At 42.6% G+C, this 115343-nt stretch carries 112 protein-coding genes, 1 tRNA gene and 2 pseudogenes (2 of these 115 cut by a window edge); 41 read left to right on the forward strand and 74 right to left on the reverse strand.

Features of this window, described 5'->3' with window-relative positions:
* On the forward strand, nucleotides 1-1034 hold the 3' portion of the coding sequence (gene queA, locus NMG48_RS12160; protein ID WP_271251811.1) for a tRNA preQ1(34) S-adenosylmethionine ribosyltransferase-isomerase QueA. It extends 25 nt beyond the left edge of the window; the window shows 1034 of its 1059 coding nt (coding positions 26-1059); its start codon lies beyond the left edge, outside the window; it ends in the stop codon at nucleotides 1032-1034.
* Nucleotides 1035-1063: 29 nt separating this feature from the next.
* On the opposite strand, the gene NMG48_RS12165 is transcribed toward queA, so the two are convergent.
* Nucleotides 1064-1873 carry a DALR anticodon-binding domain-containing protein gene (locus NMG48_RS12165; RefSeq protein ID WP_271251812.1) on the reverse strand — a complete coding sequence of 270 codons (810 nt, stop codon included), beginning with the start codon at nucleotides 1871-1873 and terminating at the stop codon, nucleotides 1064-1066.
* Nucleotides 1874-1884: 11 nt separating this feature from the next.
* On the reverse strand, nucleotides 1885-2988 hold the full coding sequence (locus NMG48_RS12170; RefSeq protein WP_271251813.1) for a potassium channel family protein: 1104 nt from the start codon (nucleotides 2986-2988) through the stop codon (nucleotides 1885-1887).
* Nucleotides 2989-3329: 341 nt separating this feature from the next.
* Between NMG48_RS12170 and NMG48_RS12175 the strand changes: the two genes are divergently transcribed.
* Nucleotides 3330-3872, forward strand: a complete 543-nt coding sequence (locus NMG48_RS12175; RefSeq protein ID WP_271251814.1) for a hypothetical protein — start codon at nucleotides 3330-3332, stop codon at nucleotides 3870-3872.
* Nucleotides 3873-3962: 90 nt separating this feature from the next.
* The gene (gene rsmD, locus NMG48_RS12180; protein WP_271251815.1) at nucleotides 3963-4499 is read left to right on the forward strand and encodes a 16S rRNA (guanine(966)-N(2))-methyltransferase RsmD; all 537 of its coding nucleotides are present in this window, start codon (nucleotides 3963-3965) and stop codon (nucleotides 4497-4499) included.
* A gap of 6 nt (nucleotides 4500-4505) precedes the next feature.
* Here the strand turns inward: rsmD and NMG48_RS12185 are convergent, their stop codons facing one another.
* Nucleotides 4506-5048: a hypothetical protein gene (locus NMG48_RS12185; RefSeq protein WP_271251816.1), complete on the reverse strand. Its 543-nt coding sequence runs from the start codon at nucleotides 5046-5048 to the stop codon at nucleotides 4506-4508.
* A gap of 285 nt (nucleotides 5049-5333) precedes the next feature.
* On the opposite strand from NMG48_RS12185, the gene NMG48_RS12190 reads away from it, so the two are divergent.
* Nucleotides 5334-5948, forward strand: a complete 615-nt coding sequence (locus tag NMG48_RS12190) for a DedA family protein (RefSeq protein ID WP_345961260.1) — start codon at nucleotides 5334-5336, stop codon at nucleotides 5946-5948.
* A gap of 40 nt (nucleotides 5949-5988) precedes the next feature.
* On the opposite strand, the gene infA is transcribed toward NMG48_RS12190, so the two are convergent.
* From infA to rplC, 21 genes are all read right to left on the reverse strand, one after another.
* Entirely contained in the window at nucleotides 5989-6228 is a 240-nt protein-coding gene (gene infA, locus NMG48_RS12195) for a translation initiation factor IF-1 (RefSeq protein ID WP_009625470.1), read from the reverse strand.
* Between the two features lie 81 nt (nucleotides 6229-6309).
* Nucleotides 6310-6867: an adenylate kinase gene (locus tag NMG48_RS12200; protein WP_271251818.1), complete on the reverse strand. Its 558-nt coding sequence runs from the start codon at nucleotides 6865-6867 to the stop codon at nucleotides 6310-6312.
* Entirely contained in the window at nucleotides 6867-8207 is a 1341-nt protein-coding gene (gene secY, locus NMG48_RS12205; protein WP_126385423.1) for a preprotein translocase subunit SecY, read from the reverse strand. The genes NMG48_RS12200 and secY overlap by 1 nt, the downstream gene beginning before the upstream one ends.
* 182 nt (nucleotides 8208-8389) lie before the next feature.
* Nucleotides 8390-8836, reverse strand: coding sequence for a 50S ribosomal protein L15 (gene rplO, locus NMG48_RS12210; protein ID WP_271251819.1), 447 nt, complete (start codon nucleotides 8834-8836; stop codon nucleotides 8390-8392).
* Between the two features lie 55 nt (nucleotides 8837-8891).
* A complete protein-coding gene (gene rpsE / locus NMG48_RS12215; protein WP_126385425.1) occupies nucleotides 8892-9506 on the reverse strand; it encodes a 30S ribosomal protein S5 in 615 nt (204 codons plus the stop codon).
* 35 nt (nucleotides 9507-9541) lie between these two features.
* Nucleotides 9542-9907, reverse strand: coding sequence for a 50S ribosomal protein L18 (gene rplR / locus NMG48_RS12220; RefSeq protein WP_271251820.1), 366 nt, complete (start codon nucleotides 9905-9907; stop codon nucleotides 9542-9544).
* Between the two features lie 80 nt (nucleotides 9908-9987).
* Nucleotides 9988-10551 carry a 50S ribosomal protein L6 gene (rplF, locus tag NMG48_RS12225; RefSeq protein WP_126385427.1) on the reverse strand — a complete coding sequence of 188 codons (564 nt, stop codon included), beginning with the start codon at nucleotides 10549-10551 and terminating at the stop codon, nucleotides 9988-9990.
* A 48-nt stretch (nucleotides 10552-10599) separates the two neighbouring features.
* On the reverse strand, nucleotides 10600-11001 hold the full coding sequence (rpsH, locus tag NMG48_RS12230) for a 30S ribosomal protein S8 (protein ID WP_126385428.1): 402 nt from the start codon (nucleotides 10999-11001) through the stop codon (nucleotides 10600-10602).
* Between the two features lie 23 nt (nucleotides 11002-11024).
* A complete protein-coding gene (gene rplE, locus NMG48_RS12235; RefSeq protein ID WP_271251821.1) occupies nucleotides 11025-11570 on the reverse strand; it encodes a 50S ribosomal protein L5 in 546 nt (181 codons plus the stop codon).
* A 47-nt stretch (nucleotides 11571-11617) separates the two neighbouring features.
* Nucleotides 11618-12001: a 50S ribosomal protein L24 gene (gene rplX / locus NMG48_RS12240; RefSeq protein ID WP_271251822.1), complete on the reverse strand. Its 384-nt coding sequence runs from the start codon at nucleotides 11999-12001 to the stop codon at nucleotides 11618-11620.
* Nucleotides 12001-12369 (reverse strand): 50S ribosomal protein L14, encoded by a 369-nt coding sequence (gene rplN, locus NMG48_RS12245; protein ID WP_126385431.1) that lies wholly within the window; start codon nucleotides 12367-12369, stop codon nucleotides 12001-12003. The genes rplX and rplN overlap by 1 nt, the downstream gene beginning before the upstream one ends.
* Before the next feature lie 3 nt (nucleotides 12370-12372).
* Nucleotides 12373-12624 (reverse strand): 30S ribosomal protein S17, encoded by a 252-nt coding sequence (gene rpsQ, locus NMG48_RS12250; protein WP_094530969.1) that lies wholly within the window; start codon nucleotides 12622-12624, stop codon nucleotides 12373-12375.
* 58 nt (nucleotides 12625-12682) lie between these two features.
* Entirely contained in the window at nucleotides 12683-12886 is a 204-nt protein-coding gene (gene rpmC / locus NMG48_RS12255; RefSeq protein WP_126385432.1) for a 50S ribosomal protein L29, read from the reverse strand.
* Between the two features lie 4 nt (nucleotides 12887-12890).
* Complete coding sequence (gene rplP, locus NMG48_RS12260) at nucleotides 12891-13304, reverse strand: 50S ribosomal protein L16 (protein ID WP_126385433.1); 414 nt, start codon at nucleotides 13302-13304, stop codon at nucleotides 12891-12893.
* A gap of 26 nt (nucleotides 13305-13330) precedes the next feature.
* Nucleotides 13331-14077: a 30S ribosomal protein S3 gene (gene rpsC, locus NMG48_RS12265; protein WP_126385434.1), complete on the reverse strand. Its 747-nt coding sequence runs from the start codon at nucleotides 14075-14077 to the stop codon at nucleotides 13331-13333.
* 2 nt (nucleotides 14078-14079) lie between these two features.
* Nucleotides 14080-14436, reverse strand: coding sequence for a 50S ribosomal protein L22 (gene rplV / locus NMG48_RS12270; RefSeq protein ID WP_009625485.1), 357 nt, complete (start codon nucleotides 14434-14436; stop codon nucleotides 14080-14082).
* An 18-nt stretch (nucleotides 14437-14454) separates the two neighbouring features.
* A complete protein-coding gene (gene rpsS / locus NMG48_RS12275; protein WP_009625486.1) occupies nucleotides 14455-14733 on the reverse strand; it encodes a 30S ribosomal protein S19 in 279 nt (92 codons plus the stop codon).
* A 64-nt stretch (nucleotides 14734-14797) separates the two neighbouring features.
* Nucleotides 14798-15664, reverse strand: coding sequence for a 50S ribosomal protein L2 (gene rplB, locus NMG48_RS12280; protein WP_126385435.1), 867 nt, complete (start codon nucleotides 15662-15664; stop codon nucleotides 14798-14800).
* A gap of 82 nt (nucleotides 15665-15746) precedes the next feature.
* Nucleotides 15747-16061, reverse strand: a complete 315-nt coding sequence (locus tag NMG48_RS12285; RefSeq protein ID WP_126385436.1) for a 50S ribosomal protein L23 — start codon at nucleotides 16059-16061, stop codon at nucleotides 15747-15749.
* 28 nt (nucleotides 16062-16089) lie between these two features.
* Nucleotides 16090-16761, reverse strand: a complete 672-nt coding sequence (gene rplD, locus NMG48_RS12290) for a 50S ribosomal protein L4 (RefSeq protein WP_126385437.1) — start codon at nucleotides 16759-16761, stop codon at nucleotides 16090-16092.
* Nucleotides 16762-16802: 41 nt separating this feature from the next.
* Nucleotides 16803-17444, reverse strand: a complete 642-nt coding sequence (gene rplC / locus NMG48_RS12295) for a 50S ribosomal protein L3 (RefSeq protein ID WP_126385438.1) — start codon at nucleotides 17442-17444, stop codon at nucleotides 16803-16805.
* A gap of 810 nt (nucleotides 17445-18254) precedes the next feature.
* Here rplC and NMG48_RS12300 point away from each other — a divergent pair.
* Nucleotides 18255-21062: an ATP-binding protein gene (locus NMG48_RS12300; RefSeq protein WP_271251823.1), complete on the forward strand. Its 2808-nt coding sequence runs from the start codon at nucleotides 18255-18257 to the stop codon at nucleotides 21060-21062.
* A 3-nt stretch (nucleotides 21063-21065) separates the two neighbouring features.
* On the opposite strand, the gene NMG48_RS12305 is transcribed toward NMG48_RS12300, so the two are convergent.
* The 5 genes from NMG48_RS12305 to NMG48_RS12325 form a co-directional block, all read right to left on the reverse strand.
* On the reverse strand, nucleotides 21066-22115 hold the full coding sequence (locus NMG48_RS12305; RefSeq protein WP_271251824.1) for an acyltransferase: 1050 nt from the start codon (nucleotides 22113-22115) through the stop codon (nucleotides 21066-21068).
* Between the two features lie 117 nt (nucleotides 22116-22232).
* Nucleotides 22233-22646: a DUF309 domain-containing protein gene (locus NMG48_RS12310; protein WP_271251825.1), complete on the reverse strand. Its 414-nt coding sequence runs from the start codon at nucleotides 22644-22646 to the stop codon at nucleotides 22233-22235.
* Nucleotides 22639-23148, reverse strand: coding sequence for a hypothetical protein (locus NMG48_RS12315; protein ID WP_271251826.1), 510 nt, complete (start codon nucleotides 23146-23148; stop codon nucleotides 22639-22641). The genes NMG48_RS12310 and NMG48_RS12315 overlap by 8 nt, the downstream gene beginning before the upstream one ends.
* A 107-nt stretch (nucleotides 23149-23255) precedes the next feature.
* On the reverse strand, nucleotides 23256-23909 hold the full coding sequence (locus tag NMG48_RS12320; protein WP_271251827.1) for a hypothetical protein: 654 nt from the start codon (nucleotides 23907-23909) through the stop codon (nucleotides 23256-23258).
* Nucleotides 23910-24312: 403 nt separating this feature from the next.
* Nucleotides 24313-24999, reverse strand: a complete 687-nt coding sequence (locus NMG48_RS12325) for a glutathione S-transferase family protein (RefSeq protein ID WP_271251828.1) — start codon at nucleotides 24997-24999, stop codon at nucleotides 24313-24315.
* 506 nt (nucleotides 25000-25505) lie between these two features.
* Between NMG48_RS12325 and NMG48_RS12330 the strand changes: the two genes are divergently transcribed.
* Entirely contained in the window at nucleotides 25506-26282 is a 777-nt protein-coding gene (locus NMG48_RS12330; protein ID WP_271251829.1) for a hypothetical protein, read from the forward strand.
* Nucleotides 26283-26489: 207 nt separating this feature from the next.
* Nucleotides 26490-27575 (forward strand): extracellular solute-binding protein, encoded by a 1086-nt coding sequence (locus NMG48_RS12335; RefSeq protein WP_271251830.1) that lies wholly within the window; start codon nucleotides 26490-26492, stop codon nucleotides 27573-27575.
* A gap of 27 nt (nucleotides 27576-27602) precedes the next feature.
* On the opposite strand, the gene NMG48_RS12340 is transcribed toward NMG48_RS12335, so the two are convergent.
* The 3 genes from NMG48_RS12340 to pgl form a co-directional block, all read right to left on the reverse strand.
* Nucleotides 27603-28649, reverse strand: coding sequence for a late competence development ComFB family protein (locus NMG48_RS12340; RefSeq protein WP_271251831.1), 1047 nt, complete (start codon nucleotides 28647-28649; stop codon nucleotides 27603-27605).
* Nucleotides 28650-28857: 208 nt separating this feature from the next.
* Complete coding sequence (locus NMG48_RS12345) at nucleotides 28858-29100, reverse strand: DUF3493 domain-containing protein (protein WP_271251832.1); 243 nt, start codon at nucleotides 29098-29100, stop codon at nucleotides 28858-28860.
* Between the two features lie 71 nt (nucleotides 29101-29171).
* Nucleotides 29172-29888 carry a 6-phosphogluconolactonase gene (gene pgl, locus NMG48_RS12350; RefSeq protein WP_271251833.1) on the reverse strand — a complete coding sequence of 239 codons (717 nt, stop codon included), beginning with the start codon at nucleotides 29886-29888 and terminating at the stop codon, nucleotides 29172-29174.
* A 413-nt stretch (nucleotides 29889-30301) separates the two neighbouring features.
* Here pgl and NMG48_RS12355 point away from each other — a divergent pair, with 413 nt between their 5' ends.
* From NMG48_RS12355 to NMG48_RS12365, 3 genes are all read left to right on the forward strand, one after another.
* Nucleotides 30302-30511, forward strand: coding sequence for a hypothetical protein (locus NMG48_RS12355; protein WP_271251834.1), 210 nt, complete (start codon nucleotides 30302-30304; stop codon nucleotides 30509-30511).
* 215 nt (nucleotides 30512-30726) lie between these two features.
* Nucleotides 30727-32127, forward strand: a complete 1401-nt coding sequence (gene asnS / locus NMG48_RS12360; RefSeq protein ID WP_271251835.1) for an asparagine--tRNA ligase — start codon at nucleotides 30727-30729, stop codon at nucleotides 32125-32127.
* A gap of 70 nt (nucleotides 32128-32197) precedes the next feature.
* Complete coding sequence (locus NMG48_RS12365) at nucleotides 32198-32737, forward strand: hypothetical protein (RefSeq protein WP_271251836.1); 540 nt, start codon at nucleotides 32198-32200, stop codon at nucleotides 32735-32737.
* On the opposite strand, the gene guaD is transcribed toward NMG48_RS12365, so the two are convergent.
* Together guaD and NMG48_RS12375 are read right to left on the reverse strand one after the other, a co-directional pair.
* A complete protein-coding gene (gene guaD, locus NMG48_RS12370; RefSeq protein ID WP_271251837.1) occupies nucleotides 32729-34060 on the reverse strand; it encodes a guanine deaminase in 1332 nt (443 codons plus the stop codon). The genes NMG48_RS12365 and guaD overlap by 9 nt on opposite strands.
* A 3-nt stretch (nucleotides 34061-34063) precedes the next feature.
* Nucleotides 34064-34693, reverse strand: a complete 630-nt coding sequence (locus NMG48_RS12375; RefSeq protein WP_345961261.1) for a ribonuclease H-like domain-containing protein — start codon at nucleotides 34691-34693, stop codon at nucleotides 34064-34066.
* Nucleotides 34694-35541: 848 nt separating this feature from the next.
* Here NMG48_RS12375 and NMG48_RS12380 point away from each other — a divergent pair.
* Nucleotides 35542-36906: a hypothetical protein gene (locus tag NMG48_RS12380; RefSeq protein ID WP_271251839.1), complete on the forward strand. Its 1365-nt coding sequence runs from the start codon at nucleotides 35542-35544 to the stop codon at nucleotides 36904-36906.
* A gap of 41 nt (nucleotides 36907-36947) precedes the next feature.
* Here the strand turns inward: NMG48_RS12380 and NMG48_RS12385 are convergent, their stop codons facing one another.
* Nucleotides 36948-38006 (reverse strand): YheT family hydrolase, encoded by a 1059-nt coding sequence (locus tag NMG48_RS12385; RefSeq protein ID WP_271251840.1) that lies wholly within the window; start codon nucleotides 38004-38006, stop codon nucleotides 36948-36950.
* Nucleotides 38007-38493: 487 nt separating this feature from the next.
* Between NMG48_RS12385 and NMG48_RS12390 the strand changes: the two genes are divergently transcribed.
* Together NMG48_RS12390 and NMG48_RS12395 are read left to right on the forward strand one after the other, a co-directional pair.
* Nucleotides 38494-40281, forward strand: coding sequence for an iron uptake porin (locus NMG48_RS12390; protein ID WP_271251841.1), 1788 nt, complete (start codon nucleotides 38494-38496; stop codon nucleotides 40279-40281).
* A gap of 44 nt (nucleotides 40282-40325) precedes the next feature.
* Nucleotides 40326-41768, forward strand: coding sequence for a CHAT domain-containing protein (locus NMG48_RS12395; RefSeq protein WP_271251842.1), 1443 nt, complete (start codon nucleotides 40326-40328; stop codon nucleotides 41766-41768).
* Nucleotides 41769-41807: 39 nt separating this feature from the next.
* Here NMG48_RS12395 and NMG48_RS12400 read toward each other — a convergent pair.
* From NMG48_RS12400 to NMG48_RS12420, 5 genes are all read right to left on the reverse strand, one after another.
* Nucleotides 41808-41894: transfer RNA gene (locus tag NMG48_RS12400), tRNA-Ser, on the reverse strand.
* A 149-nt stretch (nucleotides 41895-42043) separates the two neighbouring features.
* On the reverse strand, nucleotides 42044-43015 hold the full coding sequence (locus NMG48_RS12405; RefSeq protein WP_271251843.1) for a GDP-L-fucose synthase family protein: 972 nt from the start codon (nucleotides 43013-43015) through the stop codon (nucleotides 42044-42046).
* Between the two features lie 73 nt (nucleotides 43016-43088).
* Nucleotides 43089-44159: a GDP-mannose 4,6-dehydratase gene (gene gmd / locus NMG48_RS12410; RefSeq protein WP_271251844.1), complete on the reverse strand. Its 1071-nt coding sequence runs from the start codon at nucleotides 44157-44159 to the stop codon at nucleotides 43089-43091.
* Nucleotides 44160-44308: 149 nt separating this feature from the next.
* On the reverse strand, nucleotides 44309-46030 hold the full coding sequence (locus NMG48_RS12415; protein ID WP_271251845.1) for an EAL domain-containing response regulator: 1722 nt from the start codon (nucleotides 46028-46030) through the stop codon (nucleotides 44309-44311).
* A 61-nt stretch (nucleotides 46031-46091) separates the two neighbouring features.
* A complete protein-coding gene (locus NMG48_RS12420; RefSeq protein WP_271251846.1) occupies nucleotides 46092-48890 on the reverse strand; it encodes a PAS domain S-box protein in 2799 nt (932 codons plus the stop codon).
* A gap of 98 nt (nucleotides 48891-48988) precedes the next feature.
* Between NMG48_RS12420 and NMG48_RS12425 the strand changes: the two genes are divergently transcribed.
* On the forward strand, nucleotides 48989-49183 hold the full coding sequence (locus NMG48_RS12425; protein WP_271251847.1) for a heavy-metal-associated domain-containing protein: 195 nt from the start codon (nucleotides 48989-48991) through the stop codon (nucleotides 49181-49183).
* Between the two features lie 17 nt (nucleotides 49184-49200).
* Here NMG48_RS12425 and moaC read toward each other — a convergent pair whose 3' ends face one another.
* The gene (gene moaC / locus NMG48_RS12430) at nucleotides 49201-49713 is read right to left on the reverse strand and encodes a cyclic pyranopterin monophosphate synthase MoaC (protein WP_271251848.1); all 513 of its coding nucleotides are present in this window, start codon (nucleotides 49711-49713) and stop codon (nucleotides 49201-49203) included.
* 209 nt (nucleotides 49714-49922) lie between these two features.
* Between moaC and tsaE the strand changes: the two genes are divergently transcribed.
* Nucleotides 49923-50486, forward strand: a complete 564-nt coding sequence (tsaE, locus tag NMG48_RS12435) for a tRNA (adenosine(37)-N6)-threonylcarbamoyltransferase complex ATPase subunit type 1 TsaE (protein WP_271251849.1) — start codon at nucleotides 49923-49925, stop codon at nucleotides 50484-50486.
* Nucleotides 50487-50564: 78 nt separating this feature from the next.
* Here the strand turns inward: tsaE and tatA are convergent, their stop codons facing one another.
* Nucleotides 50565-50744: a twin-arginine translocase TatA/TatE family subunit gene (tatA, locus tag NMG48_RS12440; protein ID WP_271251850.1), complete on the reverse strand. Its 180-nt coding sequence runs from the start codon at nucleotides 50742-50744 to the stop codon at nucleotides 50565-50567.
* A 146-nt stretch (nucleotides 50745-50890) separates the two neighbouring features.
* On the opposite strand from tatA, the gene NMG48_RS12445 reads away from it, so the two are divergent.
* The 9 genes from NMG48_RS12445 to surE all read left to right on the forward strand — a co-directional run bounded on the left by NMG48_RS12445 (nucleotide 50891) and on the right by surE (nucleotide 58855).
* Nucleotides 50891-51418 carry a hypothetical protein gene (locus NMG48_RS12445; protein ID WP_271251851.1) on the forward strand — a complete coding sequence of 176 codons (528 nt, stop codon included), beginning with the start codon at nucleotides 50891-50893 and terminating at the stop codon, nucleotides 51416-51418.
* Between the two features lie 168 nt (nucleotides 51419-51586).
* Nucleotides 51587-52072 (forward strand): TerB family tellurite resistance protein, encoded by a 486-nt coding sequence (locus tag NMG48_RS12450; protein ID WP_271251852.1) that lies wholly within the window; start codon nucleotides 51587-51589, stop codon nucleotides 52070-52072.
* A 164-nt stretch (nucleotides 52073-52236) separates the two neighbouring features.
* A complete protein-coding gene (locus tag NMG48_RS12455; protein ID WP_271251853.1) occupies nucleotides 52237-52896 on the forward strand; it encodes a Crp/Fnr family transcriptional regulator in 660 nt (219 codons plus the stop codon).
* A gap of 76 nt (nucleotides 52897-52972) precedes the next feature.
* A complete protein-coding gene (gene murC / locus NMG48_RS12460) occupies nucleotides 52973-54355 on the forward strand; it encodes a UDP-N-acetylmuramate--L-alanine ligase (RefSeq protein ID WP_271251854.1) in 1383 nt (460 codons plus the stop codon).
* A 63-nt stretch (nucleotides 54356-54418) separates the two neighbouring features.
* A complete protein-coding gene (gene murB, locus NMG48_RS12465) occupies nucleotides 54419-55315 on the forward strand; it encodes a UDP-N-acetylmuramate dehydrogenase (RefSeq protein ID WP_271251855.1) in 897 nt (298 codons plus the stop codon).
* 166 nt (nucleotides 55316-55481) lie between these two features.
* Complete coding sequence (psbA, locus tag NMG48_RS12470) at nucleotides 55482-56564, forward strand: photosystem II q(b) protein (RefSeq protein WP_271251856.1); 1083 nt, start codon at nucleotides 55482-55484, stop codon at nucleotides 56562-56564.
* 233 nt (nucleotides 56565-56797) lie between these two features.
* Entirely contained in the window at nucleotides 56798-57421 is a 624-nt protein-coding gene (gene hisH, locus NMG48_RS12475; RefSeq protein WP_271251857.1) for an imidazole glycerol phosphate synthase subunit HisH, read from the forward strand.
* Nucleotides 57422-57459: 38 nt separating this feature from the next.
* On the forward strand, nucleotides 57460-57975 hold the full coding sequence (locus NMG48_RS12480; RefSeq protein WP_271251858.1) for a DUF2808 domain-containing protein: 516 nt from the start codon (nucleotides 57460-57462) through the stop codon (nucleotides 57973-57975).
* 85 nt (nucleotides 57976-58060) lie between these two features.
* Nucleotides 58061-58855, forward strand: coding sequence for a 5'/3'-nucleotidase SurE (gene surE, locus NMG48_RS12485; protein ID WP_271251859.1), 795 nt, complete (start codon nucleotides 58061-58063; stop codon nucleotides 58853-58855).
* On the opposite strand, the gene NMG48_RS12490 is transcribed toward surE, so the two are convergent.
* The 3 genes from NMG48_RS12490 to NMG48_RS12500 form a co-directional block, all read right to left on the reverse strand.
* A complete protein-coding gene (locus NMG48_RS12490) occupies nucleotides 58832-60349 on the reverse strand; it encodes a UbiD family decarboxylase (RefSeq protein WP_271251860.1) in 1518 nt (505 codons plus the stop codon). The two genes, surE and NMG48_RS12490, sit on opposite strands and share 24 nt — an antisense overlap.
* A 77-nt stretch (nucleotides 60350-60426) precedes the next feature.
* Nucleotides 60427-60798 (reverse strand): clan AA aspartic protease, encoded by a 372-nt coding sequence (locus tag NMG48_RS12495; RefSeq protein WP_271251861.1) that lies wholly within the window; start codon nucleotides 60796-60798, stop codon nucleotides 60427-60429.
* Nucleotides 60795-61070 carry a hypothetical protein gene (locus NMG48_RS12500; protein WP_271251862.1) on the reverse strand — a complete coding sequence of 92 codons (276 nt, stop codon included), beginning with the start codon at nucleotides 61068-61070 and terminating at the stop codon, nucleotides 60795-60797. Before NMG48_RS12500 ends, NMG48_RS12495 begins: the two co-directional genes overlap by 4 nt.
* A gap of 525 nt (nucleotides 61071-61595) precedes the next feature.
* On the opposite strand from NMG48_RS12500, the gene NMG48_RS12505 reads away from it, so the two are divergent.
* A complete protein-coding gene (locus NMG48_RS12505; protein WP_271251863.1) occupies nucleotides 61596-62345 on the forward strand; it encodes a hypothetical protein in 750 nt (249 codons plus the stop codon).
* Between the two features lie 141 nt (nucleotides 62346-62486).
* On the opposite strand, the gene NMG48_RS12510 is transcribed toward NMG48_RS12505, so the two are convergent.
* Nucleotides 62487-62807 carry a tetratricopeptide repeat protein gene (locus NMG48_RS12510; RefSeq protein ID WP_271251864.1) on the reverse strand — a complete coding sequence of 107 codons (321 nt, stop codon included), beginning with the start codon at nucleotides 62805-62807 and terminating at the stop codon, nucleotides 62487-62489.
* A 68-nt stretch (nucleotides 62808-62875) separates the two neighbouring features.
* On the opposite strand from NMG48_RS12510, the gene NMG48_RS12515 reads away from it, so the two are divergent.
* Nucleotides 62876-64288 carry an IctB family putative bicarbonate transporter gene (locus NMG48_RS12515; RefSeq protein WP_271251865.1) on the forward strand — a complete coding sequence of 471 codons (1413 nt, stop codon included), beginning with the start codon at nucleotides 62876-62878 and terminating at the stop codon, nucleotides 64286-64288.
* A 195-nt stretch (nucleotides 64289-64483) separates the two neighbouring features.
* Here NMG48_RS12515 and thiO read toward each other — a convergent pair whose 3' ends face one another.
* From thiO to NMG48_RS12545, 6 genes are all read right to left on the reverse strand, one after another.
* Nucleotides 64484-65512, reverse strand: coding sequence for a glycine oxidase ThiO (thiO, locus tag NMG48_RS12520; protein ID WP_271251866.1), 1029 nt, complete (start codon nucleotides 65510-65512; stop codon nucleotides 64484-64486).
* 97 nt (nucleotides 65513-65609) lie between these two features.
* Nucleotides 65610-66260 carry a class I SAM-dependent methyltransferase gene (locus tag NMG48_RS12525; protein WP_271251867.1) on the reverse strand — a complete coding sequence of 217 codons (651 nt, stop codon included), beginning with the start codon at nucleotides 66258-66260 and terminating at the stop codon, nucleotides 65610-65612.
* 218 nt (nucleotides 66261-66478) lie between these two features.
* Nucleotides 66479-67762: a phosphopyruvate hydratase gene (eno, locus tag NMG48_RS12530; protein ID WP_169361913.1), complete on the reverse strand. Its 1284-nt coding sequence runs from the start codon at nucleotides 67760-67762 to the stop codon at nucleotides 66479-66481.
* A 173-nt stretch (nucleotides 67763-67935) separates the two neighbouring features.
* Nucleotides 67936-68304 (reverse strand): cyclic nucleotide-binding domain-containing protein, encoded by a 369-nt coding sequence (locus NMG48_RS12535; protein WP_271251868.1) that lies wholly within the window; start codon nucleotides 68302-68304, stop codon nucleotides 67936-67938.
* 204 nt (nucleotides 68305-68508) lie between these two features.
* On the reverse strand, nucleotides 68509-68943 hold the full coding sequence (locus NMG48_RS12540; protein ID WP_271251869.1) for a DUF6918 family protein: 435 nt from the start codon (nucleotides 68941-68943) through the stop codon (nucleotides 68509-68511).
* 34 nt (nucleotides 68944-68977) lie between these two features.
* Nucleotides 68978-69721 carry a TIGR00297 family protein gene (locus NMG48_RS12545; protein WP_271251870.1) on the reverse strand — a complete coding sequence of 248 codons (744 nt, stop codon included), beginning with the start codon at nucleotides 69719-69721 and terminating at the stop codon, nucleotides 68978-68980.
* A 121-nt stretch (nucleotides 69722-69842) separates the two neighbouring features.
* On the opposite strand from NMG48_RS12545, the gene NMG48_RS12550 reads away from it, so the two are divergent.
* Nucleotides 69843-70475, forward strand: a complete 633-nt coding sequence (locus NMG48_RS12550; RefSeq protein WP_271251871.1) for a DUF1361 domain-containing protein — start codon at nucleotides 69843-69845, stop codon at nucleotides 70473-70475.
* A 31-nt stretch (nucleotides 70476-70506) separates the two neighbouring features.
* Here NMG48_RS12550 and NMG48_RS12555 read toward each other — a convergent pair whose 3' ends face one another.
* From NMG48_RS12555 to serS, 6 genes are all read right to left on the reverse strand, one after another.
* Entirely contained in the window at nucleotides 70507-71079 is a 573-nt protein-coding gene (locus tag NMG48_RS12555; protein WP_271251872.1) for a Uma2 family endonuclease, read from the reverse strand.
* A gap of 81 nt (nucleotides 71080-71160) precedes the next feature.
* Nucleotides 71161-71562, reverse strand: coding sequence for a hypothetical protein (locus tag NMG48_RS12560; RefSeq protein WP_271251873.1), 402 nt, complete (start codon nucleotides 71560-71562; stop codon nucleotides 71161-71163).
* A gap of 56 nt (nucleotides 71563-71618) precedes the next feature.
* Entirely contained in the window at nucleotides 71619-72857 is a 1239-nt protein-coding gene (locus tag NMG48_RS12565) for an adenylate/guanylate cyclase domain-containing protein (RefSeq protein ID WP_271251874.1), read from the reverse strand.
* Between the two features lie 256 nt (nucleotides 72858-73113).
* Nucleotides 73114-73656: a carboxymuconolactone decarboxylase family protein gene (locus tag NMG48_RS12570; protein ID WP_271251875.1), complete on the reverse strand. Its 543-nt coding sequence runs from the start codon at nucleotides 73654-73656 to the stop codon at nucleotides 73114-73116.
* A gap of 181 nt (nucleotides 73657-73837) precedes the next feature.
* The gene (locus NMG48_RS12575; protein ID WP_271251876.1) at nucleotides 73838-74509 is read right to left on the reverse strand and encodes an L-threonylcarbamoyladenylate synthase; all 672 of its coding nucleotides are present in this window, start codon (nucleotides 74507-74509) and stop codon (nucleotides 73838-73840) included.
* Nucleotides 74510-74554: 45 nt separating this feature from the next.
* The gene (gene serS, locus NMG48_RS12580) at nucleotides 74555-75829 is read right to left on the reverse strand and encodes a serine--tRNA ligase (protein ID WP_271251877.1); all 1275 of its coding nucleotides are present in this window, start codon (nucleotides 75827-75829) and stop codon (nucleotides 74555-74557) included.
* Nucleotides 75830-76016: 187 nt separating this feature from the next.
* Between serS and cysS the strand changes: the two genes are divergently transcribed.
* Together cysS and NMG48_RS12590 are read left to right on the forward strand one after the other, a co-directional pair.
* Nucleotides 76017-77459: a cysteine--tRNA ligase gene (gene cysS / locus NMG48_RS12585; protein WP_271251878.1), complete on the forward strand. Its 1443-nt coding sequence runs from the start codon at nucleotides 76017-76019 to the stop codon at nucleotides 77457-77459.
* 79 nt (nucleotides 77460-77538) lie between these two features.
* On the forward strand, nucleotides 77539-77937 hold the full coding sequence (locus tag NMG48_RS12590) for a DUF4253 domain-containing protein (protein WP_271251879.1): 399 nt from the start codon (nucleotides 77539-77541) through the stop codon (nucleotides 77935-77937).
* Here the strand turns inward: NMG48_RS12590 and NMG48_RS12595 are convergent.
* From NMG48_RS12595 to patD, 11 genes are all read right to left on the reverse strand, one after another.
* Nucleotides 77934-79232 (reverse strand): DNA cytosine methyltransferase, encoded by a 1299-nt coding sequence (locus NMG48_RS12595; RefSeq protein WP_271251880.1) that lies wholly within the window; start codon nucleotides 79230-79232, stop codon nucleotides 77934-77936. The genes NMG48_RS12590 and NMG48_RS12595 overlap by 4 nt on opposite strands.
* A 187-nt stretch (nucleotides 79233-79419) precedes the next feature.
* Nucleotides 79420-80346, reverse strand: coding sequence for an ABC transporter permease (locus NMG48_RS12600; protein ID WP_271251881.1), 927 nt, complete (start codon nucleotides 80344-80346; stop codon nucleotides 79420-79422).
* Between the two features lie 38 nt (nucleotides 80347-80384).
* Nucleotides 80385-81473, reverse strand: a complete 1089-nt coding sequence (locus NMG48_RS12605) for an ABC transporter permease (protein ID WP_271251882.1) — start codon at nucleotides 81471-81473, stop codon at nucleotides 80385-80387.
* Between the two features lie 81 nt (nucleotides 81474-81554).
* Nucleotides 81555-82751 (reverse strand): BMP family ABC transporter substrate-binding protein, encoded by a 1197-nt coding sequence (locus NMG48_RS12610; RefSeq protein WP_271251883.1) that lies wholly within the window; start codon nucleotides 82749-82751, stop codon nucleotides 81555-81557.
* Between the two features lie 198 nt (nucleotides 82752-82949).
* Entirely contained in the window at nucleotides 82950-84665 is a 1716-nt protein-coding gene (locus tag NMG48_RS12615) for an iron uptake porin (RefSeq protein ID WP_271251884.1), read from the reverse strand.
* Between the two features lie 146 nt (nucleotides 84666-84811).
* Complete coding sequence (locus tag NMG48_RS12620) at nucleotides 84812-85183, reverse strand: hypothetical protein (RefSeq protein ID WP_271251885.1); 372 nt, start codon at nucleotides 85181-85183, stop codon at nucleotides 84812-84814.
* Between the two features lie 48 nt (nucleotides 85184-85231).
* Nucleotides 85232-86371 carry a tRNA guanosine(34) transglycosylase Tgt gene (gene tgt, locus NMG48_RS12625; protein ID WP_271255272.1) on the reverse strand — a complete coding sequence of 380 codons (1140 nt, stop codon included), beginning with the start codon at nucleotides 86369-86371 and terminating at the stop codon, nucleotides 85232-85234.
* 83 nt (nucleotides 86372-86454) lie between these two features.
* On the reverse strand, nucleotides 86455-87018 hold the full coding sequence (locus NMG48_RS12630; RefSeq protein WP_271251886.1) for a Uma2 family endonuclease: 564 nt from the start codon (nucleotides 87016-87018) through the stop codon (nucleotides 86455-86457).
* A gap of 74 nt (nucleotides 87019-87092) precedes the next feature.
* Nucleotides 87093-88616: an NADH-quinone oxidoreductase subunit M gene (locus tag NMG48_RS12635; protein ID WP_271251887.1), complete on the reverse strand. Its 1524-nt coding sequence runs from the start codon at nucleotides 88614-88616 to the stop codon at nucleotides 87093-87095.
* Between the two features lie 253 nt (nucleotides 88617-88869).
* Nucleotides 88870-90744 carry an NAD(P)H-quinone oxidoreductase subunit F gene (locus tag NMG48_RS12640; protein WP_271251888.1) on the reverse strand — a complete coding sequence of 625 codons (1875 nt, stop codon included), beginning with the start codon at nucleotides 90742-90744 and terminating at the stop codon, nucleotides 88870-88872.
* A gap of 212 nt (nucleotides 90745-90956) precedes the next feature.
* Nucleotides 90957-91307: a heterocyst frequency control protein PatD gene (patD, locus tag NMG48_RS12645; protein WP_271251889.1), complete on the reverse strand. Its 351-nt coding sequence runs from the start codon at nucleotides 91305-91307 to the stop codon at nucleotides 90957-90959.
* A gap of 304 nt (nucleotides 91308-91611) precedes the next feature.
* Between patD and NMG48_RS12650 the strand changes: the two genes are divergently transcribed.
* From NMG48_RS12650 to NMG48_RS12675, 6 genes are all read left to right on the forward strand, one after another.
* Nucleotides 91612-93882, forward strand: coding sequence for a DUF4139 domain-containing protein (locus tag NMG48_RS12650; RefSeq protein ID WP_271251890.1), 2271 nt, complete (start codon nucleotides 91612-91614; stop codon nucleotides 93880-93882).
* 2 nt (nucleotides 93883-93884) lie between these two features.
* Nucleotides 93885-95453 (forward strand): mucoidy inhibitor MuiA family protein, encoded by a 1569-nt coding sequence (locus tag NMG48_RS12655; protein WP_271251891.1) that lies wholly within the window; start codon nucleotides 93885-93887, stop codon nucleotides 95451-95453.
* A gap of 109 nt (nucleotides 95454-95562) precedes the next feature.
* Nucleotides 95563-97413 (forward strand): tetratricopeptide repeat protein, encoded by a 1851-nt coding sequence (locus NMG48_RS12660; protein WP_271251892.1) that lies wholly within the window; start codon nucleotides 95563-95565, stop codon nucleotides 97411-97413.
* Nucleotides 97414-97625: 212 nt separating this feature from the next.
* Nucleotides 97626-98420, forward strand: coding sequence for an ABC transporter permease (locus NMG48_RS12665; protein WP_271251893.1), 795 nt, complete (start codon nucleotides 97626-97628; stop codon nucleotides 98418-98420).
* Between the two features lie 615 nt (nucleotides 98421-99035).
* Complete coding sequence (locus NMG48_RS12670) at nucleotides 99036-101660, forward strand: tetratricopeptide repeat protein (protein WP_271251894.1); 2625 nt, start codon at nucleotides 99036-99038, stop codon at nucleotides 101658-101660.
* Nucleotides 101661-101765: 105 nt separating this feature from the next.
* The gene (locus tag NMG48_RS12675; protein WP_271251895.1) at nucleotides 101766-102380 is read left to right on the forward strand and encodes a DUF3800 domain-containing protein; all 615 of its coding nucleotides are present in this window, start codon (nucleotides 101766-101768) and stop codon (nucleotides 102378-102380) included.
* 758 nt (nucleotides 102381-103138) lie between these two features.
* On the opposite strand, the pseudogene NMG48_RS12680 reads toward NMG48_RS12675, so the two are convergent.
* Nucleotides 103139-103855: pseudogene (locus tag NMG48_RS12680) on the reverse strand (IS256 family transposase); the annotation flags it as partial.
* 82 nt (nucleotides 103856-103937) lie between these two features.
* On the opposite strand from NMG48_RS12680, the gene NMG48_RS12685 reads away from it, so the two are divergent.
* A complete protein-coding gene (locus tag NMG48_RS12685; protein ID WP_271251719.1) occupies nucleotides 103938-105149 on the forward strand; it encodes an IS256 family transposase in 1212 nt (403 codons plus the stop codon).
* A 20-nt stretch (nucleotides 105150-105169) separates the two neighbouring features.
* Here the strand turns inward: NMG48_RS12685 and NMG48_RS12690 are convergent.
* Nucleotides 105170-105685 (reverse strand): annotated as a pseudogene (locus NMG48_RS12690) (transposase); the annotation flags it as partial.
* A gap of 82 nt (nucleotides 105686-105767) precedes the next feature.
* The gene (locus NMG48_RS12695) at nucleotides 105768-106628 is read right to left on the reverse strand and encodes an Rpn family recombination-promoting nuclease/putative transposase (RefSeq protein WP_345961262.1); all 861 of its coding nucleotides are present in this window, start codon (nucleotides 106626-106628) and stop codon (nucleotides 105768-105770) included.
* Between the two features lie 165 nt (nucleotides 106629-106793).
* On the opposite strand from NMG48_RS12695, the gene ypfJ reads away from it, so the two are divergent.
* Complete coding sequence (gene ypfJ, locus NMG48_RS12700) at nucleotides 106794-107675, forward strand: KPN_02809 family neutral zinc metallopeptidase (protein ID WP_271251898.1); 882 nt, start codon at nucleotides 106794-106796, stop codon at nucleotides 107673-107675.
* A gap of 21 nt (nucleotides 107676-107696) precedes the next feature.
* On the opposite strand, the gene NMG48_RS12705 is transcribed toward ypfJ, so the two are convergent.
* Entirely contained in the window at nucleotides 107697-108590 is an 894-nt protein-coding gene (locus tag NMG48_RS12705) for a cation diffusion facilitator family transporter (protein WP_345961263.1), read from the reverse strand.
* Nucleotides 108591-109089: 499 nt separating this feature from the next.
* Here NMG48_RS12705 and NMG48_RS12710 point away from each other — a divergent pair, with 499 nt between their 5' ends.
* The 3 genes from NMG48_RS12710 (at nucleotide 109090) to NMG48_RS12720 (ending at nucleotide 112541) form a co-directional block, all read left to right on the forward strand.
* The gene (locus tag NMG48_RS12710) at nucleotides 109090-110508 is read left to right on the forward strand and encodes an efflux RND transporter periplasmic adaptor subunit (RefSeq protein WP_271251900.1); all 1419 of its coding nucleotides are present in this window, start codon (nucleotides 109090-109092) and stop codon (nucleotides 110506-110508) included.
* A gap of 10 nt (nucleotides 110509-110518) precedes the next feature.
* Nucleotides 110519-111817: an ABC transporter permease gene (locus NMG48_RS12715; RefSeq protein WP_271251901.1), complete on the forward strand. Its 1299-nt coding sequence runs from the start codon at nucleotides 110519-110521 to the stop codon at nucleotides 111815-111817.
* A gap of 61 nt (nucleotides 111818-111878) precedes the next feature.
* Nucleotides 111879-112541 carry an ABC transporter ATP-binding protein gene (locus NMG48_RS12720; RefSeq protein ID WP_271251902.1) on the forward strand — a complete coding sequence of 221 codons (663 nt, stop codon included), beginning with the start codon at nucleotides 111879-111881 and terminating at the stop codon, nucleotides 112539-112541.
* Nucleotides 112542-112585: 44 nt separating this feature from the next.
* Here NMG48_RS12720 and NMG48_RS12725 read toward each other — a convergent pair whose 3' ends face one another.
* Nucleotides 112586-114733, reverse strand: coding sequence for a sigma 54-interacting transcriptional regulator (locus NMG48_RS12725; protein WP_271251903.1), 2148 nt, complete (start codon nucleotides 114731-114733; stop codon nucleotides 112586-112588).
* Between the two features lie 101 nt (nucleotides 114734-114834).
* Here NMG48_RS12725 and NMG48_RS12730 point away from each other — a divergent pair, with 101 nt between their 5' ends.
* Nucleotides 114835-115343 carry the 5' portion of a sulfurtransferase gene (locus NMG48_RS12730; RefSeq protein ID WP_271251904.1) on the forward strand. 310 nt of this gene lie beyond the right edge of the window, so 509 of the gene's 819 nt are visible here — the first part of the coding sequence; its start codon is at nucleotides 114835-114837; the stop codon falls past the right edge of the window.

Raw genomic sequence — 115343 nt, forward strand, 5'->3', positions numbered from 1 at the left:
TTGAGCCTGACTATTCGTTAAGTGCATATGACTATGAGTTACCTAGTGATCGCATTGCTCAAGATCCAGTTACACCGAGGGATACGTCGCGATTGTTGGTAATTGGTCAAAATCGCGAATTACAGCATTGTCACTTTTACGATTTGCCCAAGTTCTTGGAGGCTGGTGACTTATTAGTTTTTAATAACACCAAGGTTATTCCTGCCAGAATGTATGGGCATAAAATATCGGGCGTTCCTGTAGAAATTTTGTTGATGGAGCCAATTGGTCATGATCGATGGCTAGCTTTGGTTAAACCTGGTAAGCGTTTACCAATTGGTAGCACGATTATATTTGCTGAGAATGTCAAGGCAACTGTTGAAGGGATTGAAACAACGACAAGGGCAAGGGAGTTACAATTTCATATCCCTGATGGAGCTGATCTAGACAAGATTATTGATCAGCTAGGTAAGATTCCTCTGCCTCCCTATGTCACGGATTCCCATACGGAGTCTGACCGTTATCAAACTATCTATGCAGAGGTGTCAGGGGCGATCGCAGCACCAACTGCGGGCTTACATTTTACAGATCAGTTATTTGAGAGATTACAGGATAAAGGCATTGACAAAGCTTTTGTAACTTTGCATGTGGGGATTGGAACATTTCGACCTGTAGAGACTGAGGATATTACGCAGCATGTGATGCATAACGAGTGGTGTGAAGTGTCTGAGGAGACTATATCTAAAATCAAAGAAACTAAAATGCGTGGTGGGCGTGTGATTGGCGTGGGTAGTACGGTGGCTCGCTCTCTAGAAAGTTCAAACTTTAAAGCATTTAAGGGGAAAACTAATTTGATGATTTACCCAGGATATGAATGGAAAGTATTAGATGGAATGGTTACGAATTTTCATTTGCCGAAGTCAACTTTATTGATGATGGTATCTTCGTTTTTAGGTAAGGATGGACGCGAATTTTTAATGTCTGTATATCAAGAAGCGATCGCCAAGGAGTATCGGTTTTATTCTTTTGGTGATGCTATGTTGATATTTAAATGAATTTAGGCAATTTGCTCCAAAATTGGTTGTTATAAATACATGTAGTAATTAATTTCAGATGGGGCGATTGCTAGCATTAATTTTTGTGTGATTCGGACTAGGGATAATCGTTTTAAGGCTATTTCGCGATTGACTCCAAAAATTTGGCATTGATCATAAAATTCCAAAAAGGATAGTGCTAGCGATCGCGATAATTTAGAACGAAATTTAGGAGTAATTGGTACAAGGGAAATTTTATTGTCTAAATCTAGAAATTCAACGATCGCGAGATTCTGCATATATAAACTAATCTCATGGGGGTCTGTGAACCTTTGATTTGGAGTTGTAGGGCTATTAATAATTTCTGATTGATATTCATAGGGAATCAAATTTTCTCTATATGCCAATCTAATTAAGGCGCAGCAACGGGCATAGGCATATTGTTGTATTGGTTCAGGAAGTTTTGAGTCGTTCATTGCTATATGGCTCTTGACCCAGAACCCCTGAAAATATTCAATGCCTTCGATTAGGAAATCTTCCAGAATTTTTATATTTGACAACATATATTGCTCACTTAAGCAAATATTCAGCCAACCTTTGCCAAAGACTTTGATCTGCCATTGCGCTGCTATTTGTGGATTTTGCGAACATTTTTTGACGATCGCTTCGGCAATGTGCAAGGAATCGACGCTCAATTTGTTAGAGATTGCTAAGGCAATTGGCGATGTGTAATGGGCATCATATTTGGGATAGCAAATATTGATTGGTATTTCGCTAGGGGTAAGCGAAGTTTGGAATGCTAAATAAATGCTATTGGAGATCTCAGTTTGGATATTGAGGGATGGAGAGATAAATTTCACGTCTATATAGTCTATTTAGTGCGTGGCAACCTGAGAATATTTTGCTCGTGGTGGAGAGGACTAAGAATCTGATTGAGTGCTCGGAGTTGTTCAGGGGTTCCCATCGAAATTAGTACATCGCCTTGCAAAATCTCAGTGTTACCATCTGGCCCTGCGATGATATCCCCATCGGCGCGACGAATTGCTAAGACCAATGCCCCCGTTTGCGATCGCAGGCTGGCTTTCTTGAGAGACATACCCACATAACTCGGTTCATCAATGCGATATTCCTCAATATAAAATGAGCGATTTGAACCTGCAATAATTCCATCTACAAAATCCATTACTTGTGGGCGTAAAGCCACTGCTGCCATCCGTTTACCGCCTGTAATATAGGGGGAAATTACTTCGTCTGCCCCACCACGGCGTAACTTTTTCATAGACTCTTCGGTACTTGCCCTTGCGATCGCTCTGATCTCAGGGTTTAAGGTTTTTGCCGATAACACGGTGTAGAGATTTTCAGCATCCGAAGGTAAAGCTGCCACAATGCAAATAGCTCGTTCAATTCCTGCTAGCAATAAAGTGTTATCGAGAGCAGCATCGCCTTGTAGAGCTGGATATCCTGCTTGCTCAGCCTGATCGATCGCTATAGGGTCGCTATCAATGACTACAAATGAAATTTCTCCCTCAGCTGCAAATTCGGCTGTGACCTGTCGCCCCGTTCGTCCAAAGCCACAAACTATGTAATGTTTGTCTAGTGATTCCATGATTCTTTTCTGCCGCCTTGCCTGAAAAATATTATAGATATGACCATTGGCGATCGCGGTTGTAAACTGAGCCGCAATGTAACTAATACTAATCACCCCCATTATGATTAAAGCAAGTGTAAATATTCGTCCTTCAGTATGGAGGGGATTCGTTTCTCCATAACCAATGGTTGCAAGGGTAATGATTGTCATGTAGAGGGCATCAAACCAGCTCCAGCCTTCGAGTAGGTGATAGCCCAATGTTCCAACTACTACTAGCCCAACTAAAATCCCAATATTAGTAAGTAAAGTACGCTGATATTGTAATAACTCACGCTGTAAAACAATTGGTTGTAACTGTTGGTAGTTAAGAGAACTTTTAGGAAGCATATATATCTGTACTGTAGCCTGTAAGTAATTTAACTAAGAACGCAATTAAAAAAAATGTTAAGCTGCTTATAGCAATCCTAATTGGGCTTAGAATCACTTCTACTAAAACTGCCTATTACTTTGATTTAGTTCATTTGGACTGTCTAGCTAAGTTCATTCTTCCTTTGAGCAATTTTCAAATAAACACAAGATTATTTGAAAATTACCAACTGACTCTATTTAGAGAATTTGGGGTTTCGATTTGTTATGTTCAAATTAGAAATCGCTATGGTTAGGAGGAAGCGTTGTAGCATAAGTCTGAATACTTAGTCCCTATAGATGCTGTCACTCAAGAGACAAGTATGACATCAGAGCCACCTTCAGACATTACACAAGCTAATCGTGTTGTTACTTCTCCTTATCGTTCTGCCGTCGATATTAATGACGATAATTTAGAGAAGTTTCACACTTGGACTGGATATAACACTCATACCGATATGAGTAGCAACACGAAATTCCAAATGCGAGATTTTCATATTGATTTAGGTATGGCAGTTATTGGGTTTGGTGTGTTGTGCGGATGGGAACTGCGATCGCGAAAAATTGATTTTAAGGGTAAAACCCATATTATTTATGAATTAAGGGGCGATACTGATCCGCAAGCTGTGCCAATGTTGCGTCAGAATTGTAGTGATGAAATGGCAACATTTTTGCATAGCCGCTTAATTAGAACTTTAGACTTTTTGCGTTCCTGTTCAAAATTCTCTGGGATTCCCCATGTCCATATCATATCGATCCGCAATCACTATGTTATGAGTGCGGTATGGCGACCATATCAAAATAAAATTTGGATGATCCCCATTGATCAAATTGAGGGTTTATCTTTTTCTAATCATTTAATCTAGATTTTGTAGGACACAGCGCTTGTTACTGTGTGCTACATCATAAACTTTTTATTTCAATCTCATTATTTCAATCTCAAAAAGCTTACTTAAGTGTCTATTCGCATTAAAGGCGATCGCGCGATCAAAACACCAACGGGTTTATCTACGCGCCCAACGCCAAGTAAGGTGAGGGCGGCGGTTTTTAATATTCTTCAAAACCATATTAACGGTGCAAATTGGTTAGATATTTGTGCTGGTTCAGGGGCGATGGGGGCAGAGGCTCTAGTTCGTGGTGCTAATCAGGTTGTGGGGATTGAACTATCGGCGATCGCTTGTCGAATTGTGAATGAAAATTGGCAAAAAGTTGCGAAACCCCATCAAGCTTTTCAAGTGATTAAAGGTGATGCTGTGAAAGTTTTGCCAAAATTACAGCCTAAATTTTTTGACTTAGTTTATTTTGATCCGCCCTACCAAAGCGATTTATATCAACCTGTACTCCAAACTTTGCCACCATTGCTTGCTGAGGATGCGATTGTGATTGCCGAATGCGATCGCTTACGTCCGCTTCCTGATGTGATTAGCGATTTGGTTTGTAGTGATCGTCGCCAGTATGGACAAACTTCTTTAGTTTTTTACCGATTGACGTAAGGAACCTCAATCGATATATGAGCCACGATATTTCATTCTTTCTTTGGGCTTTGCCGATTTTTGGATTGGTTGATCTGTTGAGAGGGAGTCCTTTGACGTAGTTGAGGAAGTATCGCTATTAGTAATGATTGCGCCTCGATATTTAATAACAGGTGGTGCGCTATTATCACTCTGGTTATTACTTTGGTTAGTTGCTTGTTTAGGTGCTAAATCTTCAGGCTTGTATTGAATGCCTCTGTATTGCATCGTTTCTAAATCTTTATTAATGATCGCATTAGGCTCATTTGTATCAGAGTCTATATCCTTATTAACCCGTGAAGTTTCATCGCGAAACCTTGATGCTGGTGGGGTGTAGATTTTGCCCAAAGCCTTGAAGCATAGGTAAGGAAATACAACAGCGATCGCCAAAATCACAAACAGTGTATTTATGTTGGTGATCGTATGAGAAACGATATCTACATGGTTTTCTGAAGCCCATATCGAAGTCACAGAATAAATCGTGACAGCGGCAGCGATTTGCAAAGTGCGATAGATTGAGGACTTTTTCATGCTGAATTTAATAACCGCTATACTCTACTAGGATATCGGTTATCTATGGTAGCGATCGCCATATTAGCTACGATTTTCAGACATCGTCATATATACCGATGCAAAAAGTGTTAACACTATGTTTTGAATCTAAAAACCTTACGGGGTTTATTTTTAATTTCATGAGATATATAAGGATGTGCAGAAAAATAAGGCAAAGATTTTTTGTGGTGCAGCAAAGCTACACCACAAAAAATCTTTGCCTTACCTCATGAAATTGTTGTCATTCGTAATTTGGTAAACATAATGCAGGAATGGATTACAAACACAATGAATTCCCTAGGCTATCTAGGGATCGGACTACTGATGTTTTTAGAAAATCTATTTCCGCCAATTCCCTCAGAGTTGATTATGCCCCTTGCGGGCTATACTGCGACTTTGCCGAATAGCCAAATTCAAGTACTGCCTGCGATCGCTGTAGGCGTAATTGGGACGATTGTGGGAGCGATCCCTTGGTACTATGCTGGCTTGCTGTTGGGGCAACAGCGTCTGCAACTTTTGGCAGAACGTTATGGTAAGTGGATTGGGATTTCTAGTGAAGACATCGGAAAATCAGTACGGTGGTTTCAAAAGCATGGTGCAAAAGCAGTCCTTTTGGGTCGCCTTGTCCCTGGAATTCGGACATTGATTTCGATTCCCGCAGGGATTAGCAAAATGCCAATAATTCCCTTCTTTTTCTACTCGACTATTGGCACAATTGGTTGGGTATCTCTACTAACCTATGCAGGTTACTTTTTAGGGAAAAATTATGCACTAGTCGAAAAATACATAGATTTAATTAGCAAAATAGTTGTTGTTGGTCTTCTAGTTGCGATCGCCTCATTTATTGGCTATCGGCTCTATAAGCGATCGCGTCCATAAAAAATAAAAGCCCTCTAGAGGGCTTTTATTTTTTGAGTTTCTACTTTTTGCCGCCGCCTTGGTTCTTGAGGCGGTAAGTAATGCGTCCTTTAGTGAGGTCATAGGGTGTTAGCTCCACCTTAACGCGATCGCCTGGCAAAATCTTAATGTAGTTACGACGAATCTTACCCGAAATATGAGCAAGTACATTAAAGCCATTATCGAGGGCAACTCGAAACATAGCATTAGGAAGTGACTCAGTTACCGTCCCTTCCATTTCAATAGCATCTTCTTTTGACAAATAAACTCTCCAAAATTCAGTATAAGTTCTATATATTGCGATAATTTTATGAAGCTTAGCTCCATAAAATTATCAGACTGCCTATGCAAGGAATTGTTTGATTGTTTCAGTTACTTCTGGCATCGACGGTGTGCCATCAATCTGCTTAACCTTATGACCATAAAATTCTAGCAGAGGTCTTGTTTTGGCATTGTATTCCTCCAATCGATTCTTGATTACATCTTCAGTGTCATCAGCACGTCCTTGATCAATTGCCCTTGCTTTGAGGCGATCGATCAAAAACTGATCTGGTACATCGAGATTAATCACGGAATCGTAGGGTTGATTCAATTCTGCTAGTAAAACATCTAAGGCTTCAGCTTGGGCAACTGTGCGTGGAAATCCGTCGAGAATCCAACCAGATTGAGTGTCAGGTTGTCTCAAGCGCGACTCGATCACTTCAATTACTACAGCATCAGGAACTAGTCTGCCAGAGTCACTATAGGACTTAACCTTTAGCCCTAACTCCGTACCTTGCTTAATTTCAGCTCGAAAAATATCACCAGGTGCAATTTTGGGTACTTGCCATTCAGTAGCCAAAATTTCGCCTTGTGTACCCTTACCAGCCCCAGGGGGACCCATCAAAATCACTCTAGGCATTATTGTTTAACCATACCTTCATAACGTTGAGAAATTACATATGTTTGAATTTGTTTTGAAGTTTCGATCGCCACACCAACCAAAATCAGTAAAGAAGTTGCACCAATACCACTAAAGGTAGATACACCAGTTGCCTTTTCCAAGGCACTAGGAATAATGGCAATTCCACATAGGAATATCGAACCGAGTAGGGTTAGTCGGTTTAAAACACCACTGATGTAATCAGAAGTTGCTTTACCTGGACGTACTGTCGGAATGCTGCTACCCATTTTCTTGAGGTTTTGCGATAACTCAATCGGATTCAACACAAGTGTCGAATAGAAGAAACTAAAGCCCAAAATCAGTAGCATATACACGGGAATGTGACCCGCACCGCTAGGAGAAATCCAAGTGGCGATCGATACAAATACTTCGTTATTAATACTTTGGCTTAAATAGGCAGGCAAGATCATCACCGATGAAGCAAAGATGATAGGCATAACCCCGCCTTGGTTTAAGCGCAAGGGTAAATAAGATGCTTGTTCCCGATAGAGCTTGCGTCCCACTTGACGACGTGCTGAGATAATCGGAATCCGTCTTGTCCCTTCTTGCACAAATACAATGCCAATGATCATGATCAAGAAGATCACTAGCAATAAGATTACTCCGCCAACTCGCGAACTATCTTTTTGAGCAAGAGAGATCGTATCCCCCAAGGACTTTGGTAGGTTAGCGACAATACTAATAAAGATAAGTAAGGATGCGCCGTTACCAACGCCTTTCTCAGTAATTAGCTCACCTGCCCACATCACAAACATAGAACCTGCCGCTAAAGCAACAGTTGTCTGAAAAATGAAGCTAGAGAAAATTACCCTACCATCACCAATCGTGAGCCAATTGGAACTGACCTCTGATAGTACCCCTGAGTTTTGTACCCAGACTCCTAAACCCCAACTTTGAATGATCGCCCAGACAAAGGCAACATAGCGAGTATATTGAGAAATCTTTCTTCTACCAGCTTCACCTTCGTTTTTTTGAAGATTTTCTAAGGTTGGTAATGCTGAAGTCATCAACTGCATGATGATTGAAGCATTAATAAATGGCAAAATGCCAAGGGCAAAAATACCAAGTAGTGACAAGCCACCACCTGAGAAAATATCTAAGAAATTAACTACAGCGTTATTTCTGACAATTTCTGTAAATCTTAGGCGATCTACTCCTGGTAATGGTAAATAAATGCCTAATCTAACTAATATCAAAACGCCCACAGTAACTAACAAACGTCCCCGCAATCCTGCGGCTTGAGCCATTTGTAAAAAAGTTTCTTGGGCTGTCGGAGTTTTGCCTTTGCTGACAACCATAACTAAACTTACCTCAAGGCTAATGGTCTATGGATTAGGGTAGGTGATGCTTTGCACTACCTACCCTAGCTATGAAATATATTGTAGTTCGATGATGAACAGTGCAATGTGTAGTTATCTCAAAACGAAAAAAGAGAAAATGTGGCGAAGTGTCTAGCACCTCGCCACATTTTCTCTTTTACTTACGCTGTAACTTCTACAGTCCCGCCAGCCGCTTCAATTTTTGCTTTAGCAGAGGCAGTAATTGAATGAGCGCGAACAGTTAGCGCTACACTAATTTCTCCTCTTCCTAATACGCGCAGTACACCATCATTTTGAGTAATAATTCCTGCATCCATTAAGGAATCAAGAGTTACGACAGTACCCTTAGGTAATCCACTTAATTGATCAAGATTTACAATTGTGAAATGCTTAGGATTTACAATTGTGAAGTGCTTAAGTTTGGGTACTCGTCTGTAAAGGGGGATTTGACCACCTTCAAATCCAGGTCTGGTGGGGCGACCTGAACGAGACTTTTGACCACGCATACCAAATCCACCGCTAGCACCTTGCCCTGCGGCAATACCACGTCCAATCCGACGTTTGCGATGCTGTGAGCCTTCTTGAGGCTGAAGATCGTCAATTCTCATAGTTTCTTCTCATTTATCATTTGGTGCAATAACGGCGCTACCCGCCGTCATTGCATTAATTAAATAGCTGCTCAAGGGTAATACCACGCGATCTGGCAACTTCACCAAAGGTACGCAATGTTGAAAGTGCGTTAATTGCTGCGCGAGCGTTGTTCAAGGGACTGCTGGAACCTAATTGCTTTGCCAAAATGTTTTTTACTCCAGCAAGTTCGAGGACGGTTCTTACTGCTCCACCAGCAATTACCCCAGTACCTGGAGATGCGGGACGGATAATGACTTTAGCGCCACCGCCAATACCATTGGTAGGATGAGGAATGGAGTTAGCTTTGGTCAGAGGTACGTCGATCGCGTGCTTTCTAGCATCGGCGACACCTTTTTTGACAGCGTTAATTACGTCGGCTGCTTTACCAACACCAACACCAACTTGTCCTTTCTCATTACCGACGACCACGATCGCACGGAAGCTGAGTTTTTTACCACCTTTAACTACCTTAGTTACACGGCGGATTTGGACAACACGTTCTTGCCATTCGGATTCTTTTTCGGTACGAGCGCGATCGTTTTTCTTACTATCACGCTTACCTTTACGTTTTTCATCGCGGTTATCGCCACTGTCGCCACCGCCACTGTCGCGACCACCACCTGGTCTTGATTCTCTATTCTTAGCCATATTTGTTTCTATCTACTGATTCACTGCTGGATACATTAGAATTCGAGACCTGCTTCGCGAGCAGCTTCAGCGAGAGCTTGGACTCTTCCATGATAGAGGTTACCACCGCGATCGAATACGACTTTGGTAATTCCCTTGGCGATCGCTCTTTCTGCAATCAATGCGCCGACCTTTGCCGATGCTTCAGAATTTGCTGTGGAACTAACAGCCCCACGAACGTCTGACTCGAGAGTAGATGCGGCAACAAGAGTATGTTGAGCTACATCATCAATCACTTGCGCCACAATGTGATTGTTAGAGCGATAAATGGATAAGCGAGGGCGTTCGGATGTGCCTGATAGCCCTTTACGAATGCGCTTATGGCGGCTTATGGTTGCTTGTCTACGACTACTAGCACTCATGTTTTTTATATAAGTAAAGATTAAGAAAATTAAGAAGATTAAATAAAGAAGCTAGAAGAGGCTCAAAAAGATTCTTAGTCTTACTTCTTACCAGTCTTACCAGCCTTACGTCTGACGAATTCACCGAAGTAGCGAATACCCTTACCTTTGTAAACTTCAGGTGGACGTACAGCACGAATTTTGGCAGCTAAGTTACCGACAACTTCTTTGTCGATACCTTCAACGACAATAAATGTTCCTTGAGGTACTTTCTTCCCAGAGGCATCTTCAACTGCAAGGGAAACTCCTGTAGGAGGCACAATATCAACGGTATGGCTATAGCCAACTGTCAATACTACATTGCTGCCATTAAGGTTGGCACGATAACCAACCCCTTGAATTTCTAATTTGCGCTGAAATCCAGTAGATACACCTTCAACCATGTTGGCGACGAGTGTACGGAAGAGACCATGCTGCTGACGAGCAGGTCGGGATTCATTAACGCGATTGACAATCAAGGTGTTTTCTTCTTGAAGCACTTCTACCGTATTCGGTAGTACACGCTTGAGTTCACCCTTAGGTCCTTTGACTGTCACCTCTTGCCCTGCGATGGAGACCGCAACTTTGGGAGGCAGAGGAATGGGACGTTTTCCAATACGAGACATATCTGTTTTCCTTTGCTTGTGTGTTATTCCTGAATTAACAGTTCTGAGTTACCAGATATAGCAAAGAACTTCACCGCCGACCCCTTGTTTGCGAGCTTCGCGATCGGTCAAGATGCCTTTGGAGGTGGAAATAATGGCGATGCCGATTCCACCTAATACACGGGGTAGTTCCTTAGAATTTGAGTAAACCCGTAAACCAGGTTTGCTAACGCGCTTGAGGCGCTTAATGATTGATTGACGGTTCTTGCCTTCATATTTGAGAGAAACTACTAAGCGTCGATCAATGTTTTCGCCAGTTTCTTCAAAGTCTGCAATAAAACCTTCTTGCTTTAATACTCGAGCGATGCTTAACGTCAATTTTGTTGCAGGAATTGCCGTTGTTTGATGTTTCGCAAGTGTGGCATTGCGAATACGTGTAAGCATGTCCGAGATGGTGTCGTTGGTAGCCATCCTTATCTCCTAATTCGATCTACTTATGATTCTCTAAAGGGCATACCGACTGCTTTCAGGAGCGCACGTCCTTCTTCGTCTGTTTTGGCAGTGGTAATGATGGAAATATCAAGCCCCCGAATTTGCTCAATACTGTCGTAGCTGATTTCGGGGAAGATAAGTTGCTCGCGAACACCGAGGGTATAGTTACCACGTCCATCAAAGCTCTTGGGGCTAACACCGCGAAAGTCACGGATGCGAGGTAATGAGAAGTTAATCAGACGATCCAAGAAGTTATTCATCTTGTCGCGACGCAGGGTTACTACGATCCCAACAGGCATTCCTTGACGCAGTTTAAAACCTGCGATCGCTTTTTTGGCTCTTGTCACTACAGGCTTCTGACCAGCGATCGTTGCGATTTCGGTTAAAGAAGCTTCTAGAGACTTAGCATTCTGGGCAGCTTCACCCAGACCGCGGTTGATTACCACCTTCTCAAATTTGGGAACTTGATGGATGTTTGTGTACTTGAACTGTTCCATCAGCTTAGGAACAGCTTGCTTGGCATAGACTTCGGTGAACGGTGTTAGCATTTTATCTTCCTCGATGAATTTTCCTGGGCTTGGTCAGGTTTCTAGAACTATTTCTTGTCAGTCTTGACAGAATCGATGATTTCGCCAGTTTTCTTGAGCATTCTCACCTTCTTGCCATCTTCTGTAAAGGTGAAGGCAGAACGACTAGCGGTCTTTTCCTTCTCTGAATACAACAAAACTTTAGAACTGTGAATGGGAAACTCGCGAGTGATGATTTGTCCAGACTCACCATCAGCTTGAGGCTTGACATGTTTAGTCTTGACATTGACACCCTCAACGATGATGGTGCTGTCTTTAGGGAAAACTTGGAGGACTTTGCCAACAGTTCCCTTAGAACTTCCTGAAATTACTTGTACTAGATCGTCTTTTCGGACATGGATCTTAAAAGACTTGCGATTTCCACGATATTCGGGCTTGGGTTTGAAGGGCATTACAGTACCTCTGGCGCTAAGGAGATAATTTTGGTGAAGTTTTTATCCCGCAACTCACGCGCAACAGGACCAAATACGCGCGTTCCTTTGGGGTTGCCGTCTTGGTTGATGATTACAGCAGCATTGTCGTCAAAACGAATTCTCATACCGCTTTCACGGTTGATTGATGCTTTGGTACGAACAATTACGGCGCGGACAACATCAGATTTTTTAACTGGCATATTAGGCGCAGCGTCTTTAACAGTGGCAATAATTACATCGCCAACTGCACCAAAGGCACGATTACCGCCTGCCAATACGCGGATACATAGGAGCTTTTTGGCTCCACTATTATCCGCAACGTTTAGATAAGACTCTTGTTGAATCATGGCTTATGCTTCCGAGCTAGATGAGAGAATCTCTACAACTTCCCATCGCTTTGTACGGCTGAGGGGACGGGTTTCCCGAATTTTGACGCGATCGCCTTCACGGGTTTTATCTTCTTCATCGTGGGCTTTAAACTTAGTCGTTTTGACCACGATTTTTCCATATTTGGGGTGAGAAGTACGGTTTTCGACCGCTACAACTACCGTTTTCTGCATTTTATCGCTGACGACAACGCCAACTTTCTCTTTTACTGCCATTGCTAGTTCCTATGTCTTTAAATCTTAAGTTTTTAAAAGGTGCTTTTGAATAGCTCTCTTAAGCTCTGGACTGGCGTTCACGCTCGACAGTCAGCAGTTGTGACAAACGATGCTTTGCGTGCTTGAACTGATGGGGTTGTACAGGCTGTCTAGTTGCCTGCTTGAAGCGCAGATCAAATAGATCTCTCTTGACGGTCAAGATTTGCGCTTGTAACTCATCATCAGATAGCTCTCTAGTTTCTTGGACTTTTGGGAGTGCCATATCTTTACTCCTTCTCACGGATAACAAATCTGGTTTTGATTGGCATCTTGGCTGCGGCCAAACGAATTGCCTCTCTTGCGGTCTCTTCAGCAACACCTGCGACCTCAAACATGATGCGGCCAGGTTTGACTACTGATACCCAAAACTCTGGAGCACCTTTACCAGAACCCATACGGGTTTCAGCAGGACGCATAGTTACAGGCTTGTCTGGGAAAATACGAATCCAAATCTTGCCACCGCGACGGATGTAGCGGTTCATGGCACGACGGGCGGCTTCGATTTGGCGAGAAGTAATCCAAGAAGGCTCTAGAGCCTGCATGGCGTAATCACCAAAGTTGATTTCAGCTCCTCTGGTAGCGGGACCCGCCATCCGACCGCGTTGCTGCTTACGAAATTTTGTACGTTTAGGACTTAACATGGTTCAAAACTCTAGATGACAGAAGTTTATCCTTCAGCGCTAGAACGATCCTCAAATTGGGGACGACGTTGCTGGCGACGACGGGGTTGAGCGGCTGGAGCAGGAGCTTCTTCGCCTTCGATAATTTCGCCTTTAAAGATCCAGACTTTGATGCCAATGACACCATAAATAGTTCTGGATGTTTTATAGCTGTAGTCAATGTCAGCACGGAGGGTATGTAGAGGTACGCGACCTTCACGAACCCACTCAGTTCTCGCAATTTCAGCGCCGTTGAGACGACCACTGATCTGCACCTTAATACCTTCAATGCCTGCACGCTGCGCTCTTTGAATTGCTTGGCGAACGACACGACGGAAGGAAACACGACGTTCGATTTGTTGAGCAATGTATTCGGCAATCAGAGGTGCTTCTGCATCAACTCTGGTAACTTCGGTAACATTGATCCGAACTTGGCTGGTTCCTGTTTTTTTGAGGGAGCCGTCTTGTTCAAGGTACTTTACTAGACCGACACGCAATTGCTCGATACCAGCACCACCACGACCGACAACTACACCAGGACGAGCGGTACGGATTTCGAGATCAACTTGATCAGCCTTGCGGTCAATCAAAATCTCAGCGATACCTGCATTGCTCAAGGTCTTTTCAATATACTTACGGATCTTGTTGTCTTCTTCAGCCAAGACACCGTAGCGATTGACATCAGCATACCAACGAGAAAGGTGGGACTTGGTGATGCCGAGGCGTAACCCTGTTGGGTGAATCTTCTGACCCATACCTATTCTTCCTCCGATGGTTTGACGGTAATCGTAATATGACAAGTAGGCTTACGAATTTGGTAAGCACGACCTTGAGCGCGGGGACGGAAGCGCTTGAGGCTAGGTCCCATATCGGCGAAGGCTTGGTTAACTACTAGGGATGCGGGATCAAGTCCAGCGTTATGTTCAGCATTAGCTACGGCAGAACGCAATACCTTGGTGATTGGTTCGCAGGAGCGATAGGGCATGAACTCAAGAATCATTAATGCTTCACGGTAGCTACGACCACGGATTTGGTCGAGTACTCGGCGCACCTTGTGGGGTGACATCCGAATGTATTTAGCTACGGCAGGGATTTCGTTTTGGGCAAGGATCATTTTTATCTACCTGTCTACCTATCTCTTGGCCTTTTTGTCGCTCTTGGCATGACCGCGGAAGGTGCGAGTAGGGGCAAACTCACCGAGTTTGTGTCCTACCATTTGCTCCGTGACATATACAGGAACGTGCTGTTTTCCGTTATGGCAGGCAATGGTATGCCCGATCATTTGAGGAAGAATTGTGGAAGCGCGAGACCATGTTTTGACAACTTGCTTTTCGCCTTTGGCGTTGAGCTTTTCGATTTTGGTCAGTAAGTGATCGGCAACAAAGGGACCTTTTTTTAGCGATCGCGTCATAATTTGTATTCTCTAAATAAGTCTTTGCGCTAAGCAAATGCAAAGCAGTTGCTTAGCAAAAAAATTAAGCGTTACGTCCGCCCTTACCGCGCTTCGAGGACTTGCGACGGCGACGAACAATGAGGGCATCACTGAGTTTGCCCTTCTTGCGAGTCTTGTAACCCAAGGTTGGTTTACCCCAAGGCGTAACAGGACCACTACGTCCGATGGGGGCACAACCTTCACCACCACCATGGGGGTGATCGACGGGGTTCATGACCATACCACGAACTTTAGGACGACGGTTCAACCAACGACTACGACCTGCTTTACCAAGACTGGTGTTGCTATGATCGAGATTGCCAACTTGTCCGATAGTCGCGAAGCAATCCTTACGAATCAAGCGAACTTCACTGGAAGGAAGCTTAAGGGTAACGAAATCACCTTCTTTTGCTGCGATTTGAGCACCAGCACCAGCCGAACGCACAATTTGACCACCCTTTCCAGGTACCAGTTCAACGTTGTGAACAATTGTACCGAGAGGTATGTTTGCTAGAGGCATAGCGTTACCGATTTCAAAAGGAACGTTACTTGTCCCCGCTTGAATTTTGTTGCCAACGGCAATGCCCTTGGGAGCAAGAATATATCTTTTTTCGCCATCTTCATATTGCAATAGAGCAATACGAGAGGTGCGGTTAGGATCGTACTCGATCGCAATGACTTCAGCGATGATGTCACGTTTGTTGCGCTTAAAATCGATAATCCGATAAAGACGCTTGTGACCGCCGCCACGTCTACGGCTAGTAATTACACCACGGTTATTACGTCCACGCTTACGGTGGACATGGGTGGTTAAAGACTTTTCGGGTTCTGATTTGGTGATTTCCGCAAAGTCCGAGACAACGGTTTGTCTGGTACTAGCGGTATACGGTTTATATGCACGAACGCCCATAATTGTCTGATGTTGTTAAAGAACAGTTCTCTGGTTTTGTTTTCCTAGATAAAAATAGCCAAAGGCTATTTTTATGGGGAGGTTACACATCTGGGAACAAATCGATTTTGCTGCCTTCAGCGAGGGTGACGATCGCTCTTTTGATTTGAGCGCGTTTGCCTGCGAACTTACCAATCCGACGCGCCTGTGCGGGTGGGTTATGGGTATTCACTTTCTTAACCTTGACTGAGAACAAACTCTCAATTGCAGCTTTGATTTCAGGCTTAGTGGCATCATGCACAACATCAAAGGTGTACTTGTTGCTTTCTAATTGTCTGGTTGCCTTTTCATTGAGCAGAGGGCGACGAATGAGATCGGGCAAGCGACGGGGATCGAATTGGGTTGGGATCTTAGCCATGGTGTTTCTTTCTTCTACTTAGATTCCGTTATTCTGCATCTTCGACCGTAACGATCTCAGTTGCTAGCTTCGCATCGCCACCATACACTTCATGAATCTTGGCGATCGCCGAGCGCGTTGCCACAATTTTCTCAGCATTAACGATGTCGAAAATATTCAATTGATCAGCCGCAAGCAACTGCAAGTTACGAATATTGCGTGCAGACAAAACAATGTTTTCTTCTTTTTGATCAGTAATGACCAAAACCTTGCTACCAGCAACCACGCCCCAACGCTCAAGAGCTTGAGTGAGTTCCTTAGTCTTAGGCTGTACGAGATTTACGGCAAAATCTTCAACTACGATCAAATCTGCTGCGCGACCAGTGAATGCGGTGCGAAGAGCAAGACGACGCTCTTTGCGGTTCATCTTGGTATCGTAATCTCTAGGTTTTGGTCCAAAAATAGCACCACCACCACGGGTTAGAGGAGAACGAGTCGAACCTGCACGGGCGCGACCAGTCCCCTTTTGTCTGAAAGGCTTACGACCACCACCACGAACTTCGGCGCGGGTCTTGCTGCTGGCTGTACCTTGGCGGGCATTAGCGAGCTGTCTGACGAGGGCACGGTGTACTAGACCCTTTGCAGTTGCTTCTTTAGCAACACGCAATTCCAGATCTACCTCACCGACTTCCTTCCCTGTCCAATCTTTTACTATAGGCATAACTTAAACTCTCTCGATCTCACGAACAAACTACTTAGTTCTTACTTAGCCTTGCCGACAATTACGGTAGGAATGACATTAAGCAATGCACCAGCTTTACCAGGTACTGCTCCTTTAATTAGCAGCACGTTGTTCGCTGCATCGACCTTGACTATAGTTAGTTTCTTTACGGTGATTTGCTTACCGCCAAGACGACCAGCCATGCGCTTACCAGGATAAACACGACCAGGAGTTGTACCTGCACCTGTCGAACCAGGTTGTCTGTGGTTTTTAGAACCGTGAGCCATCGGACCGCGACCAAAGTTGTGGCGCTTTTGATAACCAGCGAAACCTTTACCAATGCTAGTTCCAATCACATCAACGATGTCGCCATCCTTGAACTGACTTACATCTAGGGTTTGTCCGATGGTGTAGTTGCTCACATCATCTAAACGATATTCACGTAGGTGCTTAACAGGTTCTGCACCTGACGCTTTCAAATGTCCTAACTCTGGTTTGGTGAGTAGCTTCTCGCGGGTCTTGCCATAACCAACTTGAATAGCTTTATAGCCTTCTTTGGTGTCAGTCTTGACTTGAGTTACGGTGATAGGACCTGCATGGACAACGGTTACAGGAACAGCGTTGCCATCCGAATCGAATACTTGGGTCATCCCAAGTTTTGTGCCGAGAATTCCGACAGTCATTAAAATTAGCTCCGCTTGCTTGTGGCTGCAAATTAAATAAGGTTTTTCTTGCAGATTTTTGACAGGCTCAAAAGAGATCGGTTTCGATCTTAAGAAGGATTGTTTTTGAAGACTGGTTAAGGGACTTCGAGACGACTTACAAAAGATGTCTAACCAAATTGTTAGACTTGAGAAACACAATCTCTTGGGTTGGTGATGGACAACTAAAAATTTTTGAGTATTCTTAGGTTGCTTATCCCAATGCGTGACTCAGACTTAAGAAAATGTAGTGTTAGCTTCTTTTTCTTAGTTTCTGTTTTTAGTCACGATTAACAATCCTAACTCTAAGCGAGATGTTTTGTCTATAGTTTCTTAAAGTTTTTTGAAAAACTACTATTACAGGGTCTATTAGCTCTTGCTCCTGAACAGATCCTCATCCTAAATACGATCGCATTGCACGAAATTTATGTAAAACGAAAAATGGATGCAGAAGGTTTCGTTTCTTCTGATCTTTCAGATGTCTTCGCGATCGCTTAGGTGATCTGATAGCTAAAAAGTGCTTATAAGGTTTAGTTTCTCTATTTAAGAGGGGTATTATGGTTGTAGCTTGGTATACAGGTAAATTATTAGGATAAATAATCGCTATACAGGGTTTTACCTGAGCATGGAATTAATTGAGAATTTCATTTTGGCTATGCTACAACCTTTTTATAGTCCGAGTTGGGGAGAGTCTTGGGGGTATTAATAAAGTTATTTATTCAATAATTTTACTAATATTTAGAATCTGTTCTTGTTGATAAGGACGATATATGAATTAGGTGATGGGAAAATATGGAAATAGCGCAACCTATAAATTCAGGAATTTCTGAAATTTCAAGACCAGTTGGTTATCAAATCTGCGATCGCGAACAGATTCACTTATTGGGACATATTCAGTCCCACGGTGTGTTGTTGAGCATTCTTGAAGCAGATTTGCGAATAATGCAGGTGAGCGAAAACGCAATTCACTTTTTTGGCAAAAACGCCATATCTCTGATCAACCAACCTCTGAATGCAATATTTTCACAGTCTCAGATTAATACTCTATTATCTTTTACCACTCACCAAAATTTAGAAGTATTCAATCCAATTAAACTATCTGTTCAGATTAATCGGAAGAAATGCTGGTTTCAAGGCATAATGCACCGTGCTGATGGACTACTCATTTTAGAATTAGAACCTTTATCGGAAGATCCGACTCCTAATCTGGGATTTTATTACCTAGCAAAATCTGCGGCAATTAATGTTAGAGAAGCGAAGGATTTTGATGAAATATCGGATTTACTAGTTAAAGAAATTCGGAAGATAACTGGATACGATCGCGTACTCATCTACAAATTTGATTTGGACAATAGTGGAGTTGTGATTGCTGAGTCTAAAGCTGAAGAGCTAGAACCTCTGTTAGGATTGCATTATCCAGCCTTTGATATTCCTGAGCTTGCCCGTAAACTCTATTACAGAAATTGGTTGCGCCTAATTGTTGATTTAAACTGCCAACCTGTACCAATTATCCCCCTCAATAATCCCATTACGCAGAAACCCCTTGATTTGAGCCTTAGCACCTTGAGAAGTGTTTCGTCGTTTCATGTGAAATACTTACAAAAAATGGGGGTTTCAGCTTCTTTAGGCATCTCTCTAATTAACTCAGGCAAGCTATGGGGATTGATTGTTTGCCATCATTATTCACCTAAGTATATAGACTATGAGACTAGAAAGACTTGTGAGTTTTTAGGTCAAATCATGTCTGTGGAAATTGTCCATAAACATGAGCAATACCTTAAAAAAGCCCAAGATAACATCAAATTTATTCAAACTAAACTGAAGCAAGATATTCTAGAAGGCTATCAATTAGTTAATTATACTTTTCTTCAAGATATAGAGAAACTACTCGATTTAGTCAATGCTAACGGAGCAATCATTTGCTTCGGAGATCGCATTTCTGAAATTGGTACATGTCCACCGCCAACATTTGTTTCTAATTTGTTGGAGTGGTTAGAGCAGAAGTCTCAAGATGTTTTTTATACTAATTGCTTAAGTCAGTTATTGCCTGAAGCAATGGAGTTTAAGGATAGGGCAAGTGGATTATTATCTATTTCTATTAAGCTTAATCATACTTCTTATCATATAATTTGGCTTCGTTCTGAAGTTGTACAAACTGTTAACTGGGCAGGTGATCCGAGCAAATTGTTAGATATTGATGATGATTTTGATCCATCACCTCGTCGATCTTTTGAATTATGGAAAGAAACCGTTAGAGCTAAATCCTTACCTTGGGATGAAGTGGAAATTGAAGCTGCTTTAGAATTGAGAGGTACGTTTATGCTGGCAGCTTTAGAGTTTTCACAACAGGCTCTAAAGCAAGAGGCAGAACACTCTGAAGTGGCAAATCGGGCTAAAAGTAGTTTTCTAGCAAGAATGAGTCATGAGTTGAGAACTCCTCTAAATGCGATTTTGGGATGTACACAATTGATGAGTCGAGAAGATGGACTTACTGAAGCGCTTGGAGAATATGTCAAGATTATCAGTCATAGTAGTGAACATTTGCTTAACTTGATCGATGATGTTTTAGAAGTATCTAAAATTGAAGCAGGAAAGATAATTCTGGAAGAGTCAATATTTGATTTGCAGCTATTTCTCAATAATCTTCAGGAGATGTTGCAAATTAGAGCAAGAGATAAGAACTTGCAGCTAATTTTTGCGATTCATCCCAGACTGCCGCAGTATATTAAGGCGGATGAGCGTAAAATTCGGCAGATTTTATTGAATCTTTTAGGTAATGCGATTAAGTTTACGCACAAAGGCTACATAATTCTTCGTGTCTCATTAGTAGATACAGATCAGGATCTCTCTAAGTCAGTTATTCAATTTGAAGTAGAAGACACTGGCTGTGGAATTGCTCCAGAAGAAATTAATAATTTGTTTGAAGCTTTTGTGCAAACGGCTTCAGGTCGAGCATCACAGACAGGTACAGGTTTAGGTCTAGTGATTAGCCAACAGTTTGCAAGGTTTATGGGTAGTCATATTCAGGTGAGTAGTACTTTAGGTAAAGGTACAATTTTTCAATTTGAACTGACTATTGAGAATGTGGCTACTCCAGAGTTGAAGGTAGAGCAGGAAGTTGATGCTGTTAAGCCTCTAGCTATATTGCCATTGGCGGATATCCAGATAGAGCAAAATCAAAGTATCCAATATATCACGGAGAAAATTACTGATGAGAATCATAAGCAATCTTTGAGAATTCTGTTGGTCGAAGACAACACGTTTAATCAGATGATCGCTTTACGACTTCTAGCGAAATTAGGATATTATGCGGATTGTGCAATGAATGGCTTAGAGGTGTTACAAGCCTTGCAAAATAAATCCTATGATTTGATTTTAATGGATGTTCAGATGCCAGAAATGGATGGTTTAGAAGCTACTCGTAGAATTCGGCTAATTGAGAAAGATGGAGATACCGTTAATAAAATCAAAATTGTGGCAATGACTGCAAATGCAATGAAGGAAGATCGAGAGAAGTGTATCTTAATGGGAATGGATGATTTTATTAGTAAGCCTGTGAGGATAGAAGATCTCAAAGGGGTGTTAAAAAAATTTGCTTGATGGTTATGCGCCAAAGGCGATCGCACTCCAGCGTTTTAACTTAACTAGTCGCCAGATCGTGATGCCAATGAGCCATGATACTGTAGCGGCAAGGGGGACGTATAAAATACCACCAACTACTTCGAGGGGAGCGATCGCCCTTAAGATCCATACATGAATGAGATAGGTCGTAAAACTTGCACTAGCAAAAATCTTGTTGGAAAGTATTGCTTTGATAGGTTCTTTAATCTGCCAAGAGATTGTCCATAGTAGGAAGGTTAAAGTAACCAGAATTATCGTTGGTCTAGTGTAATGTCCGACCGCTTCCGCAGAGTTCTTAAGTATAGCAGTTCCATAGAATTCGCCTAGTTCCAAAATTGCGGCGATCGCAAATAGATACCCCCATGTATGCGATCGCCATTGCGATACAAGTTGCTTACTCCATCCATGATCTTTAGATAGCCAGATACCAATTTGGAAATAGGGTAACCAATAAATTACATGATTGCCGTCGGGGAGAAAACTGGTAAGGTTGGGAAGTAATCCAAACGTCGCAGAAATCCAACGCAAGCTAAATAGGGAAAACGCGATCACCAGTAATATCCATAAGTTCTTGACTGTAAAAGTAATGCGACGGAGAAATGGATAACTTACATAACATTGTAAAATAATGCCCAAGAAGTAAAGATGATAATCTCCCATACCTGTAGAGAGGGCTTGCCAGATTTGTTGGAGTCGCTCTTGCCAACTTCCTGCAAGAAATTGCGATCGCCCAACGACATTGAGTAGAGTGAAGAGAATATATGGCGGGATGATCCGCCAGAGGCGGCGTTGACAAAATATTTTTAAATCGAAGGGATGCTTCTCTTCTGATTTGGATAGGGCGAATCCAGATAGAATTACAAATATGGGGACAGTAAAGCGTCCGACTTGGTTAATGAATGTGTCAATAAAAATTTCAGGGTTCATCGTCACGGTATCCTTTACCCCAAACCACCAGTGATGGGAGGCATGAATGCCAATCACAATAGTGGTAGCGATCGCCCTTAGTAGATCCGAGAGTTCCCAAGTCATAGTTTTGACGATAATGATTTAGATGGGGCGATCATGCTAATTAGCTGGGCGCAATCCCAAAAGCTGTGGCGCAAGCGCAGCGTGAGCCACAGCTTTTTGTTCTGGTTTTTACTTAATTTAATCATTATCGCTATTAGGGATTTTATATAGTTGAGGAGTAGGTAAATTTCCCTGATCAAGCTGTTTTAAAACATCGACAATTCCTTCTTTCCCACTTAACTGCACAGTTCTTAATATCTGTAAACTCTCTGTTAATAAAGTCTCAACATCAATGGATTGATATTCAGGAAGATAAGCGGGTAAGCGACTTGTACCTTCACCTAAGAGAATTGTGGCTCCATGCCAATTTTGATTGCGGAGATGATATAGACCAACTGCGATTTGTAATATCCCTTGATAAAAAGCTCGATCGCTTTGCCAAGCATCATTCCAAATGGCTTCTAAGGTATCGTGACAGGTGTAATAGTCTCCATGATTAAACTGGGCGATCGCTTCAATAAATAAGGGATTTTCTCCTGCTGGCTCAAACATGGTTTATTACAGTAGTTAATATTTGGGCGATCGCCTGTTTTTGTTCGGCATCATAGCCCCATCTTGTCAGAAAATCTGCATATGCACCAGTGTTAAAAATCGCTGCTTCTTTGACCTGTGTAGCAATTGTACGAACTTCCGTAATATCTACTTTCTCTATTAAAAGTGCAGTCCGCTTAGCGACACGATGGGAACCATCGGCTTGTTCTATATTCCCTGCTCGGCGATGGGTGATTGCCATCGCGGTAGACATTGCTAAATTTTTAACTAAGAGTTCGGCGATCGCGTTAGGAGCAGATTGCAATGCCCGAATGACGCTAGTATTAGGTGCGTCAGCGAGCTGCCAGTCTCCTGTTAAGAAGCAGACGAAAAATCCTCGCGCTCCATTGATAGTTTGTACCAGTTTAGAAATTTCTGATTCTAATTGAGCATCGTCTAGATCGCTGCGTAGGAGTAGTTCTTCTGTGTAGGCGATCGCTTCTTCAAAGGTGATATTTTCCATAAGTTGCTAACTATAGAGCTTGTCATTTTGCCCATGTGATGATGTGCTGCAATGAAAGCAGCACATCATCAGTTTTTAGGAATTCTGAATTCTCTAATTAATGTGATCTAATTAATGTGATCTAAGCAATGATTTGGTAAAAATGCTGTCCAGCCATTATCTAACTTGACACGGCAGCTTACGCTAATCACTTGCTCAACGATCCCCTTATGATTGGCGTATTGCTGACGATTAGCGTTGACGATGACGCGATCGCCAACTTTGAAAGCTTTACTTTTGGCATTTACATCTTGTTTCTTTTCAGCAACATTGGGAATTGCTGCTTTTTTGAGGGTCGGCGCGGAATGAAATGTTAGAGAAGCTGCCTGTTGTCCATTGACCTGATAGTTATATCCCCTTCCTTGAATAAGCTGCAAACTACCGATTTGGACATTGGCAAGATATTGGACGAACCGATCAACGGAAATTTCCATGGTTTCCGCTAAATCTTCAAACATTACAGGGTAGCTCCAAAAATTTTCACCGACTTGGAGATCCGCTAGCTCTTTCCACGCATCAAATAGTTTTTGTCCAAATTGTGATGCGAGATTATCAGCGCGATCGCTCTGGGGCTTGGCGACAGAATTTGATGATGTACTACTAGATATCAGAGTTTCTAATGTTTTAAGAAGGTTTTGAGCAACGCGATCGCTTGCTTCTGTCCTCGCTCGGAGATATTCGAGAATCTGCTCAAACAAAGATTCACTAACATTAACAGCCATATGATTACTCGTACTAATCTTCTCTAAGAAATCTAAAAAATACTTGTTTTCACGCTGAGCAGATGAAAAGTACAGTTTCTAGACAACTTTTTCATATTCTCTAAAGTAACACCAATAAGTTAACACCAATTTGTCATTCATCCCTATGTTGCGATTTTTTTACACTTGGTGACGATTTTGGGTGATACACATTAACCTATAGACCTACTAAGTAGCTCGACATAGTTATAAACGAAACCCGTATTTCTGTAACGCTCGCTACGCGAGCGTTACAGAAATACGGGTTTTAAGTTTACTTATGCTTGCCTACTTAGAAATTTTGGTAGTCCTAAAAATTTGGTATTGCTAAATAGGCAAGGATAGGCGGCGCTTCGCGCCGCCTATCCTTGCCTATTTAGCACTTTTAAACTTGACCCAGTCCCGCTTCCCAGTTTGTTGGCAAAGGCTCATGACAAAGCTGATGAATTACGGTAATGCGATCAAATAACCAAGGATAAGTATGACGGTAGCTAGGAATTAGCCCCAATGGTGAGAGTAGCGCTGCTGCCGTCAAATCCGCAACACTAAAGCGATCTCCGATTAAATAGCCCTTTTGCCAACGCTCACTGAGCATCGCGATCGCCTCATCAATTTTTTGAGATGCCAACTTTGCGGAGTCTGCATTAATGCCATATTGCGATCTGACGATCGCAATTACGAGCTGACTCATCCATGAGGGATCGATATGCTTACCCTCATTAGCGCGAAATTGGTAATAAACAAACCTTGCTGATGTCCCTATAAACTCATCGAAATAATCCTCTAGCTGTAATGCTTCCTTTTGTTGTTGTTCATTTGCTAAATAAAGGGGTGGATTGGGGTGATAACCTTCGAGAAAGCGAATAATTTCGGTGGAGTCCGCAACTACTGCGGGGCAATTTTTTTGTTGTGGTAGTAGGACAGGGACAGTCTTTTTGCCTGAAAGGGGCTTAATTCTAAGAATATGTAGTCCGGGAGTGAGGTTCTCGACTTGGTAGGGAATTTGTTTGTAACCAAGAGCTAGTCTAGCTTTACGGCAATAGTGAGAAGTACTAAACTGTAATAGAAGCATGAGTCTAAATTAAATTGGCAATATAGCACTTAGGGTTCTTGATTTTACTGCGCGTCCCTTATCACTGACATTACAGCCGATTGTCGTTCTCACAATTCTGCTCTAAAAATTGTCCTATCTATAGCCATGAAAGCAATAGCTAGGAACAATCAAAACCCAGATAAATGAAGGCGACGCGAAGCGTTGCCTTCATTTAAGCAAAACTTTCATTGCTATATCTAACCCAAGTTGCTACCTATTAAAAATCGGCTCAAAACAAGTTAAAAACAGCCTCGCTAAGTCCAAAATGACGCTTTTTTTATATAAAAATCTAGCATTTTTTATTTTAACTTTAGTCTTAAATGAATAGGTAGCAACTTGGTTTATCTAGTTACAGCGCTTGGTGATACTGCTTTGTTATCTCTGACCTCATAAAAATTGCTGAATTTCGGATTGTATTGAAGCAAATTAGTAAATCATATGTTATAGTCTCGACTAAATTTTTACAGTCGAAGGTGCTGTCGCCTATGCAAGCCAATCCAGTCTCTAAACCTACAACTTCTCAATCTGGTTATCAGACCTCGCAATCTGGTTATCAGGCATCAGTGCCTGTCACTGTATATCGAGAACTGGCTGCGGAGTTGCAATCTACTCAAGCAAAACTGTCTTTTTTTCAGTTGCAAAATGAGCAACTTACTAAGCAAAATCAAATGTTATTGCAAGAGTTTGAGGCGATCGCCCAAGCGACAGATCGAGTACAGTCAATTCTTACCCAATCAAATTTACCAGAATCAAAACTGTCGGAAGTTTTAGCGGGTATCCGTGCCTCCTCGCAGATTAATCCTGCACCATCTCGTAACAATCCTCAGCCTCAAGGTCGTCCCCCTGCGGCTAAACCTCGTACTACTGATAAGCCTGCGACACAGGCTAGTCCCCGTAAAGCGGCTGTACAGCAAACAACTAATGCAATTCAAGAAGCCATTTCTAGAGCGAGACAACTTGCTACTGACTCCACCCCTCAAAGCTCTAACGAACCAATGTTAGGTGAGGCACTTTATTACGATAGCTCTTTTGCCTCGTTTGATGCGCCTACACCTGCACCTGTGTCTGCACCTACTCCTAAAGTATTGCCTAAGCTAGAAATTCGTGAAGAAATTTCGTCACGTCCACTCCGCCATGAGTCAATAGAAGAAGCCAACGAATCAACAGGTTTGAGTGGTTGGGTTTTGACTTTAACTATTGTGGCGATCGTGCTAACTTCCTTTGGAGCTGGCTATTTGCTAATGAGACCATTTGTAAAATAAATTTGTGAGTTTTGAGATTGCCTATAGCAGTATCAAAACTTGGGTAGTCCCAAAAAAGGATTTATAGATAAGGATGGGCGGCGCGAAGCGCCGCCCATCCTTATCTATGTAGCACTACCAAAAATCGTAAACTTTTTAGGAAAAGAGGTGGTGCGAAGTGCTGCCTCTTTTTTCTGTTTTAATGAAGGGGATATGTTTAGAAGATTCATGGATAGACGTAAGTTTTTAGTTTTAGGTGGTGCAGCGATCGCCTCAATTGGGGGATGCCAATTTGCAAATCCTTTCGATCAACGCGATCGCCTCAAGATTGTGGGTTTACTAGGGGCAATCCCCAGTAAATTGATTAACCAATTTGAATCTGCATCACAATTAAAGGCTGAATTTAAAGCTGAGAACTTACCCTCGAAAATTTGGCAAGAACTCCAAACTTATCCCAATTCTAAAGACAAAATACCGAATGTGATTAGTATTGGTGATGGTTGGCTAGATTTAGCGATCGCTAATTCATTAATTCAACCGATCGCCCCTAACTTGCTCGAAAAAATTCCCCAATGGCAGAAGCTGAGTCCAATCTGGCAAAAAAGTGTGACCCGCAACAATCAGGTCTGGGGGATTCCCTATCGTTGGGGAACAACAGCGATTGCTTACCGCAGTGACAAACTTAAATTTGATATTACCCAATGGTCTGATCTCTGGCGATCGGAATTGAAACTTAAATTGACATTACCCGATGATGCAAGAGAAGTCATTGGGCTTGTATTAAAAAAGATGGGGCAATCCTACCAGCAGGAAAACTTAGTAGAACATCAGGATATTTTCGCTACACTGACCAAAGAACTGAAAAGTTTGAATTCACAGGTTTTAACCTATACCTCTGAAAACTATTTGCAGTCTCTATTAGCCGACGATACGCTGGCGGCAGTTGGTTGGACAAGTGATATGTACAAAGCCAAACGTCAAAATCCCGATCTCAAAGTGGTAATTCCTCAGGATGGAACGGCGCTATGGAGTGATATTTGGGTAATGCCTAAGGGAGATGCTCCGATTGCTGCGGCAGAATGGATGAATTTTTGCCTGACCCCTGCGATCGCAGCTCAAATTACATCCTTAACTGATGCAGTTAGCCCTTCTAGTGAACTAGATCAAGTGCCTGCCAGTGTTAAAGCCGATCCCATCAAATTTTTTCCGCAAGAGATTTTAGCTAAGAGTGAAGTCCTATCCCCATTATCGTCATCAACACTCTTGCAATATAAAGAGATATGGACAAAAATGCGATCAGGAACGCTATCTTAGTTGTCTTCAAAGGGGACAACTAAGAATTTAAGAATTATAGGGGTAGTTATAATCACTCCGTTTGCGCCATTCTAGTTCGTTAATTACGGCTTTTTGCAAACATTCTTCTACAATAAACGGAGCATTCCGCCAATTAATATCATCGCGTTGTAAAATCCAGCGCACTTGTTCTAGGGCTTCTTCTAGCTCTGCTTCAAAACGAGCTAGAGGTAATGGTGATTTTTTTAAATTCGGTGCTTCTACACAAACAGCGATCGCTTCTTTGAGGACAGCGACAACTTCTTTCCCATAAACTTCTCTTGCCCGCAATCTTAACTCTCGATAACCCTTTTCTGTAGTGGCATACATCGTTGGTAAGCGATTTAAAACATAGGCAGTTGTTTCACCCAAATCAACAGTTTCGATGATGGCGGGATGGAGTTTTTGAATTTGATGATAGGCGAGGGATAAAACGAGTTTCTCCAAGACATTACTGAACTGATAGTTGACATCCACCATATAGGTTTGGAAGTCTCTTGCCTTTTGTTCATCTTTAGCTAAACTAGTTGAGGTCACCATGGGTCTGCCTTTCCAAGAAATTTCAGGTGGTTTCTTCCCAAAAACAGTGTCCTCTTTTCCTGCGATCGTGTCGCGCTTACCTAATACCATGTAGGTATTACTCACTGAGCTTTTGAGTTTAATGGTCATCAAAGCATTCTCTAATGCATTCGGAATATCCTTCCAAGATGCATTCTCAGCCCCTAAGATTTGCTGGAGTTCGGCAAGCGATCTCGCATGGTTCGCGACTTCCTGTGATGGCAAAGGTCGTGAATCTCTCAATGCATCTGGCTTGACACTGATAAGGGCGCGACGTACTGCGGATTCTATTTGTGGACGCATTTCGGTAGCGGCTTTCTTCCTCTGTCTCATCCAACCCGCTTTAGATGTGGCATACATGGGTGGAAGCCGATTGAGCGCATAGGCAGCAACTTCGCTCAAATTAATCTGCTCGCGTCGATATTGCGGTAAGTGCGAAATTTGGAGGTCAATTTCTGCAATTACTAGTTCCTCTATAGCATTTTTACAACTTTGCATATCAAGCCGTCCCAAACCTAATATGAAATTTAAATGTTAATAAAATTAAAAACATTACTTTAAACTTAAACTAACTATAAACTTTTTGATAATTCCAAGCAGAAAAGCTGTCATGCAAAATCAAGTGCTTTGATGACATTTATTATTTTTTAAATTTTCGCGATCGCTTCTTTTACCTATGGTTTTTGGTAATGCTGTGGCGACGTATCTACTTACTGCGATCAATCCGATAAAGCCATATTACCAAAGCTAAGACCCCAATTTGTAAAGCAAAGTTTCCTAAATTAGCTTCTAATTGACCGTTACCTGCAATAAGCCTAGTGAAGAAGATCACTGCACCAATAAAGCCTGAACCTGCAAAGGCAATGTAAATGAAGATGCGTAGACCTCGGTAGGGCGATTTAGCTTCGCGCTTCAGCCGTTCGTATTGTTGAGGATTGAGCTTGGACATAAGATTGCATTGTGAAAGTCTTGACGATAAGAGCAAAGTCAATGCAAGCATCGCCTTTGCTTTTAGGTTTTTTAATGATTTTTTTGATTCATGGCTGTACGATCGCATAGCCAAATCGTATTACCAGTAATTAATCGTGAAGGATATTGGTTTACATCACCACTAGGTGCTAGCACTGCCTTGAGTGCTCTAGCTTTAGCTGCCCCCTCAATCATAAAAATAATTTCTTTAGCCCGATTAATGAGTGGTACTGTCAAGGTGATCCTTGGCTGCCCATCTTTTGAGCCAACTGTGACAAGGCGATCGCCCACTTTAAGGGCGGAGGTGTGGGGAAATAACGAAGCGGTATGTCCATCGTCACCCATTCCTAGTAAAACCAGATCAAATTGGGGAATTTCACCTGCACTCACTCCAAAAAATGCTTGAATATGTTGCTCATATTGGGCAGCAGCGATCTCAGGATCATCTTTGTCTGTCGGAATCGCATGGATATTTGCCGCAGGAATTGCCACGCGATCGAGCCATGCTTGGCGGGTCATGCCTTCATTGCTTTGGGGATCGGTGACAGGGACATAGCGTTCATCTCCCCAAAAAACATGCACCTTTGACCAGTCCCATTCCTTACTGGCTAAGAGTTCATATAAAACCTTAGGTGTGCTACCACCTGCGGCAACAATGGTAAATCTTTCACCCTTTGCGATCGCCTCATCATAGGCGATTTGACATAGCATCAATGCTCGGTTGGCAATTTCTGCGCGATCGTTCCAAATTTCTACTTGCCTAGCCATAATTCCAACGATACCTTTCCAAGATGGTTAGTGCTAAAGATAGCAGTTTTTTTATATTAAGAAGGGTGACTCAAAGAGTCACCCTTCTTAATATAAAAATCTAGTTTTGATGACAGCGCAAAGCACTATATACGGGGATCACTACAATCACTGTCCGATCCTACTGAGGACGACCAATTATGAATGAATTAATGACACGTTTTGTGTAGATATCTATACAAGTTATCTGCGACACCAAAAGTAAAAACTCTTTACCAGTATAGTTTCTAGGCTCTCCTAGTACTGTCGGTTATCTCAATCAATCTTGGGGGAGGTGTTTTTTATTTCATTTTGTGTGAATTTTGACAGTACTCACGTAGAAATGTACTAACCTATAGAATGTTAGGAAAATATTAAGGTTAAGGTAAACAAACATGTCACCTGCTATTATACGTCTTTTCTGGGACTCAGTTAACCAAGCACAGCCTAATCTGCTCTTAAATCTTGATGATGATGGTCTCATGAGTTGGTTGGTTGACCAAGTTAAGCAACGCTCGTCTCTTGATTCCCATCAGCAAAATGATCTCAGTCACTACATTAGCGATCGCCTACCATTGATCCGTGAAATGGCATATCAGAATTAAGCCATTTCAACCTAATTTTCAAGTTAATTCGCAAGCTAATGTCAAGCTTTAATTGCTGGGGAATCGTTCTCAAGGGGAACATCTAGGGGTTTCTATCGATGTCATGCTCTGAAGTGTTAGGATACTTGCCTGAGCTTTGTAATCATTAATTTCACTGATTAATTTCATAGCTCCATAGCCTATTCACAGTTATTTCTAGCGGTTATTTCTAGCGTATGACATCTGCAAGAATTATTGACCTGTTACGTGATGGTCAGACTAATGACTCATACACACTTCGTGGTTGGGTGAGGACTAAACGAGAAGGTAAGGGAATAGCCTTCTTGGAGTTAAACGATGGCTCATCGCTACAAGGGCTACAAATTGTTTTACCTCAGACAATTGATGGCTATGAAACGCTAATTAAACAAATAACTACAGGTGCATCCATTGAGGTATCAGGGACTCTAGTGGAGTCTATGGGTAAAGGTCAAAGGGTGGAAATGCAGGCTAATGCGATCGCTGTATTTGGCACTGCCGATCCTGAGACCTACCCTTTACAAAAAAAACGTCACTCGATCGAATTTTTACGAACGATCGCCCATTTACGTCCCCGAACAAATATGTTTGGGGCAGTATTTCGGGTGCGAAATGCCTGTGCTTTTGCCATACATAAATTTTTCCAAGAGCGTGGTTTTTTGTGGGTACATACGCCAATTGTGACTGCTAGCGACTGTGAGGGGGCTGGCGAAATGTTTGGTGTGACCACTTTTGACTTAAATAAATTGGCAGCATCAGGAAAGCGTGTGGATTTTTCGCAGGACTTTTTTGGTAAGCCCGCCTTCTTGACCGTCAGTGGTCAGCTAGAGGCAGAGATTATGGCAACTGCCTTTTCTAATGTCTATACCTTTGGCCCCACGTTCCGTGCTGAAAACTCGAATACTTCGCGCCACCTTGCCGAGTTCTGGATGATTGAGCCAGAAGTTGCCTTTTGCGATCTTGAAGGCGATGCAGATCTTGCTGAGGATTTCCTCAAATATATTTTCAATTATGTGTTGGAAACCTGTCCCGAAGATATGGAGTTTTTCCAAGAGCGGGTAAATAATCAGGTGATGGCAAATGCTTGCAAGATTGTGGATGAGCAGTTTGAGCGGATTACCTACACTGAGGCGATCGCTATTCTCGAAAAGAGCAGCAAAACCTTTGAGTTTCCTGTGTCGTGGGGCTTGGATTTACAATCGGAGCATGAAAGGTTTCTCGCTGAGGAGCATTTCCAAAAGCCCGTCATTGTGATGGATTATCCCTTGGGGATCAAGGCTTTTTATATGCGCGTAAATGATGAATCGGCAAGCGATCGCCAAACTGTGCGGGCAATGGATATTCTTGCACCTGGGGTCGGCGAGATCATCGGTGGTTCGCAGCGTGAGGAGCGCCTTGAGGTCTTGGAATCGAGAATCCGCAGTGTGGGGCTAAATCCTGAGGATTACTGGTGGTATCTCGATTTACGTCGTTATGGCACTGTGCCTCACGCTGGCTTTGGTTTAGGTTTTGAGCGTTTAGTTCAGTTCATCACTGGCATGGGCAATATCCGCGATGTGATTCCATTCCCCCGTTTTCCTCAAAGCGCAGAATTTTAATTAAAAGGTGCTTTGCGCCTTTTAATTAAAATTCGATTAAAACTTCAAGTTTTTGTCTTTGCATAAAGCCATGAATCAGATTCTTTTTCCTGATATCCAATCATCTAAGACAGAACAAGAATGTCAATGCTTAGATAATTGCTCAAGTTATCAAGAATCTAAGAAATATATTGAGGAAATTGCCAATCGTGATTTCTTAAATGCAATAGCTTTAAGCTTGAATTCTGCTAATCAAATAGCTGCCTATATAATTACTGGTGGAGCTTTTGGCTATTCATTTCGAGATGCAATTGTGCAAGTAACGCCGAGTCTCCTCTATGTTTATCGTTGGACTGAAGTTACTGAAAATATTGTCGAATCTGGATTTATCAGAGGAAAAATTGATTGGCAAAAAGTTATAGCCGCAATGAAACAAGACGGACATACACCAGACGAAAATCTTAAAAGTAAAAATTTTCAAGACCATTTCGGGAGGGATATTATGACTTATGCAGTCTCAAAAAGCGATCGTGCTTGGGTCAAAATCCTGTCAGGTAGTTATCGACTCAGTGTTCATCGATTGCATCACCTAATGGTAGAACTCGTAAACCGCAAAATCCCACTAAATTAAAGCTAATTCTCCCATGATATAAGTTGCAGTGATCGCACGGTCATCTCCCATAATGAGCGTGGCAAATAACTGATCGGATATTTCAGTGAGGATGGGTGGATTATCTAAATCGAGCGGTTTATTTCTTAACGCCATAATTGGTGTTGGGCGGAGATTCAGCACTACAAAATCAGCTTCCTTGCCGATCTCGAAATTTCCTAACTTATCCTCAAGACATAATGCTCTTGCGCCGCCCAAGGTGGCAAGAAATAGGGCTTGAAAGGCGGATAACTTTTGCGATCGCAACTGTGCGACTTGATAGGCGGCGCAAGCAGTCTTTAACATTGAAAAGCTCGTTCCTGCACCCACATCAGTACCTAGACCCACTTTTACAGGATTTTCCTGCGACTTTGCCTTTTCAATTTTAAAAAGCCCACTTCCTAAAAACATATTTGAAGTTGGACAAAAAGCGATCGCTGCTTTTGCCTCAGATAGTCTCGCGAATTCCTGATCGGTAAGTTGCACCCCATGAGCAAAAACTGATCTTTCCCCAACTAAACCCGCCTGATCATAAACATCCAAATAACCTGCACTCTCAGGAAAAACTTCCGCAACATAGGCAACTTCTTTGACATTTTCCGATAGATGCGTGTGTAAATACACATCAGGAAATTCAGCTAATAACTTACCGATATTAGTTAATTGCTCTGGTGTGGATGTCACGGCAAAACGTGGGGTGACAGCATAGAGCAGGCGATCGCATTTATGCCATTTCTCGATTAACTGTTTTGTTTCTATGTAAGATGACTCGGCGGTGTCGGTCAAAAAGTCTGGGGCATTGCGATCCATCATCACTTTCCCCGCAATCATTCGCAAATTACGTCGCTGTGCTTCCTCAAAAAAAGCATCCGTCGATTGCGGAAAAATAGTTGTAAAGACTAGAGCCGTAGTAGTGCCATTTCTCAGTAACTCTTCCAGAAATATAGAAGCGATTTTCGACGCATAGTTGCGATCGGCAAATTTGCGTTCAGTGGGAAAAGTGTAAGTACTCAGCCATTCCAATAACTGCTCACCATAGGAAGCAATCATTTCTGTTTGAGGAAAGTGAATATGCGTATCGATAAATCCTGAGACAATAAGGCGATCGGGGTAATGGGTGATTGCTAGATCTGCATACTGAGTTGCTAAATCTACATAGTTGCCAAAATCCTTAACTTTGCCATGCTCAACCACTAACAGACCATCGGCAAAGTAGCGAATACAGTCAGCCTCAGGTTCATAAAATGGATCAGCGATCGCATCTAGGAAACTAGCTCGAAATCCTCGGATGGCTTGGTTTTGCATAGTTTAATGGGCAAACACATCGGCATAGCCTAGTAAGTCTAAATATACAATTGTAGGAATATGTGCAAAACAGGCTTTTGCTAAGTCATGGCGGTTTTCTCGAATCAGCATATTAATGAGCTTACGGTATACAGGCAAAAGATATCGGACATCATTTGCAGCATACTTCAATTGTTCTTCAGAAAGTGCATGAACATTCCCCCAGTCTGAAGATTGGGAGGTTTTATCTAGCTCAACTTTTTCGAGTTCGCGTACTAGTTCCTTTAAACCATGCTTGTCGGTGTAGGTTCTAGCTAGCTTGCTAGCGATTTTAGTACAAAAAATTGGATGTGTCGCAATACTAAGATGAGCTTCCAGCATGGCGACATCAAATCTGGCAAAGTGAAAAACCTTCGTAACGTCAGGTGATTCCATTAAGTACTTAAGATTTGGTGCTTCCGTAATTCCCCGTCCAATTCTCACTAAGCTTACGTTCTCAGCATCATTACAAATTTGAATTAAACATAGGCGATCGCGTCTAGGGATCAACCCCATAGTTTCCGTATCAACGGCGATCGCTTCACAACTGAGATATTCTTGCAGGGTTTCAAAGTCAATATCGTTATCAAAAATTTTAAAAGCTGGCATCTTAATTTTTAAGTTAGATTCTTAGGTTAGCTCTAGCAATGTTATACAGCTTATCTCCATTTTATGCTCCTTTAAATTTGCCAAGCTTTGGCAAATTTATAAGACTTTGCGCAATTAAGTAGCTGGGCACAATTAAATATAAAACCCAAAAAGCTGTGGTATATACACAGAGTGCATCACAGCTTTTTGATTATTTTAATATCTCATTAAAATAATTTTGGGAGGTTCACTCCAAAGAGGTTAACTTCCCAAAACTATTTAGAATTGCCATATAGCAAATTTGGCGCAGGATTGGTCAAAATCAGAATCTGATCTAGCAATCCTGCGTTAATTGTGATATTTAGTATTAATCTCAATTTCCATCTATAAAAGTTGACTGAAAAGTAACAAAGTCCTTGTTTAACTTATCAGTACAATTTTTATCCAGCAAATACATGTAGTAAAGGCTTGAGTATGATGGCAATAGTTATACAATGTGTTTAGTAGTGCGCGTCTAGTAGTAAATTATGGTGATTTTGCTGTAAGCATAGGTAAATGGCAAAATCAAAAATCCCCAAAAGCAATTGTTGGGTTTTTAATATTTTTAGCGGATCCTCGACAAACTAAAAAATATTAAAACCTTATTCTAAGGAAAATGATTTACCTTAAAACACTTACAATTGTGGTTCCTAAAATTTTTACAAGGTTTATCTTAGCCTTTTGCCCCAAAATTTTAGGGTAATGTTTTCATTATAACAAAATGAACTTTTTGATAGATTTTTAAGTCATTTCTTAAGTCATCTTTATTTAATTAGTATAATGTTGATCAAACCTTTGGTTTGAGAGCTTTTACTGTTGCTGAGGAATATATCGATATGGCACAGTTTTATAATAACTATGAATCTGGAAACTTCCACGAACAAATTACGGATATAACCTCGAATAGTCTTGAGCAAGCTCAGCAACATATCTATAACTTCTTTCTAAGCATCGTCAAAAATTATCAGGCTGATGAGGTTCTAAATCAGTTTGACAAATTATTTATTAGATATGAAGAAATTGATAGTACTAAAGCCTACTATGCTCTAGGTGAAATCATATTTTATAATAAAGAAGATGAGTTTAAAAATACACTTCTTCGCTGTTGCTATATTCTTAATAACAACTGGGCAATCAATGGCAATATTAATCTTTGTCATCGCTTAGTTGATCTTTTTTTGTCAAATTCTATTGGTATTCCAACCCGTATTTATAAACTTAAAAAGTTAAGAGAATGGCTCCAAAGGTTTGTTCGATCTGAAGAATATAATACCTTGCGATCGCTTTCAGGTAGAGCAGGGGTAAGCAAAAGTTATCATAATTGGTCTGATCGGTTTTCTGCGTATTTATTGACTTCGGAATATACAGATTGCAATAAACCCATCGAACAACGCCAATATGCAGAAACTTTGGCGCGCAAAATCAAAAGACAATTTAAGTTTGATTTGGCTATGTATACGGCGAGGATTGACTCTAATCCAAATGTAAATCCCCATCGCCCAAATCCTACAACATTAGGAGATGGTGTCCTAATTTTAATAAAGAGGGTATTAAATAAACAGGGGCATGAAGACTTGAGGTCTGTCGCAAAGAGATTTCGTCATCATATGAGTGGCATGACTTTAGCGGAATTTAAAGATCATCTCCTCTCATATTTAGGTATTTCACGGGATGATTTAGATATTCCTGAAGTGATGCGCTTAACTGTAGTGGAAAAGTTAAAACATTTTCAAGAACATCAAGATCAGGAATTGATTACGCTTAGCTCAATACATATAGTGTGCAATCGTATTTTGCAATATCTTTTGTTAAATGAGCGCCGTAATCCCTCTGACTTTTTACAATTATCCTTGGAAAGTAATAACTTTCTTGGCTATGTAATTCTATTGCTTAAGGTTGTATTGATATGTCCTAGAAGTCGCTTGTATTTAGAAAGTTATATCGCAGAATTAATTAAGTTCTACAGTTCCTATGATGAAGTGGAATGTCGTTCTTTTATTAACTTTTTGGATGTTGTGAATGTTACCCTAGCAATATTTGATGAGGATACTGACTATAGTTTGGTGAAAATGAGAGATCTTGAAAATGATTTTCCCGATGTAAATTTAGACAACTATCGTGTTTTCTCACAATCAAAGAAATTAGTTGATTTAGCAAGTAAACCACCTAGTTCACAGGATACGAAAACTTTGATTTCCTAAAAAGATAGAAATATCTGAACCTTGTGCAGATATTTCTATGATCATACTGATTCTATCCATTCAAAAATGCGATTCCATGCCCACCAACGATCGCGATCGCCATATTGGTGTTGACATCTCTTACTGCTGACATAACCCACATGACCGCCGTATTGTGTGACTATGAGTTTGATTGCTGGATTGTCTTGAGCAATTTTTTCTAGGTCAGGAATGATCGATGGATCAAACATGGGATCGTCTTGAGCATAAAGAATTAAAGTTGGCTTCTGAAGATGGGGCATGAAATATAAAGGACAACTAGCATCGTAATATTCCTCAACACTAGTAAATCCTAGTTTAGAGATCGTCAGCTCATTATCAAATCCCCAAATGCTATTAGCGCGTTCGACCGCTTCTCGATCAATTGCTTCAGGGTGATTTTTTGCCATAACTCGCCCTAGTTTCTTCAGCTCACGGGCGATCGCCTTTTCTAAGAATTTACCCAGTTCATCTTTGACCAAATAAGTAAGCGATCGATTGGAGTCCACACTAGGGCAAATCACCGCAACACCTGCGATATCCGCAGAGGTAATTGATAAATCACTACCCCAACTAGCGATCGACTCTCCTGCCTTAATTCCCCATAGCGCTAACTGTCCACCGAGAGAATATCCCGTTAGCCAAAATGGTGATGGACATCCTAATTGCTTAGCGGTATTAGCGATGCGAATAAAATCTTCGCCTTCATACAGTCCATCTGAGGTAAGAGTTGGTGACATCTCAGCTGTTTTGCCATGGGCGCGCCAATCAAATAAAACCACTGCATAGCCTTTGTCAAAAGCCTTGCGACCAAGAATTTTGAGAAACCATTGATTATCTAAATCTCCTGTGATGCCATAGGTTCCTACTACTGTGCCTTTGGCATTGGGGGGAATTGCATATTTGCCAAAAATAGGAACTCCATTTGCACCCGTAAAAATATGCTCTTGGTAAATGGGTTCTGCTTCAATTGTGAAGTCTTCCCACTTTTGGCTTGCCCGCAAAGCTGTATAAAGAGTCATTAACAATCCATTGCTTAGATGCCAAGGTGGTGTGTAGAGCATATGAATGCAAGTCCTCATTTACATTTCTTTACGTTTAACTATAATAGCAATCCTCAAGCATTTTGAGATCTCTAACGCTGTGTAAAGAGAGCATCCGCAGGGTCTACCAATTGAAAATTTCTTATAAGTAGCTAGGTGCAATTAAATATAAAACCCAAAAAGCTGTGGCGCACGCTGCGCGTGCGCCACAGCTTTTGACTATGGTTTTTAATTATGCCCAACTACTTAGTAATCCTCAATGGATGATGAGAAAAAGTCTCTATATCAGTTACTAAAATCCTATCAATTATTTAAGCAACTATCATGCAATTAATTAGGATGAAAATGATAGATTTCTTAATTGATTTCACTGATTCTTTTTTTATATTCTTAATGTACAATACGTGCAAATATTTTATTTTCAAGCAAGCAGGATACTAAGGGGTGACAAACATAGCTTTAAACCTATAGAGATCATTCTTATTATCCTTTGCTAGATTATTGTGAGTTTGTGGAGGCGGCTCATATGACTTATAGAGTTTATGTAGATAGGCAAATATTGTTGCGACTATTCGCATCTTCTTGGCAGTTTTTGCTATTTTTTGTTGTGTCTGTAATAGGATTTGACACAAGTGCGATCGCTCAGACTAAATCAAAGCTGAACAACAATCAAATTAGTAATCAAAAGGATGTCTCAAAATCTCAGGTTGAAAGAAAAGGAAATCTGCAAAACTCTTTGGTAAATCTCCAAGATTCTTCAAATCTTGTTGTTTCTCCAAATGAAAATGTTGATACAAATATCTCGCAATCAGTGACATCGGTTTCTCAATTGAGTGATGTGCGATCGACTGACTGGGCATTTACGGCTTTGCAATCTTTAGTTGAACGTTATGGATGTATTGCGGGTTATCCAGATTATAAATTTCGTGGTCAACAAGCTATTTCGCGTTATGAATTTGCGGCAGGTTTAAATGCTTGCTTAGATAGAATTAATGAAATCATTGCTACAGGTCTATCAGACAAAGCTAATAAAGAAGATCTGGCAACTATCCAAAAACTTCAAGAAGAATTTGCAACGGAGTTATCTGTGTTGCGTGGTCGGGTAAATACGTTAGAAGCAAAAACTGCCACCCTAGAAGCACAGCAATTTTCAACAACAACCAAACTCTTCGGTCAGGCAATCTTTGGATTGCAGGGGCGTTTTGGCAATACGGCTGATATTTTCCCGCGAAATGGTATTCGGACAGCAGGTGAAGTTGATCAAGGCACAAATGTCACCTTTGGCTATAACTTGGGAATCACATTCCTCACTCAGTTTGATGCCTTCAATCGTAGTATCCTCCTTGTGGGATTAAATTCGGGTAATTTAGCTCTTAATTCAGGACTGCTATTACGAGATAGTTATACATTACTCGGATATGAGGGAACGACGGCTAATCAAATCACTCTGTCCGATCTCTCCTATCGTTTTAAAGTTAGTAATAATGCTGCTTTCATTATTGGTGCGGCTGGAGTTGCTCCTAGTGCTGTATTTCGTGGTCCCAATCGTGTAGAAAGTTCAGGAACTGGTCCAATTTCCGCCTTTGCTCAGCGCAATCCGATTTTAGGGCTTGGTGCAGGTAGTGCAGGGATCGGGTTTGACTGGCAGATCAGCGATCGCATTAGTTTGCAAGGTGTATATGCCGCAGGTGATCCTGCTAATCCTACTAAGGGAGGACTGACGGGTGGTTCGTATGTTACAGGTGTACAAGCTATGCTGAGACCAACCGATTCGATTGATACAGCGCTTTATTACCTGCATTCATATACGACAACTGGCTCCCTCAATACTGGTATTGGCGATAGTGTAATTGGTCTTGGCTCGAGTTTTTTAACTGATGCGATCGGGGCAACTCTCAACTGGCGGATTAGCCCCTATGTAACTTTAGGGACATGGGGTGGCTATACCAAATCTAATGCGGTTATTGGTGCTTCGGGTACGGTGGAAACTACGAACTGGATGGTCTATTTGAACTTTCCCGATCTGTTTAAGCAAGGGAATCTAGGGGGGATTTATATTGGACAACCGCCCAAAATTACGAGTAGTAATTTATCAATTGGTAATGTCCCTAGTTTTCTAAATAGTGCTGGATTTGCTAGCGAAGTAGCAGGTGCACAGCCTGCTAGCACAACCCATCTAGAACTTTTCTATGTGCATCGACTGACCGATCGCATCAGCATTACCCCTGGGCTGATCTTTTTGTTTAATCCTGCCCAGACTTCAACAAGTGACACAGTCACGATTGGCACAATTCGCACGACTTTCTCATTCTAAAAAATGGATTGTAAAAAATATAGCAAAGTGATAGAGCAAAGTTTATGAAAATACGTTCGTTGATGTGGAAAACTGGATGTGCTGTTGTAATTGGAGTGATTTGCAGTGTTGCTCCTTCCTCAGTACAGAGGAGTACTGCTCAATATGCACCGTTGCCTTCTCCTTCTATTAGTTTTTCTCCTAGTAGTAGTTTTACTCCTACTCCCCCCGGACCGCCGATTGTTTTCCCGACTGCCTCACCTGGAGTAATTTGCGATCGCTTAACAAATACAATATGTGGTTATACTCCTCCTACTCCTAAGGGACCTAGCATCGGTGAGCTAGATAACAAAATAACTAGAGATGTGTGTGCCTATGCAAAGTGTTCGTCACCTTCGCCAGTCACTCTTGAATATGTTCAAGATGCAATGCAAAAGTCAGCACAGGTTACAGATAGTGCCACTGCTTTGGTTTACCCCAATATCTTTCCCGATCGTATAGAGATTTTAATCGTGCCATCGTCGGGGAAAGAAATCCGTAAAGTTGTTCCCAATGTGCAAAGTTCCGAAGTAACTGAAACAGTCCAAGAGTTTCTCAATTCTTTGCGCGATTCTAGTAATGAGGATTACTTACCCCTAGCACAGAAGCTCTATAACTGGCTAATCCGACCAATAGATGAAGATTTACAGTCAGAGGGAATCAAAACTCTAATTTTTGTGATGGATGGTCCTTTAAGGTCAATTCCGATTAGTGCTTTGCATGATGGTAATAAATTCGTAGTTCAGAAATATGCCACAGCAACCATCCCATCAATGGGTTTGGTTAATTTACAGTTACGCGATCGCCGCCGTTCGAGCATACTTGTGATGGGGTTAACTCAGGCACAGCAGGGATTTACGGCTTTACCGAATGTGGAAGTTGAAACCAATGTAATCGCCGCTAAGATTTTGCAAGGCAATCTGTTTCTCAATCAGGACTTTACGATTGACAACCTCAAGAAGCAGCAAAGTAAAAACAACTATGGAATTGTCCATTTAGCGACTCATGCGCAATTCTTGAGCGATAACATTGATGGTGCTTTTATTCAGTTTTGGAATGAGCGGCTTTATCTTAACAATCTTCGCACCCTTAGATTGGGAGAAGAACCAATTGAAATGCTGACCTTGAGTGCCTGTGAGACCGCAGTAGGAAGAAACTTAGGGCTTAGTGGTATGGCTCTTGTATATAAAGCTAAGAGTGTACTTGCATCACTATGGACAGTTAGTGATGCAGGCACTACGCCCTTGATGTTGTCTTTTTACGGTTATTACCCAACTTCTAAAAGTAAGGCGATCGCAATTCAGCAAGCGCAATTAGATTTGTTAGAAGGCAAAGTGCGAATTGAATCTGGACAGATCAAGGGAGTTGGTAATCTACCTGCAATTCCTCTCAGTCAGGTTACAGGTAATATAAACCTCAAACATCCGTACTTTTGGGCTTCCTTTGTTTTGGTGGGTAATTGGCTCTAAAAAAAACAACCCACGCTTAGCGTGGGTTGTTTTTTTTAACGGAGAGAGAGGGATTCGAACCCTCGTTAAAGTTTCCCCTAAACAGCATTTCCAGTGCTGCGCCTTCAACCACTCGGCCATCTCTCCTCGCTTGATGTCACAGCAACTTTAAATAAGTTACTTATTTCATCGTGCGGATTTTAATCATACCAAAGCTTGGTACATATGCAAGCCTTGTGGGCATAAAAAAGAGAAAATTTTTTATTAATCGGGCGCGAAGCGCTCGATTAATAAAACTAGGCGGCGTGCTGGCGATACCAAGCGATCGTCTGGTTTAAACCTTGACGAAAACCTACCTGTGCCGTGAATCCAAAGGATTGTTTGGCACGTTCGACATCCAGACAACGACGGGGCTGACCATTGGGTTTGTCAGTTTCCCAGACAATCTCGCCATCGTAGCCCATTAGCTCGGCAATTAGATGAATCAAGTCCTTGATTGAAATCTCAGAACCAGTGCCAATATTGACAGGCTCAGATTCGTTATAAAGGGCTGATGCAAGGGTAATGCCGCGTGCGGCATCCTCAGAATAGACAAACTCTCTAGTAGGTGTACCATCGCCCCACACCGAAATAGTGCGATCGCCTCTTTGTTGAGCTTCATGAACCTTGCGAATCAGCGCAGGAATTACATGGGAGCTACGGGGATCAAAATTATCTTCAGGTCCATATAGGTTTACAGGTAGGAGATAAATACCATTAAATCCATATTGCTGACGATAGGACTGTAACTGCACTAGCAAAGCTTTCTTAGCTACGCCATAGGGGGCATTGGTAACTTCAGGATAACCATTCCAGAGATCTGATTCCTTAAATGGTACTGGGGTGAAGTTGGGATAGGCGCAGATCGTACCAACACAAACAAATTTCTGCACACCTGCTTGGTAGGCGGCATGGATTAACTGTACGCCCATCATCAGGTTGTCGTAGAAAAGTTCTGCGGGTTTTTCCCGATTGAGTCCAATGCCACCAACATGAGCCGCAAGATGAATAATGAGATTTTGGTCTTGAACGACTTTTTCACAAACCGCTAGCGATCGCAAATCATGCTCTTTTGACCTTGGTACAGTGATCAAATCTGGGTTAGCGCCTGCGGCGACTAGTTGGGCAATCACTTGCTTGCCTAGAAAGCCTGCACCACCAGTGACGAGAATCTTCTGATCTTTAAATTGATCTTGCTGTAGTTGAGAATTGGTTTGAGTTTCTGGCATAGAAATTTCTGTAAAAAATTTAGAGCAATTTGTAAATAGTTGAATAAAAACCCTGCAAAGCAGGGTTTTTAAATTACCAGTTGGAAGATTGTCCAGAACTTCGCAAGGTAGCAATATCTTGAGCGATCGTTCCTTTGGGATTGGGCAAGCCTAATGCTTCTAAATCCGCATCAACCATCAGCTCAACCAAGCCCTTAAAGGTGACTTTGGGTTCCCAACCCAGCTTTTGCTTTGCCTTAGTGCAATCACCCAATAGCAAATCAACTTCGGCAGGACGGAAATAACGGGGATCGATCTCTACATAGTCTTCCCATTTGAGATTGACGTAAGCAAAGGATTCTTCGAGAAACTCACGCACAGAATGGGTTTCACCAGTTGAGATCACATAGTCATCGGGCTGATCTTGCTGCAACATTAACCACATTGCCTCAACATAATCTTTGGCATAGCCCCAGTCACGCTTAGAGTCGAGATTGCCCAAGTAAAGCTTTTTCTGAGTACCTGCAACGATACGTGCGATCGCCCGTGTAATTTTGCGAGTAACAAAGGTTTCACCACGACGGGGTGACTCATGGTTAAACAAAATGCCATTACAAGCAAATAGTCCATAGGATTCGCGATAATTCACAGTTTGCCAATGGGCATATACCTTGGCACAGGCATAGGGACTACGAGGATAAAAAGGGGTTGTTTCACTTTGAGGTACAGCTTGGACTAAGCCGTACATTTCTGATGAACCTGCTTGATAAAAACGAATTTCTTTATCATTACGTTGTTGATAATCCCTTAGAGCTTCTAGTAAGCGTAAAGTCCCCATACCCACGGCATCAACGGTGTATTCGGGGGAGTCAAAACTGACACGCACATGGGACTGCGCTCCAAGGTTAAATACTTCATGAGGCTGTACAGCTTCTAAAATACGTCCTAAGGTCGTGCCGTCAGTCAAATCGCCATAGTGCAGAAATAATTTGGTTTCTGGTAGGTGCGGATCTTGATACATATGATCAATGCGATCGGTATTGATCGTTGAAGAACGACGAATGATCCCGTGGACTTCGTACCCTTTAGCTAATAAAAGTTCTGATAAATAAGATCCATCTTGACCCGTAATGCCTGTGATTAAAGCGCGTTTGGATGTACTCATGAAGTATGCTTTGAAAGAACTCTACAAGATTTTACTCGCTAGCATACCTAATAAATTCTCTAGTTTGTGAAGATTTCATAGTAATCAGTGAAAAGGCTTAAATTGTTAGAGAAGCAATATAGCTTCCTCTAGATTTCATTATTAAGAAACTATAAACATTTACCATCGATCAACATTTTCTCAAACTCAGCGGCTGGTAGTGGCGGACTAAAGAAATATCCCTGCATCTGATCACAACCATGTTCTTTTAGAAACTGTACCTGTTCCGCAGTTTCTACACCTTCGGCAATAACTTGAAGTGACAAACTATGTCCCAAATCAATAATTGCTAAGGAAATGGTGGCATCATGGCGATCAGTAGTGACATCTTGGATAAAGCAGCGATCGATTTTGAGCGTATTTACTGGAAAATGTTTGAGATAGCTTAGAGATGAATAGCCTGTACCAAAGTCATCGATCGCTACTTTTACTCCCATTTGCTGCAACTGTGATAAAACGCCAATCGTAAATTCTGCATTTTGCATAATGATGCTTTCGGTGAGTTCCAGCTCCAAATGATGTGCCTCAGTACCACTTTCCTGTAGTATTTTGCCGATGATTTCGATTAAGTTATTGTCTGGGCGAAAATGCTGACCAGATAGATTAACCGCAACAAATCCATAATGTATTCCTGATTCTCGCCATGATCGCATTTGCTCACAAACTTCTCGGAGGATTAACTCACTTAACCGAAGAATTAGTCCTGTTTGCTCAGCAACGGGGATAAACTTGCTGGGCAGAATGATTCCCAGATCAGGATGTTGCCATCTGGCTAATGCTTCTGCGCCAACAATTTGTCCTGACTGAAGACTGATTAGGGGCTGATAAAAGACTCGAAATTCATAGCGATCAAGTGCCCGATGTAGACTATTAGCTAACGCCATGTACTCCGAGGATTGGACATTTAGCTCTGAGCTATACAACTTGTAGCTATTTCTGCCGTGGGTTTTAGCATAGTACATTGCCAATTCGGCATTTTTAATTAATCCATCTGCGTCTTGTTGATCATCAGGAAAGATGGAGATGCCAATGCTACTGGTAATGAAAACCTCATGACCATACAAGTTATAGGGACGACTTAATAGATCTAGAATTTTTTGGGTTTCAAGTTTGATGCTCATCGGATCTCTAATATCAGAAATGATCATGGCAAACTCGTCACCCTGCATTCTCGCTACCATATCGCAGGGAGCTGTATATCGCTTTAAACGTTCTGCGATCGCTTTGAACAATTGGTCGCCAATATCATTACCAAGAGTGTTGTTAATGATATTGAAGTTATCCATATCCAAAAAGAGTAAGGCTAGGGATTTATTGTTGATTTTGGCATGGAGTACAGCTTGGCTTAAGGACTCATGAAACAAAATTCGATTAGGTAATTGTGTCAGTCCATCATGGTGAGACAAATATTCAAATCTTGCTCCTACGGCTTTGATCTCGTCATAATAATGTTCTCGAACGGAATTGTATTTTTGTAAGCGGGAGGCGATCGCCCCTAATAACTCCGCAGAAGTAAATGGCTTAGTGAGATAGTCGTCTGCCCCCATTTGCATTGCTTGACGCATATCTGCCTTTTCCGTCATCGCCGTTAAAAATATAAACGGAATCATTGACGTTTTTGGCTCTTGGCGCAGTGCCATGAGCGTTCCATAGCCATCTAGCTCTGGCATGGCGATATCGCAGATAATTAAATTTGGTAGATAGGTTTTGGCAGTCTGTACCCCCACGACTCCATTCTCAGCTCCCAATACATCGAATCCTTCATAGGAGAGCGTCTCCATGATCTCTTCGCGTAAAGCTTCTACATCTTCGATTACTAGAATCGTTGTCATGATTTTATTTTTTCTATCAAAGTTTGTAGCTTAAAACGAGCAGATAGCAACTCTGCTGATTTTAACCCGTAGATATAGGTAACTTGACTCGCACGGTAGTACCTTGATTTTCAACACTAGTAAGTTGAATTGTGCCACCGAGAATGTCAATTGAATTTTTGATAATTGCCATTCCTAAACCCGTTCCTGCAATCATACCAACATTATGAGCGCGATAAAAATGCTCAAATATCTTTTCTTTGTCAACTTCAGGTATGCCAATTCCTTTGTCTTGAAATTCTAATAATAGCTTAGGTATCCGATCGTTAGTTTGAGAGATCGTGAAATAGACCTCCACACTATTTGGGGAATACTTAATCGCGTTAGACAATAGGTTGGAAATAATTTGTTTAAAAAACTTAGTGTCAATTACGATATTAGTAGGTGTATTGATATTTTTGAAAATGACTTTATGCTTACCATTTCCTAGCAGCTTTGTCTGTTCAATTATTTCTAAACAAAATTTTTCTAGATTAATTGTCTCGCCCCGTACTTCAAATTTTCCTGATTCAGTCTTGCCAATAACTAATACCTCCTCTAATAGGTTAGTCATGCCTTTAACTTCACGTTGGATTTTATCAATTCTTTCTAGCTTTTTATCCTCTGACATCTTATGTCCATAGTTGCGGAGTAGATCGCTTGCTGTTTGGATAGTAGCAAGGGGAGTCCGAAACTCATGGGAGGCTCTAGAAATAAATTGGGATTTTAGTTCGTTTAACTCTTTTTCCTTGCGTAAAGCTCGTTCGAGTTGACTGAGGCTTTGTTCTAGTTGTTGAGTTCGATCGGCAACCTGTCGCTCCAGATTTTTGTTGAGATCTTGGACTCTTTCAAATAGTTTGACCTGTTGAATAGCGATCGCCACATGATTAGCTAATTGCTTGAGTAAATCAAGTTCAAATTCTTCCCACTGACGGGCTTCTAAACATTGATGGGCAATGAGCAGCCCCCATAATGTATCTCCAAAGGAAATTGAAGCGACAATATTTGCTTTGACTTGAAAACATTGTAAAAGCTCTTTATGGCAAGGGCTTAAATCGGCAAGCTCAACATCATTGATACTGGAAATTGCTTGATTCTTATAACGTTGGGCATATTCTTGATTAAAACAAGGATCGTTAACTGTTTTTCCAAGAATCGATAATGATGAATCGTTGACAGCTTCGACAACAAATGTACCGCTCCAATCATCTTGGAATTGGTAAATAGCTACACGATCAATACGTAATAGTTCCTGAGTCTCTTTAACTGTAATTGCTAAAATTTGATCAAGATTTAATTCACGTTGAATCTTAAGTAAAATTCCATTTAGTAAGCGTTCTCTTTCACTTTGATACAGTAGTTGGGTTTCAACTCTTTTGCGTTCAGTAATATCATAATAGCTACTTAAATACATCCGTTTCCCTTTATAGGTCATGATTCTTGTGGATACTAAAACATCCTTGAATGTACCGTCCTTATGACATATACGGGTTTCAACGGTATTTGCTCGACCAGTTTCTTGAAGTTGTTGCAATCTTTGTAAAGCTTTGTCATGTTCGCTGCGATCAGGATATAAAAAATTGGTGAAATCTTGACTCGCATTTGCTTCGTTGATTGTATAGCCCGTGAGATTTTCCATCCCAGAATTAAAAATTGAGAAATAGCCTAGGTCATCACTAAAGGTGATCCCTTCCTTAATAGAAGTAAGGACTGTGCGCAACCGTTCTTCACTTTCTAGTAATCTTTGGGTAGATTTTACTTGCTCCGTAATATCGGTTTGAATGCCGATATAGTTGGTGAGTTCACCATGATCATTAAATACTGGCGCAATATATAGATCATTCCAAAAGGGTGAGCCATCTTTGCGGTAGTTGAGTAATACAGCGTGACATTCCCGTTTTTCTTGAATGGCTTGATGTAGATCTAAAATGCCAATCTGATTGCGATCGCCTCCTTGTAAAAATTTACAGTTACGTCCAATCACCTCAGCCGCACTGTAGCCTGTAATCCTCTCGAAGCTAGGATTGACATAGATTATCGGGTTGTCTGGTTGAGTGGCATCAGTAATCACAATTCCGTTAGAACTTGCTGCGATCGCCCGTTCGCGTAATTTCAAAGATTCATCTATACGATTACGTTCAGAGACATCCCGTAAAGAAGCAACTACATACACCATGCGATCTTCGTCTATGGCTTCTGATACGCGCATTTCTGCTGAAGTGGTCTTGCCTCGGTTGAGAATATCGATATCGATACTTTCTCCAGCAACTATAGGCAGACCAAAACTTTCGCCGACAATATCTTCAGCTTTACAACCAAAAAGTTCTTCAGCAGATTGATTAACGTAGCGAACAATGCCTTCGCGATCAACCACGACAAAAGCATCGGAAACAGAACTCACTAAATGACTGAATTTTTGATCGTTGGTATGTTTAGTTAGAGATTTTGATCGCGATAAATTTGTAATATCCTGACAAGTCCCGATAATCTGCTGTGAATTGTCGCTATCACAAGTTTTGAGGGATAAAGAAATTAAGAGAAGCCGATTGGTGATCAGATTGAGTTTCGCCTCATACTCAACCCGTTGTTGCGATCGCAAGCATTCACTGACATGGCTGTTTAATAGCTGTGTAAATTCTGAGGGTAAGCATTCATGGGGTTGTAAACCTATGAGATCAACGGTTTGATCAATACTCCGTTCTCCAAATACGAGATGGACAAAGGGAAGATTGGCGATCGCAAAGCGCATCTCAAAATTGAGACCATCACTTGATCCCTCTGGGTTTGTTTCAATCGTCAGGACAAAAATTCCGCATTGAATATGATCTAGGATATTTTGCATAACAGCCACATCCCTTACCAACTATCGCGGTTATAGTAATTCTACCTTGCCAAATTGCTTAGGGCTTTATAATTTAAGATCATTTACTAACATCTCCTATGTCTTTAACGCTCTCAGTTCCTTCGATTGGTTGTGCTAGCTGCATTGAAACTATTACCAAAGCGATCCAATCTGCTGATACTTCGGCATTGGTGACTGGTGATCCTGCTGCTAAGACAGTTAATATTGAGACTCAGTTACCTGAAGCCCAAATTCGTGAACTAATTAAGATCGCAGGGCATAAGGTTTCCTAAAATTCAGTAAATTCGGATTAAAGATCACAAAATGCCCCTCTAGGTGCATTAAAGTCTCCTGACTTCCCGCCACTTTTATGCAATAACCTTGCATTGGAGATAACCATTGTTTTGTCTAAGGATTTTGCCATATCGTAAATGGTTAAAGCCGCGATCGTAACTGCGGTCAATGCCTCCATCTCTACTCCCGTCTCAGCCTTGGTCTTGACATCTGCCTCGATCTGATACCCAGGAATATTTTCATCGAGGATGATTTTGACATCCACACTGGTTAAGTTGAGGGGATGACACATGGGGATTAAGTTAGCAGTTTGCTTTGCTGCCATAATACCTGCGAGCCTTGCTGTTCCTAAGACATCTCCTTTGGGGACATCTCCTGCTTGGATGGCATCTAAGGTTGTTGTTTTCATGGATATTTCGCAAACTGCGATCGCTCGTCGTACCGTTTGCGGTTTATGAGTCACATCCACCATTTGAGCATTACCACTTTGATCAAGATGAGCGAGTGACAGAGGAGTATCCGTATCCATAAAAGATTTGCCGAAATTAGCACAATAATAAAAAACAAAGTTTTTAAGAATTTGCTAATACTTAAGCAAGTAGGATGAATTTAATATAAAACCCTAAAACCTGTGAAGCAAGCTCAGCTTGAGCCGCAGGTTTTGATCTGTTTTTTTAGTTATTCTACTTACTCAGTATCAATAAACTCTTTCTCTAGTACAAAAGTCTACCCGAATATATGCCTGAGACCATAACGATTGAGGTTTATGCAGATAATCTTCATGCTACCCAAGCGATCGCAACTCAACTTGCTCAATTAGTTCATGCAGGTACAATTATTTTGCTGGAAGGCAATCTTGGTAGTGGCAAAACTACCTTTATGCAAGCTTTTGGTTATGCGCTTGGTATTAACACTACGATTGCTAGCCCCACGTTTACCCTTATTGATGAATATATCGAAGGTCGTCTGCCGCTTTACCATATTGATCTCTACCGACTAGAGCCATCTCAAGTTCCTAGCCTATATTTAGAAGAATATTGGCGAGGTGAAGATTTTCCTCTCGGTGTAGTGGCAATTGAATGGGCAAGTAAATTGCCCAGCATTCCCGCCGAGCATCTCAAGATCAATCTTTCAGTACCAATACAATCATCCTGTAACAAAAATGAAGATCTCAATCTATCTCAAGCGGATATCACTTTAGATGAAGATTTTATAGATGATTTGCCGAGCGATCGCCTAATTCAACTAATCGGACAAGGTAAAGCCTATGTTGAGCTTCTTAAACAATTCCACCCTGTGTAAAATACGTCAGTGAAACATAACGCATAAACCATTTAGGCGATCGCTAACCTAATCCTTACCAGTAACTAACTTACTTGATTAACTCTCTTTATCTTGAGTTTTGATGGAATCATCTTCACCTTGTCCCTTCATCTCATCTTGAAATCCTCTCAAAGCTTGCCCCACACTACGCCCGATCTCAGGGATGCGCTTGGCTCCGAAAATTGCCACACCCACAAGCGAAATTACAACTAACTCTGGCCAGCCAATTCCAAACATTGCTTTTACATCTCCTTAAACGTATCTGCTATCCTTTTATACAGCCTTTTGTAAGCAAAAGAATTACAAATAACTTTGGAAAGATTAGTTTTGCAAGTCTTTCCGCAATTATTTGGATAATGATTAATCAACGTACCTAAAAACTAATGGAATCAACCATTATTTGGACACTTGGCAGCACTGATCCTAATGCTGAAGCAAATCTTGCCCGCATTGCCCAATGGTGGACATCTCTTGCTGGTCAAGAAATTATTTGGCAACAACGCCCGATTAATGAAAATACTGATCGAGAGGCGATCGACTGGAGTAAACAAGCACTTGATGAAAACTTCGCGCTTCAAGCTCCTACCCTCCGAGGTATTACCCTCTATTGGTACAAACCTAACAGTCCTGAAGAGCGCAATATCTCAGTTGGTTATCTCAAACTCGATCTTTTTAACCAGCAATTAGATGTCCTGCCATCATCAGGCAGAAATTATCAACTGCGTATAACCCTACCCAAAATTGTCTACCAAAAAATCCAAGTCACTGATCCTCAATTTGGTAGTCTTGTTCAACCTAATGGTGATGCAGTTCTGCTCCTACGAGATGAAAATCAGCGTCTTGAAATTCAAATTAACCTCAATTCTGTAAATGTTGCCTTACTTCAACAAAAACTTGCTGCAAATTTATAAGGGGTTTTGTCCTTTGGCGATGAAAGATCTTATAAATTTTGGAAATGCAATAGTCGTTAATATTAATGAATATTAATGAAGTACGGAATCTTTTAATAGTATCAACCCTATGCTTTGTCCTATTATCTGTTGATATTTGGCAAATAAGTTTGACTCGCGGGTAAATCTATGACACTTCAAGAACTCCCCCCTCCGATTAGTCCCCGTCAGATGGATATTCTTCGTGCAGTTGCGGCAATGGCTTGGGCTGATGGCAAGCTGGAACCTGACGAAATTCGTCTTATGCTGGATGAGTTTGCGATGTTATTTGCCAAGAGTGAGTCAGAGCACAATTCCCTAAAAAGTCGTCTTAGAGAATACTTAGGGCAAAATATTCCTCTAGAGGAAGTTGTCCCACATATCAAAAGTATTGAAGATCGCAAACTTACTCTGAGACTTGGGTATCAGGTTATTCAAGCTAGTAGGCGTAGTCCTAACGAGCCAAGAGTAAATCTTGATGAAGCAGCAGCTTACCAAAGACTGGTTAGAATCCTTGATTTGCCATCGGATATGGTTGCTGATATCGAAGCATCGATTGTTCCTCCAGAGGAGTCTCAGTCCAATGGAATTATCAAAGCGTTAGCATTAAGACTACATAAGCTACTGAATAGCTAATTACTGAGATAACTAAGTCATTGTGCTGATTGGCAATGCCTTAGTTACAAACTCAGATAAAGTGATTACTTACAGTAAATTTTTACACACAATACCTATAGCAAAGTTTTTAGGGGCTACGAGCAGCTACTATGCGGGATGGAACTGATCTTCAGCAAAAAATTATGTCTGCCCCATTCTTTATGGGGTTGCCTGATGAGGCGGTGATAAGAGCAACCGCTCATATGGTTACGCGCACTCATCCAGCAGATCAGGTGATTTTGCTAGAAAATGACTGGGGTAACTCGGTATATTTTATTTTGAGTGGCTGGGCAAAAATTCGCACCTACAACCTTGACGGGAAAGAAATCACCCTCAACATTCTTGGCTTTGGCGAAATGTTTGGCGAGATGGCTCCCCTCGATCAAGTACCGCGATCGACTGATGTAATTACGTTGACACCAACAACTATTGGTAGCCTTCCTGCTTCTGATTTTGTGCATCTGATTGAAACGGAACCAACCGCAGGTATCCACCTAGCGAGACTAATGGCGAAACGATTACGTCAAGTTAATCGACGGTTACGATTACGTGAAGCAGATAGCACTTCACGAGTTGCTGATGTGCTGCTCTTTTTGGCAGAAGGTCAAGGCACTAAAGGTACTAGTGGTATGGAAATACCTAATTTGCCTCATCGCGAACTGAGTAGTTTAAGTGGTTTGGCTAGGGAAACTGTAACTCGTGTACTTGGTAAGCTAGAGCGTAAAAATTTGATTCAACGTATCCCCGATCGCGATGTTTTATGTATTCTTAACCCTGAAGGCTTGGAAGCTTTGATGGTTTAACCCTAAGCCTAGCTTTGCTGTGCCACCTTGTAATCTGTTATTATTAGGCTCGTTATTTGGTAGGTAAAAAGTATAAATGCTGAATCCAGTTGATTTCAGCGGTAGACCGTTTCATTTTGTGGGTATTGGTGGGATCGGCATGTCAGCGATCGCCTATATCTTGGCAAAGCAAGGCTTTACGGTTTCTGGCTCAGATCTTAGTAGCAATCGCATCACTCAAAAACTACAGGATCTCGGTGTCAAGGTCTTTAAAGGACATCACGCAGACAACATCGATTTGGCAAATGCGCCTCAAGTTGTCTGTTCTACGGCAATCAATCAACAGAATCCTGAATTTCAAGTAGCCTTAGCTAATGGGCTGCCAATTTTACATCGTTCAGATTTATTAGCAGCTTTGATCGAGCAGTTTCAAGGTATTTCGATCGCAGGTACGCATGGGAAAACTACAACCAGCAGTTTAGTTGGCTTTTTACTGCTTAAAGCTGGAGTTGATCCCAGCATTATCATTGGCGGTGAGGTGAGCGCATGGCAGGGCAATGCGCGGCTCGGCAATGGTAAATACTTGGTTGCCGAAGCCGATGAGTCCGACGGCACTTTGGTGAAGTTTTTATCTCACATTGGCGTAATTACCAATATTGAGCTAGATCATCCAGATCACTACAACAGTCTTGAACAGGTAATTGAGATTTTTCAAACCTTTGCAAAACGCTGTGAGGTAATGATTGGTTGTATTGATTGCCCAACAGTCAAAGCCCATATCAAGTCTGATATTACCTATAGCCTGAGCGATCCTAGTGCTGACTATACAGTGACGGATGTAAAGTACAACCCATCTGATACGCAAGCAGTGGTAATTGAGCGTGGGCAACCCTTAGGCAAACTTTCTTTGGGACTGCTGGGTAAACATAATTTGAGTAATGCTCTAGCGGCGATCTCTGTAGCGCGTTATGTCGGTGTGGAATGGCAAGCGATCGCTGATGCGCTACCTGATTTTGTGGGCGCAAGCAGACGGTTTGAAATTAAGGGTATACAAGATGGGATTACCTTTGTTGATGACTATGCCCATCACCCTAGCGAAATTATTGCTACTCTCGCTTCGGCAAGACAGCAAAATACGAATAGCCGTGTGATTGCCATTTTTCAGCCCCACCGCTATAGTCGCACCCTCAGATTTTTGGATGAGTTTAGTCAGTCCTTTGGTGATGCTGATGTGGTAGTGGTCACGGATATCTATGCGGCAAGTGAACCTAATGATGGCAAGATCACGGGTGAGCAAATGGCAAAAGCGATCGCTAATATTCGCGATCAGGTGCATTACCAGCCAACGCTCAAGGATGTGCAAGACTTTTTAGTGAAGAACCTAAAGTCGGGAGACCTAGCTGTATTTCTCGGAGCTGGTAATCTCAATCAGGCGATCGCCCCCACTATGCAGGAAATGGCAACCGTCTTTAAAGCTTGATTGTAAATTTTGAGATTGGTTTGCAGATGGCAAGCTTTTCTATCATTAGAACTAAATCTTTCTATGTCTATCGATTTACTAGACCAACCGCCAATCCGCGCTCATGTCTCCCTTGCAGGATTGACATCGATGAAAGTTGGAGGGGCGGCTGAATATTTCATCTCGCCCCGTTCTGCCGATGAGTTGGCGGCTAGTTTGGCATGGGCAAGTGATTGCCAGTTACCGATCACAATTATTGGTGCAGGCAGCAACCTTCTAATCAGTGACGATGGTTTAGCAGGGCTAGTAATTTGTACTAGACATCTGCGGGGCATCGAGTTTGATGAACAAACTGGACAGGTTACTGCTGCCGCAGGTGAGCCTGTTGCTCGTTTAGCCATGCAAGTGGCAAGTCATGGTTGGGCTGGCTTTGAATGGGCAGTTGGTATTCCGGGGACTGTGGGTGGATTGGTAGTCATGAACGCAGGGGCGCAGGGCGGATGTGCGGCTGATTGTGTTGTGGAGGTGCAGACAGTGACATTAGCTGGTGAAACTAAGCTAATTTATCCAAAGGATTTGGATTTTAGTTATCGCACTTCAGCTTTACAAGAGTCACCATATCTAGTGACAGGTGCAACCCTCAAATTTCAAACTGGTGGTCAGCCAGAGGCGATCGCGGCGGATACTGAAGCAAAACTCAAGGCAAGGCATACTACCCAGCCATACCATTTACCCAATTGTGGCAGCGTGTTTCGTAATCCTCTGCCCCAATTTGCTGCCAAATTGATTCAAGATGCAGGATTGAAAGGCTATCAAATTGGTAATGCCCAAATTTCGGAGTTACACGCTAACTTCATCGTTAACCTTGGCAATGCAAAAGCCCAAGATATTTTCAGTCTTATAGAACACATTAAAACTGTAATCAGCGATCGCTATGGCGTGGTACTGGAAACCGAAGTAAAGATGCTCGGTAATTTCTAATCACATCTGAATATTGAGGGGTTGCCAAATTGCTTATTCACCTATAGATAGATTTAAGATTCTAACTATTTACAATACTCAACACTTACCCTAATCTAATTAATAAGCGCAAGCTTACATATAAATTTTCATAACTTATTCATTCCCAATAGGATTATTTGCAATCATGACAACAGCAGTACAAAGACGTGAAAGCGCGTCACTGTGGGATCAGTTTTGCAATTGGGTCACCAGCACCGAAAACCGCCTCTATGTAGGTTGGTTCGGCGTAATCATGATCCCTTGCTTACTCGCAGCGACCATTTGCTTCGTAATCGCCTTCATCGCAGCACCACCCGTTGACATCGACGGTATCCGTGAACCAGTAGCAGGCAGCTTGCTATTCGGTAACAACATGATTTCTGGCGCAGTTGTACCTTCCTCCAACGCAATTGGCCTGCACTTTTACCCCATTTGGGAAGCAGATAGCCTTGACGAATGGCTATACAACGGTGGTCCTTACCAATTGGTAATTTTCCACTTCTTGCTCGGAATTTTCTGCTACATGGGACGTGAATGGGAATTGTCTTACCGTCTCGGTATGCGTCCTTGGATCGCAGTAGCATACTCCGCACCCGTAGCAGCAGCAACCGCAGTATTCTTGATCTACCCAATCGGACAAGGATCATTCTCTGACGGTATGCCTTTGGGTATCTCTGGTACTTTCAACTTCATGATCGTATTCCAAGCAGAGCACAACATCTTGATGCATCCTTTCCACATGTTGGGAGTAGCAGGTGTATTCGGCGGTTCCTTGTTCAGTGCAATGCACGGTTCCTTGGTAACCTCCAGCTTGATTCGTGAAACCACCGAAAACGAAAGCCAAAACGCAGGCTACAAGTTCGGACAAGAAGAAGAAACCTACAACATCGTTGCAGCCCACGGCTACTTCGGTCGCTTGATTTTCCAATACGCTTCTTTCAACAACAGTCGTCAATTGCACTTCTTCTTGGCACTATGGCCAGTAGTCGGCATTTGGTTCACCGCATTGGGTGTAAGCACAATGGCATTCAACTTGAATGGCTTCAACTTCAACCAATCAATCGCTGACAGCCAAGGTCGTGTAGTACCTAGCTGGGCAGATGTAATCAACCGCGCAAACTTGGGTATGGAAGTAATGCACGAGCGCAATGCTCACAACTTCCCTCTCGATTTGGCTGCTGTTGATGTTGCTCCTGTTGCTATGAGCGCTCCTTCTATCAACGGTTAATCTTCGAGATTAGTTTTTAAAAACAAAAAAGCAACCCCTAGGGGTTGCTTTTTTGTGCTTTATGATCGCTTAATTAAAGAATCAAGGAAGCACAAACTTCTTGTCATACCAAATCAAAAAAGTGTAGCTACACTTTTTTGATTTGGTAACAAAACCTAGTATGGGTTTTGAAATAAAGAAATGGCGTAGCCATTTCTTTATTTGGTATCAGATTATTAATTAGGAGTAATATCATGCCAGTTGTGGCAGTGATCGACTACGACATGGGCAACTTGCACTCAGCCTGTAAGGGATTAGAGATTGCAGGGGCAACCCCAATTGTTACTAATGATCCTCTAGAACTATCTAACGCCGATGGTATTGTTTTACCGGGGGTGGGATCTTTTGATCCCGCAATGCATAAATTAAGGGCTAATCATCTAGAGCAACCAATTAAGGATGCGATCGCTTCAGGTAAGCCTTTTTTAGGAATTTGCTTAGGGATGCAGATCTTGTTTGAAAGTAGCGAAGAGGGACAAGAATCAGGATTAGGCATTATTCAAGGTCAGGTCAAAAGGTTTATTTATGAGCCAAATGTGACAATTCCGCATATGGGTTGGAATCAGCTAGCGCTTACTCAAGCTGACTGTCCACTTTGGCAGGACTTGGGCAATAGTCCTTGGATGTATTTTGTGCATTCCTATTACACTGCGCCTGTTGATAATAGGGTGACTGCGGCAACGACAACCCACGGTAGCCAAACTGTGACTGTGGCGATCGCTCAAGATAATGTCATGGCAGTGCAGTTTCATCCTGAAAAATCATCCACTGACGGGATACATTTACTATCAAACTTCGTCAGAATGATTAGTGCGTAGCATAATAGTAAAGTCTTGAGAGATTTATGAAGATCCAAATGATCAAAAAACTGGGTATTGTTTCTTGTCTAGCTGTGGCTTGTGCTGTAGTTTCGCCCTCTGTAGTTCGCGCCCAATCCAATGCAGGATTTATTCTATTTGGTGGAATCAAAGATAATGCACTTGACTATTGCCTTGATAGTGGCAGTAGTGGCCGTAGCGATCGCTATTACCTAGAAGTTAAACCACAAAAGTTTAAAGTTTCTGAAGTTATTATTACCTATCCTGATCATTTCACTGGGAGCTTTGATACTTCGGATATCAAATTGCGCGTAACCGATCAATGTCGTGGGGGCAAAGATTTAGAGCTTGAATCGGTAACTTGGGATAAAGAAACTCGCCGCCTTACGATCATCCCTAAAGAAGCAATTCCTTCTAAAACAGCGCTGAGAGCTGTTTTATCCAATGTGCGAAATCCAGACTATAGCGGTTTTTATCAATTTGATGGCAGAGTTATGCGTGCTGATGTACCAGTACCTGTGTATGTTGGATCTTGGGTCATCACCTTGGACTAAAAGTATTCCTAAGCTGACAGGAAATGAGAAAGGGGACGCTTAGCGTCCCCTTTCTCGATTATTTAAATATTGTGCAAATTGAAATATGAATATTCTTATTAGTAATGATGATGGCATTTATGCTCCTGGGGTAAGAGCTTTAGCTGAGGCACTTAGCGATACTGAACATCGGATTACGGTGGTTTGTCCTGACCGTGAGCGCTCGGCTACTGGTCATGCGCTAACTTTGCAGGAGCCTTTACGAGTTGATCAAATTTCTGGTATCTACCCCCAAGGTATTGAAGCTTGGGCTTGTTCAGGTACACCTTCGGATACGGTGAAATTAGCACTCGATGCGCTGCTAGTCGAGCGCCCCGATCTAGTCTTATCAGGAATTAATAGGGGCGCAAATTTGGGGACTGATGTTTTGTACTCTGGTACAGTATCGGCAGCAATGGAAGGTGTATTAGAAGGTGTACCAAGTATTGCCTTTAGTCTTTCTAGCTTTACGCATTTGGACTATAGTGCGGCAGCGAACTTTGCTAAAAAAATGGTACAGGCGATCGCCGATTATCCTCTTGAAGAACCCATTTTATTAAACGTGAATATTCCTGCGATCGCTGAGGAAGATATTTGTGGTGCTGTGGTTACTCGCTTAGGTATTCGCCGCTATCGTGATCAATTTGAAAAGCGCATTGATCCACGCGGTAAAACTTACTATTGGCTATCGGGTGTGATTATTGAAGAGGAAGCAGAGCCAGATACTGATATTCAAGCGATTAGAGATAATTACATCACGGTTACACCGCTTAAATATGATTTGACCTACGCTGCTGCTATGCCGTTTATGAACACATGGACAGATAAATTAGCCCATTTAGCGAATTTCGTAACCAAATAAATTGGGGTCGGCGGCATCGAGCTTAATATCCGCTAAGCCATACTCAGCCCAACGTCTTGTGACCATATCCGCCACATCAGGATCGCTCTCTAAAGGATCGCCCCAATCGCGATCGGTTTCAGGATAAATTTTGGTTGTAGCGTCAATACCCATGCGTCCGCCCAGCCCTTCCTTCTCGCAAGCAAAGTCGAGGGAATCGAAGGGATTGTCGGGCAGAATAAATACATCGCGGGTGGGGTCAACCTTGGAACTGAGCGCCCAAACCACTAAACGCGGATCACGAATATTAATCGTATGGTCAACGACGATCACAAATTTGGTGTAGGTAAACTGAGGCAAGGCACTCCAAAAGGCAAGGGCAGCGCGTCTAGCTTGACCGGGATAAGCCTTTTTGATGGAAATAATCGCTGCCTTGTAGGAAAGCGCTTCCATTGGTAGGAAGAAATCGGTGATTTCTGAAACTTGTTGGCGGAGGATGGGGGTATAGATGCGATTTAGGGCGATCGCCATCATTGCTTCTTCCTTGGGAGGCAAGCCGCTAAAGGTGGTGAGATAGATCGGATCTTTACGATGGGTCATGCAATGGAAGCGAATCAGAGGCGCTTGATCATTAATACCGCCGTAATAGCCCATGTGATCGCCAAAAGGTCCATCGGTTCCCACTTCATGGGGCGTAATCGTTCCTTCCAAAACATATTCCGCACAGGCAGGAACTTCTAAATCGAGGGTTTTACATTTGGTAAGCTGTACGCCTTCATTACCATAGAGTCCCGCAAAAATCCATTCCGATAAATCTACAGGAATCGGTGTTGCGGCTGCCATGATTAAGACTGGATCGACTCCGATCGCGATCGCAATTTCTAATTTCTTGCCCGCCTCAGTCGCCTTGCGTAAATGCCTTGCGCCACCCCGCACAGATAACCATTGCACCGTCATCGTATTTTTGGACTGCTGCTGTAAACGGTAAACCCCCACATTCGGAATCCCATTCTCAACATCCTTAGTAATCACTAGCGCCAGTGTCACCGCCCTTCCACCATCTTTAGGATAGGGTTTGAGAATGGGAATCTGATCGAGATTCACCTCGTCACCTTGCAATACTATTTCTTGACAGGGTGCATTCCCAAATAGAAGTTTTTGTGGACGGGATTTGACCACATCAAAGAGAATCTTCCCAAATTCGATCGCCTGTGAGATTTTCTTCGGCGGCTTCGGACTTTGTAGTTTGCCTAGTTTCTCACCAAGAACTTCTAATTCTGATTGTTCTTTCATACCCATTGCCCAGCAGACGCGCTCTACTGTCCCCAACAAGTTCACGGCAACAGGTACGTTATAACCCTTGACATTCTCAAATAGTAGTGCAGGACCTCCTGATTGCAGGAGACGATTGCTAATTTCGGCAATTTCTAACTGGGAATCAACTTGGGTTTTGACACGATGTAGTTGTTTGCGCTCTTCGAGCAGTTTGAGAAACGATCGCAGGTCACGGGTCATAGGGCTATGGGGAATGGGCAATTAGTCAGTACCCTATTGTAACTAAATGTTACGTTTATTACCCGCTAATCATCTAACTAATTCAAGGCTTCAAGTGTAACGCGCCCGCCTTCAACTGCCTCAATCTGAAGTTTAAAACCATACAACAAACCCATCCCCACTAATGGATCTGCCTCAGAAGCTGCCACATCAATAATTTGCTCTTGCCCATCCCAGATTACAGAAGCTTTGTATATTTCAAAAACAACTTCGCTTCCATCGCCTAATGTGCCAATATCTCGGTAGTACCAAGGCAATCCAAGATCTGTAATCACAGAAAGCGGTAAAGATAAAAAGCTAGTGAATCCTGTGTCAATTACAGCATCAAGAGCTATTTTAGGTGAGCCGATGCGACCGACTGCGACTTTGATAATTGCTTCACAATTGTTATTGACAAAACCGAACATCATACGGTCTTTCTTAGGTTGCGACTGCCAAAACGGAAGACTGCTCTATGTCCAATCCGTATCACCCAAGGCTGAGCATCGGGGTTTCGTTCATAAAGTTTATCCACCGCTAAGATCGGTGAATTGGCTAGCTCAAAATCTCCAGTCTCAATGTCAATAGCAACTATTTTGCCATGATTACCTACTTCGACCTGTGGGCGTATCTGAGTTTGATAAATTAGATCGCCTCGTTGGGCAAATTCTTCTTTGCTATAGCGTGGTTGACGAACTGCCATAAATGTTAATTTCTCTTGATCGCTGCCTTATCTAGCATTATAACTGACCAGAAATTGCTGCAAATACATTGATTTCATTAGAACAAAACCAAGGTGCGTTACATTTCATTAACGTACGCTACAAGATCATTGGCGTTGCACATATTCATAATGATATTTAAATATTTAAATTTAAACTTCTTACCCAGCAATCATTTCAGGATAAATTTTATGTGTACCTACCTTCGATCATTATGAATATGTGCAATGCCAGATCAGCGATCGCACTAATATAACTTTTATATAACTTTTATATAACTTTTAAGGATTGCTTATACTCAATAAAAGTGAGATTAATCTATTATTAAGCTGTGTAAGATTTCATACCAAAAAAAATGAGACAACTTTAATGATTTCTTTAAGAAAAAATATTGAATTAGATTTATAAGTATCATGGATTAAATAAATTTTTCTAATCATTTTTGAATCATTTTTTGTAGTAACTATCCGTTTAACACCTTAAGCAGTCACATAAAAGAGGATTTAATGAAGACTAAAATATTTACTGGTACTACAATTGCACTATTGTCTAGCTCTATGCTTAGTGCAATTCCTGCGATGGCAGCCTCAATTACAAACGGTGGCTTTGAAGCTGGTTTTACGGGGTGGACTACTGTAGTTCAGCCAAACTCAAATGGCAATTTATCTATTACAGGTGGCGGAACATCTCCTATATCTGGAGCAAGGATTCCTAGTCCATCAGAAGGCACTAAATATGCTGTTACAGATCAATTTGGTCCTGGTTCATATGTACTCTACCAAGATATATCTTTAGAATCTGGAGCTAATGCTTTATTGTCTTTTGACTGGTTTGCTCAAGGTTATGCTCCACTCTCAACTACACCAAGCCCTGCTGGTTCAACTGATTTTACGGTTGCGCCGAATGAATTCTTTCGGGTTGATGTGGTTTCTGCTGGATTTAATAGCTGGTTTGGCTCATCAACCGCAGGGGTTTTGGCGACAATTCTGAATCCAGTAAACCAAGGTAATCCAGTTAATGGCTGGACAAAAACTACCTATAACCTGAGTGCCTTTAATGGTCAAACTATCCGCTTAGCATTTAGAGAAGTTGACAATCAAGGAAACTTCCAAGCTGGCGTAGACAATGTGTCTATTAATTCAAGACCAGTTCCAGTACCTGCAATTCTTCCTGGAATGGTTTTAGCTGGATTGTATATAGGCAAGAGAGTGTTAAACCGCAAATCTGCTTTGAGTTCTACTAAAGTATCTTCTTAGTAATTAAACAAAGCTTGAATTGTCACGTAAATTAATTACTTTTTGGAGTCACAAAAAATTTGTGGCTCCATTTTTTATAACTTCAGTAGTCTATGAATCTAAAACAACAAAGTCAAAATTTAGCTATGACCCCTCAACTTTTTACAAACCCAAATTTTTCGCATATTCACAGTCAGCATTTGCGCCTTCAGCATCGCCGAGCTTAGCCTTTGCCATGCCGCGATTAAAATAGGCTGGGGCAGCATCAGGAGCTAACTCGATGACTTTGCTGTAATCCTCGATCGCCCCTGAATAGTCCTTAATCTCTGAGCGATCGTAGGCACGGTTGTAGTAAGCCTCCGCATAATTGGGATCGATCTCGATCGCTTCGGTATAGTCAGCGATCGCCCCAGTATAGTCACCATTTTCCGCGCGTTCCATGCCGCGATCATTGTAGGCTTCAGCAGAATTTAGTTTTTCCATTTCCTTTTTCCTTTGCCATCAAGATGTCAAAATAACTTTACCGTAAGTTCAAATATGCTGATTGCTCTATGAATTCCAAGCTCAAACTACCGATGCCCAAGTTTTTGCAAACCCTGCAATCATGGTGGCTCAGCAGCCAAGCTAAATTTTTTCAAATAATTAGCCCATTGCAAGCATGGCGCGAAGGTAGTCGCTTGTTAAGTGCTAAATTTTTGGGCGGATTGCTAGTGGTGATGCTCGCGACTTTGCCCTTTTTAGAAAATGCTCAGACAGGGGTAATCGGAGCAGCCGTAGCGATCGCATGGTTATTACTATGGCTTAGCGATCGCCGTGAGGAGGATCAAACAGTACCGATTTGGACGGCTATACATACACCTTTGATTGCCTATTGGGCGATCGCTTTAATTGCCACCTTACTATCACCCGTAAGGGTAGCGGCTGCCGATGGCATGGTGAAGCTCACGCTATATATGCTTGCCTTTGTGTCGATGAGTCGGTTAATGCGCTTGGGATGGCGATCGATTTTCATTGCCGCATATTTAGGCTCAGCATTAATTGCCAGTGCCTATGGTGTGCAGCAATGGTATCTCGGCGCACCCGAACTCGCCACATGGACAGATCCCACTTCCGAAACGGCAGGCGTGACCCGTGTTTATAGTTTTCTGGGTAATCCTAATTTATTTGCGGGTTATTTAATGCCAGCGTTACCGTTGGGCGCGATCGCTGCGATTCATTGGCGTGGTTGGGGCTTGAAGGCGTTAGGAATTATTACGGCAATTTTTGGGGCATTTTGCATTACGCAAACCCAGAGTCGGGGTGGACTTATGGGCTTAGCGGCGGCAAGCTTAACGCTAGTTTTGTTATTAGTATATTGGTGGGGCAAGCGGTTACCGAAGTGGACTTTTCCTACGGTTTTTGGGGGTATGGCTGGGGCGATTGCCTTGGGAACTATTCTCGTTCCCACTTTACGCAAACGGGTGTTTAGCATTTTCGGAACCGATGATAGTAGTAATGCTTTTCGGGTCAATGTTTGGCAAGCGGTTTTCAATATGATTAAGGCTAAGCCAATCTTAGGCATTGGTCCGGGAAATAAAGCTTTTAATCAAATCTATCCGCTTTATCAGCGATCAGGATATAGCGCCTTGGGTACTTATTCTGTGCCATTGGAAATCACCGTGGAAACGGGGATTGTTGGTGTGATTTGCTATGGTTGGCTAGTTTTTACAGTCTTCCGTCAAGGTTTACTGGGATTAAATCGCTTGAGAAGCGATCGCGATTCGAGTGGTTTATGGATTATTGCGGCGATCGCGACTTTAGTGGGAATGCTCGTTCATGGTTTAGTCGATACAGTCTGGTATCGCCCCCAAGTGCAGTTACTCTGGTGGCTAGCGATCGCCATTATCACTAGTTTTTACATCACAGGGACGAAAGCTGAAACCAAAGAGGAAGAAGTTTTGCAAGAAGATGGAACTGAGTATTGAATTAATGATTTAAGTAACTCAGAAAATAAGGAACCAATTTTTGGTGGTGTGGAGAAGCTGCACCACTAAAAATCTAGTTCTTTAACGTTAGTTCGACGAAGGCAAAAAATGGTAAAAATTGCTAAGCGATTTTTACCATTTTTTGCCATTTGCGCTGCGCGAAGCGCTGCGCAAATAGCGTTATCGAACTCACCTTTATTGGAGAATAGGGTCTTTAATGCCTTCAATAACAAAATCAGCGATTAATTTAGCCGTGATTGGTGCAAAGAGAATGCCATTACGATAATGACCTGTTGCTAAAATCAAGTTTTCATAATCACTTGCGCCTAAAATCGGAATTTCATTAGGCGCATGGGGACGGAATCCCCACCATGTCTCGGTAATAGGCATATTTGAGATCGCAGGATAAACAGCGATCGCTCTATTCAATAATTGGGCTAACCCTGCGGCGGTATTTCCCTGTGAAAAGCCATTGTCTTCAACCGTTGCACCAATGACAATCTGTCCGTCCTGACGTGGCACGATATAGCAGCTTGGTGCATAAATTACGCGCTGCAACTGCCGATCACGATCAAAAACAGACAACATTTGTCCCTTAATCGGTTTAACGGGTAAAGGCAATAGCGATCTCGTCCATGCACCTGTCGCCAAAATATAGCGATCGCCCTGCAAGTTCCCAACACTAGTATCGAGATGTATAACTCGCTGAGCATCGCGCGCAATTTGATATACCGTTACCCCTTCTAGGATTTTGATCGATAACGATTGTGCTGTGGTTAATAGGGCTTTGGCGAGTTTGCGATTATTGACCTGTCCATCTTCTGGCAACCAAAGAGAACCTAAGACAGATTCTCCTAAACCTGATTGTCGTTTACGGGATTCTTCACGATTGATATATTTGGGATGCTGCGAAATTATTTGGTGATCGCTTTCTTCGAGACTGGGGGCAATCATGCCGCAGCACCAATAGCCGCAATCTAGACCTGATAAGCGCATCAGATTGGCAATCCATTTGGGATACATATCACGGCTGCGAATGCCAAAGTCTAGTAGCGTCCCTTCAAGGCGTTCTGCTTCAGGTGCTAACATTCCTGCTGCCGCCCATGTTGCACCCTTTCCGCAAATCTCGCGCTCAATGACAGTAACATTTGCCCCCTTTTGGGAAAGGGCGATTGCTGTCGCCAAGCCAATAATGCCACCACCAATCACTAAAACGTCAGTCATTCCATTTCATCCTTTTACTTCTTACCTCACGTTTTGCGTGACGTAAGTACCTATCCTTCTACTTAGATATATGCCACATACAAAGCATGGGCATATGCTAATCACAACGAGTTGCTACTACAGCATAAAACGGATCGCTGCTAGCCATACCAAGCATTGCTAAAAATGGTGAACTTGGTGGTACATTTGCCACTAATTCTGGTTTTGTAAATCCTTTGGGAACAGAGGCGAAATATTTATAGACTAGTTTTGTGCGATCGCTTTCGGAACCATCACGCCATGCCTGAATTGCCTTTTGATAAAACATTCGATTGGAGAAACTAATAATTGCAATTCCCCCAACTTTGAGAATGCGATGAATCTCGGCAAAAATGGCTTCGGGATATTGCAAGTACTGGACTGAGACAGTGTTTAGCACCGCATCAAAGGATTGATCGGCAAAGGGTAATAATTGCTGTTTGTTTAGGTTTTGGACAAAATAATGATTTAAACGTGGATTTTTGGCTAGTTCCTCAGCATTGAGTCCATGCCCTTCAATATGTGCAAATTCCATTTCTGGTGGCAAGTGTGATACCCAACTACTCATTAGGTCAAGAATGTGTGTATTGGGCTGCAAGCGCTGGCGATATAGCTCCGTAAGCTGCTCAATAAAGCGATTATCTACATGGGTGACAAAGCGTGGATATTCATAAAATAGTCCATCGTCGGAGTTATCAAGCTTTGTGCGTTGTTCAGAAGCAAGTTGCATGGTTGTTTAGCGGGATAGATATCAACATAGGGTCTAAATATAAAAAACGTGAGTTCGATAACGCCATTTGCACGGCGCGAAGCGCCGTGCAAATGGCGAAAAATGGTAAAAAGGGAAGTAGATGTACCACTTCCCTTTCTATTTGTTTCTATAGCATTTTTTAGTCTATTGAAGTAAGTATTTGTGTTCCTGTCTTTAGTGAACACAAACTCTGTAACTTAGCGAGAAGGACCTAAACCAACAGCACCAGCGTATACTGCTTGGCTGCCAAGTTCTGCTTCAATTCTGAGTAAACGGTTGTACTTAGCAACGCGCTCACTACGGCAGAGAGAACCAGTTTTGATTTGACCTGCGCGTGTGGCAACGGCAAGATCAGCGATCGTGGTGTCTTCAGTTTCGCCAGAACGGTGACTGATCACTGAGCGATAACCATTACGGTCTGCGGTTGCGATCGCTTCTAGAGTCTCGGTCAAGCTACCGATTTGATTAAGCTTAATCAAGATGGCGCTAGCACAACCTTCACGAATACCACGCTCTAGACGAGTCTTATTGGTTACAAACAGGTCATCACCAACTAACTGAGTGTTGGTGAGTTGATCGGTCATAGCTTTCCAACTAGCCCATTGATCTTCTTCCAATCCATCTTCGATGGAGACGATGGGATATTTGGAGATCAAACCTTCGTAATAGTTAACGAACTCTTGGGGACTGAGGGTCTTGCCATCGATCGCATAGTTACCATCTTTAAATAGCTCATTAGATGCTACATCTAGCGCTAGAGCCACTTGTTCCCCAGGTTTATAACCTGCTTTGGTGATTGCATCGATTAGCAATTCTAGAGCTGCTTGATTGGACTCAAGGTTAGGGGCAAATCCACCTTCATCACCCACGGCAGTTGATAAGCCCTTTTCATGGAGTACGGAGCTAAGAGCTGCGAATACTTCTGCACCGTAGCGCAAAGCTTCCTTAAAGGTGGGTGCGCCTACAGGCACAATCATAAACTCTTGAATATCAACGTTATTATCAGCGTGAGCGCCGCCATTAAGAACGTTCATTAGAGGCACAGGCAATACATTCGAGAGAGGATTGCCTAGATAGCGATACAAGGGTTGTCCGATCGCTTTAGAGGCTGCCTTTGCTGTAGCAAGGGAAACCGCCAAGATTGCATTTGCTCCAATGTCAGATTTGTTTGGTGTGCCATCACGTTTGATCATGATGCGATCGACTAATTCTTGATTTAGCGCATCGACCCCCTTTAGTTCGGGTAGAAGTTTTTCGTGAATATTGCGAACTGCGATTAAAACTCCTTTGCCACCATAGCGTTTTTTATCTCCGTCCCGTAGTTCGTGGGCTTCAAAACTACCTGTAGATGCACCACTGGGAACCTGTGCGAGACCGATTGCGCCGTTGGCAAGTTTGACTTCCGCTTCAACGGTTGGTTTACCACGCGAATCGAGGATTTCTCGTGCAGCGATCGCAATGATTTCTGTTCCTTTAGTCACTGTGAACTATTCCTTGTAATGATTAAGTGAAACTATTCGCAATAATCTTACAGTTTTGCGATGCCCCATTTCTCAAATGTTAGGTTTTGATTAAAAAAATTGACAAATTTTGCATTTACTCCATTGATCTGTAACCTTTAAATCACACTTATTGCCATGAAATTATCATAAAGTTATTCAATTCCCAAAACTAGAGCATCAAGCTTTCTAATTCTTTCAACCATTATCTTCATCACGCTAAGCGAAAAATATGGAGTTTGTTGCACTAAAAAAGTAAAGCGTTTCTCATCAATCGGAACCAACTTACATTCTGTTTTGGCGATCGCTGTAGCACTTCTTGGGGAGGCGCTGATGAGAGCCATTTCTCCAACAATGCCACCAGCACCAGTGATATCTAGCAATTTACCATCTATAGAAATTTCTACTTCACCTTCAAGCACTACATAGATGTGATCGGCGATCCCACCTTTTTGGAAAATCACTTCACCCTCTGGAATTGTAATGAAGTTTTTTTCGTTTTTAAATAAATCAATCGTTGTCAAAATATAGCTCCGTTTTATTATTGCTTTATCTGAAAATGCATAAACACAAAGTTCATTTACTTATCATGATTTGAGATGGCCGCCGCAAAGTTAAGGAACAGTTAACTTATAGCGCTTTATGCTCAAACCCAAACCAAGAAAATTTTTAAAAGCGTTGCGAAGCAATACTTTTAAAAATTTTCTTATAGTTCTTTTGATCGAAAGCTACTTAGCATATTTACCAATTATCTCCGCCAAATCTGGAACCGCGTCTTCAACATGTTTCTTGGCAGAATCACGAAATTTCTCATAGACTCCTCTCACCAGTTGAATCTTAGTATTTTTTGCCTTTGTATCAGTAACAGCTAACAATGCATCTGCGGTGCGAGACTTATTTGCTTTCAGATATTCTACAGGTTCACCTTGTTGGAGCCCCTCTGCCCAAATGGGATCAATTTCGGTAAAGCATGGTTGCGAGAGTGAATCAACTACACTATAGATATAATTGGGCTTAAGCCCCTTGAGCGCAGCAAAGGCGGTTTTGAGCGCGATCCCACTCATGCCTGTTTTGCTAGCTAGTTGTGCATCGATCATCTCGCAGCATTCTTGGACAATTAAGGCTTTGTTATCAGGGGTTAACAGATCTTCACTTAGTCCCATTGCAATTCTTCCAAACATCAAAATTCGCCGCTTATCATCTCACAATTGCGGCAGTCAGAACCGCGATCGCTGCACCGATGGTCGTATTGATACCATTAACGAGTTCATTGGTGAGCCAGTCATACTTTTCTTGTAAGGTTGCACCAATAAGACTTTCGATATTTGTGGCAATGAAGGCAGCGATCGCACACCAAAGCAAATCCCAAGGACTCGCTAATAGACTCACCGCCCAGCCAATTGCCGCGATTAAGAGTGAACCAATGATCCCTGCGATCGTCCCTTCGAGGCTGACAGCACCTTCAGTCCCTGCGGGGACAGGCTTAAGCGTGGTAATCAAAAATGTACTTTTGCCATAAGCCTTGCCAATCTCGCTGGCGGTTGTGTCGGCAAGCTTGGTACTGAGGCTAGCAACATAGGCGATTAGCCACAGAGGACTTGGCGCGATTGCATAGCCAATTGCACAAACTGCACCTGTTGCTGCCGAACCCCATAAATTTTCGGGACCTCTTGCCCCGTCGCGTTTTTCGGCAATGCCTTTAGCTTCTTTGATGTCCTTGCCAATGCGAGTTACCCCAGAACCCACGATCAGATAGCTTAAAATAACGACATAGCCTTGCCATCCTAAACAGCCCCAGATCACAATCCCTAAAATCCATGCATGGTAAATTCCTGTTGTGGTTAAAACTTTGCGAGGTAAGAGTAGGGCGATCGCTCCCAGAAAAGTATTTAGGGCGATCGCGATCAACCAACCCTGTGAAATGGGGAAACTATTTATCATGGCAGTCAATCTTAGAAAAATGAATAAGTAATAATTAGCGCTAAAAGCAAAGGTTTATTTCCGCGCCAAAGGCTTGGAAATAAACACAACCCTATATTCAACATACTACGGAGTAAAAATAATGACAGAAGCATTTGCACAGTTTTTAGGAAATTTTCGGTGGATGGGGTGGAACTTATTTCTTGCCATAATTCCTTGTGTACTTAGCTTTATCTTATTTACGAAGCGATCGCCAAAGCGCTTACCTAAAAATGCTATGTGGTGGTTAGGGCTAATAACTTTTATCCTATTTCTGCCCAATGCCCCTTACATAATTACCGATATTATTCATTTTGTGGATGATGCACGTACACCTGAGATTTCCGATAATGGTGTGATTTTTCTGATCATCCCTCAATATACTATCTTCATCCTATTGGGCTTCCAATGTTATGTGCTCTCTTTGATCAAACTTGTGCAGTACCTAGGCTGGCTGAAGCTGATTAGAAATATTACTTTTATGGAAATCAGTATGAACTTTATCTGTGCCGTTGGTGTGTATTGGGGAAGATTCAATCGCTTAAATAGTTGGTATGTACTGACGCAACCAAGGAGAGTTTTGGAAACAGCCATTAGCAATCTCGAAAATCCCAATTTCTTCTTTGGCACGATCGTATTTTTTATAATCTTTACAAGTCTCTACTACGTTTTTAAATGGATTAATTTAGCGATCGCCTTCTACTGGCACAATCGATCCAATCAAGTTTCTGCATAAAAAAAGGGACGCTTTGCGTCCCTTTTTAATTCTAACTCTTTGTAAAAATCAGTAAGTTAAACACATCATTAACAGATAACTGCCAATCCTTCAGTATCCCCAACATTGGCAAAATATCATTACCTTGATAACTATCAAACTCGTTAGTACTAAATGTCAAAATTTTTCTCTCATTCGGTGCAATAAGCCAACCTAATTTTGAACCGTGCTTTAAAGCAAATCTAATTTTGTCAATTATTAAAACTGTTGACTGATCAGGTGAAAGAATCTCAATAACCCAATCAGGCGCAATTTCGATTCTATCTAATGGTTCATCATACTCATCAAGAGGAATATTTTGCCACTCAAACACTGATATATCTGGCACAATTGAGCGCCCACCAAGGGTACAGCGTAATTCACAAAATGCTGAGACCAAGCAATTAGGCTCACCACGTTCATTAATTAGTGATGCAAACTTGGTCTGTAATCTGCTGTGTTTACCCTGTGGCATTATTTTTTGATAGATTTGACCGTCAATAAATTCATTTGCGGGTTTAGTCTCTGGCATTGCCAAAAATTCTGTAAGAGAAAGCTTTTGGGGATTTGATAATGCGATCGCCATTGTTGATCTCTCCACATCATGAGGAAAATCTACATCAAAATATCAACTTTGTTGCATATTTGTACATTTTATTTAATCAAGTTATTTAATCAAGGATTCCCCAAAAGTCCGAATTGTCGGTAAAGTATCCGTAAACCATCCCAACCCTAAACCTGCACCAGCAATCAGGGCAAGTACAAAGAAATTCCAACCACGATTATTCATAAATGCGCGGAGTTCAGTTCTCGCCACATACATCAGCATTGCCCAGACCACGCTAATGCCAAGGGATAATGCAAATTGCTCTTTTTTGATAAATACAAAAATTACTGCCGCGATCGCCCAGCCCACTGAAAATAGCCACTCTGCACCAAAGGCGATCGCCCCCGCAGGAATCCAAATCCGCCAATCAGCTTTATGAATCGATAGCAACCACCCATAAGCAATATAACCAACTAATACAAGAGCTAGCGACAATATTGGCAGTTTTCGTAAAGTACGCATATCTTATATCTCCAGAGCAATAACTTTTGCATTTTTCAAATGAACGCTTGCCTATTTTATGCCTTTATCCCTTTAATTAGATACATATCAATCTCCCCCATATTTTTCGCTAAAATCTTGCCTCGATGTTCCACATCAAAGGAATCTTTAACTAGCTCATAGGTTGCTTGGGAAATATTAATTTGACCAGCCACTCCCGACGATTCAATTCTAGAGGCTAAATTAACTGTATCGCCCCAAACATCATAGACAAACTTCTTTTTACCAATCACTCCACTTAGTAATTCACCTGAATGAATCCCAATGCGCGTATCCCAATAGGGTAGATTTTGCTTTATTTTATGTTGTTTGCGTAATTCCATAAACTTCTGAATTTGCAAAGCTGCAATCACCACATCGAGAGGATGGGTACGATTTGGTTGCGGAATACCACCACAGCACATATAGCTATCGCCAATTGTCTTCAGCTTTTCTAATCCATATTGCTCGATAATGCGATCGAAGTAAGAGAAACAGTAATCTAACTCCTCAACTAAACTCTCAGGAGTCATTAATTTTGCTATTTTAGAAAAATTCTCAAAATCGGTAAAGAGAATGGTTGCGGAAGGATGATAAACGGGATTTACCCTACCTGTAGACTTTAGTTCATCGGCGATTTGGGCAGGCAAAATATTCAGCAAAAGATTGTCGGATTTGAGTTTCTCCTTCTCAATTTCTGAATAGAGTAAGTTTAAATCTTCAAAGGAGTTAGCATTACGAATTGCCGATGATAGCTGTAGGGCTAGTAAATAGCCAATGCGGAGATCTTCTTGATTATAAGCCTGCGGTCGTGTAGAGCCAAAAAGAATAACTCCTAGAATTTTTTTGGAACTCTCAAGGGGCAAAATAATTTGTGAAGTATATTGATTAAAAAAATCCGCAGGATTAGCCTGCTTAATTAGCTGGGCTTGACCAGTTTTCAGAGCTTTATGAAAACTATTATTGTTAGTAATGCGCGATTCCTGAAATTCTACAGGAGCACCAATTAGCTTAATAAATCTACCCGAATTATCTTTGAGGAGATAAACACTCAGATGCTCAAAGTCCAGTAACCATTTAGCTTGCTTACCAACAACGCGCAATATTTCATCAAGGTTAAGGGAACGATTAATTGCGGTCGCCACTTCATTTACAGCCGCAATTCTTACGGAAAGGGCTTGAGCTTCTGCTAGAAGACTGCGGGCGGTTACTAGAAGTTCTTCTCGATCTAAGTGTTCAAGTTCTTTCCCATTAGAGAAGTTTGGTGAAGAATTCATTACGAAAGACATTCTCCCCAATAGAGGTATTGCAATTTATTTGTCATCTTTTGACATCTCTAGCCGTTTTCACATAAGCAGGTGCTCAGAGCGTGTTTGAGAAGTTTTTTACCCCCTCTAACTCCCCCTTTCAAGGGGGAGAATTCAAGTTTCCCCCCTTTCAAAGGGGGGATTAAGGGGGGGGGAAAGCAGAAATTTATGCTAGATAGGAGACTTCTCAAACACGCTCTCATTTGAAAACGTCTAGCTCCTCATTTTATAGAGCATCAATTTCAAGAGCGATCGCATCGGTATAGCGATTCACGCTAGAGAATAAATCTGCGGCAGCAACAATCTCAAAAATCTCTGAATCATCTAACCCAAAGGATCGTAGCTTTTGGTAATGGGACTCATTGAGTGCAAGGGGATTTGTCCCTGCTAATAAACCAAACTGAATTACAGCTTTTTCTCGCTCTGGTAATGGGCAAGCATCAAAGTTAGAAACCAAAGTAGACAGAACTTCTTCGCTCATGCCTAAGGCTGACAATCCGTGTAAATGGACTTTAAGACCATAAACACTATTGTTTGCTTGAGAAATGGCAACCCCTACCATTTCCTTAAGGGTACGTGGCACATCACCTTGGAGAATCGTTGAGCGAAATTTTTTCCAGTTCGCTTCGAGGATATCGGGATTAATTGCCATCGACTTAAAAATATTAGGAATAATGCCAAATCCTAGTTCTGACAAAATTTGATCATAGACCTCTTTGACTTTAGCATCGGTCACTTGGTCATATTCAACAATCGGGAAATGAGTCATATCGAAAATTTATCTTTATAAAAACTGTTTGATTGCAACACATGAAAACTACCTGACAAGCCTTAATACATCCCTTTTCTAAGCATAACAAAAATTTCACTACCCCTGAGATAGACAAAATGCTTAAAGATTTGCGATCGCAGATTTGATTTTGCCTACGGCAAAGTCAAATCTGTATTACCTAAAAAGGGGCCACCCCTAATCCTTGACGTAACACGCTTGGATTGAGATCATCGGTTAAATCGAGGATGGTGGAGACTTCGTAGCTATGATCGGAGCCATCATCAACGATGAAATCTACTAGTTTAGAAAAGCGATCGAATAGTTCCATCTTTGGCAATTCGCACACATTACGTTGCTTAGCATTTTTGGACTGATGGCTAAAATCCTCTTCATCGATATCATCTTCCGTCAGGTTTGCCGATGTGGAGATAATGGGATTTCCCAATGCTTCGATAATGGTTTGAGATACGCCATGATCGGGAACTCGAATCCCTGTAGTTTTACGTTTAGGATTTAATACCAACTTCGGCACAAGTTTTGTGGCTGGCAAAATGAAGGTATAGGGACCAGGAACTAGACTTTTCATAGTGCGATAGTTGGCATTAGAAACGATCGCATATTCCGCAATGTTCGACAGAGAAGAACAGAGAAATGTCAGTGGTTTATCGTTTGACATTTGCTTGAGTTTGCGAACACGTTCTATTGCTGACTTAGACATCAAATCGCAACCGATCGCATAGACTGTATCCGTCGGATAGAGCATAATCGCGCCATCGCGTAAAGCATTCACGATCTGAGTGATCGTCCTTGCTTGGGGATTGTCTGGATGCAGTCGATGGATGGTTGCCATAGTTGAGCCTTGGATAGTTCTCTAGAAAAACACGCTATGGTTTCTCTAGAGGTATTGTCTGTTAAGTAGAGGTTGTAGCACTTCAGGAATTAAGACGCTTCCGTCGGGTTGCTGATAGTTTTCCAGAATTGCAGACATGGTGCGTCCGACTGCCAATCCTGAGCCATTGAGGGTATGTAGAAATTCCGTTCCCTTTTTGCCCTTACTCTTAAAGCGAATATTGGCGCGTCTGGCTTGGAAATCGAGGAAGTTCGAGCAGCTAGAAATCTCGCGATAGGTATTTGCGGAAGGTAGCCATACTTCAAGGTCATAGCACTTGGCGGCGCTAAACCCAATGTCACCAGTGCAGAGTTCCAGTACACGATAGGGAAGTTTCAAAGCTTGCAAAATTGATTCTGCATCACGTACCAATTTTTCATGCTCTTCCACCGATTTTTCAGGATGCACGAACTTAACCAGTTCCACTTTGTTGAACTGGTGCAAACGAATCAGACCTCTGGTATCACGTCCATAACTTCCCGCTTCGCGACGGAAACAGGGGGTATAAGCGCAATGATGAACTGGTAAATTTTCTTCATCAAGGATCTCATCTCGATACAGATTGGTAACTGGAACCTCCGCAGTTGGAATGAGCCACAGTTCATCTTCTGCACATTTGAATAAATCTTCCGCAAACTTGGGTAATTGCCCTGTGCCTGTCATGCTTGCCGTATTCACCAAAAGTGGCGGCGCAACTTCCACATAACCATTGGTGGTATGGGTATTCAGCATGAACTGGATTAGGGAGCGTTCGAGGGCGGCTCCTGCACCAATAAGATTCACAAAACGGGTTTGAGCAATTTTAACGGCACGTTCAAAGTTGAGAATACCTAGCTTTTCACCAATTTCCCAGTGCGGCAGAATATCGGTGCGTGTAGTCTTATATTCATCACCCCAACGGCGAATTTCTACATTTTCGGTTTCATTTGCGCCGATAGGAGTAGTTTCACTCGGCAAATTGGGCAAGGTCATCAAGATGGCATTGCTTTCTTCACGCAACGCTCTTTCCTTGGGTTCTAGCTCTGCGAGTTGTTGTTTGATTTCGGGCGATCGCGCTTTGAGTGCTTCAATTTCGGCGGCAGGCGCACCAGCTTTCATTTTGATACCAACTTGCTTACCGATGTCGTTGCTTTCGGCTTGCAAATGCGATCGCTGAGTTTCTAATGCACGAACTTCCTGCTCTAGTTCGACCAATCTACTAATGTCGTAACCTTTGCCTCGACTGTTGAGGCGAGCTTGCACCTGTTCGGGCTGCGATCGCACGAGCTTAATGTCTAACACGGACTTTTATTTACCTAAACGCACTCAAAGCATCATAACCCACTGCATTACAGTTAAGGCGATCGTAAATTTTTAATCTGTTTGCCCAGTAAAGCTATAACGTCAGGATAATTCATGCATTGCCCTGACGTTATGGCTTTACTGTATAATTACCTCGCGCCTAGATACTCAAGACATAGCCAAATTCATGACCCTTCGCCTTTACAACACACTCACCCGTCGCAAAGAAGAATTTATTCCCCTCGAAGCAGGGATTGTGAAAATGTATGTTTGTGGTGTAACGGTCTATGACTATTGCCATTTAGGTCATGCCAGAGCCTATGTAGTTTGGGACATGATTCGGCGCTATTTAGCCACCAAATATCAGGTCAAATTTGTCCAGAATATTACGGATATTGACGACAAGATTTTGAAACGGGCGTTAGAAAGAGAGACGACGATGCAGGCGATCGCCAATCAATATATCGCCACCTACGATGAGGACATGGCTAGGCTAAATGTTGAGAAAGCCGATGATTATCCTCGCGCTACGGAAACAATCCCTGAAATTATTGACCTCATTCAGAAGTTGATCGATCGCGATTATGCCTATGCTGCGGGTGGTGATGTCTATTACGCAGTACAGAAATTTCCTAGTTATGGAAAGCTATCAGGTCGCAAGCTCGAAGATATGCAGGCAGGTGCTAGCGGTCGCGTCGATGAGCAAGAAGAACAAAAGCGCTATCCCTTTGACTTTGCATTATGGAAAGCGGCTAAACCGAATGAACCATTTTGGGGATCACCTTGGGGAAAAGGTCGTCCGGGCTGGCATATTGAATGCTCGGCAATGGTGCGATCGCGTTTAGGAGATACCATTGATATTCATGCTGGCGGCTCAGATTTACAATTCCCCCACCATGAGAATGAAATTGCCCAATCGGAAGCAGCTTCTAATCAGCCTTTAGCTAAATACTGGATGCACAATGGGTTTGTGAATATCGATGGCGAGAAGATGTCCAAATCGCTGAATAATTTCACAACTATTCGCGATTTGTTTGGCTATTTCGATCCGATGGCAATCCGTTTATTTATCCTCCAAGCGCAATATCGCCAACCCATTGACTTTACCGAAGAAGCGATCAATGCAGCTACTAAGGGCTGGGAAACAATTCGCGATGGCATGTTATTCGCGGCGGATTTTGGTAAGCAATTAGGTTGGGCAAGTAGTGAAGTTCCATTAAGAGATGATGTTGCTAATGCGATCGCTTGTTTTGAAGAAGCGATGAATGATGACTTTAATACTTCTGTAGCGATGTCCCATGTATTTGAACTAGCCAAAAAATTACGTGCTGAGCGTAATTCTCTTTCGCATTCAGGCAAGACTGCTGCGAGTTCGGAAGTTCTCTTTCAAGATTGGCAAGCCCTTAGCTATATGACTAATGTTTTAGGGTTTGTGGCAAATATTAGTGATCGCCAAGTTCAAGAAGATGGTATCAGTGAGGTGGAAATTGAGTCTTTAATTCAGCAACGGATTGAAGCGAAGAAGGCGAAAAACTATAAAGAAGGCGATCGCATTCGTGATGAGTTAAAAGCTTTAGGGATTACCCTCGTTGATCAAAAAGATGGCACAACGCGCTGGCTCAGAGCATAGTGTAAAACCAGCTAGAGAATTGTTTTCCCGCCTTCGGCGGGAAAACAATTCTCTAGCATGAATTATGGGAGCAAAAAATATGGATAAATATCAACAGATCCGAGAAGTTGGTACAAATGGCGATAACTACGATCTGAGTACTGAAGATCTGATCGAACAGTTCCAATATTGGGATGCTCAGTATGGCATTGAATTGAGTGATATCGAATTTGATACGGTAACTGTGACCTTTAATGATTTGCCTGAGGACTTAACAGAGCTTGCCGTCGAAATTTATGAGTTCTGTCCAGATGTGATCGATCAACATTTTGGTTGTATGGCTGATGCGATCGCTGTTGCCGAAGAATTTAATCAGCCTCTATCGGACGAAATCCAAGTTTTGCTTAAAGATATCGATCTTACTGATGAGGACTATGGTTTTGAGCTACTCAAGCGATCATTAGAAATTAACAAGGCTGTGACACTATGGTGGGATTAATCACAAAGTACCTTCTTTTTGATTCGTGCCTCGATTACATGAGAATCAACGCCATATTTTTCTGCGGCTTTGGTCATTTTTAATCGCAACAATTCATCATTGATTAAATCTATCTTGTTGTGTGGCTGATCAAGATTCCCTCCAATTATCCACCGCAATTGCTGAGCAACTGCTCTGGCTAATAGAGGTGGGACGGAATTCCCAATCTGGCGAAACCCATGCCATTTTGTGCTGTGAAAGCGAAACCAATCGGGATAGGAATGTAATCTCGCCGCCTCGCGGACAGTAATGCAGCGTGGTTGTTCAGGGTGGATTGGACGAGGGGCAGTAAATGCTCCGCGATTGCTAGGTGTGCCAGCCCTGAGGGTATTACAGATACCTTGAGGAGCGAGTTTTAGAAAGCGACTAATTTTCTCGGTTTCTCCATTGGCTGTGGCGCGAAAACGAGCAATTGATGTGGGACAATGCGCGGTACTGATACTGGAAGTTAGTAATTGTGGATTATATATGCGAGGATAGGATAGATTGCTAGGTTCTGTCTGTAATCCTCGGAGGTATTCACTATAGATACTTCGGGGCTTGTGGTACTCGGCAATGCACCAATCATGATCTTGGAGTTCTTGGTATTTGGAAATATCTGGTAAATCGGCGATCGCATCACTTACAGTGGGGCTATCTGGTAAATGAGCAAGTTCTTTAGAAATGCGTTTAGCTTTAGCAGGTTTAGTGATGGGGGATGGGTAATTGGGAAGTGGTAAATCTTGACGACAGCCGACGAGAAATAATCTTTCGCGGTGTTGTGGTACGCCAAAATGAGAAGCATTTAGAACTTTATAAGGTTTGAGGATTTTATAGCCATTGTTCTCAAAGTTGGCAATTACTTCATCTACAAACTGACTATGATTGCCTACGGTCAAGCCCTTCACATTTTCCATCACAAAATACTTAGCTTGGAGTTCGATGACTAACCGCATGAAGTGTGACACTAACTCATTACGCGGATCGTCAAAGGCGCGTTTGCCCATTAGAGAAAAACCTTGACAAGGTGGTCCCCCAAAGACCACATCAACTTCGCGATCGCCTATTTCTGATTGTCGGCGAATATCATCCCCCGATATATCAGTAACACTGGCGCAAATTACCTTCCACATGGGGAAATTGTACTCATGGGTAGCACAATGGATGGGATCAATCTCTACCGCCGCAAGGACATCAAATCCTGCTTGCTCGAACCCCAATGTCATCCCGCCCGCACCCGCAAATAGATCCACCGCGATCGGTCGTTGATTTCCCATAGTCTATAAGACATCTATATATCAGCATCTAGCAATAGCCAATAAACCAATAGAGAGTTGCAGTGCTCTTTGCACTGCAACTCTCTATTGGTTTGTGTTTTTGTTCTAACATTACTGGCTATAGCTATAGATACACTATCCTATAGCGCTTTGCATAAAAAAACCCTGCATTGCAAGGCTTTTTTGTTTATTCATTTGTGCCTAAGGCTCCCGGTGAACCACTTAAAGTTCTACGGGGTGAACAGGTCGCGATCGTAATAATTAGCGTCATGATGTAGGGCGCAGCATTAAACAAGTACCGATAGGAGCTAATACCCACTGCCTGCAATGAAGGCCCGATCGCTTGAGCGCCACCAAATAACAGTGCTGCCCATAGACAATGGATCGGTTGCCATCTCGCAAAAATTACCAGTGCAACCGCCATTAAACCCTGTCCACTAGAAATACGTTCAGACCATAGCCCGGGGTAATACAGTGATAAACTCGCACCACCAATTCCTGCTAAGAAACTACCCGCCACGATCGCGCCAGTGCGTACACCCACAACGGAAATGCCCATTGCCCTTGCCGCGCTAGGACTGTCACCAACGGCACGCACGTACAAGCCCCAACGGGTTGAACTAAAGAACCACTGCATAATCGGCGCGATCGCAATGCCAATTAGTAACAAAGGACTAATTTTGAGAGCATCCTGCACCTGTGGGTAGCTACTCCAATTACCTAGCTCAAATACAGGTAAAGGAATCGCTTTGGGTTGAATAAATGCCTTGCCAAAGAAAAATGCAATCCCACTACCGAAGATAATCATCGCAATACCAACGGCAACATCACTGACCCTTGGCCGCTGTGATAACCAAGCATGAATTAATCCCAGTCCGACACCAGCCAGACCTGCGGCAAGCACACCCAACCAAGGTGATTTAGTCAAATAGGAAACTGCATAGGCAGTCATCGCCCCTGTGAGCAATGTCCCTTCTAGCCCAAGATTGATTTTGCCAGCTTTTTCCGTAAGACATTCACCCAAGCTCACAAATAGAAATGGAGCGCTACCTCGGAACGTCCCTGCAACAATTGCCAGAGGCACGCTCATCCAACCAAGTGTATCGTCTGTCATTGTTTGTTATTCCTAGCCAATTACCAATTACCAATTACCTAAACAACAGTTGCCGAAGCATCAATCTTTACTTCAGGCTCACGATCTTTAAAGAAGTCTAAACGACCGTAAAGGGATTCACTAAAGAGAATTGCAAGGAATACAATGCCTTGGAAGAGCAGAACTGTGGCATCGGGTAATCCAAACGATCGCTGTAGGGCGCTACCACTTGCCAAAATACCACCCATTAATACAGCAACTAGCACTGCCACTAGAGGATTTTGTCTGGCGATAAAGGCAACCAGAATACCACTATATCCATAGTCAGCATTGAGGGAAGCGTTAGCACTACCATGAATAGCCGCAATCTCCACCATGCCTGCTAAACCTGCACAGGAACCACCCAAAAAAGTCACAATTAAAGTGAGTTTACCTACGGGCAACCCTGCAATTTTAGCAGCGCGGATATTGCCCCCAACGGTACGCACCGCAAAGCCAAAGGTGGTGCGATGAATGAGGAAATAGGCGATCGCACAGGCAACCAAGCCATAAATCAATCCATAATGCACTCGCGAGTTAGGAATGCTTTGCAGCATATTTACCGCCGCAAGAGGGAAACTGGATGGTTTGTTTAAGCTAGAAGGATCGCGCATGGGACCTTCAACTAAGGTGTTGAGGACAGCGATCGCAATGTAGTTCATCAATAAACTACTAATGGTTTCGTTTACACCTCGGTAATACTTAATTGCACCGACAAACATAATCCAAAGACCACCTGCAATCAGCCCAGCCATTGCCATCGCAATCTGCACCATGATGGGTGGCAATGAGGACAAGGCTAAACCTACCGCGATCGCTCCTAAACCGCCAACGATGAGCGCACCCTCGTTACCAATGATCGTCAAGCCCAGCATGGCAGGTAAGGCTGTACATAAAGATGTCAGCATGAGGGGGGCAGCGCGAATTAATGTACCTTGCCAAGAAAAGCTGTTACCAAATGCCGATTGATAGATAGTGCCGTAAATAGCGATCGGGTTTTTGCCTTGCACAGCACAGAAAATCCCGAACACGATTAATGAAGCAATTACTGCTCCTATGGGAATCAGAATGTTTTCAGATGTCGAACGCCAGCGATCGCGTAGATTCATATGCCTATAGCTGTTTTGCAATTGTTGATATCCTAATTGCAAAGAAAAAACGCATGGCGCTTCTTCTTTGCAATGCTGGAGTTAGCTCTTAACGCTACCGATAACTCCTTCCACAAACCAATCCATCTTTTCCAGATCAAGATCGGTTTGTTTATATTCTTTGCCCTTGGCAATCACGACCTTACCAGTATTGTCCTTAATTTCGCCAGCATAGATCACCATGCTGCCATCCATGAACTTCGCAATTACCTTCTCAGCTTCCTTCTTAGTTGCAGCACTCACCGCACTACCAAAGGGGGACACTTTACAGAACTTCTCCTTGAGACCACCACGTACTAGATGAGGAATGCCTCCATCTGTTACGGATTTACCAGCCTTAAACCATTCCACATACTGGGTATATACACTCGTCCAATCCCATTCTGCGCCAGTTAAATAGCCATTGGGAGCAAGCTTCGACTGATTAGCATGATAACCAGTACAGTAAATCTTGCGTTTCTCCGCAGTTTCCATGACCACCTTGGGGCTGTCTACGTGACATGTCAATACATCTACACCTTGATCGACCATGCTATTAGCCGCTTCTGCTTCTTTAACAGGAACTGACCAATCACCTGTGAAAATAACTTGCACTGTTGCTTTAGGATTAACACTGCGTGCGCCAAGGGTATAGCTGTTGATGTTGCGAACTACCTGTGGAATTGGCTTTGCCGCTACAAATCCTAATTTTCCTGATTTTGTGGTAAGACCTGCAACTACACCCGCAATATATTCGGCTTCGTCGATATAGCCGTAGTAGCTACCAATGTTTTTAGGATGTTTACCTTCGGTGTACATACCACCACAATGGAAGAACTGCACCTTAGGATTGTCTGCCGCAACCTTCAAAATATGTGGATCGAAGTAACCGAAGGAAGTTGGGAATAGTGCTGAGACACCATTTTGATTAATCATGCTCAACATTGTTTCTTGAACTGTGGCTGTTTCGGCAACGCTAGCTTCACTCACAGTTTTGACATTAGGTAATTTGGCGATCGCTGTTTCACCTTCATAATGAGCTTGGCTATAGCCAAAATCATCTTTAGGTCCAACATAGATAAACCCAATGGTTAACAATGCTGACGCAGGTGATCCTGATGTACTTGGCGCTCCTGTATTGGCTGTATTCGTAGGGGCTTGCTCTGTGCAACCCGCCCAAAGTTGAGAAGTTGCTCCAAAAGCTGCTGTAGCGATCGCTCCTCGAATAAACTGGCGACGAGGAATATAGATTGGACTCATGCCTTCACACCCTAAAAAGATTGAATGTACCGCGAGTTAAAAACTGTTAAAAGAAATCTACACTGAACTTAGAACTTAGCAAACATTTCCTATAACAAATGTATTACTAACTACTTGAGTCCCTGAATGCTCTATCTTCCTAAACAAAAGGGGTGTGCATTGCACACCCCTTTTGTTTAGGAGAATTACACTTTGTAGTTAGAAGCTAAACACAGCTTGCAAGTTACCAACAAAGATTGTTGGATTGCTGCTGAAGTTATTAGGATTAAAGATGAAATAAGCGGAAGGAACCAAAGATATATTTTTGGTCAAAGGATAGATGTAGGACAATTCGAGATCGTACTGTGTACCATCATCTCCTCTACCAGCAGTGATGACATTGCTGCTATCTCCAAACTTGTAAGGCAATGTAAAGGAGATCATTCCTTGAGCACCTTCTTTAAACAAGTCAGGGAAAGCTGCACCAATCTGGAAGGTATATTGGTTGACATTCGTAGAACCACCAGCAGTTAGATTAATGTTAGTAGTTCCATATCCATATCGACCAAACAAGCCAAATCCTTTAGTAACCAACCAATCAAAGTTAGCTGCAAAAATATCCGACTGAGCATTGTTGATGCCAGTAGCAACAGTGGCGATACCTTGGAAAGAAGGTGTACCACCAATAGTTGTTGGTGAGAGTCTAGAAATATTTCCATGACTGTAGATGAGTCGCAGCTTGAAGGCATCGCTTGGTTTAAACCCAATTTCAGCTGTTAAATTGTTGGTTCCGCCAAATAAACCTTGATTTGGGTCGGATGCTGCCGTAGGACCTGGAACAAACTCTCTACTATCAGCTAGATAACCAACTTTAAAATCAAATTGATTACCTAAAGGAGTCATGAAGATCGCGCCAGCGCCACGTTTAGCATCAGTCAACAACGTGTTGTTGATTGAGGTGAAGGTGGTATTCCAAGGATAGATAAAGCGGTTGGCATCGAAATACTTGTAGAAGTTGACACGAGGACCGACAACTATACTAGCTTTCTCAAATACAGGGAAAGTGTAGGACAACTCTCTCAAAATAAACTGGTTTGCATTAGCGCCAGCAGTTTGATCTGTAAATGGAACGCCTGTAGTGTTGAAGAAACTACCACCTGCGTAATTGTTATATGGAGAACTTCCATTACCAACAGCCAACTGAGTAACTAATGAATCTTTACCAGTGAATGAGGTATTGAGGGTCAACCAAACTAAACCACTCATGGTTACATTAGGATTAGGACCTGAAGCTCCAGCTACAGTGCCTGATGAAGCTCCTGTAACGTTGAAAAATGCCAGACCGCTGAGTTTGGTGGTTGTAGAAAACTGTTGTGCTTCTAATTTGGCAACTTTGGCATCTAGAGCATCAACACGACCTCTGAGTGTAGCTAGTTCCGCTGCAAATTCTTCTTGAAGTTTTTGTAAAGTTGCGAGGTCTTCCTTGCTAACTTTGTCAGCTAAACCTGCGGAGATGATTTCGTTGATCTTGTCCAAACAAGCATTCAAACCTGCGGCAAATTCGTAGCGACTGGTTGCTTGCTTGCCACGAAAAGTGCGATCAGGATAGCCAGCGATACAGCCATAACGCTCAACTAGAGACTGGAGAGCAGTGAAAGCCCAATCCGTAGGTTTGACATCACTGAGTTGAGATACTGAAGTAACGTTCTGGGCTACCTGTTCCTGTTTGGAACGATTCAGTTCTGTATTGATTGACCGAATTGTTTCGGATTCATTCACCTTTACTTCTGTTGTAGGTAAAGATGAATGTAGTACTGTAGTTTGAGAATCTTTAGATTGAAGTTGAGCTTGACTTTTGGTCTCGGCATTTGCGCCCGTAGCTACAGCTAGAACGCTCAGACCTAAAAGGACTGAAAGATTGCTAATTTTTTTCATACCATCACACCATTAAAAAGCATTTGCTACAAGTGAGCAAACTAAGTAAGTTTTTATTTTTACAGAAGCTTGCTCTTAGTAACAATTTCGTAACTATTTGAAAACTAACAAAACTAGGATCAGACAAATGTATTGCTAAATACATTCTAGTCCCATTCATCATCCCAATCATCATCAAAACTATCCCTAGATTCTTGTTTTTTCTTGTTAAATGAATTAGCTGATCGCTTGTTTGACGATGTTTTTTGAGATTCAGTTTGTGTCTTTTTGGAAGATATTTTGGTGAATTTAGGAATACTTGGAAATGAGAATTGGATAGATTTTTCAGTAAATCCCATGAGCAAAGTCATGGCAACCGAGCCTAATCCCGCACAAAAAATTAGCACTAGACCTAGAGGTAGTTTGATAGATTCAAAGGCTCCCAGCTTTACGGTTACAGCGTAAATGTTTTGGCTAGAAAAGATTGCTAACCCCATTGAGCCAATCCACAAACATAAATAGAGTAATAACCGCATCATATTTTAGGTTTATTTCAAGAATAAAGTTCGCGAACTTATTTGGGTTATTTAATGGAAATTAACTGAAGTTGTTAGGGGATTCTGATCTGTCAAATAATGACCAAATTCTTCGACAAAACGATTTTCAATTATGGCTTGACGCATTCTTTGGGTAAATCTGATAAGTTCCGTAATGTTATGAATAGATAGCAATGTATATCCTAGAATTTCCTGCGATCGCACTAAATGGCTGAGATATGCCCGTGAGAAATTTTGGCAAGTATAACAAGGGCAATCTCGATCAAGTTGTTCAAAATCACGTTTAAATTTTTGATTTTTGAGATTCCAGCGATCGCCTCTCACTAGAGCGACATTATGCCTTGCTAGTCGGGTGGGAATGACGCAATCAAATAAATCTATACCTGCGGCAACTGCCTGTGCCATTTCCTTATATGTGCCAACACCCATCAAGTAACGGGGTTTATTGGTTGGCAATAGTGGGGTGGTCGCTTTCACAATTTTTTCGATGAGTTCGGGTGGTTCACCAACACTCACGCCACCGATCGCATAGCCAGGTAAGTCAAACTCAATCAGTTCTCGCGCCGATTTCTGACGCAAATCGAGATAGACTCCACCTTGAACAATCCCGAATAGGGCTTGAACATCCTTACGATCGTGTGCCTTAATGCAGCGCTCTAGCCAACGGGTGGTGCGTTCGCCAGCAAGCTTAACCGCTTCATAGGTGGCAGGGTAGGGAGCGCATTCGTCAAATGCCATGATCACGTCTGCTCCCAGTTGATTCTGGATTTGAATCGATTTCTCTGGGGTGAGATTGATCATGTTGCCATCGCGGGGTGATCGGAACTGTACACCCTCCTCGCTAATGGAACGAATTTCGCTGAGGCTAAATACTTGAAATCCGCCTGAGTCTGTAAGGATAGGACCATCCCAATTCATGAATTTATGTAAGCCGCCAGCCTCCGCGACAATATCTTCACCTGGTTGTAGATGGAGGTGATAGGTATTGGCTAAGACCATCTCTGCTTTGCAGTCTTTAAGCTGAGCAGGGGTGACGGTTTTTACGTTTGCCAAAGTGCCAACGGGCATAAACCTTGGTGTACTCACCACTCCATGTGGGGTGTGGAATTGCCCAACTCTTGCATCAGTGTGGCAGCACTGGCACTCTAATTTAAAAGTGAAGTTATTCAGAGCTTACAATCCTTATTACAAACTTAGACTTAAAATCTACAGATTCAATCGGTCTCTAATTGTATCTCAATCTCACTTTACAATTAAACGCTTTCTAGCACTTGGCTCATGGTTAAAGAAATTTCTGGGAAAACATTGGAGATAATGCGATCGCTTTCTCTATAAACCTTCTCGATATAAACTCCATTCACCAAGTTTAAAACCATAAAGGTTTCTAGCAAAAAATCAACAATCCAATATTCAGAAATACCAAACTGAGCATATTCTTCGCGTTTTTCGACTGTATCCACAGAACGACAGGTTGGGCTAACAATTTCAATTACCAATGGACATGCTTCTCGTAGGATATCTGGCTTACTTTTTAAGCTTTCTCTCTGGTCTAACGTCATCACTAATACATCAGGACGACGAGTTCTTTTACCATTGAATATTTCCGTACTATTGACTCGAACACAGTAAGGATACTGAAACCGTTTGATTTCAGTTTGCAAGAAAAATGCAAAAAACACCATCAAATCATTATGAAATCCAGTCGCAGGAGTCACTTCAACCAACTCCCCATCATTAAATTCATACAGTTTGTCAGTACCATCGTCATAGGTGAGATATTCCTCGAATGTCATTTTTCTAGCAGTGGTGACGATCATACGTTTCCATCCTTGCGATTAAATGTGGCTTTGGTAAGACTCAAGAAACAAGCCTTACCAAAAGCAGATTTTGATTAGTTCGATTGTAACAAAGCAATTTGCTTAAATTGGGTGTGATTAGGCGCGATCGCATTTGCGGAACTGCTGATCATGTTAGTCGCTAAATTTGGAATCAGTCCAAAGAAAACGATGATTAGGGCAAGGGCGATCGCAGGGAATTTTTCTTGCCATTGAGCAAAGGGGATCGAAGTAATAATTTTATCGCTACCATCTTTGCGAACGGAGAAGCGACCAAAAAACACGCGATCGAGCATGATCAGAAAGTAAACTGCGGTTAAGCCTGTACCTAACATGCAGAGAATTGTCTGTACAGGGAAAACGGCAAAGCTACTACGAAAGATCACAAACTCAGCAATAAAGCCCATCATCCCCGGAGTACCTGCACTAGCCATCGCTGCCAAAATCATTAAGGAACCTGTGATTGGTAAGCCCCGTTCAGGATTGAGCAAACCATTGAGGGAGTCAAGATTACGAGTTCCAGTCTTCTTATAGACAATACCCACCAAAATGAAGAGGAGTGCAGAAATTAAGCCATGACTGACCATCTGAAAAGTTGCGCCGACAAGGGAGAGAGGTGTTGCCGTGGCTAGAGCCAAAATAATATAGCCCATGTGACCAACGGAGCTATAAGCAACCATCTTCTTCATGTCTTTTTGGGTGATTGCTGTGAGACATCCGTAAATGACGCTGACCACTGCCCATATTGCTAAGAAAGGAGCGATCGCTTGCCATGCTTCGGGCAGTAAACCAAGACCAAACCGTAATAAGCCGTAGGTCCCTAATTTCAGGAGAACGCCTGCGAGTAGAGTGGAAACGGGAGTGGAAGCTTCAACGTGAGCATCGGGCAACCATGTATGTAATGGCACAATAGGAATCTTGATGCCAAAGCCGAGTAACAGGAGAATCAGTAAAATCCCTCTATTGCTTTTTGATACTCCTTCTAGATTTAAGTCTTGATAGTTAAAGGTGAAGCCAGTGACATCGCCACTACCAAAGGCTGCCATCCCAAAGAATGCGGCTAAAATTAGTACTCCTGAAATAGCAGTATAAATTAAGAACTTAGTTGCAGCATAACCGCGTCTTTCGCCACCCCAAATCGCAATTAAGAGATAGAGAGGAATTAGTTCAACTTCAAAGAATAGGAAGAATAGGAGTAGATTTTGAGCAAGGAAAGCACCATTGACACCACCACCAATGAGTAATAGCAGAGGAAAGTAGAGATTGGGACGCTGAATATCTGTGCTGATATAGATTGCAATGCTTAGTAGTAATCCATTAAGTAGGACTAAGGGGAATGCTAAGCCATCTACGCCTAATCGATAACTAAGTCCGATTTGATCTAACCAAGCTAAAGACTCAGTTAACTGCATGGTAGCAAGACTGAGATCAAATTTTGTCAGTAGAAATAAAGACCACCCAAAATTAGCGATCGCTATTCCTAATGAGATGTTGCGTAATTTTTTGGAGTCAAGTATGCCGCTTAGTAAAGCGACTATTACCGCTCCAGCGATCGGGAACCAAATTAATGTGCTTAACATATTTGAGAAGGAAAAAGAAAGAAAAAGGAATTTATGTTATGAGTCCCTCTCATTGGCAGAGGCTATCATGCACACACAAGTCATAAAACCTAGCTAGGTCAACAATTAATTGCCCCCTAGCCCCCAATTCTGGGGGAACAAGAATTTTCAAAGTCCCGCAGAATTGGGGGATTTAGGGGGGGGGATAAATCAGAACGTAGACAGAGAGACTTGTGTGTAAACGTTAGATTGGGAGAGGGGGGAATGATGACGGTTAATTTAAGCCATAGAAGGCGGCGAAACCAATCAGAATTAGACCGATTAAGATTGTTAAAACGTATTGCTGTAATCTGCCTGTAACTGTATATTTCAGGCTCTCACCGCTAAAGATTGAGGCAAAGCCCAAAAAGTTAACGGAACCATCAACTAAATAGCGATCGACCCAAGCTAGAAGTTTGGAACCACCACCGACGATTAAGACCACCGTATATTTGTAGATCGCTTGTACATATAGGTCATAGGCAAGTAAATCCTGCACAACTTTCCATGCACTGCGAACCAACTTAGGAGGCATGGCAACAGAACTTACGGTTGAATAGTAGGGCTTGATATAGATATATGCACCCACACCAAAGCCAAGCAATCCTGACGCTGACAATATGGTTGTACCCCAGATATCCACTGTATCTAAGTCAATATTTATAAATTCCCAAGATGGCAGGAGAATTGGCACAAGCAGTGTAATAATCGTCAGTCCTACTAGGGGAAGTGCTACCTGCCAAGCGACTTCGGGTGCACGTCGGGTTTTCTGCTGTGTAGGTCCTAAGAAGACCAGTGCAAAAATTCGGATTAATCCAAAGGCAGTAATGCAGTTAACTAATAAAGCGATCGCAATTAGCCAAGGGTCACTATTCCAAAAAGTTTCTTCCCATCGGAGAAGTGTCCAAAATCCGCCAAAAGGCAATAGGGCAACCAGACTAAGGGAACCAACGATAAAGGCAACTAAAGTAGCGGGCATTCGCGTTTTCAGTCCGCCCATTTCCGTAAGATCCTGCGTCATTGTCGTCATCATCACTGCGCCAGAACTGAGGAATAGCAAAGACTTGCTGATGCCATGACTAAAGAGCAATCCTAAGGCGAGATCAGGTTGTTGCATCCCCACAGCGATGAAGACTAAACCTAAATAGCCACTAGTGGAGTGGGACAGGGCACGTTTGAGGTCGATTTGGGCGATCGCTACTAAACTTGCACCGATTGCTGTAATTGCCCCAATAATCACCGAAACTTCGGCTGCCACAGGGAACAGTGATAAAACTGGCTGAAACTTAATCAGTACATAGGCTCCTGCCCCCACAACCACCGAGTTTCGCAAAATCGAAGCGGGGTTGGGTCCCTCCATTGCCTCATCGAGCCAGAGGTGTAAAGGGAACTGGGCGCATTTACCAAGGGGACCCGCGATTAGGGCTAGTCCTAATAAAGTGCCAAATTGTTGATGTTCTGAGAAATAGGCGATCGTTTGTGGATTAGCCGCCCATTCTTTTAAATCCGAGAAATTCAAGCTGCCAGTTAAGTTAGACAGTGCCACCACACCCATTAATAGGAATAGATCACCGACCCGTTTTGTCCAGAAAGCATCACGGGCTGCCGTGACTACGAGGGGTTGTGCGTACCAGAAACCCACTAGTAAATAGGTGGACAGGGTGAGCATTTCCAGCAAAGCATAACTAAAAAAGAGCGAGTCACTAAAGGCAATTCCTGTAATCGCTGCCTCAAAGAAACCAATTAAGGCGCAAAATCTCGCGATCGCCCAATCAGTTTCCAGAGAGCCTAGTCCATAGACCTGTGAAATTAAGCTCATGGTAGCGATCAGTATCGATGCGCCCACACTAATTGTAGAAATATCAAAGGAAAAAACAAGATTTAAATCAAAGGCTTGAAACCAACTAAACTCAACCTGTTGAGCTGGTTCGCCCCAGATCGATGTCAGTAGCCAACAACTATGCACTAAGGCTAGTACAGTCATCAATATATTTAGGTAAGCCGCAGGACGTGGACCAGAGCGCCGCACTAACCTCAGTGACCAAGGTAGGGTGATTCCTGCGCCCAGCAAACCATAGCAAGGAAGTAGCCAAGCTGTTTCTAGGATCATTGATTCTACTATAGAGTTTTTACTATGTTTATATTAAAAAGTATCAAATATTTTAAAAGTTTACATCAAAATGTTTCGCGCCTAAGCTTGCCTGATTAACTAAGAATATTTGATATAAGGCATATCCATAGAGAATAGGTTAGGGTTCCACCCTTAGATTTTATGGCTCAGCAAAGTTAAGTCATAAAAATCTGTTTTTTAGTTAATGTCGCTTAACTTGAGTGCATTTGACAGTATTTTTTAAGCAAGACGAATCGATCGCTAGCCTGTTGATGTCGCTTTTGCCAAGTAGCAGGATTACGAGCGGTTTGTAACATGCTTAAGTCCACACCCAACATTTTTAGCTGTTTATCAATTTCTACTTGCAAAGATAAATTGGGCGGCGTGACCTCTAAATCAGTATTGATAATTTTGGTTTGAAAAAAAGCTTGGATTTCACGATGCGATCGCAACCAGTCTTTGGCGATCGCAGGTGCAGGATCTAATTGTGGGGCGATCAGTCCTTGTAATATTTCCAACTGGTGTTGCAAGGAATGAATTAAATATAAATAATCTTGGGTCAATGTGCTTGGGGCAATGTGAGGAACAACTACAAAAATTTCAAAAACAAAAGTGTCAAAAAGGTATCAAAAATTCACAAAGCTATTGTGGAAGAGTAAGCCGTTTAGGACGCTCTTGGAAATTAATTATCGCATGTTGTCTTCAAGCCTAGAGAAATTTTTGAAAGCGTGGCTTTGCCGTGCTTTCAAAAATTTCTCTGGTTTTTAATTCAGCGGAACGCACTGTAGCCATTAATTAAAGTTTAAGAATCAAGAGAAAAAGACAAAAATTTGTAAGATCTATAAAAAGCATACAGCATAAAAAATTATGTCAATTGCCAAGCTTAACTCCAAGATCGATAAGGTCAAAGTCTATGCAGAAGGCTCAACGGTGACACGCTTGGCAAGACTGACTGACATCCCGTGGCAAAGTGGAGGCATCGGCGAAGATATCGAAGTCGAGATTGTTGGCTTACCCCTTGCGATCGATGATGCCAGTGTCAGGGTACGGATTGAGGCTGAACCGAGCAATCAGGCGATCGCTAATAACATTATTGTTACCGATGTCAGAGTGGGCTTGAGTGTCCCGCCTCCCGCTGAAATTCCATTTTCATCTCTAGAAACAGAAATCCAAACCGCCAAGGCTGAAGTTGCTCACCTAAAGGATTTGCAAGGTGCAATTAGTCTAGAGATGACCATTTTGCAAGAGTTGTATGTCCCCGATCGCCCCATTGGTGAAGAAGGCAAAACACCACCACCATCGCCAACAGGGGCAAGACTAGCGCTAGCAAATTTTAAGGATGAGCAGAAGAAACTTCGCTTCCAAGAAAAGCGGGAACTTCAAGAAAAGTTACGCAAGGCTCAGGAACACCTCGCTGACTTACAACAGAAACAATTCCTTGCCTCCAATGCTAATGTTGCTAAGGAACATGAACTTCGCAAAACCATTATTGCGCGTCTCCATATTGGCGATAGCCAAACCGCAGCACTACCCTCCCCTGATAGTCTGCAAATGGTTGTGGAATATTTTATCAATGGCGCAAGATGGACACCTACCTATGTTTGCTGCCTCAATAGTGCTACTAATACTGCCGCGATCGCTGTACGAGCCTTGATTGCTCAGCGCACAGGCGAGGATTGGAATGGCGTGCAGATCGAACTTTCTACGGCAACCCCGACAGGTTGGTGCGAGTTGCCCGAATTGCCTTCTTTACGCTTAGGGCGATCGCAAACATTGCCGAGTAAAAAGGCTTGGCGCAATCCCCCTAAAGGTGCAGAACTTCTCTTTGAAGACTACGATCGCCAAAAACAGAATTTAGATAACGATCGTGTCATTGAGTGGATTGATCTAGCTGGCGACCCCTTAAAGATCCCGACTGTCAATCAATTAACTGATATACCTAAATTTCCATTTTTTCAACGCATAGTCACTGATTTAGGAAGTTGGGAAGAGCAATATTCTTCTGAATCAACTGAGGTCTCCACAGCTTATAGTCCTATACCAGTGAATAGTGATTTTGGTATACAGGAAGAAGTACTTCAAAGTACTTTTAGTAAGTCTGCACCAACTTCGGAAAAGATGGCAGTGCGCTCTCGTCCAGTTCCATCGATGGTTAGAAGTTTAGATGCTCCGTCATCAATGATACCTCCTCAAGCGGATGAATATCGAGGTAGAGGATTTATGCCTCCGCCCGAACCACTTTTCGATCCCAGTAATGATATCAAAAATTATGGATTAATGCGTTTAGCTGATCCTAGCAATACTAGACAACGCGGAAAATTAAGGATTCCTGATACTAGGACGCTCTATTTAGAATCTCTTCAGCGTTGGCAGATGACGGTTAATTTTGAGATTGCGACAGTCTTGCAAACGGCTTTAGCTAGTACTTTTTGCAATCCAGTCCTCCCGCGTTTTGGCTCAAGTAATATTCGCAAGGAAGTTGGTAATTTTGACTTTGTTTATCTGGGGACTGGACGGATTGATGTGCCAGCCGATGGTCAGTATCATTCCGTTGCTCTATTACAAGAGAATGCCGAAATTGATATTCGCTATATCGTTGTACCGCGAGAAGATACTAATGTCTTCCGAATTGCTCAACTTCGCAATCCTCTGCAAGCACCCTTGCTGTCAGGACTTGCCGATATCTATGTGGATACACAATATATTCTCTCCACCACGATCGCGACAGTACCACCCAAGGGACAAATGGAATTAGCGTTGGGTGTAGAGCAATCAATCAAAGTTGCTCGTAATACCTCTTTCAAAGAAGTGCGATCGGGCATGAGTCTCGTTGCTTTTAATGAACTGCGTCACAGTATTCATATTGCGATCGCCAATCGGATGAGTCGAGATGCCAAAATTGAAGTCCGCGAAAGGATACCTATCCCGCAACCTGATGCAAAGGTCGATGTAAATATTACCCAAGTAACTCCCGAATGGGAAAAATACGAACAGCAAGAACGGAATGCGCCGATTAAAGGTGGCTATCGCTGGCGGCTTAATGTTCCCGCAGGTGAAGAAAGGGAATTGATCGCTGATTACACCATCAAGATATTTGTGGACAATGAGTTAGTTAATGGTAATCGGAGAGAGGAATAGCTATGCAATCAACGGAAATTCAAACCTTAGACCTCGATGCTCCTGTTACTACTGTCACCCTACTCGAAGATCGTGCCCAAGTACAACGCATTGGCAAAGCACAATTAACGGCAGGTTTGTGGCGAGTGACTGTCGATCGCGTTGCCCCTGTGATTTCCGATAAGTCCCTTCGTGCGCAATTTACAGGTGTTTTTAATGCAAGGGTCAACGATGTGCGCGTGCGTCGTCGTATATTAATCAAGGAGAGCGATCGCACAGGATTAATAGAGGATTTAAAAAAAGAATGGCGATCCCAATATGATCAGTACCAAATTCTCACCGAAGATCGGCAATATCTCGAAGAACAATTTGAGCAAATTGGCATGATCTTAGCTAGAGCCTTGCAGGAGTTGCCCATTGATGCGGCTTGGGGACAGGTCGATCCGATGGCTTGGCGATCTCAACTACAGCCCATTTTCCAGAGGCTTCGCGATATTCGTAGCGAAATCCTCAATACTTACCACGCGCAAACACAACTTCAAGATGCGATCGCTCGATTAGTCAAACGCATCCAATCTGAAGCAAGCCCTGACACAATTTATATTGCTCGTGTGGAGGCAGATTTAGTGATCGCGCAAACAGGTGAATATGAACTTGCCTTTGATTACATCGTTCCCAATGCTCTCTGGCGACCATACCACCAAGCCCAGTTACAAATGGGAGATAATTCACAATTAACCTTCCGTACCGATGGCTGTGTCTGGCAAAATACAGGCGAAGACTGGCTAAATGTGGATTTAGTCTTTTCCACTGCTCGCGCTTCCCTTGGCACAGAGCCACCTTTGCTAGCTGACGATCTGCTCAACATTCGGGAAAAATCAAAAAAGATTGCCGTAGAAATGCGCGATCAAACTGTCAAAACTACGGGTTTAGGAGCAGGAGCAAGGGCATCTGATACCGTCGATCTGCCATCGGTTGATGATGGCGGAGAAGTTCGCTCAATTCGGGCTACTCGTAAAGCCAATATTCCCTCCAATGGCAGACCATACCGTGTCCCCCTATTTCAATTTCAATCCTCTGCCAAAATTGGGCATATACTTATGCCCGAACTAGCGCTACAGGTTGTTCTTAAAAGTGAACAGACGAATAACTCCAACTTACCAATTTTGGCGGGTCCCGTCGATCTTGTGAGATCTACGGAATATGTCGGACGAACGACCATATCTTTTATCGCCCCACAAGAAAAATTTGCCCTTGGTTGGGGAACTGATGCGATGATGCGGGTTCAGCGTACTACATCTCAAAAACGGGATAAAAATCATCTTACTCAATGGAATACCATTACCAATAGCATCAATATTTTTCTCTCGAATATTGGTGATGAAGTCAGAAAAATCGCCATGACTGAACGGGTTCCTGTCTCGGAACTAGAGAAAGTCAAGGTTGAAGTCGTACAAGATGAAACTAGCGATCGCCTTCAGCCTGATGCTAATGGTTTCTGTAATTGGCATTTACAACTTCCTCCCTATTCCCAAGCCAAAGTCACCCTAGTCTATAAAGTAGCTGCTGCTCCTGATGTAGAAGGTTTATGAGATTCAAAAAATCTTACTGAAGTTATCTATCAAGATCAGCGCTAGAAAAGCCTTTGAAGGCAATAATGCTTGAAGTAAATGCTTTAAAAGTAGCCAAGGAGCGAATTATATGCGATTCATCACACCAACTAGATTAATTAATGGATTCGGCATTTTTCTTTTATGCAATAGTTTTGCAACGATTGGTTTCACTAAAACTCCAGATCTATCAAGCAAAATTAAGATGGGAGGAATTCCTACTACTTGTCATTTACAAAGATTGCAAGCAATTACCAATCCTGTCAAACAGTTCCAGAGCTTTAATCGTCAATTAAGACGCTATCAAAAAACTAATCAAGATCACCTTGTGTTGCAGCTAGTTAATGGTATGGATAGGAAGCAATTTCCTGAATTGCAAGTAGAGGAATTAATGCAAGTTGCCTACCACTATCTAGAGACAAAGGATTCTGAAAAAGCCGTTTCTGTGCTTAATCAAGCATTTCAGTTACTCCAAACTGATTTGCCATCAACTAGCGATAGCGATCTATATAGACAGGCAATAACTTACCCTTATAGAGAGAAGTATTATCTTTTAGAAAATTTAGGAATGCTTTTTATCGAGTTAAAACAGCCAGAACTAGCAGAGGCAGCTCTTTTACAAGGACTAAGTATTAAACAACAAAAACTCAATGAATCGCCTAGAGACAAGGTTGAGTATATGGTGAAGATTGCCAGAGAATTGTTTGCCTTGGGCAAGCAAGAAAAGGCGATCGCCCTGTTAGATAAGAGCTTAGAAATCACCCAATCTCTCAAAAAAAGTAATAGCGGTAGAGATATGCAAGAATGGCTAACCTTACTGAACAATCTCAGTTGGGAATATCGCGCGTTGGGAAAAGTTGGCAAAGCTGAGCAATTATTTGCCCAAAGCTTTGACTATGCCAACTCCTTTGGTAACCCATTAAGTAAAGTCTGGTGGCTATCGATAATTGCCGAAAGAACTTACTTGCCTCCTTCTGAATTAGATTCTAGCGATGAACGTCAAGCTAAATTGAAGCAGATATTTGGCAAAATTTTACAGACTGTACGCGCGCATCCGACCACTGAGATGACTAAATTTATTGCCTATGTGTTAGCCGCAGAATGGTTGCAGTTTTCAGGGGTGGAATCGGCAATGCAGATAGTCAATACTGTTGCTGATCCAGTAGAACGATTTAAAGTTGTATCCCCCATTTTAGAGAATATTCGTAGCGACAATGTTGACAAAGACATCGATCTGCTTGTGCCGTTATTACAAGAAGTAGAAGCGATAGCGCGAACAATTCCCTCAACTACTGATCGCGATCGAGCTTGGAGTGTTATTGCTAATACCTATGCCAAGCTAGGTCAATCTCAAACAGCTTTACAGACGATTGAGCAGATCCAATCGGTGGAGCAGAAACAACAGACTTTGATTGATGTGGCAGATAACCTAGCCCGAAATCTCCAGCCAGATTTAGCGCTCAGTCTGGTCAAGAATATATCCAATGAGTTAGTGCAACAAGTTGTATATGACTCAATTCAGGCTTATCTCAAAAATGGAAAGCTTGAAACTGCCCTAAGTCTAAAAGATCGTTTATCCCTAACTTATCGAGATTTTGTCTTGAAAGATCTAGCCCAAGCTTTCGCTAAGTCTGGAGATACCACCCAAGCGCTGAAACTATTGCAACAAATCACCGAAGCTCGCTGGCGACCTGAGTCCTTTATTTTAATTGTCAATCAATCTCTTGATGTCGGCGATCTGGAGCAAGCCTTGTTTTTTGCTCAACAGATGCCTCAGTCTTTAGAACCAGATATTTCTTCCAAGGCTTCGTTATTAGAAGAAATTGCGATCGCTTATGCGGAATCAGGGCAATACGACAAATCTCTGCAAGTATCGCAATCTCTCCCAGATCGATCCATATCTCAACTAGTAACCTGTGCCAAGGGACATGCAGGAAAATAAGGAACCGATTTTTTGTGGCGCGGCTTCGCCGCGCCACAAAAAATTTGGTTCCTTATTAAATCGCAGAACCCTAAGCGATCGCCATAAAAACAAGCGCTTGGCAAATGCGTGTATACTCAATTTGCCAAGCAAAAATCAATCACAGCCAAGTTTTGGAGTTTAGGGTTTGCCATAGACAAAAGTCCAAATTGCGATAACAGATAAACTGAACTATGCAGCTTAGATATATATTTCGCGTTGTTAAGACCATGTTCTTAACCTATTACGCCTACATGCTCGAATATCGTGCCGAGCTGTTTATCTGGTTACTATCTAATTCTCTGCCATTTATTCTCATGGGAGCATGGCTCAAGGCTTCAGAAAATGGCAGCTTTGGTATGACATCGCTAGAATTTATCCGTTACTTTCTCGCCGTATTTATCGTGCGCCAGTTTAATATTGTCTGGGTGATTTGGGACTTTGAGAAGGAACTCATTTCAGGTCAACTTTCCCATCGGCTATTACAACCCATCGATCCTTTTTGGCATCATTTAATCAATCACATTGCCGAGCGTTGGGCAAGATTACCGATGTTGGTGGTTTTGGTAGCATTATTTTTTATTCTCTATCCACAATCATTTTGGATACCTTCATTAGGAACTGGTTTACTCGCAGCATTTCTGGTGGCGATCGCCTTTTTATTACGCTTCCTAATTCAATATACCTTTGGAATGCTTGCCTTTTGGACAGAACGCGCTAGTGCGATCGAGCAACTCTGGTTTTTATCCTATATATTTCTCTCAGGAATTATTGCGCCTTTAGAAGTGTTTCCACCATTAGCGAGGGATATAGTCCTATGGACTCCATTTCCCTATATGGTTTATTTCCCCTCAGCGATTTTAGTGGGCAAGGCGGTAAATATCTGGCAGGGAATTGGCGTAATGGGGGGATGGATGGCAGTTACTTTTGTAATCAATCGCTGGCTATGGCGTAAGGGTATCAAGCAATATTCAGGAATGGGAGCTTAGAATCTAAGTAGGTAGGCATATATTTCTGCCCCCCCTTAATCCCCCCTTTGAAAGGGGGGAAACTTGAATCCTTTCAAGGAGGAGTTAGAGGGGGCAAAAAACTTCTCAAACACGTTCTAAAAAAGTCGGCGATCGCTCTGTTTATGGTTGCTTGGTGCAAATTTGACTAGATGGCGCGAGAGGAGCCTCTTTAAAAGAGTGGATTAAATCGAGTTTTAAGCCAATGGAAGAGACAAGATATAACAATGTGTTGACAGTGATTAGGAATTTAATCAAGCGTTGAAAACGAGTCATGGGGAAGTTCTCCGTAAAGTTGACAATGCCATCATCGAAAAAATGACCTGAAACCTCCAGACGGGTTAAGGCAGATAGCAAACTTTTCTTAACTGCCTTTTCTGTCCTTTTTGAGTTGAGTTAAACTAAATCATCTTACGCAGAAGGTTAGTAAAGCCCTCACCCCTAGCCCCTCTCCCGCAGGAGAGGGGAACAAGAAAATAATTAAATCTTTCTCCCCCTCGCCTTGCGGGAGAGGGGGCTGGGGGGTGAGGGCAAATTTTCCATCTGTGTAAGGTGAGTTAAACTAAATCAACACAGTCAGCAAAACTTAGTTGGGTCATGCCTACACAGCGCAATAGAGGGATCGCCGCAACGGTTGCGGGACTGCAAAAACTTCGTGAGGTTAAGGCGGCTGGCAAAGCGGATGGAACTCGTTTGACCTTTGAAGGCATTGCCGATCGCATTTCTCAGAATTCTCAATCTTCAGTTGATCCCAGAACGGTAAGACGATTTTTTAAGGGTGAAGGTATCGATCGAGATTATGTCCTAGCGATTTGTAAGGCTTTGGGTTTAGAGGTCACGGAGATTGTTGATCAGAATGAATGGAATCCCGTTAAGTCTCGTCAAACTTCTCAAGCCGTGGCGATCGCCGCAACCCTGAATACGACACCGCCACCTGTGGATGAATGGCAGGGACGACAGGATGAAATCAAGGAACTCCAAACCGCCCTAAGCAATGAAAAAGTCCGCTTAATCGGGATCACCGCAGCAGGAGGCTATGGTAAATCGGCTTTAGCGGTGAAGTTCAAGGAGCAGTTAACCTCTGATTGGCGGGTGTTGTGGGTGAGTTTTATCCAGCCTTATCCTTTGGCGCAATTTGGGCGATGGTTATTGGAGCAGTTGGGACGAGACTATGATGAAAAATGGGACGAGGAGACGTTAATTGGGCAGATCATCGAAGGGTTAATCGCTGAGCCTTATTTGTTGGTGTTGGACAATATGGAAACGGTAATACCAGCAGAAGGGAAGTCGGTTTATGGTCAATTTTTGAGCCAATGGTTAGGGAATGGGATGCATAGTAAGCTACTGCTCACCAGTCGGGAACAGCCAGCGTTTAGCGCCAATTTGCTGCCGCGTTGTTATTGGTTAGCCCTAAAGGGGTTAGCGGAAGCCGATGCGATGCGTTTGGTGACGGAAGACTATGGATTAACGGGAACGCAGCAGGAATTAGCCCATTTTGTGAACCGAATGGATCGTCATCCTCTCTTGATGCAACTGGTATCGAGTTGGATGCGGGACAAGTTGGGGGAAGGGGTTAGTGTGACAGAGGCGGAAAATTTGGGCTTAGATTTGTTTACGGTGGAAGGTTATCACCGTGATACGGAAACCTGTGTCAGGGAAGTCGTGGCGGCGAGTTTGGCGCGATTATCGGCAAGGTTAGGGGATATTTTAAAGCGGTTATCGGTATTGCGAGGGATTTTCGATTTAGGGTTAGCTCAGGGGTTAACTGCGGATGTAACGGATGCAGAGTTACGGTATTTAGCCCGTTTGTCGTTGTTGCAGGAGTTTCCCCCTGAACCTCTCAAGGGAAAACCGCGACGGTTTCAGTTTTTGCCTTTAATTTCGATGGTGGTGCAACAGCAAGCGGATTCTGAGTTGTTGCGATCAGCGCATCAGGCTGCGTTGGATTATTTTTTGGCACATTTACCTGCGCCACCTTGGGAATCATTGGAGGATTTGACGGCGTATTTGGAGGCGTTTTACCATGCAGGGGAATTGGGAGCATGGCATTTAGCCTATGATATTTTGGATGAGCAGCGAGGGGGAGAAGGGAAAAATAAATCAGTTCATTACTTTTTGAATTTTCAAGGTTTTTACCGTCAGCAAGCGCAGTTATATGAACAGGTAATCGCAGGTAGTCAAAGGGAACAAGCTTGTTATCGCAAATCTTTAAACCGTTTGGGAATTTGTTATCAAGACTTGGGACAGTATGAAAAAGCGATCGCCCACCATCAGCAACATCACGACATCAGTGAAGAAATGGGTGATCGGCAAGGAGAGGCAAGTTCTCTAGATAATTTAGGAACTTGTTATAGAAACTTGGGGCAGTATGAAAAAGCAATCGCTCATCACCAGCAATCTCTCGAAATCGACGAAGAAATCGACAATCGGCAAGGAGTGGCAAGTTCTCTAGGCGGTTTAGGCAGTTGTTATAATTTCTTGGGGCAGTATGAAAAAGCGATCGCCCATCACCAGCAATCTCTCGAAATCAAAGAAGAAATCGGCAATCGGCAAGGGGTGGCAATTTCTCTAGGCAATTTAGGCAATTGTTATGATTATTTGGGGCAGTATGAAAAAGCAATCGCTCATCACCAGCAATCTCTCGAAATCAGTAAAGAAATGGGTGATCGGCAAGGGATGGCAATTTCTCTAGGCAATTTAGGCAATTGTTATGATTATTTGGGGCAGCATGAAAAAGCGATTGTCCATCACCAGCAATATCACGACATTAGTAAAGAAATCGGCTTTCGGGAAGGGGTAGCAACTTCTCTAGGCAATTTAGGCGTTTGTTATGATTCTTTGGGAAAGTATGAAAAAGTGATCGCCTATCACCAGCAACATCGCGACATCAGTGAAGAAATCGGCGATCAGCAAGGGGTAGCAATTTCTTTACATAATATGGGGGCAGCATTGCTCAAACTTGAAAACTACAGCGAAGCAGAAACCAAAATTCAAGAATCCTTAGTGATTTCCCAACAGATTAACTTTAAACCTTTAACCGCCTATAGTTTCAAAGTCCTTGCCGAAATCGCCCATCAAACCAATCAATCCCAACTCGCCCTCACCCATTGCCAAAACGCGATCGCCCTCTCCCAAGAACTTGGCATTCCCTTAGTCAAAGACTGCGAAGAACTCCTAGCAAAAATTCAGGAGGACTTAGATCCCCCTCAATCCCCCTTGTAAAGGGGGAAGAAGAAAATTTAATTGATTCTCCGCCCTTTACAAAAGGGGATCATTTTTGGTATGTATCGTATCTTTTGAATCAAATGTAATTTCTGTTCGCTATCTATGGCTAAAGGCAAGAATAAGAAAATCCTGTTCTTTATTGATGAATTTGGGACTGCGGGGGTAAGCGATTTATATTTCGGAGGAGTTATTGCTTTAGCGAAAGATACTGGACGTTTAGATAAGTGTTTTAGCGATCGGTTAGAGACAAACGCTAATGAAATTCATGCCGTTAAGATGAGAGATGAATATATTAAGGATCTTATGATCCGCTTCAAGCAGTCTGCATCTCAAGAGAATTTTATTTTGATTAATCGTGCTGTTAGTATTCGACAGGGTGCTGCCCCAATAATTTATGCCCAAGGTTTAATCGAGATAGTAAAAGTTGGTTTAAAGCTTTTTAGAAAAGAAGTGCTGAAAAGTACGCATATTAACAATGTAGAAGTTATTACCGACATCAATCAACACAATAGTCACCCAGATTTTGAGAATGAAATATCCAAAGAAAAGTCTAAGGATAGAGAATTCTCTCCAGTTAATCACGTTGCTAGAATTGATTCTGCTGCATCACGGATGCTTCAGATTGCTGATATAGTGGCTTACTCTCGCAAATTCATTATTAATAGAGATCTAAATGCCGAACAACTAAAGAGAGATTATGGTATCCATATAAAATGAGATAAGGGCTACCAATTGGCAACCCTTACTTAAAATTCTTTATGGAATAAGAGATTATAGTGATCGTCAACCAAGGCTTTTTCCCTCTGGGTAATCACGACTCTTACTAGGCACATGGCTGAGCAAGTCGTCTTTTTTGATCTCTACTACGATCATTATCTAGCTAGATACAGCCAATATTATCCTACTACTCGCTAAAAGTCAATACTATATCGCTTTACACCAAATCGCCCATTAAACCAATCAACCTCAACTCGCCCTCAGCCATTGCCAAAATGCCCTCACTCTCTCCCAAAAACTTGGCATTCCTTTAGTCAAAGACTGCGAAGAACTCCTAGCAAAAATTCAGGAGGATTTAGGAGAATAACGTTAGTGTCATGAATTATTCGCGCATCAGGCGATCCTTCTTTAGGGGCAAAGCATTGCCACGAAAATCTATAAATTTTCAGATAATTTTGATTTGGCAATGCTTTGCCCAAACCTCGCAACGCAGGGACAAGTTATCGATAAAAGCACAAAGGGTTGAGCATTTGCATTTCAAGATGATTGTGGGAAGTATAAAAATAGTGGCGCAAATGCTCAACCCCTACAAGTTTGTGTTTATAGGGCTTTGAGGGCGCGAATAATTCATGACACTAACCAAAATTATGTCAGAAAAATCTTTGTGCGATCGCAAATGAGAATATGGCTACAAAAGAGGACATAAAAAAGCTTGGCTCATATCGAGATTGTCAAGTAAAATGTGTAAAGTCTAGAAGCTAGACGTGGAGACGATCCTCGAAGAGGATGGCAAAGCGATTAAGAGCAGGCTTCCAATCGCGAATCGGCATCGTCCACTTCTTCGAGATATTCCGCATTGCTAAATAAACGAGCTTGAAAGCAGCATCATCAGAGGGAAAAATCTGTTGGGATTTAATCACCTTCCGCAAACTACTGTTCATCGACTCAATCGCATTGGTGGTATAAATCGCCCTGCGAATCTCGGTCGGGAAAGCAAAGAAGGGGATAATGTTTGCCCAATGACTGCGCCAAGACTTGGAGATTGATGGATATTGCTTGTCCCATTTCTCAGCAAAGAGTTCGAGATTAAACTCAGCCTCCGATTCCGTCGCCGCGCTATAAATAGCCTTGAGGTCAGCACAAACTTGCTTGCGTTGTTGCCAAGGTACAAAAGCGACCGAGTTTCTGACCATGTGGACAATGCATAACTGCACCTGAGTTTTAGGAAATACCGTCTCAATCGCATTAGGGAAACCAGTCAAGCCATCGACACAGGCAATCAAAATATCTTTGACCCCACGGTTGTGAATTTCGGTGAGTACTGACAACCAGAATTTCGCACCTTCATTCGGAGAAATCCACATACCCAGTAATTCCTTGTACCCGTCCATATTCACGCCCAAGGCAAAGTACAAGGATTTGTTAATCACTCTGCCATTGTCTCGGACTTTGATGACTAGACAGTCCAGAAAGACGGAGAGTGTAAAGTGAAGTGTGTAAAGTCTGGGATATATACAGAGAGATGATCTAGACACACAATTACCAACACTAAAACTGATGAATATACGCAAAGAATTGCTCGACGAATTGCTGCAAGAATGTAAAACACCACCTGACCTATTCGGAGAAGGAGGCATTCTGAAGCAACTGACGACCGCATTAGTGGAGCGAGCATTGGAAGCAGAACTATCCATGCATCTGGGCTACGGAAAACATGAACCAAGACCAGAAGGACAAACTAACAGTCGCAATGGCTATAGCCAGAAAAAAGTGCAAGGTGACTTTGGCGTAGCCGAAATCGCAGTCCCCCGAGATCGGCAAGGGGAGTTTGAACCGCAGATGGTGAAGAAAGGACAAAGTCGCTTGTCAGGACTAGATGAAAAGATCATTGCTCTCTACGCACGAGGTATGAGTGTCAGGGATATTCAAGCCCAGTTGCAAGAAATGTATGGTGTTGAAGTATCACCAACACTTATTTCCAATGTTACAGATGCAGTAATTGACGAGGTGAAGCAATGGCAAAACCGTCCCCTTGAAGCAGTCTATCCAATCGTCTTTCTGGACTGTCTAGTCATCAAAGTCCGAGACAATGGCAGAGTGATTAACAAATCCTTGTACTTTGCCTTGGGCGTGAATATGGACGGGTACAAGGAATTACTGGGTATGTGGATTTCTCCGAATGAAGGTGCGAAATTCTGGTTGTCAGTACTCACCGAAATTCACAACCGTGGGGTCAAAGATATTTTGATTGCCTGTGTCGATGGCTTGACTGGTTTCCCTAATGCGATTGAGACGGTATTTCCTAAAACTCAGGTGCAGTTATGCATTGTCCACATGGTCAGAAACTCGGTCGCTTTTGTACCTTGGCAACAACGCAAGCAAGTTTGTGCTGACCTCAAGGCTATTTATAGCGCGGCGACGGAATCGGAGGCTGAGTTTAATCTCGAACTCTTTGCTGAAAAGTGGGACAAGCAATATCCATCAATCTCCAAGTCTTGGCGCAGTCATTGGGCAAACATTATCCCCTTCTTTGCTTTCCCGACCGAGATTCGCAGGGCGATTTATACCACCAATGCGATTGAGTCGATGAACAGTAGTTTGCGGAAGGTGATTAAATCCCAACAGATTTTTCCCTCTGATGATGCTGCTTTCAAGCTCGTTTATTTAGCAATGCGGAATATCTCGAAGAAGTGGACGATGCCGATTCGTGATTGGAAACCTGCTCTTAATCGCTTTGCCATCCTCTTCGAGGATCGTCTCCACGTCTAGCTTCTAGACTTTACACATTTTACTTGACAGTCTCGAAAGACGATTGGATAGACTGCTTCAAGGGGACGGTTTTGCCATTGCTTCACCTCGTCAATTACTGCATCTGTAACATTGGAAATAAGTGTTGGTGATACTTCAACACCATACATTTCTTGCAACTGGGCTTGAATATCCCTGACACTCATACCTCGTGCGTAGAGAGCAATGATCTTTTCATCTAGTCCTGACAAGCGACTTTGTCCTTTCTTCACCATCTGCGGTTCAAACTCCCCTTGCCGATCTCGGGGGACTGCGATTTCGGCTACGCCAAAGTCACCTTGCACTTTTTTCTGGCTATAACCGTTGCGACTGTTGGTTTGTCCTTCTGGTCTAGGTTCGTGCTTACCGTATCCCAGATGGGTTGATAGTTCTGCTTCCAATGCTCGCTCCACTAATGCGGTCGTCAGTTGTTTCAGAATGCCTCCTTCTCCGAATAGGTCAGGTGGTGTTTTACATTCTTGCAGCAATTCGTCGAGCAATTCTTTGCGTATATTCATCAGTTTTAGTGTTGGTAATTGTGTGTCTAGATCATCTCTCTGTATATATCCCAGACTTTACACACTTCACTTTACACTCTCCTCATATCCTACTAATAACTTCGTAAGATAACCCAGTTGATTCGGCAATGATTTCTATGGCTACATTTTGCTCTTTCAATGCTTTGGCAACTTTCTCAATACCCTTCTCAATACCTTTCTCAATACCCTTCTCAATACCAACTTTTTCACCTTCTTCAAAGGCTGTATCAAATACATTTTTCACTTCTAAATACTGGACTAAACTCTTTTTATATTGTTCATACTGCTCTAGATCTAAGTGCGATATTTCGGCGATTTCAAATCCTTTTTGAAAGATTGGTTCATTCAATATTGCGGGTATGTGATTAAAACTTTCTAGGTTTTTTAAAAAATACAGCCATTTATCGAAGTGAGTTACCAGTTCATTCTCTTGTTTATTGAATAGCGGCATTTGTAAAAACTTAAAATTTAACTTATCAAAGAATACATCTCCATCTTGGTCTTTGAGACATACATCGCGCCTAAACTTGGGTGTGGTATGTTCATCGTACTCAAAATCCAATATCGCAATAAAATAGATTGGTAATAAATAAAAATTCCAATCTCCTTTTTCCGACTGTTCTCGAATTGGGAATGTGGAATAGAATAAGGCTCGATCTTTGAAATGCTTGATTTTCGCTTTTTGCATTTCCACAATAAACTTATCACCAGTTTTACTTTCGCAGTAAATATCAAAAATAGCTTTACGTTCCGATATGGTGTCGGAGAGATTTTCAGAATTTTTAAATGTTAATTGTTGGATTTGATGATGTATCGGTAAAAGTTGATTAAGAAAATCGATGAGCAAATCTTTACTGCCTTCTTCGCCGAACAGTTTCTTAAAGCCAAAATCAGTATAAGGATTAAAGTATCTCGCTACCATAATTTCCCCAAAACATTCATGCAATTTAGCTGTGAAAACCTTGTAAGCCATCTCCTGTATAGCACAAAATCTAAAAAACAAGCTTAAGCCTCTTTTCTGATTCAACAAGAGTGAGAAATGCTATATTCTCCACAATAAATTGGCATAAAAGCAGGGATTAACAATATGAAATGGGATGAAATGCGGGAGAGCGACAACGTAGAAGATGTGCGTGACGGCTCATCTAGCTCAAGCTCATCACCATTAGGAATGCTCGGCGGACTAGGTGGACTAGGCTTTGGTGGTATTGCGATCGCCTTGGTTGCTGGTCTAGTTTTTAAAGTTAATCCTGCTCAGCTTTTAGGCTTTTTATCTAATACACAGCAACCTGCGCCACAGGCTCTAGTCAAACAACCTACCAAAGATCGCGATTCGGCTTTTGTCAAATCAATTCTCGGTGATACCGAAGATACTTGGGGAAGAATTTTCAAACAACAACTAAAAACTAACTATCAAGCCCCTAAATTAGTCCTATTTGCAGGTTCAGTTAAATCGGCATGTGGCTCCGCCCAAACTTCGGCGGGTCCCTTTTACTGCCCTGCGGACAAGAAAGTATACCTAGATATGGGTTTCTTTAAATATCTAGAAGCTACGGCTGGCAGTGATGCAGACTTTGCGCGAGCCTATGCGATCGCCCATGAAGTCGGTCATCATATCCAAAATTTACGCGGCATATCTAGTAATGTCAGACAGCTCAAGGCAAGTTCCAACAAGGTCAAAGCTAACGAACTCTCAGTACGGCAGGAATTACAAGCGGATTGCCTTGCGGGTGTGTGGGGACATTTCACGGCTCAGCGTGGCTTGATTTCCGATCAAGATATTACTAAGGCTCTCAATACAGCTACGCAAATTGGTGATGACTACTTACAAAAACAGTCAAAGAGTGGACATGTGGTTCCTGAATCCTTTACCCATGGCACATCTCAACAAAGGGTCACTTGGTTTAAGCGAGGTCTGGATACGGGAGATATTAATCAGTGCGATACATTTGCCGCCAATAAATTGTAAACAAAGGGATGAGAAGAATCCCTATAGTCCCTGATCAGTCCATGATTTAGGATCTTCTAAAGGCTCTAAATGTGTGAACACTTTAATATTGGGGATGGTTGCCATAATTTTGGATTCAATTTCTTCGCATAAGTCATGTCCCTCCTGCACAGTCCATGAGCCAGAAACTAAGACATGAAAATAGACAAATCTCTTTGTGCCTGCAATTCTGGTACGAATATCGTGAAATTGGATCTTTTGGCGATCGTAAGCCGATAAAATCTCATCGATCATTTGCCTTTCCATTAATGGAATAGAAGCATCTAACAGCGCCGAGCCGCTCTCCTGTATTAGCTTTACGCCAGTCCAGACAATATTTGCCGCGACCAATAGCGCAATGAAGGGATCAAGAATCAACCATCCTGTTACAGACACTAATAATATGCCGAGGATTACCCCCACAGAAGTCCATACATCGGTAAGTAAATGATGAGCATCGGCACGTAACGTAATCGACTGGAGGCGTTTCCCTGCTTTGAGTAAGATCAGGGCAAGTCCACCGTTGATCGCTGACGCAACTAGGGACAAGACTAAACCGAAACTAATCTGTTCTAGGGGTTGAGGATGTAAGAGTCTAGGGATTGCCGCGATCGCAATACTAACCGCCGCAACTAAAATTAATGCACCTTCAAACCCACTGGAGAAATATTCCGCTTTAGAATGTCCGAAGGCATGTTCTTCATCTGGAGGTTTCGCGGCATAGGTTAAAGCCCACACTGCACCGATTGCGGCAATGAGATTGACTCCCGATTCAAGGGCATCGGATAAAAATCCAATGGAATTAGTTAAGAAATAAGCACCTAATTTCAAGCCGATAGTAAGGATGGCGGCTCCAATCGACAGAAAAGCATAATAACGAGCGGATCTATTTTGCATATCGGATTTTCTAAGAACAGTCATCCAAAGTGATAAATCGGTTTTCATTTTGTCGTAGACAAAATGAAAACTCAAAACTCTTACTAGCTGATGGTAAGTGGAACCCTCATCCCCCACCCCCTTCTCCCGCAGGAGAAGGGGAGCAAAACCCATATTATTTTCTTGTTACCCTCTCCTGCGGGAGAGGGGCTAGGGGTGAGGGCTTTACAACCTTCCAAATAACACCAGTTACTAGGATTGATTTTTGGTTTGCAAAGGTGTCCATACACATTTGCAAATCGCTGTAGTAATCACACCAGTATAAAGATTGATGGCTGGAACTAATTGACGTTTACCAATCCTTAATCGATAGATGATAGGTGGCGCTTTGTGTCGCCTATCATCTATGGTGCGTGAGTTTTTGATGGATATTTTATGAGATCTGCTTATTGATTTAAGAATAGTTGAACGTTTTATCGTATATAAGAGTCTAAAGGTATTAACCATTGACGTGACTGTTATGCAAACCGAGAACCAGCTAGAACCGAAGGAAGATAATCTCCCCGAAGAACTATCCGATTTTCCCGACGAGCTTGCTCCGCCCAAAAAATCGTTTCTAGGACGCTGGAAATGGCGGATTGCTATTGTCTTAATCCTTGCGTTAGTTGGTGGTGGTGGTTACTATGCCTACACTCAAATGATTGCCCCTGCCAATACTCAAGGCAGCCGTAAACGCGATCGCGTAATTTCGATAAAGCGGACTGATTTACCCATCATCGTTACCGCAAATGGCACGATCCAGCCCGAAAAATCCATCAACGTCAGTCCTAAAAGTTCAGGTAGGCTCAAGAGTTTATTGGTCAAAGAAGGACAATCTGTGACCGCAGGACAGATCCTCGCCTATATGGATGAGTCCAATACCTTAGGACAAATTACTCAAGCCGATGGTCAGTTGGCGGCAGCGCAGGCAAGTCTTGACCTCCTCCTCGCAGGCAATCGTTCTCAAGATATTGCCCAAGCCCAAGCAAATTTAGCCAATGCCCAAGCTACCCTCGAACAGTCAGAAATCGTTTATCGTCAAAATCAACAGCTATATAAGGAAGGGGCGATCGCATCTAGGGATCTGGATGCTTCAAGGACAACAATGGAAGCAAATCGCGCTAAAGTCACCCAAGCGAGAGAAGCTCTATCGTTGCAACAAGCAGGTTCGCGACCTGAAGATATTGATCGTGCTCAGGCTCAAGTTGTGGCGGCGGCAGGTACTCTGCAAACTGTGCAATCACAATTGGAAGATACAATTATTCGCGCTCCCTTTGATGGTGTAGTAGTCAGAAAGTATGCTGATCCGGGGGCATTTGTAACTCCTACAACTTCAGGCAGTGCCGTAAGTTCCGCAACTGCTTCTTCGATTCTTGCCCTTGCGAGCAATAACCAAGTCGTTGCCAATGTCGCCGAAGCTAATATTGCTCAAATTGCTGTCGGTCAAGAGGTATCCTTTCAAGTTGATGCCTATCCCAATAAGAAATTTAGCGGGCGGGTCGTATCGATTTCACCACAGGCGATCGTTAATCAAAATGTCACCAGTTTTGAGGTGAAGGCAGAAATCACTTCTAAGGATAAGGAAATGTTGCGATCGGGCATGAATGCTAGCTTAGAATTTCGGGCAGGACAGCTAAAGGATGTTTTGGTCGTACCCACCGTTGCGATCGTGCGGCAGCAGGGCAGTACAGGGGTCTATGTGAAGACAGAACAGAATACAACTCCTGTATTTACACAAATTGAAACAGGTGTCACCGTCGATGACAAAACCGAAGTGAAGTCGGGCTTGAATGGTGATGAGAAAATCTTTGTTTCCTTCCCTGAAGGTTCCCGTCCCAAAACCGAGCCTAGAGGTGTTCCGGGGTTAACGCCTTCTACGCCGCAGAGACAAAGGGGTTAAGAATAAATTTATGCAAAAGTTAAAGCCGATCGCCAAATCTCCAGCAAAACCATTGGCAAGGCAACGTATTCAGGTTGCGAAAGTTCCTTTTGCAGAGATTCTGACTATGGCAGCAGAATCTCTGTGGAATAATCGTCTTCGCACAGCCCTGACGATGCTAGGCGTAATCATTGGCATTGCGGCGGTAATTGCGATTACATCGATCGGACAAGGCATTCAGAAGTCAACCGAAAATCAGTTACAGGCGCTTGGCACAAATTCGATTAACGTCCTCACAGGTTCAGCAAGGACAGGTGGTATTAATCAGGGTGGTGGTTCTGCTTCCACTTTAACTTTAGAAGATGCTCAAGCTGTGGCTAAAGCTCCTGCGATCAAGTTGATGTCCGCTTATTTACAGCGCAATAGACAGGTTTCCTACGGTAATCAAAATACTTCCACAACAGTGATTGGTACGGATGTTAATTATTCACCGATTCGGAATACTTTCCCATCTGAGGGCAGATATTTTGAACAAGAAGATATTGATAATGCCAAATCCCTAGTAGTACTTGGCTCGAAGGTGAAATCTGATTTGTTTGGTCGGGCAAATGCGATCGGTGAGAGAATTCGCATTCAGGGAGAGCAGTACCAAGTAATTGGCGTAATGGAATCTAAAGGAGCTTCAGGTGGTTTCGATCAGGACGATCGCGTATATATTCCTTTAAAAAATATGTCAGCGCGACAGGTGGGGAATAACTCCTTGCAAGGCATCTCCGTGAGTGGTTTTTGGGTACAGGCTCTAGACGAATCAGAAATTGAGGCGGCTCAATTCCAATTAACCAATCTCTTACGTCTGCGGCATAAAATTTATCCGCCTCAGCCCGATGACTTTCGGATTGTCAACCAAACGGATATTGTCAGTGCTTTTACAAATATTGTCGGATTGCTAACCCTGATGGTCGGCGCGATCGCTGCCATATCCCTGATCGTTGGTGGTATTGGTATTGCTAATATCATGCTAGTTTCCGTGGTCGAGCGTACCCGTGAAATCGGTGTCCGCAAAGCTTTAGGAGCAACGAGAGCCGCGATTCTTAATCAGTTTCTCACTGAGGCGATTTTAGTTTCAGGGCTGGGTGGCATAGTTGGGATTGGGTTAGGAGTAGCGATCGCCTATGGTTCAGCCACAATTTTTCAGTTCCCATTTCTGATCTCAATTTGGGCAGTTTTAGCAGGTTTTGGCTTATCGATGATTGTCGGACTAGTGGCAGGCGTAATTCCCGCCCGCAGTGCCGCCAAACTCGATCCTATTCAAGCGCTTAGAAGTGACTAATTTATGAGAGAGCGTAAACCGAAGGTTTACGCTCTCTCGAATATAACGCAAGTGACTAACTATGATTCGTTTAGAAAATATCCGCAAAGCCTACCGACTCGGTGAAGTTGATGTTCCCGTTCTTAAAGGTATTGATTTAGAGATTCAATCTGGGGAATATGCCGCAATTATGGGGATGTCAGGCTCAGGCAAATCCACCCTCATGAATATCATCGGCTGTCTCGATCGCCCAACCAAAGGGAAATATTATCTCGAAGATCGGGAATTAACTACCTATAACGATGATGAACTCGCCTATATTCGCAATCGTCGCATTGGATTTGTGTTTCAGCAATTTAATCTGCTAGCCCGTTCAACTGCCCTTGAGAACGTGATGCTGCCGATGATTTATTCCAATATTCCCAAGGAAAAGCGTCGTCGTCTGGCTGTCGAAGCCTTAACGAAAGTGGGACTTAGCGATCGCATGGCAAATCGTCCCAATCAACTATCTGGCGGACAACAGCAACGGGTCGCGATCGCCCGTGCCTTAGCCAATCGACCAGCCTTAATCCTTGCCGATGAGCCAACAGGAGCCTTAGATACGCATACTTCCCATGAGGTGATGAATTTGCTTGCTGACTTAAATGAGCAGGGGATTACGATTGTGTTAGTTACCCATGAGCCAGATGTCGCTGAGAGAACTCGCCGCATTATTCGCATTCAAGATGGGTTGATTTCTAAATAAAAAACCTTTATGCCTCGGCAAAGCCGCGCCATAAAGGTTTTTTATTAAAGGATAATTACCCACAAGGCGATCGCTAAAATCAGCGTACTCCCATGTTGAGGTAAGAGCGATCTCCAAGACTGACGCGCAATCTTTTGGGTTAAAACCCATGTCAGTACCACTGAAAAAATCAACACAGTTCCTTGCAAAAATGCTGTTACCGCAGGATGGGCGATCAAAATAGGAAGACTTGAGCCATCCATTCCCAAAGTTGCCCAAGTTACAGGCAAGACACGACCAGCTTCTTGTAGGAAAAGACGTAAATAATGGGCAAGATTTGCGCCCAGAGCTAGGGGTAAATATCCATAGGCAAGCTGGATAAAGGACTTGGGTTTACAGGTGTTAAGTCCATAGGGTAGCTGATTGTCTTGGCAACTTTTCTTCCAGTTAACCATGATGAAATGGAGCGATCGCATAATGCCATAGGCAACTAGGGGAACTGCTGCGACAACCAGCAAAATCAGCACCGATAGCCCTAAATGCGGTAAGAATGCATCTGCATCAATTTGCCATGCGATCGCTGTTTGAATCTCTGGCAACCGATGGAGAAATGCACCACCCAACAATAGCAATAGCAAAGCGACTTCATAGGTGCGCGGCACATGGGTTGTCCATAACTCGATCGCAGGTGGACGCAGATTAAACTCTACGGAACGATGGGGGCAAGCCTTGAGACAGGTCATACATAGCACACAGTCCCGATTGTCTTGCAGTTGAGCAGGATGGGAATAAAGCGGACAGCCATTTGTTTCTAAACCTTCGCCTTTTTTCGCGCCACCCTTATAGCATTGATAGGTAGTGCATTCTGCGGAACAAGTCCCTTGCTGAGCGCGTAACTCAGTCATGGAGAGTTTCGCAAATAGTCCATTCATGCCGCCAATTGGACAGAGATAGCGACACCAATATCGCCGCTCAAAAATTACCGAACAAATCATTGCTCCTGCCGTAATCAACAGTAGTAAATAAGCTGAAAGATAAGCGGTATTTTGTAAATCCCAGAGTTCTTCCCAGAGATAAATCAATACAAATAGACCAAAGAGAAACCAACCGCCCCACCGTTCGGAAAGATCCCGATTCCAATGTTTTAGCTGTCGGGGGAAGAGCCACAGTGATATTTTTTGCGTAACTTCGCCATAAATCATAAATGGACAGATCGCGCACCACAGTCGCCCCACAAATGGAAATCCGATCAAAATCAATGGCCACCACCATGCCCAAAATAAGTTAAGAGCAACATTGCGATCGCGGGTTTGGGGTGCTAAAAATAGCGTCGCGACCACGATCGCAAAAAATGTGAGTGTAAATCCGTAGTTAATGCGATCGGTGAACCATTCACTGCGTAAGAAACGGCGCAAACTAGGATAGGCATTGAGTAGATTAAACCGAAATTTCTTTCCCTTGGGTTGGGGTGACCAAAACACAGCCTCAGTTAGAAATGGTGCATTCAAGGACTGCACGATTGCCCGTCCTACTAAAAATCGGAGTTCCTTTAAATTTTCTGGGAAGTCATAGCTTTGTAAACTGCGGAGGGCTTCGGCAGTGATCGTCGGTTTGGGAATACCGCGATCGCGACAGAATAAACTAATGTAATATTCCACATGGGGTTTAATGTCAGCCTTACGGACTCTCAATGCAGGAACTTTGATGGAATGTTTCACATGGGATTCGCAAGTGGGTTGAGATTTCTCTGTCACCATGATGATCCGCGTTTCACAGATTAACGGCTCCTCCTGTTCATCACTGCCAACGGGGCTATAGGTGCGCGTTTCTAAAAGCTGCACAATCTTGGGAATCAGTTCCTCTGGTAGTTCTTGAATATTGTTTAGAACGAGAGTTCCTGTTCCTAAATAGGTCAATAAGCCAGCATTCCCCCCTGTTCTACCAAATAGCTCGGCTCCACTTGCCTGTACTAAATTGCAATTGACCTTGGCGATCGCTTCCCGTCGATAGGTCGAGTTAAAATGAATCAACGCCGCAATATTATCCTTATCCAGCCCCGGTTCTCCAAGGATCAATACTGGCTCTCGATCTTCACTTGCCTGTTTAATTTCATGGCGTAGTCGCGTTGCATAACGACTCTTGCCAATGATTCCGCGCTCGGCTTTGGTAATTAAGTAGGGTTGTAAAACCTGCGATCGCTCTTTTATAAACATAGTTTCACTAGATCGATTTGTATTGCAGTTTATTATGGATCAGTTAGGAAAGGGGCTACTTCGTAGCCCCTTTCTTGAAAATTAGCGATAAAATCAAAACTATGCCTAATCCTCACGTTGTTTCCGCTAACTGGCTACAGGAACATCTCCATGATCCGCAGATGGTCGTGGTTGATTGTCGCTTTTCGTTAATGGATATAGCTCTTGGGCGTAAGCAATATCAAGAGAGTCATATTGAAGGAGCCTATTATCTCGATCTCAATCTTGATTTATCTAGTCCTGTCCAAAAACATGGTGGTAGACATCCTTTGCCAGAGTTCGAGCAGCTAGCCACAAAGCTATCGCAAATCGGCGTAACCAGTGAAACAACCGTGGTTGCCTATGATGATTCGCGATTTGCTTTTGCCTCAAGGTTATGGTGGCTATTGCGCTATATGGGACATGAGCGAGTAGCCCTTCTCGATGGCGGTTTTGCAGGTTGGAAAGCCCAAAATTATGCAACTAGTTCGGAAATTCCTCATCCTAGAATTGGGAAGTTTATCCCCCAATTACAAACGGAATGGGTAGTGGATATCGAAACAGTGAAAGCGCGTAAGGATTTACCAGAAGT

Source organism: Pseudanabaena sp. Chao 1811 (genome assembly GCF_027942295.1).
Lineage (GTDB): Bacteria > Cyanobacteriota > Cyanobacteriia > Pseudanabaenales > Pseudanabaenaceae > Pseudanabaena.

Bases quoted from the DNA above. Each gene is read 5' to 3' on its own strand.
- NMG48_RS12330 (WP_271251829.1), top strand. From the start codon at position 25,506: ATGCAAGCCAATCCAGTCTCTAAACCTACAACTTCTCAATCTGGTTAT.
- NMG48_RS12490 (WP_271251860.1), bottom strand. From the start codon at position 60,349: ATGACCCGTGACCTGCGATCGTTTCTCAAACTGCTCGAAGAGCGCAAA.
- NMG48_RS12710 (WP_271251900.1), top strand. From the start codon at position 109,090: ATGCAAACCGAGAACCAGCTAGAACCGAAGGAAGATAATCTCCCCGAA.
- NMG48_RS12640 (WP_271251888.1), bottom strand. From the start codon at position 90,744: ATGATCCTAGAAACAGCTTGGCTACTTCCTTGCTATGGTTTGCTGGGC.
- NMG48_RS12575 (WP_271251876.1), bottom strand. From the start codon at position 74,509: ATGGCAACCATCCATCGACTGCATCCAGACAATCCCCAAGCAAGGACG.
- NMG48_RS12415 (WP_271251845.1), bottom strand. From the start codon at position 46,030: ATGACAACGATTCTAGTAATCGAAGATGTAGAAGCTTTACGCGAAGAG.
- rpsC (WP_126385434.1), bottom strand. From the start codon at position 14,077: ATGGGTCAGAAGATTCACCCAACAGGGTTACGCCTCGGCATCACCAAG.
- NMG48_RS12560 (WP_271251873.1), bottom strand. From the start codon at position 71,562: ATGCGTACTTTACGAAAACTGCCAATATTGTCGCTAGCTCTTGTATTA.
- gmd (WP_271251844.1), bottom strand. From the start codon at position 44,159: ATGAGTACATCCAAACGCGCTTTAATCACAGGCATTACGGGTCAAGAT.
- NMG48_RS12610 (WP_271251883.1), bottom strand. From the start codon at position 82,751: ATGAGTCCAATCTATATTCCTCGTCGCCAGTTTATTCGAGGAGCGATC.
- NMG48_RS12455 (WP_271251853.1), top strand. From the start codon at position 52,237: ATGTCTGCCCCATTCTTTATGGGGTTGCCTGATGAGGCGGTGATAAGA.
- NMG48_RS12305 (WP_271251824.1), bottom strand. From the start codon at position 22,115: ATGACTTGGGAACTCTCGGATCTACTAAGGGCGATCGCTACCACTATT.
- NMG48_RS12395 (WP_271251842.1), top strand. From the start codon at position 40,326: ATGAAAATACGTTCGTTGATGTGGAAAACTGGATGTGCTGTTGTAATT.
- rplF (WP_126385427.1), bottom strand. From the start codon at position 10,551: ATGTCTCGTATTGGAAAACGTCCCATTCCTCTGCCTCCCAAAGTTGCG.
- NMG48_RS12325 (WP_271251828.1), bottom strand. From the start codon at position 24,999: ATGCTTCTATTACAGTTTAGTACTTCTCACTATTGCCGTAAAGCTAGA.
- NMG48_RS12310 (WP_271251825.1), bottom strand. From the start codon at position 22,646: ATGTTTGAGCCAGCAGGAGAAAATCCCTTATTTATTGAAGCGATCGCC.
- NMG48_RS12505 (WP_271251863.1), top strand. From the start codon at position 61,596: ATGAAGACTAAAATATTTACTGGTACTACAATTGCACTATTGTCTAGC.
- NMG48_RS12405 (WP_271251843.1), bottom strand. From the start codon at position 43,015: ATGCCAGAAACTCAAACCAATTCTCAACTACAGCAAGATCAATTTAAA.
- NMG48_RS12620 (WP_271251885.1), bottom strand. From the start codon at position 85,183: ATGATGCGGTTATTACTCTATTTATGTTTGTGGATTGGCTCAATGGGG.
- NMG48_RS12170 (WP_271251813.1), bottom strand. From the start codon at position 2,988: ATGCTTCCTAAAAGTTCTCTTAACTACCAACAGTTACAACCAATTGTT.
- NMG48_RS12355 (WP_271251834.1), top strand. From the start codon at position 30,302: ATGTCACCTGCTATTATACGTCTTTTCTGGGACTCAGTTAACCAAGCA.
- NMG48_RS12365 (WP_271251836.1), top strand. From the start codon at position 32,198: ATGAATCAGATTCTTTTTCCTGATATCCAATCATCTAAGACAGAACAA.
- NMG48_RS12540 (WP_271251869.1), bottom strand. From the start codon at position 68,943: ATGGGACTAAGTGAAGATCTGTTAACCCCTGATAACAAAGCCTTAATT.
- rplP (WP_126385433.1), bottom strand. From the start codon at position 13,304: ATGTTAAGTCCTAAACGTACAAAATTTCGTAAGCAGCAACGCGGTCGG.
- rplO (WP_271251819.1), bottom strand. From the start codon at position 8,836: ATGAGAATTGACGATCTTCAGCCTCAAGAAGGCTCACAGCATCGCAAA.
- NMG48_RS12615 (WP_271251884.1), bottom strand. From the start codon at position 84,665: ATGAAAAAAATTAGCAATCTTTCAGTCCTTTTAGGTCTGAGCGTTCTA.
- NMG48_RS12720 (WP_271251902.1), top strand. From the start codon at position 111,879: ATGATTCGTTTAGAAAATATCCGCAAAGCCTACCGACTCGGTGAAGTT.
- rpsE (WP_126385425.1), bottom strand. From the start codon at position 9,506: ATGGCTAAGAATAGAGAATCAAGACCAGGTGGTGGTCGCGACAGTGGC.
- NMG48_RS12595 (WP_271251880.1), bottom strand. From the start codon at position 79,232: ATGGGAAATCAACGACCGATCGCGGTGGATCTATTTGCGGGTGCGGGC.
- NMG48_RS12495 (WP_271251861.1), bottom strand. From the start codon at position 60,798: ATGATGTTCGGTTTTGTCAATAACAATTGTGAAGCAATTATCAAAGTC.
- NMG48_RS12390 (WP_271251841.1), top strand. From the start codon at position 38,494: ATGACTTATAGAGTTTATGTAGATAGGCAAATATTGTTGCGACTATTC.
- rplN (WP_126385431.1), bottom strand. From the start codon at position 12,369: ATGATTCAACAAGAGTCTTATCTAAACGTTGCGGATAATAGTGGAGCC.
- NMG48_RS12380 (WP_271251839.1), top strand. From the start codon at position 35,542: ATGGCACAGTTTTATAATAACTATGAATCTGGAAACTTCCACGAACAA.
- guaD (WP_271251837.1), bottom strand. From the start codon at position 34,060: ATGCAAAACCAAGCCATCCGAGGATTTCGAGCTAGTTTCCTAGATGCG.
- NMG48_RS12450 (WP_271251852.1), top strand. From the start codon at position 51,587: ATGACACTTCAAGAACTCCCCCCTCCGATTAGTCCCCGTCAGATGGAT.
- NMG48_RS12635 (WP_271251887.1), bottom strand. From the start codon at position 88,616: ATGTTAAGCACATTAATTTGGTTCCCGATCGCTGGAGCGGTAATAGTC.
- NMG48_RS12550 (WP_271251871.1), top strand. From the start codon at position 69,843: ATGACAGAAGCATTTGCACAGTTTTTAGGAAATTTTCGGTGGATGGGG.
- NMG48_RS12500 (WP_271251862.1), bottom strand. From the start codon at position 61,070: ATGGCAGTTCGTCAACCACGCTATAGCAAAGAAGAATTTGCCCAACGA.
- NMG48_RS12545 (WP_271251870.1), bottom strand. From the start codon at position 69,721: ATGATAAATAGTTTCCCCATTTCACAGGGTTGGTTGATCGCGATCGCC.
- NMG48_RS12605 (WP_271251882.1), bottom strand. From the start codon at position 81,473: ATGAATCTACGCGATCGCTGGCGTTCGACATCTGAAAACATTCTGATT.
- cysS (WP_271251878.1), top strand. From the start codon at position 76,017: ATGACCCTTCGCCTTTACAACACACTCACCCGTCGCAAAGAAGAATTT.
- ypfJ (WP_271251898.1), top strand. From the start codon at position 106,794: ATGAAATGGGATGAAATGCGGGAGAGCGACAACGTAGAAGATGTGCGT.
- NMG48_RS12565 (WP_271251874.1), bottom strand. From the start codon at position 72,857: ATGAATTCTTCACCAAACTTCTCTAATGGGAAAGAACTTGAACACTTA.
- pgl (WP_271251833.1), bottom strand. From the start codon at position 29,888: ATGGCTAGGCAAGTAGAAATTTGGAACGATCGCGCAGAAATTGCCAAC.
- NMG48_RS12385 (WP_271251840.1), bottom strand. From the start codon at position 38,006: ATGAGGACTTGCATTCATATGCTCTACACACCACCTTGGCATCTAAGC.
- NMG48_RS12555 (WP_271251872.1), bottom strand. From the start codon at position 71,079: ATGGCGATCGCATTATCAAATCCCCAAAAGCTTTCTCTTACAGAATTT.
- moaC (WP_271251848.1), bottom strand. From the start codon at position 49,713: ATGGATACGGATACTCCTCTGTCACTCGCTCATCTTGATCAAAGTGGT.
- rplE (WP_271251821.1), bottom strand. From the start codon at position 11,570: ATGCTAACACCGTTCACCGAAGTCTATGCCAAGCAAGCTGTTCCTAAG.
- NMG48_RS12510 (WP_271251864.1), bottom strand. From the start codon at position 62,807: ATGGAAAAACTAAATTCTGCTGAAGCCTACAATGATCGCGGCATGGAA.
- rplC (WP_126385438.1), bottom strand. From the start codon at position 17,444: ATGACTGTCGGAATTCTCGGCACAAAACTTGGGATGACCCAAGTATTC.
- NMG48_RS12590 (WP_271251879.1), top strand. From the start codon at position 77,539: ATGGATAAATATCAACAGATCCGAGAAGTTGGTACAAATGGCGATAAC.
- murC (WP_271251854.1), top strand. From the start codon at position 52,973: ATGCTGAATCCAGTTGATTTCAGCGGTAGACCGTTTCATTTTGTGGGT.
- thiO (WP_271251866.1), bottom strand. From the start codon at position 65,512: ATGACTGACGTTTTAGTGATTGGTGGTGGCATTATTGGCTTGGCGACA.
- NMG48_RS12570 (WP_271251875.1), bottom strand. From the start codon at position 73,656: ATGACTCATTTCCCGATTGTTGAATATGACCAAGTGACCGATGCTAAA.
- NMG48_RS12445 (WP_271251851.1), top strand. From the start codon at position 50,891: ATGGAATCAACCATTATTTGGACACTTGGCAGCACTGATCCTAATGCT.
- NMG48_RS12600 (WP_271251881.1), bottom strand. From the start codon at position 80,346: ATGACAGACGATACACTTGGTTGGATGAGCGTGCCTCTGGCAATTGTT.
- NMG48_RS12320 (WP_271251827.1), bottom strand. From the start codon at position 23,909: ATGGCTGTTAATGTTAGTGAATCTTTGTTTGAGCAGATTCTCGAATAT.
- rplD (WP_126385437.1), bottom strand. From the start codon at position 16,761: ATGCCTATAGTAAAAGATTGGACAGGGAAGGAAGTCGGTGAGGTAGAT.
- NMG48_RS12695 (WP_345961262.1), bottom strand. From the start codon at position 106,628: ATGGTAGCGAGATACTTTAATCCTTATACTGATTTTGGCTTTAAGAAA.
- rplR (WP_271251820.1), bottom strand. From the start codon at position 9,907: ATGAGTGCTAGTAGTCGTAGACAAGCAACCATAAGCCGCCATAAGCGC.
- tatA (WP_271251850.1), bottom strand. From the start codon at position 50,744: ATGTTTGGAATTGGCTGGCCAGAGTTAGTTGTAATTTCGCTTGTGGGT.
- NMG48_RS12200 (WP_271251818.1), bottom strand. From the start codon at position 6,867: ATGCCTAGAGTGATTTTGATGGGTCCCCCTGGGGCTGGTAAGGGTACA.
- asnS (WP_271251835.1), top strand. From the start codon at position 30,727: ATGACATCTGCAAGAATTATTGACCTGTTACGTGATGGTCAGACTAAT.
- NMG48_RS12630 (WP_271251886.1), bottom strand. From the start codon at position 87,018: ATGATCGTCACCACTGCTAGAAAAATGACATTCGAGGAATATCTCACC.
- rpsH (WP_126385428.1), bottom strand. From the start codon at position 11,001: ATGGCTACCAACGACACCATCTCGGACATGCTTACACGTATTCGCAAT.
- NMG48_RS12705 (WP_345961263.1), bottom strand. From the start codon at position 108,590: ATGCAAAATAGATCCGCTCGTTATTATGCTTTTCTGTCGATTGGAGCC.
- NMG48_RS12685 (WP_271251719.1), top strand. From the start codon at position 103,938: ATGAATATACGCAAAGAATTGCTCGACGAATTGCTGCAAGAATGTAAA.
- NMG48_RS12190 (WP_345961260.1), top strand. From the start codon at position 5,334: ATGCAGGAATGGATTACAAACACAATGAATTCCCTAGGCTATCTAGGG.
- NMG48_RS12335 (WP_271251830.1), top strand. From the start codon at position 26,490: ATGGATAGACGTAAGTTTTTAGTTTTAGGTGGTGCAGCGATCGCCTCA.
- NMG48_RS12650 (WP_271251890.1), top strand. From the start codon at position 91,612: ATGTCAATTGCCAAGCTTAACTCCAAGATCGATAAGGTCAAAGTCTAT.
- NMG48_RS12345 (WP_271251832.1), bottom strand. From the start codon at position 29,100: ATGTCCAAGCTCAATCCTCAACAATACGAACGGCTGAAGCGCGAAGCT.
- NMG48_RS12315 (WP_271251826.1), bottom strand. From the start codon at position 23,148: ATGGAAAATATCACCTTTGAAGAAGCGATCGCCTACACAGAAGAACTA.
- NMG48_RS12480 (WP_271251858.1), top strand. From the start codon at position 57,460: ATGATCAAAAAACTGGGTATTGTTTCTTGTCTAGCTGTGGCTTGTGCT.
- NMG48_RS12665 (WP_271251893.1), top strand. From the start codon at position 97,626: ATGCAGCTTAGATATATATTTCGCGTTGTTAAGACCATGTTCTTAACC.
- hisH (WP_271251857.1), top strand. From the start codon at position 56,798: ATGCCAGTTGTGGCAGTGATCGACTACGACATGGGCAACTTGCACTCA.
- NMG48_RS12675 (WP_271251895.1), top strand. From the start codon at position 101,766: ATGGCTAAAGGCAAGAATAAGAAAATCCTGTTCTTTATTGATGAATTT.
- rpsQ (WP_094530969.1), bottom strand. From the start codon at position 12,624: ATGGCAGTAAAAGAGAAAGTTGGCGTTGTCGTCAGCGATAAAATGCAG.
- NMG48_RS12515 (WP_271251865.1), top strand. From the start codon at position 62,876: ATGAATTCCAAGCTCAAACTACCGATGCCCAAGTTTTTGCAAACCCTG.
- NMG48_RS12285 (WP_126385436.1), bottom strand. From the start codon at position 16,061: ATGGCTAAGATCCCAACCCAATTCGATCCCCGTCGCTTGCCCGATCTC.
- rpsS (WP_009625486.1), bottom strand. From the start codon at position 14,733: ATGACGCGATCGCTAAAAAAAGGTCCCTTTGTTGCCGATCACTTACTG.
- NMG48_RS12340 (WP_271251831.1), bottom strand. From the start codon at position 28,649: ATGCAAAGTTGTAAAAATGCTATAGAGGAACTAGTAATTGCAGAAATT.
- NMG48_RS12655 (WP_271251891.1), top strand. From the start codon at position 93,885: ATGCAATCAACGGAAATTCAAACCTTAGACCTCGATGCTCCTGTTACT.
- rplB (WP_126385435.1), bottom strand. From the start codon at position 15,664: ATGGGCGTTCGTGCATATAAACCGTATACCGCTAGTACCAGACAAACC.
- rplV (WP_009625485.1), bottom strand. From the start codon at position 14,436: ATGATCCTTGCCCAAAACGAAATCCCTGCCGTAGCTAAATACATTCGG.
- NMG48_RS12725 (WP_271251903.1), bottom strand. From the start codon at position 114,733: ATGTTTATAAAAGAGCGATCGCAGGTTTTACAACCCTACTTAATTACC.
- NMG48_RS12425 (WP_271251847.1), top strand. From the start codon at position 48,989: ATGTCTTTAACGCTCTCAGTTCCTTCGATTGGTTGTGCTAGCTGCATT.
- NMG48_RS12670 (WP_271251894.1), top strand. From the start codon at position 99,036: ATGCCTACACAGCGCAATAGAGGGATCGCCGCAACGGTTGCGGGACTG.
- murB (WP_271251855.1), top strand. From the start codon at position 54,419: ATGTCTATCGATTTACTAGACCAACCGCCAATCCGCGCTCATGTCTCC.
- tsaE (WP_271251849.1), top strand. From the start codon at position 49,923: ATGCCTGAGACCATAACGATTGAGGTTTATGCAGATAATCTTCATGCT.
- NMG48_RS12300 (WP_271251823.1), top strand. From the start codon at position 18,255: ATGGAAATAGCGCAACCTATAAATTCAGGAATTTCTGAAATTTCAAGA.
- NMG48_RS12525 (WP_271251867.1), bottom strand. From the start codon at position 66,260: ATGCAACTTGCTTCTGAACAACGCACAAAGCTTGATAACTCCGACGAT.
- rplX (WP_271251822.1), bottom strand. From the start codon at position 12,001: ATGCCCTTCAAACCCAAGCCCGAATATCGTGGAAATCGCAAGTCTTTT.
- NMG48_RS12175 (WP_271251814.1), top strand. From the start codon at position 3,330: ATGACATCAGAGCCACCTTCAGACATTACACAAGCTAATCGTGTTGTT.
- secY (WP_126385423.1), bottom strand. From the start codon at position 8,207: ATGGTTGTCAGCAAAGGCAAAACTCCGACAGCCCAAGAAACTTTTTTA.
- rpmC (WP_126385432.1), bottom strand. From the start codon at position 12,886: ATGGCACTCCCAAAAGTCCAAGAAACTAGAGAGCTATCTGATGATGAG.
- psbA (WP_271251856.1), top strand. From the start codon at position 55,482: ATGACAACAGCAGTACAAAGACGTGAAAGCGCGTCACTGTGGGATCAG.
- NMG48_RS12715 (WP_271251901.1), top strand. From the start codon at position 110,519: ATGCAAAAGTTAAAGCCGATCGCCAAATCTCCAGCAAAACCATTGGCA.
- NMG48_RS12660 (WP_271251892.1), top strand. From the start codon at position 95,563: ATGCGATTCATCACACCAACTAGATTAATTAATGGATTCGGCATTTTT.
- surE (WP_271251859.1), top strand. From the start codon at position 58,061: ATGAATATTCTTATTAGTAATGATGATGGCATTTATGCTCCTGGGGTA.
- NMG48_RS12185 (WP_271251816.1), bottom strand. From the start codon at position 5,048: ATGAAAAAGTCCTCAATCTATCGCACTTTGCAAATCGCTGCCGCTGTC.
- NMG48_RS12420 (WP_271251846.1), bottom strand. From the start codon at position 48,890: ATGCAAAATATCCTAGATCATATTCAATGCGGAATTTTTGTCCTGACG.